Here is a 115,343-nt window from a genome sequence, read left to right as displayed (position 1 = left end):
GGAATGATTTCTTATGGCCAGTTATGGCGCTGTCTAAGGCAGAATTAATGCCAGTTCAAGTGGCCTTAAATGCCGTATTTAGTGATACGTACAATATTTTCACAAGTCATATTATGGCTGCCTTAACGATTGTCACAATTCCAATTGTAATCTTATATATTATTTTCCAAAAATACATTGTCAGCGGCTCAGTACAAAGCGGAATTAAATAAGAGAGGTGCATTATGAATCGATTACAAAAAGCGAACGAATATATTCGAAACAACAAAACGAAAACAACAAATCGCCCTTATTTTCACTTTTCACCTGAAATCGGCTGGATGAATGACCCGAACGGCTTTTCGTTTTACAAAGGGAAATATCATCTTTTTTATCAATATTACCCGTACGATATCGTTTGGAATGATATGCATTGGGGCCATGCGAAAACAGAAGACTTTATTACGTGGGAGTACCTCCCTGTCGCGCTCGCAAACGACAAAGCTTACGATGCAAATGGGTGCTTCTCAGGAAGCGCGATTGAAAAAGACGGAAATCTTTATTTAATGTATACCGGCCACATTGATCCGAATCTCGGCTTTGACCGAGATGAGCGGGAAGTTGCCGAGCGTCAATGTATTGCTTTTTCCAAAGATGGCGTTACCTTTGAGAAATATGAACAAAATCCGGTAATTGGTGAAAAACAGTTACCGGAAGGCTATCTGATTTGCGATTTCCGTGATCCTAAGGTGCTTGAAGTAGATGGAGTTTACTATTGTGTACTAGCGGTTAGAAACGTACAAAGACGCGGCGAAATTATTATGTTTCAATCAACGAATCTATTAGACTGGGCCTTTCATTCATCGATTTACCAAGCGAAATTTGAAGACAATCTTCTGTTAGAGTGCCCGGATTTATTTCATGTGGACGGAAAATCTGTTCTTTTATTTTCTGAAATGCCGTGCGATCCTGAATATCAAGAAGTTGTTCAAAATACTACCGCTTATGTAATTGGTGAAATGGATTTCGAAAAGGGAATTTTTACACCAGAGAAAAAAGGACTGTTAGATTACGGCCAAACGTTTTATGCGCCGCAGTCTACGGAAGGAAAAAATCATGAGCGTCTGCTAATCGGGTGGATGCATCGCTGGCATCAAACATTACCTCCAAAAGAATACGGCTTTAACGGCATGATGTCGCTGCCAAGAAAGTTAACAATTCAACATGGTGAATTAACTCAGCAGGCAGCGATTCAACACGAAGCATACTTTAAACAAATAGTTAGTCTTGAAAACAAACAGTTACAAAATGAAGTCTTTGATATCGAGAGTGAAGGGGCAGGGTATTTAAAGCTCCACTTTTCGCGCTCAAGCAGTACAAAATTTATGGTTGAATTCCACAAAAAGGATACGACATCAACGCGCATCCATGTAGATGTCACGAACAACCGCATTTCCTATGATTCTGATTATGGAAATCAAGGTATCATCACTATTAATGATTGTTTCCGAGATGATGAGAATACGCTGGAATTTTACGTTGACCTTCATTCAGTAGAATTATTTATTAACGACGGCGAAAAGGTTGCCACCTTTACCTCGTATGATCAAGATAAAGGGAAAACAATTTCGATTTCTGCGCAGCATAACATTGAATTAACACATGTCCATTTTGAGGGATTCCTTTCTTAATTTATTAGTTATGAGGAGTTTTATTGGTTAAAAAGGTGCATCACTTAGATAAAAGTGGTTCAGTTTTTTCTTCATAGCTGAGGCTGACGCCGAAGAAGAGGTATTTGCTGTTGTTTGCCATCGCCCTACTGCCAAAAGAAAAGCGCCAATAGAAAAAGTCCACCAAAAAACGGCGGACTTTTTCTTATATATATGCTTTTTCAGCAGAATCTCTCTTTTGATAAGCCATAACCAAATCCGTCATATATGCACAAACAGCGACGGATAAAACGGTATAAGCGACTTCATTCCAATTCAAATAAATCAGCGATACGGCCAAAACGATTCCATCAAACAGAAAGTAAACCTTCCCGACAGAAAGGCGGGATAGTTTGCTTACAATAAGAGACAGAATATCGTCTCCACCGGTCGCGCCGCCGTAACGTAAAATCAGGCCGAGACCGAATCCCACAAGAACACCGCCAATGATGGCTGCAATGAACAAATGCTGGGACAGATTAATCTCAAACGGTGAGTAGCGCTCCATCAACGCGTAGAAAAAGGAGAAAGACGCTGCTCCTATAATGGTTTTAATTGCTATTCGTTTTCCAAGTAATTTAGAACCGAGCCAAATCAATGGAATATCGAGTAAAAGCGTCGTGATAGACGGAGAAATATTGAACAGTTGCTTGATCAATAAAGCAATGCCGATAAATCCGCCTTCAGCTAAGTTATTTTGCACATGAATATGGTAAAAAGCTGCTGCTAAAATGAATGAACCTAAAACAATGATACCTGCTTCCTGCCAACGAATCCGTGTCATCATTATTCCTCTTTCGTAGTTAGTTTTTTGTTCCTCTATCCGGAAACTAACTACGCCATATACAGCAAAGAGCGGCTGCCCTTTTATGTGTAGTCAGCTTCACCGCTAACTACCGCTCTATATATAGCAAAAGGAATAACGAGGTCGTTGCTCCAACATAATGTCGCCCACTTTCGTTTTTGTTGACTGCAATGGAATCAGCAAACAAAAACGCTACGTATAGGATGAATCTTGCCTATGCCAAATGCTCCTTTGAGCAAGCATGGTATCAAAATCCTTTCTTTATAAAATATATTTCTATTTTATCATATGAACAAAAAGGAGCGGGAAGAATCAGTCCTGTTTACGGTATCTTAACAAAAGGGTGAGAGGGTTTTATAAATAAGTGCCAGTCCTCTGTCTGGTTAAAGCATTAACTCAGCAGGAGGCTGACCCCTATTTAGCAACGACTAGTTGTTTACTTTATCCCTTTATATTGTTCTACTCAAAGGGTCTCTTTATTTACGGCTACTTTTTCTGTGAGATTGGATTCTTCCCATCCCTTGCAAACATCAATCTATATATCATTAGTAATCTTAATGATTATGATAATTATTATATATTTTACTAATACGTTGATTTGCGGTAAAGTTTAACTAAGAAAATTTTTTAGGAAAGTCTTAAAGCAGAAGTATATTATTAAAACCGACTTGACTTATAGGAATAATCAATCTAGGATAAAATTAATCTTTTATTTCTTAACTGAAAAAAATGAATAGCAAGAATTGTTAAATCTCGTCATTAAAAGTAAAATGATGTAGGGTAAGTTTATATTTTTTGTGAGGTGGATATCGTTGCAACTTCAGGTATTGAACAGTCCGTTTAATCAGGAGCAGGCAGAGCTCCTTAATCGCCTTCTGCCAACTTTGACAGAACCTCAACGATTCTGGCTGAGTGGTTATTTGGCTGCAGGCCAACCTGTCGCAGGGGCGTCAGTGTCAGAAATTTCTGCACAAAGCACTGTAAAGGCAATCTCGAAAGAAGTGACCATCCTTTACGGATCACAGACGGGCAACGCACAGAAGCTCGCGGAAAATGCCGGTAAAACGCTTACCGCACAAGGTTTTCAAGTAACCGTCTCATCTATGAGCGATTTTAAACCTAACAGTTTAAAGAAAGTTCAAAATTTGCTGATTGTCGTGAGCACACATGGAGAAGGCGAGCCGCCGGATAACGCGCTGTCGTTCCATGAGTTTCTTCATGGCAAACGGGCTCCAAAGCTTGACAATCTCCGTTTTTCAGTTCTATCGCTTGGTGACAGCTCATATGAGTTTTTCTGCCAGACAGGAAAAGAATTTGATTTACGCCTGGCGGATCTTGGCGGGACTAGATTATCTCCACGCGTTGACTGCGATGTTGACTTTGAGGAGCCGGCAGCAAAATGGCTGGAAGCCGTTCTCGGCAGCTTAAATGAAGGCCAAGGTGAAAGTGCAGCGCCAGCTCAGGCAGCAGCACCTCAAGCACAGGTAGTTGAAACAGTGTATTCCAGAACGAATCCGTTTCAAGCGGAAGTACTTGAAAATATAAATTTGAATGGCCGCGGCTCAAATAAAGAAACGCGCCACCTTGAGATATCGCTTGAGGGATCTGGCTTGACATACGAACCCGGAGACATCGTCGGTATTTATCCGACAAATGATCCAGCTCTTGTTGATATGCTTCTTCAGGAGTTGAAATGGAATCCGGACGAAACCGTAACAGTCAATAAAGATGGGGAGACTCGCCCGCTTAAAGAAGCGCTCACTTCTCATTTTGAAATTACGACGTTAACAAAACCGGTTCTTGAACAGGCATCAAAACTGTCGGCGAATGAAGGCTTGAAAGAGCTTGTATCTCCGGAAAACCGCAACAAATTAAAAGAGTATGTGACAGGCCGAGACTTGCTGGATTTAGTTCGCGACTTTGGCCCATTTGATGTACCGGCGCAGGAGCTTGTCTCCATTCTTCGTAAAATGCCGCCGCGTCTTTATTCCATTGCAAGCAGCTTATCCGCTAACCCGGAAGAAGTGCATTTAACCATCGGCGCAGTCCGCTACGAAGCACACGGACGTGACCGAAAAGGCGTCTGCTCTACTTTATGTGCGGAACGTTTAGAGCCAGGGGATACATTGCCTATTTTTATTCAAAATAACAAACACTTTAAAATGCCGGAGAGCCCGGATACGCCAATCATCATGGTTGGACCTGGAACAGGGATTGCCCCATTCCGCTCGTTTATGCAAGAGCGTGAAGAAACAGGAGTACAAGGAAAATCATGGATGTTCTTTGGTGACCAGCATTTCGTAACAGATTTCCTTTATCAGACGGAATGGCAAAAATGGCTGAAAGACGGCGTGCTGACAAGAATGGATGTCGCGTTTTCACGTGACACAGCGGAAAAAGTGTATGTACAGCACCGCATGCTTGAACAGGGTAAAGAATTATTCAAGTGGCTTGAAGAAGGTGCGGCCGTTTACGTTTGCGGTGATAAGAACAATATGGCGAAAGATGTTCATAACGCACTGATTGAAGTTATTGAAAAAGAAGGTAACATGAGCCGTGAAAAAGCGGAAGAGTATGTTGCCGAAATGAAAAAGCAAAAACGTTACCAACGTGATGTATACTGATTTGGACTGAAAGGAGTTTTTCCAACATGGCAGACAAAATTTTAACAGCGCCGGACGGCCCGCCAAGTGATGTTGAAGGAATAAAAGAAAGAAGTAACTATTTACGCGGTACATTGAAGGAAGTCATGCTTGACCGGATGAGTGCCGGCATTCCCGATGATGACAATCGACTGATGAAACACCACGGCAGCTATTTGCAGGATGACAGAGACCTCCGTAATGAGCGCCAAAAACAGAAATTGGAACCTGCGTACCAGTTCATGCTGCGCGTCCGTTTACCGGGGGGCGTGGCAACGCCGGACCAATGGCTTGTCATGGACGACCTTGCCCAAAAATACGGCAACGGAACATTAAAACTGACAACACGCGAGACATTCCAGATGCATGGCATTTTAAAATGGAATATGAAAAAGACGATTCAGGGAATCCATGCTTCCCTGATGGATACAATTGCGGCTTGCGGTGACGTGAACCGGAACGTTATGTGTACCTCAAATCCTTATCAATCAGAAGTCCATACTGAAGTATATGAATGGTCGAAGATTTTAAGTGATCAATTATTGCCGCGTACAAGAGCGTATCATGAAATTTGGCTGGATGAAGAAAAAGTGGCCGGCACACCGGAAGTAGAAGAAGTTGAACCAATGTACGGTCCGCTTTATTTACCGCGGAAGTTTAAAATCGGAATTGCAGTCCCGCCATCAAATGATATTGATGTCTTTTCACAAGACCTTGGGTTCATCGCTATTGTTGAAGACGACAAGCTTGTCGGTTTTAATGTGGCAATCGGCGGCGGCATGGGCTTTAGTCACGGTGACAAAGCAACCTATCCACAGCTCGCCAAAGTCATCGGTTTCTGTACACCGGAACAAATGTATGATGTAGCGGAAAAAGTGATTACGATTCAACGTGATTACGGAAACCGTTCTGTCCGTAAAAATGCCCGGTTCAAATACACGGTTGACCGCCTAGGCCTGAAAAACGTCAAGGCAGAATTGGAAAATCGCCTCGGCTGGAGCCTTGGTGAAGCGAAGTCTTATCATTTCGACAGTAACGGCGACCGCTATGGCTGGGTGCAAGGCGTTGAAGGAAAATGGCATTGTACATTATTTATCGAGGGCGGACGTGTTGCGGATTTTGACGATTACAAGCTGATGACCGGTTTGCGCGAAATCGCTAAAGTCCATACTGGAGAATTCCGCTTGACGGCTAATCAGAACGTGATCATTGCCAATGTATTAAGTGAGAAAAAGAAAGAAATCAGCGAGCTGATTGAACAATACGGTTTAACGGAGGGCAAGCACCATTCAGCACTTCGCCGCAGTTCAATCGCATGTGTTGCTCTTCCGACTTGCGGACTGGCAATGGCAGAAGCAGAACGCTATTTACCGACTCTCATCGATAAGATTGAAACGATTGTGGATGAAAGCGGCTTGCGGGACGAAGAAATTACAATCCGTATGACTGGCTGTCCAAACGGCTGCGCGCGCCATGCGCTCGGCGAAATTGGCTTTATCGGTAAAGCACCGGGCAAATACAATATGTATCTCGGTGCAGCCTTTGACGGCAGCCGTCTGAGCAAAATGTACCGTGAAAACATCGGAGAAGAAGAAATCTTGAAAGAACTGCGTGTCCTTATTCCTCGATATGCAAAAGAACGTGAAGAAGGCGAGCACTTCGGTGACTTCGTCATCCGTGCAGGTGTCATTAAAGCAACGACAGACGGCACGAATTTTCATGAATAATTAGCAGTAAAAAAAGAGGCAGGATTTTCCTGTCTCTCAGATTATAGACAAAAGGCATCCGAATGGCAACATTCGGATGCCTTTTGTCTATAATCTAAATATTATTCTTCTTAAATGAAAGAATAATAATATTTTAAATAGATTAAATATTACAAAAAATATTGTTAGAAAACGCTTCCTACTGATAAATTAATGGAAGGGCATTTACAAACATGGATAAAAATACATTGAAGGAAGTTAGGATGTGATAGTGATGTCTATTAATCATTCATACCGTGATAAAAAGGTCATGACGATGGGCATTGTAACCGAAATGACGGGGTTGTCTGAAAGAAAGATTCGCTATTATGAAGAAAGGAGGCTTATTTTTCCAGATCGTACATCTTCAGGTATACGCAAATATTCTTTTTCTGATATAGAAAGGCTGATGGAAATTGCAGAAAAGGTGGAAGACGGTGTTCAAACGGATGAAATTCGCCGAGAATTTAAAAAGCGGGAAAGTGAAGCGGATTTAAAGAAAAAAATGCTCAGAGGTCAATTGAATTCTCATTTTCAACGAACGGCTTTTAAATAGAGCTGTTCCTAATTTTTATATCAATGAGGGAAAAGAGGTGAAAAGATGAACATAGAAAAGCCGCTAGAGGAATTTATTGGAGGCGGACAAACAAAATGGTGTACCGATACCTTTTCACTTTAAACAATAAAGGGAATATTTCTTCCAATTATGCATGTCTATTTTTGTAATGTTTCTACATATTTTGTAACGTTATGATAACTTTTGTAGAAGTTATTTTCGTTTTACCTCCTTTTGTTCATAATATTTATTAAATACTGAACTACTGAATTTAAATATACTAGTGACTGGAAAATTTCTGTGAGGAGAGAGAAAACAATGGTAACAATAGTAGATGCAGTAGATCCACAAGGAGACTTACAAAATGGGATTGATATGAAAAGGCAAGAGCTGATTCACTTAGGGATAAATTACGGATTTTTAGATAAAAAAACGATAAAGTGCAGCCAAGACTTGGATGAGCTTATCAATTTGTATATACAGAGGCAGAGAAAACGACTTTGATAGTCAGCATAACTGTTGTTAGTGGAAAAAGATTTACTCCGATTAAGTGATGAAAGATTGCAAAAGTATTAGTAGGAACTTTAGACAAAAAGAAAAAAGGCGTCGGGGTAAGACGCCTTTTTTCTTTGGGAGTTATTCATAAAACGTGGAAACATTTTATAACAATGAGCTTTTGCTTATATACATCATATAATTATTTCAAGTGTACACGCTACAGATATGGCAGAATGTCTGACATAGAAAATACAATTTAAGCGAAAATTTGTTTTTTGCATATTCTCCTAATAGTATACATTTTACGTGCCAATCGACAGCTGTTCCCTTTAACAAAAGAGAAAAGTTCGGCTTTTTCTGTTGGAATGACACGAAATTTGGATAAAGGTTATGTTCTCCGTAAAGTTTATGAAAAAAAAGAGGGGGAACAAAACTTATATAAATTAGAAAAAAAGAAATGAATTGAAGTTGTTCATAAGCAGTTGTCCTATAGATTGATTATTTTCTTTATAAGGAGGGAGAGTTTATGGTATACAAAGTAAAATCATGGCTCAGACTGACTCCGAAAGAGCGTTATCTTCTGCTGTTTGCCATCTCCATGCTTCAAAAAGAAAAGCGCTAAAAAGAAAAGCTCATTTCCCGGTGGAGATGGGCTTTTCTGCTTGTGAACCGTCTTTTCATTCTTTAACGAAATGATATCTTACATGTAGCCATCGGAATTAAGGTATAATAAAATTTTTGATGATAGAAAAGTAAAAAAATAAAAAAGCTTTAAATCATTGAGGTGACAAGATGAAAAAAGGAAAATGGAGTTTACAGGCGACCATTACGATGTTCGTGTGCGTCGTAGTAGCTCTTTCGCTATTAATAACCGACCTATTGATCAGTCGGACAGTCGCCGAAAGCATCGAAGACAGCCAGGCTGAAAAGGCAGGGAATGTCGCCCGCATGATGGCACGTTCCCCTCTTGTGGTTGAAGGATTGAGCGGCCGGGGAGAGGAAGGAGAAATACAACGATTTGCCAATGATATACGATCGGCTGCGAATGTGCAATTTGTCGTTGTCATGGATATGAAGGGAATCCGTAAATCCCATCCCGACCCAAACAAGGTTGGACAAAGATTCGTTGGGGGGGATGAAGAAGCGGTTTTAAAAGGAGAAGAGCATGTCTCCATTTCAAAAGGGACGCTCGGCCATTCTTTGCGTTCGTTCACACCGGTATTCGATGGGAACGGAAAGCAAGTAGGCGCGGTAGCAGTAGGCATTTCTCTTGATAAGGTCAAGGAAGCGGTAGAAAAAAGCCGTTCAGATATATATGCAGGCACCATTTTTGGTATCTTAACGGGGATTGCGGGAGCCCTTGTTTTGGCCAGGTATATTAAGAAAATTTTATTTGGATTTGAACCTTTTGCGATTGCCAAGCTGCTCGAGGAGCGAAGCGCCATGTTACAATCCGTACATGAAGGAATTATCGCCGTCGATCAGGATTCGCGAATTACACTGGTCAATAAAGCGGCATTAAAGCTTTTGCAAAAAGCGGGGTTAGGTGAAAGTCCTATCGGAAAGAAAATCGACGCATACATGTCTGCCTCGAAGCTAAGCAGAGTACTGAAAACTGGACGAGCCGAACTGGATGAAGACCAACATTTAAATGGTGTTGCTTTGCTCGTCAATCGCGTCCCCGTATTTGTCGACAACAACATCGTCGGCGCCGTGGCGACATTTCGGGACAAAACGGAAATCAGCCAACTGGCCGAGCAGCTGACCGGCGTCCGTTTATATGCCGAGGCATTGCGGGCACAGTCGCATGAATTCATGAATAAACTCCATGTCATTCTCGGTATGGTACATATGCGCTATTATGATCAACTTGCCGTTTATATAAGTGAGATTGTTGACCACCGCAAAAACGAAATAGGTTTTATCGCAAGAAAAATCAAAGATCCTGTGTTAGCCGGCTTTTTAATCGGGAAGTTGAGCTATGCAAGGGAAGCAGGTGCTGAACTTGTGCTATCATCGGAGTTTCAGTTGCCTGAGTCGGAAGAAGCAGCCATTACGCATGAGTTGATTACCATTATCGGAAATTTGATTGATAACGCTCTCGAAGCGGTTCAAAGCCGGCCGTCCAAACGAATTGAAGTCGAGTTTGATTACGGAGATGAGATACTGACAGTCGAGGTCAAAGATACCGGGAGCGGAATTAGTGAGCAAATGCAACATGATATTTTTCAAAAAGGCTTTTCCACAAAAGGAAAGAATCGGGGGCTGGGTCTTTATTTAGTAAATGAGAGCCTTCAAAAGCTGGGCGGCGAACTCGATGTTTCTTCTAAAGAAAACGAAGGAACGACATTTGTTGTTTATATTCCATATAAAAGTAAAGGTGATACAAGATGATTCGTGTGATGATTGTAGAAGACGATCCGATGGTTGCAGAATTTAATAAACGTTATTTGGAACAGGTCGGAGGCTTTGATTTGGCGGCTGTCTGTTCTACGGTGGATCAAGCGATGGAGGAATTGGAAAAACAGAGAATTGATTTGCTGCTGTTGGACATTTTTATGCCCGGAAAACATGGATTGGATTTGCTTTCATCGATTCGGGAGAATGAAAAAGAAATAGACGTCATCGTCATTTCGGCCGCTTCTGATATTGAAAGAATTCAAAAGGCTTTAAGATTGGGAGCAGTCGATTACTTAATTAAGCCATTTGAATTTGAACGTTTTAATGCCGCTTTGTCCGCCTATCGAGAAAAGGCCGCTTTTATTCAAAATCAGCATGTACTTAACCAGGCAGAATTAGACCAGCAGATTTTGCGTAAAGAAGAAAAGCGTCTCCCAGAGGAATTGCCTAAAGGACTGACAAAAGATACATTAAAGATGATTTGGCAGGTAATCACGGAAATAAAAACAGCTCCTTTTTCAACGGAAGATATTGCAGACCGTGCGGGAATTTCAAGGGTGTCGGTTCGGAAATACTTGAAGTTTCTAAAGGATATCGGGGTGCTCGACATCAAAGTCATTTATGGGACGATAGGAAGACCGGTCTATCAGCATGAATTTAATGAAACGAAAAGCAATGTTATCAAGCATTATTTGTAAGCAGCCAATTGGCTGCTTATTTTTTAGTGTGCCAGGCATGTTCCTTAACTATATAGATTGATTTAGAAAATTCGACATGACCAAAGAACGGCCATGTCGAACTTTCTAGACTTAAGCGGCTGGCTCATGATTTTTGAGCCGGCTTTTTTAAGGTTTATGTAAGGTTTACATTAAAATGGTGTAAGGTTGGGAACGTATAATCATCTTTGCAGGGTAAGAAATAGCTTGTGATTAGTAAAAACAAGCTGAAATTTATTACCTTTAAAGGAGATATGAACATGAAAACAGTCTTACAAGCAAAAGATGTCCAAAAAGTATTTGGTGTTAAAGGAAATATGCATACAGCACTGCAAGATATTAATTTGGAAATTCAAGAAGGAGAATTTATCGGAGTAATGGGCCCTTCCGGCGCCGGTAAATCGACTCTATTAAATATTTTTTCGACAATTGATACACCATCCTTTGGTGAAGTGATGATTGACGGCCAGGATATCGTCCAAATGAAAGAAGAGCAATTATCAGATTTTCGCCGCAATAAGCTGGGCTTTATTTTCCAAGATTATAATTTACTCGACACTTTAACGGTAAAAGAAAATATTTTGCTTCCACTTGCATTATCAAAGGTTCCGGCGGGAGAGATTGAAAAGCGCGTCAATGAAATTGCGGATACCTTTGGAATTCGTGAAATTTTAGATAAATATCCTTATCACATTTCCGGTGGACAAAAGCAGCGGACCGCCGCATCTCGCGCCATTGTAGCAAATCCAAGCTTAATTTTGGCAGACGAGCCTACAGGCGCACTCGATTCAAAATCTGCGACAAGTTTACTTCAAAGCTTAAGTGGATTGAACGAAAAGAATAAATCAACAATTATGATGGTCACTCATGATCCATATGCGGCGAGTTTCTGTAAACGAGTGTTGTTCATTAAAGATGGCCAGCTTTTCACGGAACTCCATAAAGGGGAACAATCACGTAAGGTATTTTTCCAGAAAGTATTGGATGTCCTCGCTTCACTTGGAGGTGGACATAATGACATTATTTAGTATTGCCCGGAAAAATATGAAGCAAAATTTTCATAACTATTTCCTATATTTTGCTTCTATGATTTTTAGCATTGTGATTTACTTTACATTCGTTTCATTAAAATATGATCAAACGATTCAGGCAAGTTCCGGTGCCTCACAAAAAATCAGTTCTGTATTCAGCGGTGCGGCTGTCGTTTTAATGATTTTCGTCGCCATTTTCATTTGGTATTCCAACTCCTTCTTTACGCGGAAGCGCAAAAAAGAAGTAGGGCTTTATTCTTTACTTGGTGTACGCAAGAAGCAAATTGGACGTATGCTTTTCTACGAAAATTTTATCATGGGAATTTTGGCACTTATGATCGGAATCGCGTTTGGTTCCGTTGTATCGAAATTTTTCGTATCACTTTTAATGAAAGTCATGGGCTATAACGCCATCGCCAACTTCTCAATTTCATTTGAAGCGATTATGAATACGGCGATGGTGTTCTTAATTATCACATTCATTACTTCTTTTCAAGGATACCGGTTAATTTATCAATTTAAATTAATTGATTTATTCCAAGCGGATAAGGAAGGTGAGCAAGAGCCTAGATCCTCGTTCTTCATCGCTTTATTATCCGTTATGTTGATTGGCACCGGCTATTGGATGGCGCTGCAAAACATCATAACATCAAGTGTATGGGAAACATTAGGTTTCATGGTCACGCCGATGGTCATTTTGATAACTGTTATTCTTGGAACGTATTTCTTCTTTAGTACGTTGACAATATATGTGTTAAAAACGTTAGCGAAAAACACAAAGATTGACTGGAAAGGCACTAATTTAATCGGCAGATCCCAGCTTCTTTACCGTATTAAAGGGAATGCCCGCACGTTAACGATTATTGCTGTCTTAAGCGCTACGACATTGACGGCGGTTTGTACAGCCTTCAGCTTTTATTACAACAATCGAACGACCGTGAAACAGATGAACCCGAACAGCATGATGTTTATTGATTCAAATCATGAGTTAACAGAGAAAGTAAAGGCTGCGATTTTAAATAATAAAAAACATAAAGTATTAAATCATGAAAAAGTTTCAACTCTTCAAGTAAAGGCAGATGTTACCAATTTGAAAGACCCTTTTTCTTCTGATGAAAGAATATACAGCATTATTTCCAACACTGATTTTAACAAGTTAGCTAAAGCTCAAGGACGCAGCGATTCGCTTACTTTACAAGCGGATGAAGCGGCCGTATTAGATGCGATATATATGGAAGATTTTTCACCAAAATATATTGATAAAACCATCGCTTTAAAAGTGAATGAAAGAAACGAGAATATTACGTTTAAAGAATTGAAGAAATATAACGTTCTTAATCTATATACGGCGAATATGGCGGTCGTTGTCAGCGATCATCTATTCGTAACATTGAAAAAAGAAATAGATCCAATCAATATGGAATTATATAACATTACAAATGAAGATGACGCAAAGCAATTAACGGAAAACATTCATGAGATGCTGCCGGATGAAGCTGCGTTCTCAAGCTTCTATGGAGACTATGCAAGTGCTCTTGAATCATCAGGGCTAATGATTTTTATGGCCGGATTCCTAGGGTTGGTTTTCCTGGCTGCAACTGGCAGCATCATTTACTTTAAACAAATCACAGAAGCTCATTCCGATAAAGGGCGCTACGAGATTTTACACAAAATTGGCGTGAATAAAAAAGAAATTCGAAAAACGATAGCCAAGCAAGCAGCCTTTATTTTCGCTCTGCCTCTTTTAGCTGGAATGATTCATTGTACAGTGGCACTAACGGCATTATCAAACTTAATGCACACGAACTTAGTTATGCCGGTCGTGATTTGTATGGGCATCTATACATGCATTTACATTGCGTACTACTTTTTAACCGTCAATGCGTATGACAAAATCGTCACGCAAACAAAATAATCAAATAGAAGTGGTTGTTTAAAAAGTCCGGGAAAAATGACCGTCGAATTTCGGCGTCAGCTTGCTTTTCCGCTACTCACGTATTCCTATCATACGCTCCGTTACTCAAAGCAGCGCTTCCTTGAACTTCTCGGTCCTTTTTGTCCTCCTTTTTGAACACGCACTAGAATAGGAGAATCATGATGAAAAAATTAATCATATCCGGCACAGCCATAGCAGCCATTTTACTTGGAGGTTTATTGTTTATTCAAAATGTAAATATTAATAGATTAGGGGCGGATGAATATTATACCCAGATTGAAGGGGATGGGAAGAAAATAGAGGAGAAATCCGACAGTGGAGAGATTTATGTAAGCTATGAATACAAGTTACCGGCTTTCGACAAAGACGGACAAGAAAAAACGTTGATGTTCACTTCACATAAGCAACTTCGTGAAAAAGCTTATTTAGACCTGTTTGTGAAAGAGGGAAAAGGTGTTACCTCTTATCAGCAGGTCACAAAAGAAGAAATCCCTGAAAAAGCAAAAGAAAAGCTATAAATCGGTGAACCTTTGAGGGTAAACTCATGACATCTATATAACCGTTTGTGAACTTGCCTCAATTGAATCTAAAAGTGCCGCGTTATCTATATAAACATCCATCTAATTTGGAGAGAGGCTGACCCAAAAGCGAAAAGCGAGGCACTCGGGGCAGCTTCTTTTTTTGTATTTGGCTCTGTTAAAGAACAAGGTTCTTACGTAAAGATGGTGAAGGCATGTATCACTGCTTTTCGGGTATAGCATTATTAATACTCTAAAGGCGGTGTGTACAATGAATAGTACAACCATTGAACAGCTTTTTAAGTTCGATCAAAATGTTGAAGTCATCCATAGCTTGATGGAGCCAGAGGACCTGTATGTCGTGTTAAAAGTTTGTTCAACACACGCTCGATGTCCAGGATGTAAGCATTTATCTTCTCGTCGCCACAGCCGTTATGCAAGAAAAGCAGATGACCTTTCAGTTTCAGATCGTTCGGTGCACTTAACGATTCTTCTGCATAAGTGGTTCTGTGTAAATGCAAAATGTGAGATTAAAATTTTCACTGAACGTTTAGATTGGTTACAGCCTTCTGGCAGAAAAACCACTCGGCTCGAAAAACTGATTCGTCACATTGGATTCTCCAATAATTGTTTAGTCGCAGAAAAGGTCTGCCGGAAAATGGGCATTTCAATTAGTCATGATGCCATTTTGTACCGTGTTAAAAAAGAAGTCTCAGCTCCATCTAGTTATTGCCCCTTTCGTGGGGATTGATGATTTTGCATTTAAGAAACGAAAGCGATATGGCACGATTTTCATTGATCTTCTTACAGGTGGAATCCTTGATTTTCTGCCTAACCGAAATAAAGATTCTGTAAAGAACTGGCTTATCGGACATCCCGAAATTCAACTAATCACAAGAGATCGTGCGCAAGCATATAAAAGTGCGGCAGAAGAAGCATCACCAAAAATTAAACAGGTCGGCGACAGATGGCATATTCTCCAGCATCTATTCGAAGTAGTAAAGAAGACGGTTAAGTCTATTGTGCCACCCAAATGGAGACCACCTGGCCAAGCCGTCAAAAATGGAAGTCCATCACGCTCTTTACCCAAGCGACTTCAACCTCTAGAAGAAAACGAAGACAAGGTTTGGAAGAGAATCCAATATGCCCAGCGCCTTCGGAAAGAAGGCAAGAGTATCACAGCGATCGCAAAGCAGATAGGTGTGTCACGTAACACCGTTTATACTGATTTAGCTGTGACATCAAAACCGTCCCGAAAACGAACTTCTATGTTTGACCGATATCTCCCACTCATCCGAAGCATGATTGCAGATGGATCAAAGGGCGATGACATAGAAGCTGCTTGTAGAAAGGCAGGATTTGATGGACATCGCAATACGCTAAATTACATGATTGCGGACGAACGTCGTGATATTCGAAATAAAAAGCCACAAACACTCAATCTTCACCAGGCAATCATACGGATCCTTTGGGATAAAAGTATTCAAAATCATAAAAAAGCATTCAAATCCTTGCATCCCAAACTTTTAGAGGCATTTCCATCTTTAATGGAAATTAGCCGATTCATTCAATCTTTCAGGCGACTATTTGAAGAAAAACATTCATCTGGTCTTAGAAAATGGTTAATCGAGCATCAACAATCATCTTTTACACACTTTCAAACATTTATTAACGGCATCAGAGGTGATATTAAGGCTGTTTATTATGCGATAACATTACCTTGGTCAAATGGTATAACAGAAGGAACCATAAATAAGTTGAAAAATATAAAAAGAATGATGTACGGGCGTGCAGGTATAAAGGTATTGTTAAATCGATTACGTTTTAGCATTTAAAAGATATTAATATAACTTTTTTTCACTGAAGATATCACAATACCTTAGGATTAATAACTTTCACCAAAAAGACGTAAGAACCAAGAACAATGTTGATTTTCATCATACCGATGACTGCTGATTGCAATGCACTTAGAAAACGTGATTTCAACCGATGGTCTTTTTTCTATATAATGAAGAAATACATAGGACAATTTTCGGAGGTAATGATTGAATGTCGCTAATAAACAAAAAAGTCTTAATCATAGACGATGAAGAAGATATTTTAAGACTTTTAAAAACGGTTTTAACAAAGGAAGGAATAAATCATATTTACACTTCAACAACAATGAGAGACGGGCTTACGCAGTTTCAGCAAAAACAGCCGGACCTTGTTTTACTGGATATTATGCTGCCTGATGGCGAAGGCTATGACGTTTGCAAACAAATAAGAAGCGTTTCTCATGTGCCGATATTATTTTTATCTGCGAAAGGAGAAGAAATTGATAAAATCTTAGGTTTTGCTATTGGCGGTGACGACTATATTACAAAACCATTTAGTCCGAAAGAAGTAGCCTATCGAGTAAAAGCTCAATTACGAAGAGCGGATTATCTTCATGTAGATGAAAAGGTGAATCCATTGATAAAGGCTGGGCCATTTGAATTAAATGAACAAAAGCTGGAATTAAAAAAGAACGGAAGAATCATTGAATTAAAGCCAAAAGAGCTTGGGTTAATGATCCATTTCCTTAAAAATCCTAATCAAATTATTAGCAAAGAAAATCTTTGTGATAAAGTGTGGGGGGAAGATTTTATTGGGTTTGACAATACGATTATGGTACACATCAGAAGGCTGCGGGAGAAAATAGAAGAACAGCCTTCCAATCCAAACCATTTAATCACCGTAAAAGGTTTAGGCTATAAGCTCGTTGTAGAGGATGAATAGCTTATGAAATGGAGATTAACCGGGAGATTTTTGCTATCTGTTGTGTTCGTCGTTATTTTGGTGATTATCATCAATATTTTTACAATATTAGCTTTGTTCATCGCCCGAAATACATTATACGAACCAAATTTTCATAACACAGAAACATCTGCCGAAGCATTTTCAAGGCATTTTCAAAGTGAAATCATCTATTCAAATAACGAGGTGACCATTACTGAAGAAGGAAAAAAAGAACTCAATAAAAAGAAGGCATGGGTCCAGATTTTAGACGAAAATGGGAAGGAACTATACGGATATCGAACACCGAGCGGGGTAAAGAAGAAGTATACACCGATGGAAATTGTAAATATTTACAAATATAGAGAAGCGAATGTAGAAGCAACCGTTTTTGTAAGTGAAACAGAACTAAATCAAAAAAGATACAGCTATTTTATTGGATTTAACAATCCTTATCTTAACAGATACGTATTATCGTATGATTTACGAGATGTTTTATATCAGTTTAAAGTGGGCAGTATCATTTTGCTGGTCGTTGATGGTTTAATTGCTTTATTCATTGGCTATTTATTCAGTAAAAGGCTGACCTTGCCGCTAAATACCATAATTGATGGAATTAAAAGACTGGCAAATAAGGACTACAATATCAACTATAAGCCTAAAGGAATCTATAAAGATGTTTTTTTCAATGTAAATTATTTATCACATCAGTTGAAAGCAACCGAAGCTGAAAGAAAAAAGTTAGATAAAATGAGGGAAGAATGGATTGGAAACATCTCTCATGATATTAAAACACCGTTAGCTTCCATCCAGGGCTATGCTGAAATGATGAAAGATACAGACTATGATTTTTCATTAGAGGAAATGAGAGAATATGCGGCAATTATTGAAAATAAATCACTTTATATAAAGGAAGTGATGGAAGATTTAAGCTTAACAGCAAGATTAAAAAATAAAGAATTAATGTTAAATAAAAAAACGATCAATATCGTGCCCCTTTTACGGAATATTGTCATCGATATTTTGAATGATGCCAAATATTCAAACCGGACTATTGAATTTGAGTGCAGCCAAAATAGGATCGACATAGAAGCTGATGAGATTTTGATTTGGAGAGCGGTAAATAATTTGATCTATAATGCGATCGTCCATAATGACAGCAGCACGAAGATTGTTGTTCGCATCGAGAAAAAGGAACGGACACACATCACCATAAAAGATGATGGAAAAGGCATAAAGAAAGAAGAACTCGAGAGAATTTTTGACCGCTATTACAGGGGAACGAACACCGGAGAATTGCATAAAGGTTCCGGACTTGGAATGGCAATTGCCAATGATATCATTCAGGCACACGGTGGAGAGATTAAAATCAATAGTGCAGTTGATTATGGGACAATGATTGAAATTCAGCTGTAAAGTAAGCTGCCATGATTGTTCACTAGGGGATATATGTTCTCTTCATTTAATGAACAGTCCCCTGGATAATGGATATTGGCAATAGCATTCAAGTACCCGGCACAAAAATAATCTGAATCACTGCTGTGCCGGGTAACCGGTTAATAAAATAATAATGAAGAAAGCCGTATTTAATTTTGTGGGAATCAAAAAAGTGAAATTTTTTGAATTTGGTAATATGGGAAGTCCGAAGGGAAAACAACGTTAATCTTCGCAGCTGGATTTCCTCTCCAACATTACGAAAATTCTAAACAAAAGTAAGCAGCCAATCGGCTTCTTGCTTTTTTTAATTACAAAAACACTTACATAAGTTACATAAGCTATTCGAAATTGTACAAAAACACTACTATAAGGGTATTAGGAGACAGGAGGTCATAAAAAATGGAACCAGCAAAGAAATTGCAAACGCTTCCCTATGTGGAGCAAACAGAAGAGAAAAAAGGGTTTTTATCCCAGTTTAATCAATTGAAGGTAGGGGTTCTTCCGTTACCTCTTTATTTAGTACTAGCGGCGATCATTTATGCTGCATCTGTATACAATCAGCTGCCGCCAGACATGATCGGCGGTTTTGCAGTCATTATGGTCATGGGAATCTTACTTGGAGACATCGGAATGAAAGTTCCTATTTTAAAAGACATTGGCGGACCGGCTATTTTAGCACTTTTAGTCCCATCTATTCTAGTGTTTTATAATCTGCTTAATCCGGCTTCGATGGAAGCGGTCACAACATTAATGAAAACGTCTAACTTTCTTTATCTTTATATTTCATGCTTAGTTGCGGGAAGTATTCTTGGCATGAACCGAACGGTATTACTTCAAGGATTTACAAGAATGTTTATTCCGCTTGTTCTTGGGACTCTGGCATCTGTTGCAGCAGGAGTATTAGTAGGATCACTATTTGGGTATGACATGAAACACACATTCTTTTACATTATTGTACCGATTATCGGAGGGGGAATCGGGGAAGGCATCCTGCCGTTGTCACTCGCATACTCTCAAATTTTAGGGGAATCTGCGGAAATCTACGTATCCCAGATGATTCCTGCAGCCGTCATCGGAAATATCGTCGCGATCATTTGTGCAGGTTTAATGAAAAATTTAGGTGAAAGAAAACCGGAGCTTACAGGAAATGGGGTATTGGTTAAAACAAAAGGCGGAGACGGAATTAAAGAAGAAACAAACATTAATAAGCCTGTTGATTTTTCATTAATGGGAGCAGGATTGCTAATTGCGTGCAGTTTCTTCATTTTCGGCGGACTTGCCCATAAATTTTTGGGTATTCCAGGACCGGTATTAATGATTGTCGCTGCAACATTGGTTAAATGCCTTCAACTAATGCCGGCCAAAATGGAGCAAGGTGCTTATCATTTGTATAAATTCGTTTCTACAAGTTTAACATGGCCGCTTATGGTCGGTTTAGGAATTCTTTACATTCCGTTAGAAGATGTTGTAAAAATCGTAACACCAGCTTATGTAGTGGTTTGTATCGCTGTCGTGGTAGCGATGGTCGGAACAGGATATGTTGTCGGAAAAATCATGAAAATGTATCCGGTTGATTCGGCGATTGTAACAGGCTGCCACAGCGGATTAGGCGGAACAGGAGATGTCGCCATTTTATCTGCTTCGAATCGTATGTCATTAATGCCGTTTGCCCAAGTAGCGACAAGACTTGGCGGTGCCTCTACCGTTATATTGGCGACGCTGTTAATGAAACTATTGAGCTAGTATAGATTGATTTAGAAAATTGGGCATGGTCAAAGAACGGCCATGCCCAATTTTCTGCCTTTGAAGGCGAATCCAAGTTGTCTGGCTGATCGATTATGAATACCTTCCGACGGAACAGCCATTGTTACGGCCGCTGGATTGATCAACGCCTTAAAATTGGCCGGCAAAAAAATGGAAGACATTCGAGTTGTCGCAAATGGTACCGGTGCCGCCGGTGTAGCGATTATAAAGCTGTTGCTCAGCATGGGTGTAAAAGACGTCATTTTATGTGATACAAAAGGGATCATCTATGAAGGGCGCCCAGTTGGAATGAATCTATTTAAAGAAGAAATGGCCCGCATCACGAATCGGGAACAAAAACAAGGGTCACTGGCAGATGCGATGGCTGGAGCGGATGTATTTGTCGGTGTATCTGCCGCAGAGTGGCGGCACATGTAGCGGCAGCTGTTGCCCGCGCTGCGATGGAAACCGGCGTTTCGCAAAAGGCTGTTGATACAGAAGAAGTAAAAGAGCGTTTACTGGCGCTGGCGGGAGAAGAAGCACCAGTTTTCGTCTAATCTCGTGCTGACACAGTCCTCAATTATGAAGGAAATAGAGATTTAAATGTTCATTTTTTGATTTTACCGCCAAATCCTTTTGCACGAGAACGAATAAAAACAACTAGATATAACAAAACATCTGTGGAAGAGAGTGTGGTTTCCCATGACGAAGACAAGCCTTGTCGTTCACCTTCAACATGGTCTTCAGGCTCGAGCGGCAACTGATTTTGTCCAAAAAGCGTCTTATTTTAATAGTGACATAACCATTGTTAAAAATGAAAAATCGGCAGCCGCCAAAAGTATTATGGGAGTTATGGCCATGGCTGTTAGAAAAGGGGAAGAAATCATCTTAATGGCAAACGGAACGGATGAGCAAAAGGCCATTAAATCCCTCGAAGGTTTTCTTTCGAAGAAAGAATATTGATCTTAAAATAGTATTTATCCCCCATTAACGGGCAGTAAGCCCCCCACTTCAAGACTTAAGGAAAATCCCTGGAAACCGCTCTTCATCTTTTCACTGAGATGAAGGGCGGTTTTTTAATGTTCATTCAGCAAGAAACTGACCGTTATTTCATATTCACGCACAAAGCACTGAAAAATTAGACTTTTCCCTTTTGATAGTTGACAAAATCAGTAGGATTAATCATTATTAGAAGATGAGAAATAATGCAGATTAATCCAATCGGAATTATAGCGGGGTGAATATATGTATTTAACGATAGATGGAATTGAAAAAAGCTTCATCAATGAAAGAAAAGAGAAAGTAAAGGTGCTGGATGAAATTAATCTGGAAGTTGAAAAAGGCAGCTTTGTTTCGATTGTCGGGCCATCTGGCTGCGGTAAATCAACGCTGCTTTATTTAATTGCCGGCCTTGATAAAGCAGATAAAGGAGAAATACGGGTAGCCGGAAATAAGGTGACGAAGCCAGGACCGGAACGAGTTGTCGTTTTCCAAGAAGCGGGATTGTTCCCATGGTTAACTGTGCTGGAAAATGTGACGTACGGATTGCTGTTAAAGAAAATGTCAAAAGAAGAAGCGAAGGCAAAAGCGTTGGATGTGTTAAAAATGGTTCACCTCAGCCGCTATGTCGATTCCTATCCTCATCAGCTTTCAGGAGGCATGAAACAGAGGGTGGCCATCGCCAGGGCTTTAGTGATGGAACCAGACATCTTGTTGATGGATGAACCGTTTTCTGCTCTTGATGAACAAACAAGAATGGTGCTTCATAAAGAGTTGTTGGACATTTGGCGCAAAACGAAAGTCACAATCTTTTTTATCACGCATAATATTCGGGAAGCCGTTCTTCTTTCGGAACAAATTGTCGTTTTCGCAACCCGCCCGGGGAAAATCAAGCAAATCATTTCCGTTCCATCCACGAAAGATGGGGTCATGCCAGATAGTGTGACTCTCAATACTGAACAAAAAGTGCTATCCATTTTGCAGGAAGAAATTGAAAAAGTACTGAAGGAGGAAATGGGGAATGACTACAGCTTTAAGACGAATCATATTCATCGCGATGATAGCGGGGATATGGGAAGTCACATCTAGACTTTCCGGTCTGCCGGCATTTATGTTTCCCAGCCTGACACAAGTGTTTGACACACTGTTTAACGGGCTGGTAAGCGGACAAATAACTGGCGCAATTGTTAAAAGTCTTGGCCGTATCTTACTTGGATTTACCATAGCCATTATTGTCGGTCTTATTTTAGGTTATTTCATTTGGCGGTATAAGCTTGTTGAAGATACGCTCGGGTTCATCGTCACCGCCCTTCAATCGATTCCAAGTATCGTTTGGTTTCCATTAGCAATCATTTGGTTTGGATTGAACGATTTTTCCATTCTGTTTATTGTTACAATCGGAGCTACTTGGACGATGACTGTAAATGCAACAAGCGGTTTTAAAAATGTTCCTCAGTTGTATCAACGGGTCGCCAAAACATATGGGTCAAGCGGTTTTCATTTTATACGCACCGTTATTTTACCAGCCTCTATTCCCCAAATCATTTCCGGTTTGCGAATTGCATGGGCCTTTTCTTGGCGTGCATTAATGGCTGGTGAATTGCTCGGCGGCGGCGGCGGTCTAGGTCAACTGTTGGAAATGGGAAGATCACTCGGACAAATGGATCTCGTTATTTCCGTGATGATCATCATCGCTATCATCGGAACGATCGTTGATAATGTCGTGTTTTCCCGTTTAGAACGCAATGTTCAATTAAAATGGGGAGTCAGTCAGCGCTAATTAAAGTACAGCTTCAAAAAAGAGACGGAAAGTCGTGAAGTGCACATTTGAGCAACCGAGTATATGGTAATAGTACGTTTGTTGTTCATGTTTCCCGCACTTTTTGAGCAACCTTTTAAAGAGAATGATCATTTTATAAGGAGAGACAAATATGCTGAAAAAATCACTACTTTCGCTTATCATTTCCATATTGTTTATCGGAGTGTTAAGCGGATGTGCCCAATCGGGAGGAGAAGAAGGAAAAGATTCCGGAGAACAAACCGTGAAAATCGGTTACTTTCCAAACTTAACTCATATTGCCACTATTGTTGCTTTGGAAAAAGGGTACTTTGAAGAAGCGTTTGGCAAGGATGTCAAGCTTGAAACAAAAACATTTACGAATGGTGGATTATTTATGGAAGCCATGTCCACAAAGGCAATTGATGTTGGTACAGTTGGTCCGGGTCCACTGCTTAACTTTTACGTAAAAAATCCGGAATACCACCTGATTTCCGGAGCGGTCAATGGCGGAGCCGTTCTTGTTGCAAGTGAAGCAAGCAATATTACTGATTTGAAAGATTTAGACGGTAAAAAAGTAGCAATTCCTGTTATCGGAAGCACGCAAGATGTTATGCTTCGAAAAGCGCTTCAAGACGTGAATTTAAAACCGACGACAAACGGTGGTACCGTAGAATTGTATGCGGCGGCTCCTGCCGATACAGCCTCACTTTTCGTTCAAAAATCAGTCGATGCCGCAGCGACTCAGGAACCGTGGGGGTATGTACTTGAAACTCAAGCGAAAGGAAAGTTATTGCTTAACTGGGATGAGTTCGCATGGGGTAAAGAGTCGACAAACACGGTAGTAGCAGCGAGCAAGCCGTTTTTAGAAAGAGAAGGCCTAGCAGCGTCGTATTTAAACGCTCATAAGAAAGCCGTTGACTTTATAAAAGAAAACCCGGAAGAAAGCCAAGATTTAGTGATTAAACATTTGAAGGAACTGACTGGAAAAGAATTAAACAAAGAAGAAGTTACGGCCGCATTATCACGCTTAGAAGTGACAACAGATGTAAATGAACAAGTCATCCAGGAAATGGCCGACATCAGCAAAGAAGCGGGATATATCCCAAGCAGTGATATTAAGGGCATGATCGACCTAAAAACACTTGAAGAAAGTTCAAAATAGTCTTATGATGCATGTTTAATTAGTTAAATCAAAAAGAAACCATCTTAATCACAAGGATTATGACGGTTTCTTTTTTTTGGTAATAATATGAATCTATCCAAATAAGTGTTGGCTTGTTTGGACAATTTCTTTAAATCTAATTAAAATAAAAGAAAGTAGAGAAAAAGCGGGTGAATGATAGAATGATATTAAAAGCTTCCGATACAGTTCAAAAGGCGATTTCACTTTTTGCCTCTACAGGGAACAATATTTTGGAAGCGCAAAATGATAGGGGAGCTAAGATATGAATATCGCAATATTTAAAATCGCAAACAAATTGATTACCGGTGAAGGAGCAACAGAACAATTACTGCAAGAAACGAAACGATTGAATATTAAAAAACCTTTAATCGTTACCGACGAGATCCTGCAAAAAGTAGGGATCATTGATCAAATACAATCAAAAATGAAAGGGGTTTCATTCGGGGTTTATACAGGTGTAAAACCTGAGCCTGAGATTGCACTTGTAGAAGAATGTACATCTATATTTCGTGAAGGAAAGTACGATGGTCTCATCGCTGTAGGCGGCGGAAGCGCCATTGATATTGCTAAGAGCGTCTCTGCCTATGCAAACTTTAAAGGCAGCATTGACGAGTTATTTGGAACAGATCTAGTTCCAGAGAAAGGAGCACCGATCATTGCCATCCCTACAACAGCCGGTACGGGCTCCGAGGTGACCAATATTGCCATTCTTTCAGATAAAGAAGCACAGCTGAAAAAGGGAATTGCAAGTGATCATATTCTTCCGGATACAGCCATTGTCGCTCCGGAAATGACGCTTACCATGCCGAAGTCCGTAACGGCTGCCAGCGGAATTGATGCACTTGTCCACGCGATTGAAGCATACATTTCGGTAAACGCTTCACCGATAACAGATGCACTTGCTTTAGGGGCCATGAAATTAATCGCCAAAAACCTTCCAAAAGCCTATGCCAATCCGAATCATCTAAAAGCTCGTGAGGATATGGCAACTGCGAGCTTAATGGCTGGAATGGCTTTCGGAAACGCAGGAGTAGGGGCTGTTCATGCACTCGCTTATCCATTAGGGGGGCGATATCATATTGCCCATGGGGTAAGCAATGCTCTTTTACTGCCGTATGTGATGGAGTGGAACAAAATAAGTTGTGTGGAACGGTTCCGTGATATTGCACAAGCATTAGGGGAAAACGTTTGGGGTCTGTCAGATTCCGAGGCGGCGGATCGGGCGGTTGAGGCTATGCGCCGTTTATGTGAGGCGGTCGATATCCCTAAAGGAATGCGCACTTTTAACGTCCCGAAAGAAGCGATTCCATTAATGGCTGAAGATGCAAGCAAAATTGACAGGCTCTTAAAAAATAATCCTAGGGTGTTCTCTGTTCAAGAAATCGAAAAAATTTACAACTCTGCTTATTAAAGGATTTATACAGAAAATGTTCATACAGCGTTAGATGCAGCAGAAAACTTGCATGTCGGAGGTGTTATGATTAATGATATTCCAGCCTTCCGTGTGGACCATATGCCTTATGGTGGAGTGAAAGGAGAGCGGAACAGGCTGTGAAGGAATCCAATACACCATTGAAGAAATGACAGAAATGAAACTAGTGATTTTTAATCGAAATAAATCTTAATGAACAGTATCATACCCTGTTTGTTCCGGTAGGAACAAACAGGGTATTTTGTTTAAAAAACGGATATGTTAAGCACCTCCATCTAAAAAAGAGGGCAAGGGGTATGTAAGGGTAGTCTTAATGACCTATTCTTTAAGAAATCCACATAAAATTTATCTTAAATGCTAAAATAATTATATAACAGATATTGAAATTTTTTAACTGTTATAATACAATGTATTTAACAAAACATAAATGGAGGTTGTGAACATGCTAAATTTAGATTTTTACCGTAATTTACCGGAAAAGGAATGCCGTGAGTGCGGGAGTCGAATTGAAGAGCAGCACGAATCTTATTTATATGAATGTGAGCGCTGTATTGGAAAACATGAAGAATAGGTAGTGGGATGGGATAAATATGAAATGGAAACTTTCTATGCTTTAGCTTAGGCAGCGGACTACAGTTGGTCAGCTGTCTTTTTTTTGCGCCAGATTTCTATCATCTTTATTTTTCCTTTCAATAAAAACCTCATTTTTAAGGGTTTTGTCATATGACAATCCATGGTATCCTTTAGAACAGGAAAACTTTTTTGGGGGGAAACAATGGTAGTGGATAAAAAGCTTTCTTGTTCGGATGCAGATTTGGAAACGATTGCTCCCATTTTAGAAGAATATGGTGGAAACCACGCTGCCCATTTGATTTTTTTGAAAGATAAAAAAATTTATATGGCAGCCAATGGTCAAGTCATCATTTCCTATCAAAAAATAGGGAATAAGTTTGTTGTACTGGGAGATCCGATTGGAAAAAAGGGTGATTTAGCAGAAGCAATAAAGGAGTTTGAAACGTTTAGTACTTCATCCGGGCATATTCCGATTTATTATCAAATAAGCGCTGGACTTTTGTCTCACTATCATGAAGTGGGATACCGGTTCTTTAAATTGGGAGAAGAAGCCATTGTTAATTTGGCGAACTTCACTTTAGAAGGAAAAAAAGGGGCAAGATTAAGAACGAGACGAAACAAGTTCATTAAACAAGGTTATCAGTTCAATGTGCTGAGACCGCCGTATTCAAAGGCGCTTCTGAATGAGCTGCGGCATGTTTCGGATTCATGGTTAAGCAACCGAAAAGAGAAATGTTTTTCGGTCAGCTTTTTCTCTGAACAATATGTATCCCGGTTTCCGGTGTCGATCCTTCAAAATCCTGAGGGAGAAATCATTGCGTTTGCCACTTTGGCGACCGACCATACGAACGGCGACCAACTGCTCACAATTGACCTCATGAGGCATACAGCCGACAGACCGCATGGGACAATGGATATGCTGTTCATTTCGATTTTATTTTGGGCAAAGGAAAACGGATTTGACCGCTGCAGCTTAGGCATGGCGCCTCTTGCCAATGTCGGGACTTATTCGTCCTCGTTCTTTCATGAAAAATTGGCTCGGCTCGTGTTCCGCTACGGTGACGCCTTTTATAAGTTTCGCGGACTGCATGAGTATAAAGGCAAATTTGCGGATGTGTGGGAACCGAAGTATTTAGCCTATAAAAAATCACCGTTTATGGTTGTTATTACCCAACTCTTTTTATTAATTCACCGGAACAAATTCAAACTTGACTCTGAGATTCCGAAACTTCAGATAAAGAATAGAAAAATTGGTTAACCATCTATCATTGTCAGTCACTGCCTATTAAAATACATGATGTTGAATGTAAGTATGTTATTTCATATGTGCAATTGAAAGACCCTGTTACGAAATTCTTGATTTTTATGACAGGGCCTTTTAGGAGGATGTGTTAAAAGGGTTGTTTTTACCCTTTCGACACATCCTCTTTCTTTTTATCCCTTTTATCCTGACGACTGAAGTTCCACATTATGGGGATAATAACGAGCAAATAATGGATAAAAGACACAGTTGACGAGAGAATAAAAAAAGAAGCTGGAAGGGGAATCGGAATGAGAAAGTTGAAAATAAGAAAGCTGCTCGCAAATAAAGAACCCCTAAAGCAAAAGCTGCATCTGGAACAAAAAAAACAAGAGACCAAGAACTCTCAAAGATTGTATTCCAACTTAGAAGATAATCTTTGTGAACTTAAAGATCAATTCTCCAATTGTTCTGATGTGGTGTTAAGACCTTTGTCGATCAACGGCCATAAAGCTTTAATGGTCTTTATTGAGGGAATCATCGATACGAGCAGCATTCAACTACATGCCATTCATCAAGTATTATCCGAATGGAAAAATGAAGAGGTAACAATAGAGACATTAAAAGAAGAAATTGTAGCCGTTAGCCGGGTAATGGAAACAGACAAAATGGATGAATTAATTAAACAAGTATTAAGCGGGAGTACGGCTCTTTTAGTTGATCAAGCAGAGAAGACCCTTATTCTTGATGCTAAGGGAGGAATAAGGAGAGCGGTTTCTGAACCCGAAACAGAAACAGCCATCCGCGGGCCAAGGGAAGGGTTTACCGAAAATATCTGTGTAAATACAGCCTTGGTTCGCCAGAAGATTCGCTCCACTCGGCTTAAAATTTTATTAAAAGAAGTGGGAAAGGAAACACAGACGAGTATAGCGGTGTTATACATGGAAGGGTTCGCAAAGCCGGAATTGGTCAAGGAAGTTTTAAATAGAATCGAGCGAATCGAAATTGATGGAGTGCTCGAGAGTGGATATTTAGAGGAGTTAATTGAGGATAGCCCCTGGAGTGTTTTTCCTCAGATTCAAAATACGGAGAGGCCGGATACGGTTGCTGGGAATTTATTAGAAGGCAGGGTAGCTATTATGGTCAATGGAACTCCGTTCTGTCTCATTATGCCGGTTACCTTCTGGCAGTTTATGCAGGCAACGGAAGATTACTACCACCGCTTTCACATTGCGGTTTTTCTGAGATTGCTGAGAGTCGCTTTTATTTTCATTGCATTATTGCTGCCAGCATTTTATATCGCCGTCTCTACCTATCATCAAGAAATGATTCCGACGAGTTTGCTTTTCAGTATTGCAGCCAGCAGGGAAGCCATTCCTTTTCCGGTCTTCGTCGAAGCCATGATCATGGAAATCTCGTTTGAAGCGTTAAGAGAGGCCGGTATACGCTTGCCAAAACTCGTCGGGCAGGCAGTGAGTATCCTCGGGGCACTGGTGATTGGGCAGGCTGCCGTTGAAGCGGGCATCGTGTCAGCCCCGATTGTTATTATCGTGTCTGTTACAGGAATCGCCTCTTTTACGATTCCAAGGTTCAATATGTCAATTACAGTCCGATTATTAAGATTTCCTTTCATGATATTGGCTGCGGTACTGGGGGCTTTCGGCATCGTGTTAGGATTACTGATTCTTCTTACTCATTTATGTAAGCTCCGTTCGTTCGGGGTACCGTACTTGTCTCCTGTTACCCCTCTTAAGGCGAATGAGCTTAAAGACATTTTTATCCGTGCTCCTTGGTGGGCGATGAGAAGACGTCCGAATGAACTCGTAACAGGAAATATAAGAAGACAATCCTCTAACTTAATGCCGTCTCCAAAAAAGGGAAGCGATTCTTTAGATTAAGGAGAAGAGAATGAAAACAAAAATTCAATTTTCCATTATCACAGCTATTTGCTGCATTTTTCTTGCCGGCTGTTGGGACCGAAAAGAAATAAATGATATTGCTTTTGTTACGGCCACGGGATTCGATAAAAAGGGAGAGAATGAATATCAAGTAAGTGTGCAGGTGCCGCTGCCGGGAGGAATGGGCGGTGCAGGTTCAAGCGGCGGGGGAGGAGGAACAGGAGGGAATACATCCTTTTATGTTGATTCTGAAACAGGCCGCAATATTCGTGAATGCAACGATAGACTGCAAAAACGAATGTCCAGATCCCTGTATTTTGCCCATCGAAGAGTATTAATCATTGGAGATAATCTCGCACAGCAAGGGTTTCGCCGTGCATTGGATGTGATCGCCCTTCAGCCCCAGTCCCGTTTATCTGCTTATATATTGGTTTCTAAAACGAGCGCGGCGAAGCTTTTAAATACACAAACCAATCTGGAAAAAATCCCGGCTGAGGCGATAAGGGAGATGGATAAAGCGGGGCTTGGCATTACCGTAAAGGAGACAATCATGGATTTAAAAAGGGAAGGGGTCGATCCTTTGTTTCCCGTTGTAGAAATCGAGAAAACAAAGACGGGTAAGGGGAAGGAGGATAAGGAGGAGCTTGCTATAAGAAGGGTAGGCATCTTCAAGGATGATAAACTTGCTTTTATAACGAACGAAAGTGAAACGGCCGGAGTAACATGGCTCCTTAACGAAATGGTAAATAAGGCCATTACCTTTCCCGTCCGAAAAGATGAAGAGTTAAATGTTCGAATTGTCGAGGAAAAACTGCGTTTTACCCATAAAGTAACCGGAAATGTTCCGGCATTGACTATCCATGTAGACGCAAAAGGGACACTGGAGGAGAACGAACCAAATCTCATTATGGAAGACAAAAAAACGTATGAAATGGTCAAAAGAAAGATGGAAAAGGCCATTCAAAAACAAATCATGGATATTGTGAACCATGCAAAATCGGAAGGAATCGATCCATTTGGCTTGGGGTGGTATTTATATCGAACTGAAAATCGTTTATGGGCTGAGGAGTGGAAACGAAGATGGAGAGAAATGCTTCCGGATGTGAAAGTAGATATTCGGATTAACGTGGACATTCAGCGGTTATCCAATACAGGATTGAATTTAGAGGAGTAAATATTATGACAGGAATCGTTTTAATTGTTATTGTCTTAGTAGCTGTTTTAATCATGAATGGTCGCGCACATGGACAGTCTGTTTTCGAAGATAAGGTTCTTTTAGGATTGTCTTTTATCGTTCTCATCTTTTCCCTTCCTCTCGTTTTCGATATACGTTTAGGGGGATTTATGGAATTGTTAAATCATTTTTTCAGTACTTTAACAAAAATGGTGGTGCGTCTATGAAGCCTCAAATTTCAACCCTCCAGTATGCCTTATTAATTGCCAATTTCATTTTTAGTGGAAGTATAATTAGTCTCCCGCAGCTTCTTACAAGTGTGAGCGAGCAAAATTCTTGGCTTCTCCCTGTCATCGCTTTTCCTTTTGGTCTTGCCGTCATATGGATAGGGTTAGGCAAAAGGGAACGGGTATGGAGCCATTTGTACTCAGATGAGGGGAAAGGAACCATCATAAGAAAAGGATGGGCCATCATCTTTCTCATTTTTCTCGTTCTTCTGTTCATCAGAGACTTGAGAGCATTATCGAACTTCGTTGGTTCCGTCTTGCTCCCGACAACACCCATTCCCGTCGTGACAATTTTCTCTGTTCTAACGTTATGCTATATTACGTGGTCAGGGTTAGAAGTCATCGCGAGGGTGAGCGGCCTTCATTTTATCGCACTCGCGGTTGTCACTCTTTCTTTGCCGCTCATGCTCATGAATGAGATAAACTTGGCTAATTTTCAGCCGGTATTGAGGCCGGAGAGATTCCCGGATTTGTTACAGGGAACTTTCTTTCTTTTAGCATGGGTTGGCGAAATTGCCATATTACTGCTGTTTGCCGGCTTCGTCAATCCGGCTGCCAATCTAAAAAAAGCGGCAAGCTGGGGAGTAGCCGTCGGTTTGTTTTTTTTGTGCATTGCACTGCTATTAGAAACGGCTGTTTTAGGGCCAGACATTGTAGAATACTCATCATATCCAAACTATATATTGATTCAAGAAATCAACATTACCGATTTTTTAGATCGTTTAGACTTAGCGATTTTATCGATTTGGGTACCGACACTTATTTGTAAACTCGCTCTCAGTCTTTACGGGGTGAACTGTACGATAGGCCTTTTCATGAAGAGAAGGGGAAAAATGACGATGATACCTGTGTATCTTTTATTAGGGATATTATCCATTCTGCTGTTTGAAGATAATCTGACACATCAGGAATTTTCTTTTTATACGTGGGCTTCGCTCGGATTGCTATTAGAACTGTTGATTATTGCTGGGTATATCGTCATTAGGAGGATTCAAGTAAAGAATACATAATGTGCGGGAAAATAATAGGAAAGACTTGTGTACATTGAACTTCCATCAGTTAGGAATAAAGGTTTTTTCGTTGATGGAAGTTACTTTTCTAAAAAATAGGCGGATCAGTAAAAAAATGAATTGACCGATTAACCGCTTTCATATATACTAAATTCAAATCAAGTTAACCGTTTAACTGGAGGGGACATGAAGCAAAAAGTCACAATACGCGATGTCGCCAAATATGCAGGAGTATCAGCTGCTACTGTTTCTTATGTGATCAACGGCGTGAACAAAGTGTCCGGTGAAACGAAGGAACGAGTGCTGAAGGCGATTAAAGAACTCAACTATCATCCCGATTTTACGGCGATTAGCTTGTCAAAGAAAAAATCAAACATGTTGGGTATCATGATTCCTCTTGTCGATGATTCGCTTGCTCCCGTTTTTAAAGGGAATCATTATTACAGCGAATTGATTAGCGGAATCGAGTACGTATCGAGGAAACGAGGATATGACTTTCTCATTTCCGGTATAGGGAAACCTGAGGATTGCAAGAATTGGATTACAAAGCGAAATCTAGACGGCATCATCTTTTTAAATTCGTTTCCTCAAACAATATTTGAAGAAATGAAAACGTTGTCTATCCCTATCGCATTAATTGATACGTACGAGAAATACGCTCAGTTGTATCATAACATTAGAATTGATGATGAACAGGGCGGGTATTTGGCCGCCAAGCATTTGATTGAGTTAGGACACACCTCATTAGGTTTTGTCGCCCCTGTTCTTAGGGGAACAATAGATAGCAACCGTTTTCGCGGCTTTCAGCGAGCGATGAGGGAAGCAAATCTTTTTTTAGATGAGAAGCAGATAATTGAAGCGAAAGAAAGCTCCTTTGAAAAAGGATATGAAATCGGTCTTCAAATGGCTCGGTCAAACGAAAAAATGACGGGCGTGTTTGTCAGTTCGGATATCTTGGCGTTGGGCATGATTAAAGCATTGAAAGAATGCCAAAAGGAAGTGCCTGATGATTACTCTGTTGTCGGTTTTGATGATCTAATCATCAGTACGTACTCTTCACCAAGCTTAACGACCATCAGACAAGATGTATTCCAAAAAGGAGTTATTGCAGCCCAGACGCTCATTGATGCCATTGAAGGACATGTTCAAGAGGCTGAAACGGTTACACTCCCGGTGGAATTAGTAGTAAGGGGCTCTACTAAAAAAATGAATCAAAAGGTATGAATTATATCTTTTGGTTCATCCTACTGAGGATAGTATTTTTATTTCGATAGTTAACCGGTTAACTATTCAACTCATATTTTTTTAAGAGGTTAACCGGTTCAATTTTAATAGATAACTAGAATTTATACTTATATATTTAGAAAAGGACAGGTGTTGAACATGTTAAAAGTAACAGTATGGAATGAAAATCGTCACGAGCAAAAAAATCCGGTTGTACGCGACATTTATCCTGAAGGCATTCACGGGGCCATCGCAGCGTTTTTAAAGGAAGAAGGATTTGAAGTCGGAACAGCTACACTCGATGAGCCGGAACACGGTTTGACTGACGAGGTATTAAACAGCACAGATGTATTAATTTGGTGGGGACATCTTGCTCACGGCGAAGTACAAGATGAAATCGTCCAAAAAGTGCAGCAGCGTGTTCTTGACGGCATGGGGCTGATTGTTCTTCACTCTGGTCATTTCTCTAAAATCTTCAAAACATTGATGGGTACAAGCTGCGACTTAAAATGGCGTGAAGCAGATGATAGAGAACGTCTTTGGGTTGTATCGCCAAGCCATCCAATCGCAGAAGGGATCGGTGAATACATCGAGTTGGAAAAAGAAGAAATGTACGGTGAACACTTTGACATCCCGGCACCGGACGAGCTTATTTTCACAAGCTGGTTTGAAGGCGGAGAAGTGTTCCGCAGCGGCTGCACATATCAACGCGGCAATGGAAAAGTATTCTACTTCAGACCGGGCCATGAAACATATCCGACTTATCATAATAAAGAGATTCAACGCGTTATCATCAACAGCGTAAAATGGGCAAAACCGGTTGACCGCAAACGCCCAGTATACGGCAATGCAAAACCGCTTGAAACGATCTCAGCTAAATAAATCCACATAACCTTTGTTAGCTATTCGATATGTATGATCAAAAAAGCCATATAAAGTATAAAAAATGCTAGTGAGAAATTTACTTAGATTCGTAATATAAAGCTAAAATATACGGAAAAAACGAGGGGGAAATCATAATGAAAAAAGTAAGAGTAGGCGTAATCGGATGCGGAAGTATTGCTCAGCACCGTCATTTACCAGAGCATGCCATGAATGAAAATGTGGAGCTTGTCGCAGTTTGCGATATTAATGAAGAACGCGTGAAAGAAGTAGCGGGAAAATACGGTGTGAAAGCATTTACGAGCTATGAAGAGTTAGTGCAAAGCGGTGAAGTTGATGCAGTGAGCGTTTGTACACCAAACTATTTGCATGCTCCAGTTTCCATTGCGGCGCTTAATGCAGGTGTGCACGTATTGTGTGAAAAGCCAATGGCGACATCAAAAGAAGAGGCAGAAGCGATGATCGAAGCGGCTGAAAAGAGCGGCAAAAAATTGATGATCGCCCATAACCAGCGCTTCGTTCAATCACACCAAAAAGCCCGTCAATTGATTGAAAGCGGGGAAATCGGCAAAATTTACAGCTTCCGTACGGCATTTGGACATGGCGGACCTGAAGGCTGGAGCGTAGACGGCAAAGAAAGCTGGTTCTTCAAAAAAGAACAGGCATTTATCGGAGCGATGGGTGACTTGGGCGTTCATAAAACAGACCTTCTTCGCTATATTCTTGGGGAAGAATTTGTGGAAGTCGGCGCATTTGTAAAAACAAGCGCAAAAGATTTCGGCGATGTCGATGATAATGCGGTATGCGTATTGAAAACGGAAAGCGGCATTATCGGAACACTTGCAGCGAGCTGGGCTTATGTAGGCGGCGAAGATAATTCTACGGTCATTTACGGGGAAAAAGCGATTATCCGTTTAGAAGATGATCCAAACTATTCAATGGTTGTACAATACACAAATGGTGAAGTGGTCAAATACGAGCTTGGCAAAATTCAGTCAAATGAAGAGGGCGGCCAGAAAAATTCTCATGTGGTGGAACAATTCATTGATTGCGTGCTGAATGATAAAGAGCCTCTTATTAATGGAAAAGAAGGCATGAAATCATTAAATGTCATTTTAGCGGCACTTGAATCAAACGACACAAAACAAATTACACGAGTGTAAGAGAGGTGGCATCATGAGCAAGCTTCGATTAGGCATTATCGGGGTAGGCGGCATTGCAACAGGCCGCCACATCCCGGCTTTTCAACAATTGAAGGATACATGTACCATCACGGCGGTTAGTGATGTAAACACAGAACGCGCTAAAGAAGTGGCCCAAATATATGATATTCCGCATGTGTTTGAGAACTATCACGACTTGTTTGCAGAAGTGGATGCGGTTTGTATTTGCACACCAAATAAATTCCATGCTGAAATTACGATTGCGGCAATGGAAGCGGGCGTTCATGTTCTATGCGAAAAACCGATGGCCTTATCTCCGGCAGAATGTGAAGCCATGATTGAAGCATCGGAAAAAGCGAATAAAGTGCTTGCCATTGCCTATCACTATCGCTTTATGAAGGAAGTTCAGGCTGCGAAAAGCATGATGGCAGAAGTCGGCGAGTCTCTCGTTGTGAGAGTGAAGGCACTGCGCCGCCGCAAAGTACCGGGCTGGGGCGTGTTCACAAATAAGGAGTTGCAGGGCGGCGGGAGCTTGATTGACTATGGCTGCCACTTGCTTGACACGGCGCTTTGGTTAATGGGCAACCCGAATCACGTATCGGTGAGCGGAAGTACATACAATACATTAAGTAAAATGCCGAATCAAGTGAATCAATGGGGCTCTTTCAATCATGAAACATTTAATGTAGACGACCATGTAACGGCTTATATTAAGTTTGAAAACGGGGCATCCTTGCTGCTTGAAACATCATGGGCGGCGAACATTAAGGATGACGAGGAACATGTAAGCATTTCCGGTACCGAAGGCGGAATCAGTGTTTTCCCATTTGAATTGTATACGACAAAAAACGGGATGCTCCTGAACAGTGAAGCCGGATGGATACAAGGTGAAGACAATCCAGGCCTTCCGCAGGCGAAAAACTTTATTGATGCATGCCTTGGAACAGCTGAACTTGTCGTCAAACCGGAAGAAGCCTTACAAGTATCGCAAATCATTGATGAAATTTATGCAAGCGCAGCAAAATAACTGGGCTAACAGCTATTAGTTTTTAGCTGTTAGCAACTAATAACTAATAGCCAGCAGCTAGTAACCAACAAAGAAAGGGAGAGTTAACATGAAATTAGGCGTATTTACAGTATTATTCGCGGATAAATCGTTCGAGGATATGCTCGACACCGTGAAAGCGGCAGGACTTCATGCCGTTGAAATCGGAACGGGGTGCTATCCGGGAAATAATCATTGTGACCTGGATGCGTTATTGGAAGATGAAGGCTTACGCAAAGAGTATCTTCAAAAGCTGGAGAACCATGATCTGATCATCAGCGCATTCAGCTGCCACGGAAACCCGATTTCACCGGAAGCGGGGTTTGCGAAGGAGTCTCATGAGACATTGATGAAGACGATTAAACTGGCTTCATTGATGAACGTGCCGGTTGTCAACTGTTTCTCAGGAACAGCAGGCGACCATGAAGGCGCAAAGTATCCGAACTGGCCTGTCACGCCATGGCCGAACGAATACGGTGACGTGTTGAAATGGCAGTGGGAACAAAAATTAATCCCTTATTGGAAAAAAGTCGGGCAATATGCAAAAGACCATAACGTGAAAATCGGTCTTGAACTTCACGGCGGCTTTTTAGTGCATACACCATATACACTGTTAAAATTGCGTGAAGAAACATGTGACGCAATCGGTGCCAACTTAGACCCTAGCCATTTATGGTGGCAAGGAATCGACCCGGTTGCGGCGATCAAAATTTTAGCGAAAGAAAATGCGATCCATCATTTCCATGCAAAAGACACATACATCGATCAGGAAAACGTGAACATGTACGGTTTGACGGACATGCAGCCATACGGCGAAGTTCAAACGAGAGCGTGGACATTCCGTTCGGTCGGCTGCGGGCACGGGCTGCAGGAATGGTCTGACATGATGAGCGCGCTTCGTACATATGGCTATGATTATGTTGTCAGCATCGAGCATGAAGATCCAATCATGTCAATTGAAGAAGGATTCAAGCGTGCGGTGACCAACTTGAAATCTGTATTGATTGAAGAAACGCCATCGCAAATGTGGTGGGTGTAATGTAATCCACCTAAATAAATGAACATGGGCAAAAAGCACCCATGTTCATTTATTTAGGAATAAGCAGCTGGGAAGCTCCCTTACGGGTTCTTCCCAGCTGCTTATTCAAAGATCTTTTAGTTCCTATTCAAGAAGCCAAAAGCGTCAGAGTCTACCGGAGGCACTTCGTTTCTCCCTTTTAAACGGGTAAAAAAAGCTCTGACATTTTTTCACTCTTAATTTAGTATTGTATATATGTTATTCAGAAAAACAAAATGAGTATGGTGTAGTAACTAATGATAGAAAAATAATTTTATTAAACTGGTAATGTATGAGTAGTTTATGATAAAATGACTGATATTCATTCATAATGGAGGTTTTAAAATTGAATTGGCTACTTGTGTTCATTGCAGGAGTGATGGAAGTGGCATGGGCCTCAGGACTTAAGCATGCCGATTCATTCGGTGATTGGGCCATAACGACAGCTTTAATTGTCGTGAGTTTCATGCTGCTTATCCGCTCGTATCGAACGATTCCAATTGCGGCAGCGTACACCGTATTTGTAGGGATTGGAACGGTTGGAACTTATGCAGTCGGAATTTTGTTAGGTGAGCCTTACTCTATGAAACAACTATTTTTTGTGCTTATCTTATTAGCCGGGGTTGTTGGGATGAAGATATTCACCCAGAAAAACGATAAAAAAATGGAAGGTGAACAAGAATGATTTGGGGCTATTTAATATTAGCGGGAATTGAGGAAATTATTGCAACGGTTGCGATGAAATATATGGATGGTACAAGAAAAAAATGGCCGCTTTTTGTGATGGTCATTGGGTTTATGTTTTCCTTTTACTGTCTGTCAAAAGCTATGGTCGTCCTTCCTGCGGGTGTTGCTTATGCGGTTTGGACGGGAGTTGGAACGATCGGAATCACGGCAGTTGGTGTGCTCTGGTTCAAAGAACGCTTCAGCTTGTTTCAGTATCTATCACTCTGTTTCGTCTTGGCTGGTGTCATAGGCTTACGAATGACATCTTAAGGGATCTCATTCGTATTGGCTGCACGCTTACTTCTTTTGAACATTTTCTCCGGCCCTCACATATTTTGTTACAAAGACAGCGGCGGGTTCTGTTTACCAGTTTTTCATGATATAAGAGAATGCCGATAAGGGGAGAGGGGTAAATTGACTTTACGAAAGAACGTTGAATCAACAATTGCCGGCCTTGTTCAGTCTTTTCACCAATATCAAAGTACGGATGGCGCATGGCGATATTGCTTAGAGACCGGTCCTGTTACAGACGCCTATTTAATCATTCTTTTACGAACGCTGGAAATCGAAGAGGAGGAGCTTATTCGCATGCTTGCTAAGCGGCTTCTCGGCAAGCAAGCCAAAAACGGAGCATGGAAGCTGTTCCATGATGACGGGGGAAATCTGGACGCCACAGTCGAGGCTTATTACGCCTTGCTTTATTCACGTTATGTACAAAAAGATGATCCGATGATGCAAAAAGCAAAACAATTTATCACAGCTAACGGAGGGTTGTTAAATGTCAAAAGCTTGCTGACAGAAGTACTTCTTGCATTGACCGGTCAAATCCAATGGCCAAAGGGTATAAGCATTCCAGTCGAATTCATTCTGTTTCCCAAATGGTTTCCGCTGAATATCTTTGACTTGTCCGGCCATAGCCGAGTTCATCTTGTACCGATCATGATTGCAGCAGACCGCAATTATTCCATGAAAAGCCGGTATACTCCAGATGTGAGTGATCTTTACGTACAAGGCGAAAAATCCAAAAAACAGTACTCCTCCATCACTCTTTTGTTTCAAACCTTGAAGTTGGCAGCCAAATCACTTCCACTTATCTCCGACCGCATCCATAAAAAAGCGTTAAGGCAGGCTGAAATATTTATGCTCAAACGTATCGAGCCTGATGGAACGCTTCTCACTTACTCCACATCAACAATATTAATGATCTTTTCCCTGCTGTCCATTGGCTATTCAAGCGATTCAAAGGCTATAAGCAACGCCGTTCAAGGATTAAAAACATTAGTTTGCAAAACAGAGGAACGGTCTCATTTACAAGTGGCCACTTCAACAGTATGGGATACCGCATTAGTCAGTCAGGCGATACAAGAAGCCGGCGTTCCAGTCATGGATCCAACCATCCAAAAAGCAGGGAAGTATTTGCTTTCGCGGCAGCAAAGTCAAAAGACGGATTGGAGCATCCATAATCCAAAAGCCGAACCAGGGGGATGGGGGTTTTCGGATGTTAACACAAAATACCCGGATTTGGATTGTACGGCAATGGCATTGCGTGCCATGAAAGGGGAAGCATCATATCAGGAAGCATGGAAGCGCGGGTTAAATTGGCTTTTGTCCATGCAAAATGAGGAGGGGGGATGGCCTGCTTTCGAAAAAAATACAGATAAGAAGATGGTAAAATTGATTCCATTTGAAGGGTCAGCAGAGTTTGTTGCGGACTCTCCTACACCTGATTTAACAGGAAGGGTTCTTCAATTTCTCGGTCAAGATACTGACCTGAAAAAAGACCATCCTCAAGTGAAAAAAGCGGTCAAGTGGTTAAGAAAACAGCAAAAATCCAATGGCTCTTGGTTTGGACGATGGGGGATTTCTTTCATTCATGGAACAAGTGCGGCTGCTCTCGGGCTTGTTTCAGCAGGGATGTCGAAACGAGATCCTGCTATTCTACGGGCCTCCAACTGGTTACTTAGCATTCAAAACGAAGACGGGGGATGGGGAGAGTCGGCGAAGAGTGATGTTGTGAAAGAATATGTCCCGCTTGGGTCAAGTACACCTTCCCAGACGGCTTGGGCGCTTGAACTATTGATTGAAGTACATGAAAAGCCGACGGCCGAAATCAACCGCGGAATGGAATTCTTAATCCGATCGTTAGATAAGAAAGACTGGAAAAGCACATACCCGACAGGAGGGGGCCTTCCCGGCACTGCCTATTTCTATTATCACAGCTTAAACAACGCCTGGGCGCTCCTCACCCTTGCGAAATATAAGCGCGCTTATCTCCCTGCGGATAATAAATCTGTAATTAATCATAAAAACTGATTTTTATTGAAAAATGGTTGTATTATAAATTTTTAAAAAGACCACAAAAAAGATTTTTACTGAAAGGGCCCGTCACTAAATCCTTTATTTTACTGGATTCTCATGAAGGGCCCTTTCAGGAGGATGACAAAAAAGGGTTAAAAATTAACCCTTTTTTGTCATCCTCTTTAATAAATTTCCTTAATGCCGGCTAAACGGATAGAAAAAACTTTTTCTTTGTCGTCTTTTAATGAAAGAGTTTGGTCATTCAAATTCAGGTTGCACACACGGCCTGTCAACGTTTTCAATGAACCGTTCTGATAATAGTTGATGGTAATAGGAAGCTTTGTTCGCAATGCTTTCAAAATCATCTCCATATCTCCTTTCTAAGCAGTAGTAATGTGTATGAAACAATCTGTCGGACGGATTGTCTAGTGTTATTGGAGGATAAAAGAAACTGCTATTGCTACGATAAATCTATTATACAACAAAACGAAGAAAGCGTTTACATCTTTTTTGAACAAATTGTGAAACTTTGAACAAAAAAATGACTTAAAAGGATAAACATATCCTTTTAAGTCATTTTTTCTAAAAAACCCAGCCAAAAATCCAGTAAAATTAGGAATTTAGTGTCGTGCCCTTTCAGTAATAAGCATTTTGTGATCAGTTTAAAAGCTCTCGTATCTGTTAGCGGTTCCTTTCGTTTGATTGGACGGATTCCTTAAATTCTTTCATCGTTGTTGAATATTTCACGTAAATCCGGGGGAGGAGGTAACGCTCGTTTTTCGCTCCTTGTTTTTCATAAGGACCCGGTGTTGTCGTCAGGCCGAATTGGTAGTATTTTTTCGTTTCAGCTACTACCTGGTCATTGAAATTGCCATAAGGGTATGCGAGGGCAATAACCGGTTTGCCTATCATTTTCTCAATTTTTTCTTTGGATTGTTTTAATTCATATTCATAATTTGTTATTTTCGTCAAATCAGGATGTGTGGCCGTATGGGACTGAATCGAGAAAAAGCCCGATTCGGCCAGGTTTTTTAATTCTATTTTTGATAGACGAGTGGAACGGCCGACAAAATCAGAAATAATAAACAGCGTTGCGGCAGGCTGGAAGGTTCTGTCTTGAAGTTTTTGAAATACTTTTAATACATTCAAGTTATTTTTATAACCGTCATCGAGTGTAATAAAAATGGGTTTATTGACCTTGTCAATCTCTTTCCAGCGTTCAAACGTTAACAATGTATAGCCGTTATCTTTTAAATACTTCATTTGTTTTTCGAAATTTTCAGGTGTTACGTATAATTCTTTGGAACCGCTCCCTTTAAATTCATCAATCGAGTGATAGATTAAAATCGGAATTCGCTGCTGTGCTGCCCCTTGCAAAGGAAAACTGAAGACGAGCATGAGAGGCATCAAAACCAACATCACAAATATTCTCATGTTATTCCTCCTTTTCTCACTGCCTTTTGGTCATAGTGTTCCGGAGCATGTCCATTTTTATCCCGGATGAACAGGCAGAAGTGGCTGAAAAAAAGCAAGCTATGGATGATGGCAGCAATGGCGATGGTCTTGCTGGCAGGATGCGATAACCGTTACTTTGTATTGAATCCGCAAGGGCCGGTTGCGCAAAAAGAGTAGGATCTCATTATTTTTTCCATTATTTTATGTGCAATTGTCGTCATCCCCGTTACAGGCCTTCTTGTGTATATCGTGTTCCGTTACCGTGATAAACCGGGAAACAACGCTCCATATACACCGGAGTGGGATGATAGTAAAACACTTGAAATCATTTGGTGGGGGATTCCGATCGTCAGGTATTCTTGGCTTCTTCACCGCGAAGGCGACATATAAGTTGGTTGAGCCGCCTGATCCGAATGTAAAACCAATTACGATTCAAGTTACATCGCTTGATTGGAAATAGTTGTTCCAATATCCAGAAGAAGACATTGCGACTGTCAACTATGTGGAAATTCCAGAAGACAAGCCGGTTCAATTTGTTCTTACATCAGACGCTCCGATGAATTCTTTCTGGGTGCCGCAGCTTGGCGGCCAAGTATATACAATGCCGGGTGTGGCAGAAAAAATGTCATTCTCATCTATCCCTCCGCTTTTGTTCTATGACACGGTGATGAAAAACGGCGGAGAATATATGGAACACAATGCTAAAACCTCTCTTGAAGCGCTTTGCGGTCTGCGGTACGGACCGAACTTTGAAAGTAAATAATTTGAAATAAAGGAAAGGAGGAACCCACTTTGTTCGATAAGTTGAAGGATTTCGCATCGGAATTTTTTGTAACAGGTGAACCGCTCATTTATGGTGCGGATGTCGCGATCGTTTTAACGATGATTGGAATTGTTTTTGTGCTAACTTATTTTAAAAAGTGGAAATGGTTATGGCGTGGATGGCGATTTTCAGATTGGTTGGAGTAGCGGGATGCATGCTTGCGAGCTCGTTCCAATATAATTCTGATTACTATATTCCGGTTGACGAGATTAAAAGCACCGAGGCCTCAATAGGGAGGGTGGTATAATAATGGCACATGCTGTAGTATATCATGATGAGCATCACCATGAAGAGCATGAATCGATCAAAGTACTTGGGTTTTGGCTGTTTCTTGTAACAGACTGTATTTTATTCGGGGCGTTGTTCGCAACATATGCCGTCCTTTGGGACCACACAGCCGGAGGCCCTACCGGGAAAGAACTATTTGAAGTTCCGGGGTTTGTCGCTGAAACGTTCATTCTATTGACAAGCAGTTTCACGAGCGGCTTGGCTGTGCTCGCCATGCAAAAAGGGAAGGTTAAAAGTTTAATAGGCTGGTTGATTGTAACGGCACTATTAAGTTTAGCGTTCATCGGTTTGGAAATCAATGAATTTCGCGTCATGGTGCACGAAGGTGCAACCATTTCAACAAGTGCATTTTTAACGGCTTTTTATACGCTCGTCAGCACACATGGTATCCACGTATCGATTGGATTAGTATGGATGGCAGCCATCATTTTTCAATTGAAACGCCGGGGCATTACAGATGTCACAACATCAGGAACATCATGGGTCATTAAAAGCATACACGATTGGGTTTATCTTTTCGATTGTATTGACGATCATTCCGCTTGTCATGGTATTGAACCATTGGCTAAGCAGGGGACCGCTTTCTGTCATTATCATGGGAATGGCCGTTCTGCAGTTTCTCGTACAGCTGTTTTTCTTCATGCACATTAAAGATGGTGAAAAACCGCGCTATAATGTCATGGCATTAATTCTCGGAATCGTCTTCGTCATTACCATCGTCGCCGGTTCGATGTGGATCATGACATTTAATTCGCAAGTGCAATAAAGTTAAACACCCGTAAGCATTTGCGAATGAATATAGTTTTCTACCCAATATTGTCGATGATTCACAACTTAATGTTGTGAATCATCGACTTTTTTGTGTTTTTTTAGATAGATGGATGAAGGACAAAGAGGGCACGAATAAAATAGAGTGCCCATTATGTATGAAATCGATAAAGTTCGAGTTTGAAACAGACCTGTTTCGTCGATAATGAGATAGAACACACTAGGGAATTTAAATCGAGAGGTCTTAGTTCGCATGAAATTTATAAAAAAAGCGATGAAATGGAAACCGCCCGCGCCTGTACAAGGTGAAGGAAAAGAGAACATGATTCAAACGGAACCTTTAAAAGAAAATCTTCAAGAAAATATAAATAAAATTAAAACGACTTTAGGGCATAGTGAAGATATTATTGTAAGGGAAATGAAACTTGGAAGCGAGCAGACAATCAACATCGCTCTTTTTTATACGGATGGGCTTTCCGATACACAATCTGTTCAAGAGTTTATTATCGAGCCGCTCATGCTTAATATACGGGGAACAGAGTGGGAACGAAAAATTGCCGCTGGACACAATTCATATGAGCTGCTGCAGGAATTTATCCTTTCTGTAGGAGACATTCAGCCCATCACGGATTATGACGAGTTGTTTACGGCCTTGTTATCAGGAAATACTATTTTTTTGCTCGAAGGCTGTTCAAAGGGATTTTCCATCGGGCTGACAGCATGGGAAGACCGCGGTGTAACAGAACCGTCCGCTCAAACGGTCATTCGCGGCCCGAGGGAAGGGTTTTCCGAAACATTACGGACAAATACGGCGCTGATTCGCCGAAAGATTAAAGACCAGCATCTTTGGCTTGAAAACAAAAAAATAGGAAGGCGGACAAAAACGAACGTTTCCATCATGTACATAAAAGGAGTCGCCAACGATAAAATCGTCCAAGAAGTGCATGCCCGCCTTGATCGAATTGATATTGACGGCATTTTAGAAAGCGGCAATATTGAGGAATTGATTGAAGATGAAGTATACTCCCCGTGGCCGACCGTCTACAATACAGAGCGGCCTGATGTTGTGGCAGCAAGCTTGCTTGAAGGGCGCATTGCCATTTTAGTCGATGGAACACCATTTGTTTTGTTAGTTCCCGCTCTATTTATCCAATACTTCCAAGCGGCGGAGGATTATTATCACCGTTCCGATTTTGGTCTTATTCGCATGCTGCGCTATCTTTGCTTTTTCATCGCTTTAATGGCGCCTTCTTTATATATTGCCATTACGACATATCATCAAGAAATGCTGCCGACGCCGTTGCTCATTAGTTTGGCCGCACAGCGGGAAGGAGTCCCGTTTCCGGCCTTTATTGAAGCGCTAATGATGGAAGTGGCGTTTGAAATTTTAAGGGAGGCCGGTGTCCGAATGCCAAGGGCGGTAGGGCAGGCGATTTCGATTGTCGGTGCACTTGTCATCGGCCAGGCTGCGGTGGAAGCGGGAATCGTCTCGGCCGCCATGGTCATTGTTGTCTCGATTACAGCGATTGCGAACTTTGTGCTGCCATCGTTCAATATTGCGATTGCAGTCAGGATGTTACGCTTTATTTTAATGGGACTTGCCGCCGCTTTTGGCTTATTCGGCATTCTCGTCGGTTTAGTTGCCATGCTTCTTCATCTATCCAGCTTGCGGTCATTCGGTGTTCCGTATATGAGTCCTTTTGCCCCGTTTATTTTGTCCGAACAAAAAGACGGGATTTTCCGGGCCCCGATTTGGAAGTGGTCGTCTCGTCCCCGCTATATTACGAAGGGAAATTCCGTGAAAGCCAATACGCCCCCTCCTTCAAAGCCGAAAACAAGAAATTCAAACTAGATGACGAAAAGCGGAGGTGAACGGATGAAGCGAAAAATAATCATCGTCCTAGTCGTTTTATTAGTTTTTTTGACCGGCTGTTGGAACCGCCGAGAATTAAACACCCTTGCCATCGCGGTTGGAATGGGCATTGATAAAGTCGATGGACAGTATGTCGTTTCGTTCCAAGTCGTCAATCCTGGAGAAGTAGCCTCAAAGGCGGGGGGAGGAGAGGGGGCAACGGCGGTCATGTTTAAAGAAAAGGGCGATACGATATTCGAGGCTCTTCGAAAAGTGACGACGATTTCCCCCCGAAAGATTTACGTTGCCCACCTTCGAATGGTTGTCATCGGTGAAGAAGCAGCGAAAGAAGGAATCGGGGAGATACTGGATTTTTTATCAAGAGATCACGAATTGCGGACTGATTTTTATTTAGCGGTCGCTTCTGATACAAAAGCAGAAAATGTGTTGAAAATATTGCTTCCACTCGAAAAAATCCCCTCTAATAAACTGTTTACCGCACTTGAAGTCTCCGAAAAGGTATGGGCCCCAACAGTATCCGTTACATTGGATGAATTCATTGCCAATCTCATTGGGGAAGGGATTAACCCTGCTTTAACAGGAGTAAAGGTGATCGGCAGCCAAGAGGCAGGCGAAAAAAGGACGAATATGCAGGAAATTGATCCTGAGGCACAGCTGCAATATGAAGATATTGCCGTATTTAAAAAAGATCAGCTCGTCGGCTGGTTAAATGAAGATGAAAGCAAAGGCTATACAAACATTGTGGATAAGCTTGATAGTACAGTTATCCAAGTGCCTTGCTCCGAAGGCGGAAAAGTCGGAATTGAAATTATGAGGGCAACATCGAAGATAAAAGGAAGGGTGAAGAACGGTGAAGCAAAAGTTGAAGTGAACATTGAAGCGATAGGGAGTGTAGGAGATGTTGAATGCAAAAGTCTTGATTTAATGAAATCAAACACACTGAAGCAGCTGGAAAAAAAGACGGAAAAGGTGATGAAAGAACATAGTGAAGCTGCGATCAAAAAAGCAAAAGAGCTGGAGACAGACATTTTTGGGTTCGGACAGGCCATTTACCGCGAGGATCCAGCGTATTGGAAAAAGGTGAAAAAGAACTGGAATGAAGTGTTTGTCGACATCCCGGCAGAGGTGAACATAAAGGTGAAAATTGAAGGCATCGGGACGGTAGGAAATTCCGTTTTGAGAGAGATGAAGGAGTAAAAACATATGGCGGTTATTTTTGTAATGGGAGCTGCAATATTCATTCTTATAATCGAAGTGCCGGGATTTTTAAAAAGAAAACAAAAAAAAGAGCTTGCTGCCTTTTTCGTACTTTTTTTCATTGGAACAGCGCTCAGCATGGCAAAGGCTCTCCATTTCCCGATACCCAATCCTTTAGATGCGATTGCCGCCATATACAAGCCATTTAGCAAATTGCTGTTAAGTTTATTGAGCTAGAAAGGAAACGATGAAGAGATGGAAAACAAGATGGAGGGCGGAAAAATTTCGGCAAGCCAATTAATGGTTTTAACGGCGCTGTTTACAGTAGGGACCGCCGTGCTAATCATTACATCCGGCCTAGCCCAACAAGCAAAGCAAGATGCTTGGATTGCAGCAGCCATTGGAAATGCTATTGGTTTATTGCTGATCTTTTTATATACAACAATCGGTAACCTTTTGCCTAACATGAATCTAATTGAAATGATGGAAGCGATTTTAGGGAAATGGCTAGGGAAAACGGTCGCATTTTTCCTTATTGTCACGTTATTTTTAGGAGGACCAGTGGGGGTTTTATATTATTTAGGAAACTTCATGAGAACGCAAATTTTAAATGAAACACCGGTCGAAGCGATTCACATTCTTTTTGGCGCGATAGTCATCATGGGAATGCGGCTCGGGTTGGAGACAATTGCCCGGACCGCAGAACTTCTATTCCCATGGTTTATCTTCTTTTTTGTCGTGCTGATTTGTTTAAGTTTTCCAAATATCGAACTTAAAAATGTTCAGCCTGTATTCGCTGGAGGGTTAATGCCGATTTGGACAGGTGTGTTGACGTTCCTTAGCGTTGCTTTTTTGCCGGACATCGTATTGCTAATGTTCGCCCCTGTATATATTCAAAACGCAAACAATGCACGAAAAAGTCTGCTTGCCGGGGCCATTATGGGCGGTATGATGTTGTTCATGACCATCGCGCTCAGTGTGTTAGTCCTTGGTGCGGATTTGACAGCAAGAAATTTATATCCGACATATGTGCTTGCCAAAAAAATCAACATCGGGAACTTTTTGCAGCGTATGGAAGCACTCATCGCCATTGTTTGGTTCATTTCGCTTTATTTTAGGGTCACTATCTATATGTACGTCGTTACGCTTGGAATCGGACAAATCTTCCATTTAAACGATGTTCGGACCCTGGCTCTCCCGCTCGGAATGATTTTAATTGTGCTATCGCTCATCGTTTCCCCGAATGTGAATTATATGCAAACATGGGTTAACGAAACGTGGATTCCATATGCTTTATCGATTGGCCTGTTTTTACCGCTCTTATTACTGCTCGTTTATGCGATGCGAAAAAAATCGATTAAAGCACAATACCATAAAGGTTGAAGGCCCGCCATCGCTTTATCCGTTGAGAGAGGAGTGACAAGAAACCCCACCTGCGGCACGAAGCGATAGGTGGGGTTCATTGTCTGTTTATGCCGCTTTAATCATTTACCGACAGAAGACTCCCACCTCAAAGCTATATAGATCGATTTAGAAAATTCGACATGACCAAAGAACGGCCATGCCAAATTTTCTAGACCTAAGCGGCTGACACCCCCCTTGCGGGGTTGGCGCCATCCGCTTAGGTGAACCCTTGAAGATGGATTCAAGCTGTCTGGATTGCCGGTTGTGATGTCTTTCAACTGAATGAAGATGTGTCTAGTTATTAAGTGAAATATATATAAGAGTTTGAAACTAGACTAGTTTTTGAACGTATCTACATATAGAATGTTATAGGAGATCATTTTTTCATAAAGGGGGGACGGCCATATGGGGAAATCGACTATTGGCCTGTTGCGCAGAATTGGTATTATTGAAGGAATTTCTTATTTGATTCTACTTTTTATCGCTATGCCGCTTAAGTATTTTGCTGACTTTCCTATTTTTGTTCAAATCTTCGGAATGGCACACGGTGTATTGTTTGTTCTTTTCGTCCTGATGCTGGTTGTTGTATGGTTTAAGCATCGTTGGCCTTTTATTCGTGTTGTTGGGGCCTTTATCGCATCATTGCTGCCGTTTGGCACTTTCGTGCTCGATACCCGTTTGCGAAAAGATTTGTAATCGATCTTAATTGCAAAAAATGAAAGGGTAATACAAAAAGCTGTTCACCATAAGGCTCTAATCAATCACAAAAACTGATTTTTACTGAAAGGCCCCGCCACACAATCCCTTGATTTTACAGGGTTTTCATGGCGGGGCCTTTCAGGAGGATGACCGACAAGGCTGTGTTTTGCCCTTTCAGTCATCCTCTTTTTTATTTTTAATGAGCCACTAAGCTGAATAATCCTTTAATATGTGACAAATAACGAACGTTACTTGCTTCTTTCATTAAAGTAGCCGGTAAGCCTTTAAGCGGAGTTTCATTTGCTCCGATTGTCGCAACCGCATCTTTACGACCTAAGCTTGCAAGTGTACCAGAGTTTACTGGAGCAAACTTTTCAAATGTTTTATCTTGTAAGTATGCGAATAGGTTGTATCCAACAAGCTCACCCATTTGCCATGCGTTTTGTGCTGTCGGTGCGTATGGACGGCCGCCTTCTTCAGGGAAAGCAACAGCGCTGTCACCAACGACAAATACGTCATTGTGGGAAGTCGATTGAAGGTATTCATTAACCGTTGCACGGCCGCGATCTACCGCAAGTCCTGATTGACCAACCAGCGGGTTGCCTTGAACTCCGCCTGTCCAAACGAACGTGTTGGCAACGATTTTTTGGCCGTCTTTTAAAGAAATTTCATTTCCGCTAACATTTGTTACAGGAAGGCCTGTCAAGAATTGAACGCCGCGTTTTTCTAAGCTTGCTGTTGCGCGCTCGATTAAATGATCTGGTAAAACCGGAAGAATTTTTGGACCAGCTTCAACAAGCATGATTTTCAATTCTTTCGGATCTACGCCATACTGTTTAGCCACTTTCGGCATATTATCAACAATTTCACCAACCAATTCAACGCCGGTTAATCCGCCGCCGCCGATTAGGATTGTTGCATCTGCCTCATTTTTCGTTTTCGCATATTCACGGATGCGGTCTTCAATATGGTTGTAAACCTTGTTAGCATCAGCAACAGATTTTAACACCATGCTGTGCTCTTCAAGTCCTGGGATACCGAAGTAAGCTGTTGTACTTCCTAAGCCGACAACAAGGGCATCGTATGATAAAGTAGAGCCGTCAGCAAGCTTTACTTCTTTGTTGTCTACGGAGAAAGAATCAACTTTGGCAATTTTAAGATCGATATCTTTCCCTTTGAAAAGTTTTTCTAAAGATAAAGAAACCGCGCCTTCAGCGATTGTTCCACCTGCAAGGCGGTGTAATTCCGTGATGATTTGGTGTGTAGGGTATTGGTTTACTACAGTAATCTTTGCTTCTGCTTTATTTAAATATTTACGAGCGGTTAAAGCCGTTAAAAGTCCGCCATAACCTGCACCTAAGATGACAATATGTTTTGACATAGTTTAATCCCCCGTCTTTTACTAAGTAGAATGTAAAATGAACTATTAATCTATTTATTTATTGCGAGTAGCATTGATTTCAAGGTAAGCATTTACGAAACGGAAAAGTTTCTGTGCTTGCGGGTCCTTTAACATTCTTAAAAGACCGAAAAGGCCAATTACTTCATTGCTTTCCTCTGCACGGTCTTTCGCTTCGATAGCTGTTGCCGCGATTTGTTTAACTGTATCTGTTACAGGGTCTGCAATTTCTTTGATTGCGCTGACTGTATCATTTTTTAACACTTCATCAGTAGCGACTGATTGAGCAAAGTCATAAGACTTAGTCAGAACGGTTACAAGCTCCGTCAATTTCGGCAGCTGTTCTACAAGAGTCGTTAAGGACTCCTGAACCTCAGGCTTTAATAGCTGATCAAGGATATCCAGTTGTTCCTGGCGAATAGACAAATTAACTGTTTCTTGTTCAGGCTTTGTTTGAGTCAATGTTTGTGACATATTTAATTCTCCTCTGCGATAGTATTACTCCTAAATGTATAGGATGTATGAATCCCCTTTCTTATGATAACTCTGTCTCCATAGAAAACTCAAGAGAATTCGTGAAATATTACACAATATATGAACACAAAATGTATGGATTTAGACATTCGGTATGGCCCTCAAAGGTCATACCAAATTGTCTAGACATTTAGGACGGATTCAAATTGTCTGGACGATCAATTGTGGATGCCTCTTGATGAGATAAGGGTGTGTCGAGTTAGTAAGTGAAACGTATTGTTCATATAGTCAAAAAGCCTGCCATCTCTCAATTTATTGAGAAATGACGGGCTTTTTATTGGGATTATAAAACAAAACTTACAATAATTGCTGATAACACACTAACCAAAGTAGCACCGTATAATAACTTTAATCCAAAACGGGCCACAACGTTTCCTTGTTTTTCATTCAAGCCTTTTACCGCACCGGCAATAATGCCGATCGATGAGAAGTTGGCAAATGATACGAGGAATACGGAAATGATGCCTAATGTACGCGGGCTCATTTCAGGGGCAACTTTCGCCAAGTCCATCATTGCGACAAATTCATTTGTAACGAGTTTGGTCGCCATAATGCCGCCGGCTAGAACGACTTCGGCAAGCGGTATACTCATGATGAAGGCGAAAGGAGCGAACGCATATCCCAAAATTTGCTGGAAAGTAATGCCGAATGCTAAATCAAATACATTATTGACCGCTGCCATTAATGAAACGAAACCGATCAGCATGGCACCGACGATAATAGCTACTTTAAATCCATCAAGAATGTATTCTCCCAGCATTTCGAAAAAGCTTTGTTTCTCTTCCTCTTGAACTTCTAAAATATCTTCACTGTCATTTACTTTATAAGGATTGATGACAGAAGCGATAATAAATCCGCCAAACAAATTGATAACAATCGCTGTCACAACATATCGGGGTTCAATCATCGTCATATAAGCACCGACAATCGACATCGAAACCGTTGACATCGCTGAAGCGCATAATGTGTATAAACGATGCGGCGGTAATTGGCCGAGCTGTTTTTTTACGGTAATAAATACTTCTGATTGTCCAACCATGGCAGAAGCGACTGCGTTGTACGATTCCAATTTACCCATTCCATTGATCTTGCTCAAAAGCAATCCGATTCCTTTCATCACAAAAGGAAGGATTTTGAAGTGTTGAAAAATACCAATCAACACAGAAATGAAGACGATAGGGAGCAATACATTAATGAAGAAAGGCATTTGTCCCTCGTTGGCGATTCCACCGAAGACAAAGTTGATTCCTTCAGCCGCGTAGGCTAAAAGTTTTTCAAAAACGCTCGCGATTCCTGTAATGAGTACCAAGCCGAATTTTGTATTCAACAAGACATAAGCTAACAGTAATTGAATGATTACCATGATGATAATCGGTTTATATTGAATGTTTTTTCGATCGCTGCTGGCTGCAAATGCTAATCCAAGCACAATGAACAATCCTAAAATCGAAATTAAATATTGCATGTCAAACCTCCGCAAAGTTTTCTTTATCCGATGATTATTTATTTAAGTCTTGAGACGAGAAAAAACCGGGAAGTAATTCTTGGATCGTGGTTTCATACACATCTCCTTTTAAATTAGCTAAAATGATGTTCGTATGCTCATCGCAAAATTCAGCCATCACTTGACGGCATGCTCCGCATGGAGAAATGGGGCCGTCCGTATCGCCGACAATCGCAATGGCCTTTACGGCTTTTTCCCCGTTTGCAACCGCGGTAAACAATGCCGTTCTTTCTGCACAGTTCGTTAAGCCGTACGATGCATTTTCAATATTGCAACCGCGGTAGATGTTATCATTCTTTGTCAGGACCGCTGCGCCAACCTGGAAAGTGGAGTAGGGGGCATGTGCTTGTTTACGGGCCTCAGTCGCTTCGTTGATTAGTGTTTGAATGTTCATTTTGTTCACTCCGTTCATATAGATGTATTAGTAATGTTTGATCGTCAAATTAAAACGCCATCAGCATCGTCTTGCTGTCCATTAAATGAAAGATAGTAACTTTCTATAAGCGCCGCTGCAAAATCTGCGTGATATGATAGCGGTTTCAATTAATGCCAGATTGACGTTAATCGAGAGAGAATCAGATTTAATATTTTTAAAGATTAATAACATAAAGGAGATTTGTTTTCAGCACTCCATCGTATGATGTCTGACCTCTGACAATTACACTATACTCGTAAAATGATCATTTTTCAACTATAAAAAAGAGAGAGAGGCAATTTTTTTGTAATCGTTTTGCTTTCTCTTCGTATTTCCCTTCTTGTCTTCCTTGTGTTGAAGCCTAAAGTGATGGTAGAGGAAAACATGCAAATATTTGAAAATCGGGGAACGGCAGGAACTGGTCCTATAGACGAATATGTGACGGTAAGAATGAAAAAAGACGAACTATCTAAACTACAAGGGTCATAAAGCAAAAAAGGAAAGGGAAGATGCTTTGATACAAACAATCGAAAACTGGATGTTATCCTTTTAATGCAAACTTCCATAAAAATATGGTAATGTTAAGTGGTATTCACTAACAATAAGGAGGAATTTTTATGACAACTCAAAATGAAAACAATGCGCTGCCCCCTAAAACCTGTACAATCGAACGTCTCGTTACTCTTCCGGCAGATGTCGAAAAAGTATTGGCGGGACAAAAAACGGCTACACGCCGCAATGGCAGATATGCGGATATTGGTGAAATCATGAATTTAAACGATAAGGAGTTTGTCGTTGAAAGCGTATACTCCCAGTCTCTTGGCGAGTTGACGGATGAACATGCCCGACAGGAAGGATATGAAAGCGTGGAAGAGTACAAGCAATCCATCTTATCCATCCATCCCGGAATGCCTTGGCTTCCGCAGATGAGAGTATGGGTTCATGAGTTTCGCGCCGTTGAAAAATAATCTGACGAAATCATGAGCATCTTGTATAAACTTCTTTTGTATATACATATCTCCAGTGTTATTCTGTCCATCGGGCCGTTTGTCGTCCTTATCCCGATGATTGGGAAGTTGCGATCTGCTGAGGCTTCCGTACAAGGAATCTACCTCGATGCTTTCCGGTTTGTTGTCAGGCTCTCCAAGCATGCGGGACATGTATTGGTGGCTTCGGGAATCTTGCTTGTCATTGCCGGTCCCTGGACATGGGGAGCGTCATGGATTGCAGCGACGATTTTCATATTAGTGAGTTCGTTGTTTTTTCTCGCCCGGGCCTTTTCGCCGACCATCAGGAAAATTGAGGAACACAGCCAGAAGAAGGAGGCTGCGGTACGGACACTTCACCGTGCGATTTGGATGTATCTTTTCCTTCTAATGGTGATGCTCTGGCTGATGGTCGCAAAGCCTGTATTATGGTAAAGGGAAATTGAATTTCAGAGGATAAAGAAATAAGAGAGGATGGGTCAAAAGGGGAAAAAGAAACCCTTTTGACCCATCCTCCTGAAAGGCCCCTTCATGAAAATCTAGTAAAACCAAGGGATTAGTTGAAGGGGCCTTTCAATAAAAATCAGTTTTTGTGTTTTATTAGAAACTTATGGGTCAGCCTTTTTTTTGAGGACATCGGCTTCTTACGCAAGGACCATCCTTTGAGTCATCTTTTTTCATAACAAGCCAAGCTTTACATTTTACTCACTTGACTGCGTCGTATTAAAAAACTCCACTTCCTCGACATCAGTATCCTTTGTTTTTTCCTTCTTGCCCATTGTTTCATCCGACTCGTAACTTAATTTAAAAGGCTCCTTATTTTGCTCTTTTTTCATCCTGCAATCACCTCGTTTACATCGTTCCAATTTTTCCTATTATTTATTCAAAACCTTTACTTTGTATTTTTTGACATTGTCAGCTTACGGCATAAGAATTCTTCTCTAAAGTTCAAGATAATTTGTGTGGAAAGGTCTTCCTCTCTTGTTATTCTAGTTCCAACTTACTATAATTAAAACCAGTGTGTTTAGAAAATTCTTCGAGGAGGACAGCATACAACATGCAAAGAGAAAAATCTACCAGGAAGATCTCAGCAAAGAGAAACAAACTGTTGAAGGGAGGGTCGCTGAGCAGAAAGCTTATTCTGTCTTTTACCCTTGTTTTACTAATCCCCAGCCTCATTATCGGGCTGGCATCTTATGAGAGTGCAGAAACGCATTTGCGGGAAGAGATTACATCCAGCGCAAATGAAAACGTTCAGCTTCTTAATAGTTTAATAGATGCAACCGTACAGTCGAAAAAAGAACAGGCTGATTTTTTGGCATCCAGATTCAATCAAGATTTATTCCAAGATCCTGCATATGGAGAGCTTCGTACACAACTAGAGGATTTTTATAATACGACAGAAGGGTTAGTCATGGTATATGTCGGTACGTCGGAGGGCAAGATGATTGATCAGCCTGTTTTTGAAAGGGCAGCAGATTACGATCCGAGAAAGAGGCCTTGGTATAAAGAAGCGATGGAGCATCAAGGCGAGTCGGTTATCACGGCCCCTTACGTGGATGCAGCGACTGGGAAATATGTCATTACTGTAGCCTCTGTTCTGAAAGATGGAAGCGGGGTTGTAGGGTTTGATGTCGAAGTGGCCAATCTTCAAAAAACGATCTCACAGGCCAAAATAGGCGAAAAAGGTTATCCTTTTGTGGTGGATGCTGATGGGAAAATGGCTTTTCATCCATCAGTAGAACCGGGAAGTGAGCTGCCTCCAGAGATATCAGGTCCTATGTCGCAAGGGGCTGAAGGAAAATTTACTTATGAGAGTGACGGGATATCCAAACAAATGATATTCGTCACTAATGCAACAACTGGGTGGAAAATAGCGGGGACGATGGATCAAGCTGAGGCCAGAGATACGGCTAAACCCATTTTGGATATGATGTTATGGGTGATTGCCATCATGATCTTCGTCGGCGGTTTCTTCGTCTTTCTTGTCATTCGCTCTATTATGAAACCGATTAGGCAGATGGCAGCTGTGACGAAAAAAGTAAGTGAAGGAGACTTAACGGAACAAGTTGAAGTAATCGCTAATGATGAGATTGGACAACTGGGAACGAGCTTCAACCATATGCTGAATTCGCTTCGAGAGCTTTTGACAAAGATCAATCAGTCAGCTCAACATTTAGCCTCTTCCACCCAGCAGCTGAATGCCGGTTCGGAGCAAACGGCCCAAACGACGAAAGAAGTGACAATTGCGATTCAGGAAGTGGCAGCAGGGGCGGAAACGCAAATGACGAGCGCGGAAGAATCAGCACGTGCAATGGAGGAAATTTCAGCCGGTGTTCAACGGATCGCGGAGAGCTCAAGTCTCGTCTCGGATTCTTCTATTACAGCATCTAAAAATGCCAGTGAAGGGAATGCAGTGCTGGAAGAAGTGACGGCACAAATGCGATCCATCAATCAGTCTGTACAAGAGGGCGGTTCACTTGTTAAACTTCTCGGAAATCACTCCCAGCAAATCGGACGGATTATTGAAGTCATTACGCAAATTTCCGATCAAACGAATTTGCTGGCCTTAAATGCAGCGATTGAAGCAGCACGAGCGGGAGAACATGGACGGGGATTTGCGGTCGTGGCCGATGAAGTGAGAAAATTAGCCGAGGAATCAAAACAATCAGCCAATCAAATTGCAGACCTTATAAGGACCGTTCAAGCGGATACAGACAGAGCTGTAGCGGTGATGGCACAGGGGGAAGAAAAAGCAGAAAGCGGTCTGCGAATTGTGGATACTGCAGGCCAATCATTCCAGTCTATTCTTCAATCCATCCAGCAAGTATCCGGGGAAATTCAAGAGATTGCCGCAACTTCTCAAGAAATGTCAGCAAGCACCGAGGAAATTACGGCATCTGTTGAGGAAGTGGCAAGCATTGCAAGCGAGGCTGCTGCGAGCACAAATCAAGTCGCTGCTTCTGCTCATACACAATTAGAATCTATCGAGCAAATCACTCAGTCCATCCATGAATTAAGCAAGCTGGCAATGGACTTACAAGATACGGTCAATAGATTTAAAATGTAAGATTTTCACCATAATTTGTTTTAAAAAGGAGAATTGCTTTTTACAGCGGTTCTCTTTTTTCTTCTTTTTTCATGTTACAGTATGGATAGATGCGATAGTTGAATCCGAAAAAAGAGGTGAAGCCATGTGTCAACTGAGATCAAAATTTCCGTCAGGTCATTGGTGGAGTATGTGTTCCGAAGCGGAAGCATAGAGTCCGGTTTCCGTACAAGCAGTACGATGACTGAAGGGACAAAAGCCCATCAAAAAATACAAAAAACATACAAGGAATCTGATGAAAGAGAAGTGTATGTGAAAGCTGAGTTTCAATACGAAGGGTTGACGTATCTAATTGACGGCAGATGCGACGGCCTCTTGTTCTCCGGAGATGAAGTGACGGTAGATGAAATTAAGTCAACGGTCAAAGGTTTGCATCTTATTTCAGAAGATACATATCCGGTTCATTGGGCCCAGGCAAAATGCTATGCGTACATGTATGCCAAGGAGCATAAACTGGATTCAATGAATGTACAACTGACCTATACTCATATTGAAACAGAGGAAACGAAGCGATTTAGCCAAACCGTCACGTTTCACGAGTTGGAAACGTTTATGCTTGATGTAATCAAACGATTTGCCCCATATGCTTCATTAAAGAAACAACACCAAAAAGCGAGGGACATAAGCATTCAAAACATGGGGTTCCCATTTGGAGCTTATCGCCAAGGACAGCGAAAGCTGGCGGGTGCCGTTTATAAAACCATGCTGGACGGAAAAAGCCTGTTTGCGATGGCACCTACGGGAATCGGAAAGACCATTTCCACTATTTTTCCTGCTGTTAAAGCAATCGGTGAAGGTCTTGTACAGCGAATTTTTTATCTAACTGCTAAAACAATTACAAGGACAACGGCAGAAGAGGCTTTTTCTCTCATGAGAACGAACGGCCTTTGCATGAATGTTGTGACGATTACGGCAAAAGATAAGGTCTGCTTTAAAGAGGAAACGATCTGCCAGAAAACATACTGTGAATTTGCGGACGGTTATTATGATCGTATCAATGAAGCCGTTCTCGATCTTTTATCAAATGAAATGATGATGAATCGGGACGTGATTGAAAGATATGCCAGAAAGCATCGTGTTTGTCCATTTGAATTTTCATTGGATGCGGCGTATTCTGCGGATGCAATCATCTGTGATTACAATTATGTGTTCGATCCCCGTGTCTCATTAAAGCGCTTCTTGGAAGAACAAAAGAAACAAACGGTTTTGCTTGTGGATGAAGCACATAACCTCGTGGACAGGGCGCGGGAGATGTTTTCAACATCACTCAATAAGTCTGATTTTTTGCAGTTGAAGCGGGAGTTCAAAGGAAGAAATGAGGCGATCCGTCAAACGGCGGATGCTGTAAATAAATATCTACTCGAACTGAAAAAGCAATACGGTGAGCAGGCACATTTTGTTATGAAAGACATGTTGGAAGAACTGTTGCCCCTTCTTGAAGCCTTTATGCTCCAGGCAGAAAAGGAATTGGCCAGCCAGCAGGAAGGCCAGTCTTATGAGAAGCTGTTGGATGCCTATTTTTCATCGAACAGTTTTATCCGGATTGCCAATCTATATGATGAACGTTATGTGACGTTCGGACAGCTTGAACGAAGCGAAGTGACCATCAAACTGTTTTGTTTGGATCCTTCTCATCTTCTTCTACAGATGGGGAAGGGGTATCGCTCCAAAATTTATTTTTCAGCGACTTTTTCGCCGCTTCATTACTATAAAGAAGTGTTGGGGGGACAGGAGGGGGATTTTACGATTTCAATTCCTTCCCCGTTTACGAAAGAGCAGCTTGAAGTGTTCATTCAGCCCTTATCGACAAGATATCGTGACAGAGAACGAACGAAGGAGCCAATTACAGGGATGCTCTCTACACTCGTCAAAAGCCGTCCGGGAAATTACCTTGTGTTTTTTCCTTCTTATCAATATTTGAACGATGTGTACGGACATTTCACCGAACGGCATCCTGAAGTGTGCACCATTATACAAGACACGGGGATGGGAGAAGAAGACCGGGAACAGTTTTTAGCTGCTTTTCAAGCGGAGAATGCGGAGACATTCATTGGTTTTGCCGTGATGGGAGGCATTTTCTCTGAAGGGGTAGATTTAAAAGGCGATCGCCTGAACGGGGTCGTCATTGTCGGTGTCGGACTTCCCCAGCTTTCCCGTGAACGGGACATCATGAAAGATTATTTCAATGATGAGGGGAAAAACGGGTATGACTATGCTTATATTTTCCCGGGTATGAACAAAGTGCTCCAAGCAGGGGGAAGGCTTATCCGTTCGGAAGATGACCACGGCACCATTGTGCTGGTGGACGACCGATTTTTATCTTCCAAATATTATTCCTTGCTTCCGAACGAGTGGAAAGAGTTCACGGTCATTGGCTAGAGAGATATGTAAATAAGGCACTGTTCCAGTATTAAATCGTTGACTCTCCCGCAAATAGAGGGTTTACCCTGTGTAAGTAATGCTTATTCTGCTTTTGATAAGTAAAGGGTAAAAACTGAGGAGAGGAAGGGTGTTTATACATGAAAGAGCTTGATACTGCTTTATATTCATCTGCAAAATCACGGCGTTTATGGATGGCGCTTGTGCTGGGATCGTTAGCAGCAATCGGCCCATTATCGATTGATATGTATTTGCCGTCACTGTCCAAAACATTTTTGGTGCTTCACCGCAAACTTTTAGTCTGTTTTTTGCCATTAACGGCATCGGAATCATTATCGTAAGCCAAGTCACAGGCCGGCTGGCAGGAAAGATTCGCGAGCAAAAGCTATTTACCATCGGAATTGGTACAGCGGGTGCCGGAGGCTTGTTGTTGCTTTTGATGACATTAGCGGGAGCGGGGCTTGCGGGAATTCTCCTTTCTCTGTTTCTCGTCGTATCGAGTGTCGGGATCGTGACGACTACCGCTTTTTCGTTAGCCATGCAAAACCATCAGCGGGCGGCAGGAAGTGCAGCGGCTTTGCTTGGATTGCTGCCCTTTGTTTTAGGAGCGCTCATGGCTCCATTAGTAGGCCTGGGCGGAGGGCAAACCGCTTTGCCGATGGGAATCGTCATTGCAGGTTGTGAAATGGCTGCCATTGCTTGTTATGTTGTGTTAACAAAATATAAGAGAGTTCCAGTTTGATCATTTTTATGAAATGGAAAAGGGCCTTCATTTTTAGAAGGCCCTTTTCCATTTAGATAAGAAAGTTATAAATTCAGCTCTAACCTCTCGGCCTTAGATTATAAAAACTTACCGATTGAAAAGAGGTCATGAGGCTCGTGATAAAACCGGAAACCAATACGGTCAAAAGAGAATAAATGGATTTTCCATCCATCAGAATCAATAGACCGGAGATAATAATAAAAGCATCCATGACAAAAATCAAGACTCCCGGGTTCAGCGAAAACCATTTTGAGAGTAAAAGTGCCAATAAGTCAATTCCTCCTTGACTCGTCTTATATCTCAGCATGAAGCCGGTCCCCAGACCAATGAACAGTCCGCCCAGCGGTGCGCTGATGATGACAGGGAGATGGACCATTCCTTTTAACGGAAGCAGCAAGTCAATCATGATCGAAGAACAAAGCATCCCATACACGCCGTTGAAAAAATAAGCGCGGTTATAGGCGAAGGCCACTAAATAAATGGGAGTATTTAAACAAATAATTGTGAGTCCCACTTTAACATCCCATAGATAGCTGCACAATAAACCAATTCCCGTGATTCCTCCATTGAGAAGGTGAAAAGGAAGTATAAATACATTAACGCCAATTCCAATAAGAGTACTTGCAAAGCCGATCACGGCAATTCTTTTCAGCATTTTCCCCATCCTCGTCCAAAATTCCTTCTTAAAAGCTATATGAAAGGAAAATGACTTTATTCATTGGAGCGGGATGATTTAACGAGTTACTGTTCTTCTTTGTATAAAGAAGTAAGCCGATCGATCCGATTCGTCCATATAACGCCGTTGTAGTCAGCTGGCAGTCGGTTTATATCCTCTATTGCATCAAATCCCTCGGAGAATCTGCCGCCGCCCGCGACCACTATTACACGGGTATTGGCTTCTTCCATTCGATTCAAAAACTCATTGGACCATCCCCACAGCCATAGGGCAATTTTTTCAGGAATATGTAATTGTGTATCTTCACAAGCTGCCGGCACATATCCTGTCCAGCCCGCAGCGATATAAGCAAGCAAACAACTTTTCAATGTCGCTTTTGACATCACCCGAAGGTTTGGAATCTCTTCTTTTAAAGAGGCAACGGGCTCATTGCCTCCATACACAGCTAATTGACTCAACCGTTTTTCGGATAATGCAGAAAGATAACGGGCAAGTTGTTTTCCTTCTGCGGGGTCATTGCTTTTAATATGGATTAAAAATGAGCGTTCCGGGAAATGAGACAGCACCTCTTCAAGCGAAGGCATAAGGCCGATACCTTTGCCGCGGAAAGGGTATGTTTTTCCATGATCCGCTGTGTAGCCGTACCCGATATCCAGCGATTTTAACTCATCCATCGTATAATCTCTTGTAACACCTTTTCCGTTCGTTCGACAATCGAGGGTCCAGTCATGAAAAACGGCGAATTGTCCATCTTTCGTCGGATGAACATCAAACTCGACGATATCAGCCCCTGCTTCAAAGGCTGCCTCCATGGAGGGAATCGTGTTTTCCAGATATGGATGCTCCGGCTCATAAATCCGTTCTGCCGTGCATGTGTCATTCTCTATTCCTTCCATAGGGAACGTTTGAGCAAGCCCCCGATGCGCAAGCAACAACGGTGTCCCATCTTTTTGCGTTGCAAAAAGTGAACTGTTATTGACGTAGATAAATAATAAAAGAGCCAGAAAAAACATGATTATTTTCGTTTTCAGTCGTTTGTTTGATTTATTCATTCAGTATCCTCCCACTTAAGAAAAACAACTTTTGTGACAAGAAAAGTCATGAGATTTTCACCTGCAAAGTTGAATATTATTTTACGCAAAGGTTTACTCGTTCTCAATGGTTATGACATAATAATTGAATGATAATGTTCTGATAATAGAAGAGAAGTTTACGAGGAGAGAGAATTTCAAGATGAATACATCTTCCTGTTTGATTGTTGAACGCGGGACTCCTTTTGAAAAAGGGGAGGTTATTCCTTTATATAGTGTGCCTATCACATTAGGGAGAAAGGGGAAAGAATGGGAGCCTAATATTTCGTTCAATAATGCATTTGTATCAAGACAGCATGCCTCTATTTATTATGAAAACGGCCAATATTATATAAAAGATTTGAATAGTAAACACGGTACATACTTAAATGAGCAGTTTATAGAACCAAATCATTCGGTACCATTAAAGGAATCAGACAAAATTTCATTGGCAAAGGACATCATTGTTCTCTCGTTTTCTTCTTCCAATCTCGAGGAAACACTTGATTTAACAGTTTTTGCTTTGGAAGAACGGACTAATCCTTCTTTGGAATGGAAACTGGACTCGCTCAAACAATCCTTAATCGTGGAGGGAGAACCGTATACATTTTCGGAAAAAGAATATAAATGTCTGGAAATTCTTTTCGAAAAGCGCCAACAATTTGTTTCGAAAGAAGAAGTGAAAAAATATGTATGGCCTGAACGAGTATACTCACTTGGACAAATTCCCGATGTCAGCCCGGAAGAATTGAATGCCCTAATTTATCGAATACGAAAAAAAATCCATGAAGGAATTTCCGTTGAAACGATAAAAGGGAAAGGATATATTCTTTCCATCCGCTTATAAAAGAACTTTTGAGTGTTTAGTCACAATGCGGAAACCCAAAATTCTAAAGAGGAATTACGACCGAGTTGATGTTTAAAACACAAATTTTATTTATAGTTGATACGAAACAAGGGTAGGGAAGCTATCATTCGTATATGTTATGTCGGCTTTTGTTCCTTCTTTTCCATAACCCAATTCTTTGACCGCGCTTCCCGATGCCTGAAGCACGAGGTATTGGCCATTTGAGGCTTGTACTTCGATGCTTGTTGAATCAGCTGCCCCTGTAATCGTAACCGTATCTTTTTTGACGTCCGTTTTTTCAAGATTTGTCACGATCAGCACTTGCCCGGGATTAATTATGTAGATATCTTTCAAAGGCTGGGAGCGAAAGAAGTTGAAATCATTGATGTTGATTCCAGAGAAAAAGCGAAAAGTCGGGAAATAAACGATTTGGTTTCAACATTGTCTGCCCTTTTTATTACAGGAGGAAATCAAAAACGTTTAGCTAATTTCATTGGTGGAACAGAGTTATCTGCCACATTATATAAAAAATGGACAAGCGGAATGGTAATGGCCGGAACGAGTGCAGGTGCCCCTATCATGGGCGAGCAAATCATTTTTTCACTAAGTGCAGAAGAAGACGACGATGGCGTAGAGGTAGCAATGGACAGCTGATTTGGTTACTTGAAACACACCATTGAAGGAAATGTCAATCATTCGGACATACTGATCATTAAAGAAGATGATTTAAGGGGAAGGGCTCCATATGAACGGCATCGGGATGTCCATGGTGCGGGGAATATCTTATCCCAGTATCTGCACGGAAAGTTCCTAAAAGTGATGATGGCCAGCATCACTTATCTACGTCCTGTACAGGTGTTGTAGACGGGTAGAACCGCCCCGGGAGGAGAGGTCTTCGAAATCGACTCTCCTCCTGTTGCTTACGGTGGCAGCAAGCAGTCGGGAGACCCTTGCGTCAAGACCACTGCTTCTAAATGGAGCGTCAAGCCCCGAGAAAGACGAGGGTGTCGTGTACACCTATGGACATCGTCCAGCTTCTGATTCCGAGGGGATCGACAAGAAACCCCCACCTCAAGCGCGAAGCGATAGGTGGGGGAGGTTCATTATGTTTAGCCTCACTAAAACTCAGGTATACTACAATATATTGAAAAATTCTCTGGATTTCTATAGGGAAGATTGTGTTGTTTGCTCTTGTATATACATTTCACATAATAACTCGGCACAGCTTCATTCCATCGAAGAACATTCACAATTGGTTATGTCGAATTTTCCAAATCGATCTGTATAGAAGATTTTAGTGTATAGTGGCCGAAAAAGCAGCTTTATTTTGAGAGAATATCATTCAATTTCACAACTTATCCTCAAAATTATCAGAAATGATTCTCTTTTTCGAATATAATAGAGTTATAAGAAATAGAGGAGGAAAACACTTTTGCTTACAAACCATTTAGACTTTAGGCTAGAACCTAAAATGAAAGAACTTTATGAACAACATAAAATAAGGGCAGAAAAAATAGATTGGGGTTATCATGACTTTCTACCATGGGATAAAGCCCAAGATTTCCGGAGAGTTCCCTGGGACCCTAGCCAGGTAACTCTGCCAAGCGGTATTATCACAGCAGTTGAAACAGCTCTCTTGACAGAAGTGAATTTGCCATGGTTCACATCCCATTTAGACCAGACATTCAGAGGATCTCTTTCGATCATAAAAGATTTTGTGCATACATGGACGGCAGAAGAAGACCAGCACTCCAACCTGTTAGAAAACTATTTATTGATTACCCGCAACGTCGATCCGAAACGTCTCCGCCAATTGCATAAGCAAACGGTAGAAGGCGGATGGCAGCCGGATTTCCACACACCATTCGAAACGATGGTATATACGTCGCTGCAAGAGCTGGCAACGATGGTCTTTTATAATAATGTTGCAAAAATAGCGGGAGAGCATGATAAAGATTTGGCAACTCTTCTTCGAAGACTGGCCAAGGATGAAATTCTTCATTATGCGTTCTATCGCGATGTAATCAAGTTCCATTTGCAATTGGAACCGAATTATTGCTATTACCTCGGCCATGTCATTAAAAATTTCCAAATGCCGGGTACCGTCATGCCGGACTTTGAAGACCGCATGTCCATCATCGCCAAAGAAGCCAACTACGGCCCGCTTGAATATTTTGATCAAGTATTAGACGTCATTGTTGAGTATTGGGAATTGGAGAAACTGCGTCCGATCGCTCCTGAAGCGGAAGCGGCCCGCTTGGATATTTTGAAGTATCATGCAAGGCTCAAACGAGTGAGAGACCGTTTTTATAGTTCTAATAAATAGAATAAAAGTTATCTTCTTGAAAGGACCTGTCATGAGAATCCAGTTAAATTAAGGATTCAGTGACAGGTCCTTTTATGTAGAAAAAATTTTTGCAGCCTGTTTAGAACATATGGGTGTCATATTTATGTTTTAGAATCAAAAACGCCGGGTAGACAAACAATGGAAGTACATGTAAAAGCTTCCTTTCACATGAAATTCAGGAGGGATACGAGAATGAGAATGGGTAAAAGAATTGTCGGCACTTATTATTCAGAGAAGGAAACGCTGGATGTAATCGAAAGTTTAAAACGCCAAGGACATCGTGAAACGGATATCATGGTAGTAGCAAATAAACGAAGCGAGATTCCATTGGTCGCAGCTCAAGCTGGAGTGATGATAGAAGCAGATCCGCAAGTGAATACATTAACCGGTGTCATGATGGACAGTTTCTTTACGATGATGACCGGTAAAAGAGCGGGATTAGCAGCCAGCCTCATGGCACGAGGAATCCCCGATTTTACGGCCAAACGATGCGAGGCCGAAGCAGCCAAAGGAAAGATTCTCGTACTGGTTGATACAGATATTACGTATGACAGCTTAAATGACATGGAAGCTCCGTACGGAACAGAAGAAGAAAAAGCGCTTCGTCTCCACGAAGAAAGACTTGATGTTGTCAAAGAGCGTGTACAAGTCGGAGAATTACAGGTATGGAAAGAAGTCATGGAAACAGAGCAGGCCATTCAAGTCCCGCTCACACATGAAGAGGTGTATGTAGAACGACGGTCTGTCATAGACGGTCAATATGATGGCGTTTCAATAGGCGATAATGAAGTGATCCGAATTCCGATCATCGAGGAGCGAATAGAAGTAACGAAAAGACCTGTCGTCGTGGAAGAAATCATCATCGGAAAGCGCAAAGTTCAAAAGACAAAAGAAGTGCGGGACATCGTCATGAAAGAGGAAGCACGTATCGAGCGTTCGGTGATGCCGACGATGGAATCCAGTCAAATTAAAAAAGATTTACTACAAATAGAAAACACAATGGACTCCATCCCCTTATCTATTGAAGAAACTCAGAACATGGCAAGTGTGACGGACGGCCAAAAAGAGGACAAGTCTGTAAAGCGTACAGGCTCTCTAAACATTCGAGACAACAGCCAATCAGAGAAAACTAAAAAGGAAGAAACGAGCGAAAATAAGACAGAATCTTCAAACGATAAATCGAACAAAAAAACTCCCGCGGCCACTCAGAAAAAAGAAGAAGTCAACCGCAGCAGCGAGGACTCTTCAAAAAATGAAGAAAATAAAAATGACCGAACTCAAATCAACAAAGTGAAAAAATGAAGTTACCAGTAAAGACGTGGGTGTCAGATGAAATGAAAAGAAAGCGGCTGTCGGATTGGAAGGCAGCCGCTTTGGAGTTCGAAGCGAAATAACAGTTTGAAAGCAGGGTTCGCCACTCCATCGCCGCCCTGTTTCATGCACATGACATCGAACTGGCGTCGCTTTTGCTCGCGACTAGGAAGATCTTCGCTTTTTATGACGGGGCCTTTCGAGAGGATGAGCCAAATGGGCAAAGCCCATTTGGCTCATCCTCTCATCCTACAATTTTGCGTCCTCTTTGCGCGAGAGCGAAATAAATGCCATGCTGTAACGTTTGGAAACAGTTGAACTTTGAAAAGTTAAGCTCTGATTCAGAAATCGCCGTTCCAAGCTCCGGGGATATACCGACTAAGATGGTCTCTGTCCCGATAAGAGAAGCCGCGGACCCGAGTTTCTCGATAAAGGTAATCGTGTAATTGCTAATATGTATATCCAAGGCCGTTAAGTCCAACAAGAGATAACGCGCTTTATATACCGGAAGATTATTCAGCGTTTTTTCAATCAATTCTTCCGATCGTGTTTCATCGTACTTTCCTACTAAAGGCACGACGACAATTTCCTCCAGTACTGGAATGATTGGTGAAGAGATTTCTTTCACAAGATCACGCAATTCTTTCGTTCGTTCAGCCACAAGCGACTCGAGCTTTTGTATTTCTGCCGATTCTTTTCTTCTCGCAAGGTCGTGAATGTTATTCGTGACTGTAATCGTGGAAGGAAAATAGTGATACTCACAATATTCATCGCCTTCTATTTGGCTTTTTTTCACTTCATACCACACGTTTGTCCCAAACACCCCTGTTAAGATGCCGGCAAAATGACCAGGCAGAAAGGACCCGTGCGTTTTTTTGCCCTGGGCTTTATTAATTTTATACTCCCAACTGTCTTGAAGGTAAACGACAGCCGTCTTATTTTCTTCGCAAATTTCTTGAAATCTGATTTTTCCCCAGCCGGCAGAAGCATAGATGATAGGAATAAGATCAGCGATTTCTTGAACGCTTAAATGTGAATTACTGAAAAACTCGCTGACAACGGATCCTTGACGAAAGCCCGTTGTTTCTAACACGACGCCTGCCGCATCATCTCCCGATACTTCTTCAATCGTATCAAAAAATGTTTTCATGGCAGATGAAATCCAAAAGAGGACGGCATCATCGCCTTCAAAATCAAACACCCCATTTTCCATATCCCATTTAAAACGAATGCCGGATACGTTAATGGCAGGTTTATTATTTAAATCTTCGTTCACTGACATGAAAAAACTCCTTTTCGTACATAAAGATAGTGGAACATCCAGTTTTATCCCTCATTAATGACCCATTGGTGAAAATTTACATTGCGGCGGATAAATGGCAATATATTTATTATAAAGGTGTTTTCAAACATATGACAACCAAATGGGCCTTTTCTTTATATATTAAAAAGGAAATAGGGAAAAGCTAATGGAGGTTTGTATTATCAGTTCATTAACTAAGTTGAAAGGGTGGAACTCCATGAAAAATTTAAGATTTTTGCTTCATGATCAATTTCAAGCCGAGAGCCTTGCAGAGGATTTGAAGCTGCAACTTGAAATCAACCGCTGTGAACATGTCAAAGTCGTTCCGGTGAGAGACCGCAATGAAATCATTGTTCAAGTACCGGCAGCGGATGGTGCGTTGGAAGAAACGGTAGATGCATTCATGGAAAACTATAAGAAAGGGGAAATACTTGAATAATTGATGATCCTGCCAGAAAGCTGTGAATGAAGGGGAGCAGAGCTTTCTTTTTTCTCAATGAACGATGAACACAGAGCTGTAGTCCTTGAATAGACGTTGACTATATAGAATAATATATATCAATATCTGTTAAAAAGGGGTTGAGTGGATGAATGGTGTAAACAAACCCGTTAAATTCGATTTTCACACCCATCATGAGCGATGTGGACATGCCGTTGGAACCATTGAACATTATATAAAGGCTGCAGTTGAAAAGGGATTGGATTTCATCGGCATTGCTGATCACTCTCCGTATTTTTACAGCGAAGAAGACCAGCTCTATCCCACTATTGCCATGGCGAAAAGCGAGCTGGTGAACTACGTGAACGAGGTGCTGCGGTTAAAAGAAAAATATAGCGGAGAAATTCAAGTGCTGCTTGGAATCGAAAGTGATTTCTATCCCCAATACATAGACATTTACCGTGAACAACTGAATGTATATCCGTTTGATTATATGATCGGCTCTGTCCATTATGTGGATGACGTCAGCATTTTTAAAAAGGGCCGGTGGGAAGGGCTGACAAAGGAACAAAAAATGCAGACGAAAGAGAGATATTATGAGCTGATCGAACAATCAGCCCGGAGCGGCATGTTTCAAATTCTCGGTCATATTGATGCAATGAAAGGATTTTACCCTGAATTTTCGTCCATCGAAACGAAAGTAGTGGAGCAGACGCTTAAAATCATCGCGGAACATGATATTGCCATCGAAATCAATACATCCGGAAAAACAAAAGATTGCGGCGGCTGGTATCCGGCTGACGAAATTTTGGAAAGAGCGCTCTTTCATGGCGTAAAAGTGACATTCGGATCAGATGCCCATACTCCTGACCGTGTCGGTGATGAATTCGAGCTTGTCCAACAGCGCTTAAAGGAAATCGGATTTAAAGAATGGGCTTATTTTATTCAAAAGAAAAGGTATATGACCAAGCTGTGAAATAGAAAAGGGAAGGCAAAGTCTAAAAAGTCACCTGCCGGCTTTTTGGATTTTGCCTTTTTTCATCTCATGTCAAATTTTTTTTAAAAAAATCTTTATAATTTCAAATAGTGAAATTTTAAATAGTTTGGAATTTTCTATTTATTTATAGTAAAAATAAGTTTTACTCGGAGGTGATTAAAAAGTCTGAATGTGCGAATACCAAGCGGAGTTTGTTAGGTATTTCGCCCCAAGTGTGTGTCAACTTGGAAAAGGACGACTACACGTACAATGAAGTACAAAATAAACGAATGAAAGAGGATAGGGGGAATTGCCATGGGGATTCGCACAGGGGAACAGTACATCAATGCCTTAAAATCTCGGAAGCCGGAAGTGTGGCTTGGAGGAAAACTGATTACCGATTTAGTGAACGAGCCTGTTTTTAAACAGCCGATTCAGGAAATTGCCAAGCTGTATGATATGCAGCATGATCCGAAATATCAAGATAAAATTACCCATATTTGCGAAGAAAATGGTGAACGCGTCAACAATGCTTTTTTAGTACCGAAATCAGAAGAAGATTTAAAAGCGCGCAGCGAGTTGTTTGAAGCATATGCAAGAGCCACGTTCGGCCTTATGGGAAGAACGCCTGATTTTTTAAATGTCGTCGTCACATCGATGGCGAGCAACTCATGGTTCTTGGATAAATACAATCCGGAGTGGTCGAAAAATATTCGCAATTACTACCGTCATATTCGTGACCATGACTTATTTTTAACTCATGCCATCATCAATCCGCAAAATGATCGAAGCAAAGCCTCTCATGAACAAAACGATATGTTTACACATTTGGGCACAGTAGAGGAAACACCGGAAGGGCTCGTTGTAAGAGGAGCGAAAATGCTCGCTACGCTGGCACCTATTACAGATGAAGTCATCGTGTATTCCTTCCCTGGCTTCCAGCCTGGCGATGAACGATATGCACTGGCGTTTGCCTTACCGATCGATACACCGGGTCTAAGGATTTTATGCCGTGAACCGATGCAGGACGGTACACGTTCCTTATTTGATCACCCGCTTGCATCAAGATTTGAAGAAATGGATGCGGTCTTGGTGTTTAACGATGTCATTGTACCGTGGGATCGTGTGTTCTTGTATAACAATGTTGAAGCGGCAAACCTTCTTTATCCGAAAACAGGCATTGCCCAGCAGCCTGCTCATCAATCGGGGGTAAGAGGATGGGTGAAGCTCGCATTTGCAACAGAGGTTGCTTGCCGGCTTGCTGATTCAATCGGTGTCGACACGTATTTGAATGTACAGCACGAACTCGGGGAACTCGTTCAATCCGTCGAGACGATTCGTGCGTTGCTGCGTGTGGCGGAATATGAATATGAAACGACAAGCAGCGGGGAAGTGAGACCGGCACCGTTTCCGCTTGAAACGATCCGCGGCATGCTGCCGAAAATGTATCCGCGTGCGATTGAAGTACTGCAAACCATTGGTGCAGGCGGATTGCTTATGTCGCCGACAGGTGCCGATTTTGACAATCCGGAGCTTTGCGCTGATTTCGATAAATATTATGCGGGACGCGCAGGGATTTCCGGAGAAGAACGCGTTCGCCTGTTCAAATTGGCCTGGGATTTATGCGGAGAAGCATTCGGACAGCGTTTATTGCAATATGAACGTTATTACACGGGAGACCCGATTCGTAAGCGGGCTATCTTTTATAATCAATATAAACAAACTCATTCGTTCCCAATGGTCGATGAAGCACTGAATGCGGAAAACAAAGTAGAAAATAAATCCATTTAGAGAAAAGATAATTTTAGTTATGAAACAAAAAGGATTTGCAAAAGAGCTGTAGAAATCTCTTATTCGGAATAGTAAAAAATGAAGGGTTGGCAAAGGAGGCTAAAGACTTGATATCCTCTGTTCGTAAAATTGCTCAAATTCTTGATTGCTTTACCGCTGATGAACCGGTGTTAGGAAATCAGGAAATTGCAGAGAAGCTGGGAATGAATGTGAGTTCCGTCCACCATTTTGTTCGTACGCTTTGTCAAGAAGGCATATTGATTCAAGATAGCCGCAAAAAATACAGGCTTGGGTGGAAGTTGCTTGAGTGGAGCAATCATGTGATGCATCAACAAGATATTTACAGCGAAGCCATTCCGCTTGTGGAGGAGTTAGTACGCAAATATAACGGAACGGTTCACATTGGGATGTTTGATGCGGGGGAAGTCCGATTCGTTTTAAGGGTCGCATCCAAAGAATCTGTCCCGGTCCCGACTTATATCGGGGCGCGAAAACCGGCTTATTGCACGAGTACAGGGAAAGTATTACTGTCTTTTAATCCATCCTTTATTCAGCCGACTATTGCGAAAGGGCTGCTGCAGCGTGCTCCGAACACGATTACATGTGTGGAAAAGCTGAAAAAGGAATTAGAGGCAATCCGAAAAGCGGGATATTCCATCAGTAATAATGAGAACGAACTAGGGTTATACGGGATTGCCGCACCGATTCAATCTTATACAGGCCAAACGATTGCCGCGTTAAACATGGTGGGTCCCGTCTCTTATATGCAAGGGCACCAGCGTCAAGAAATTATTCAACATGTGGTGAAGACCGCCCAGTTGATTTCGAAGGAATTGGGTTATATTAATGCAATTTGACAGCGCTTACATGACATAATGTCAATTAATTTTACGGCTCTAACATGACATCGTGTCAATTAATTAATTTGAGGAGGAGAAAAAATGGCACTACACAAAAGAGCATTCAATTTAAAGAAGGTAATTGAGGATAATAAACACTTATTAAAGCCGCCGGTCAATAACAAGGTTTTATGGGAGGATTCCGAATTTATCGCCATGCTGCTTGGCGGACCAAACCGCCGCAGAGATTTTCATGTCGATCCATCAGATGAGTTTTTCTATCAAGTAAAAGGGGATTGCTATGTAGAGTGCATTAACGAAAATGGTGAACGTGAAGTCGTGACGGTACGTGAAGGAGAAGTGTTCATGCTTCCTGCCAATGTTCCGCACTCGCCGCATCGTGTAGAGGACACATACGGCATCGTCATCGAGCGTAAAAGAGCGGAGGGCGAGCTGGAAGATTTCGTTTGGTTCTGCGATCACTGCGATAAGGAAATGCACCGCGTGACGGTTCAGTTAACGAACATTGAAACACAAGTAAAAGGCGCTATCGAACAATTCAATGGCAGTGAAGAATTAAGAACATGCAAGAATTGCGGACATGTCATGCCGGAAGAGGTAGACGTGTGGAACCCGCAGCTCATTTGATATGGATTAAAAGTCTCCATATCAAATGAGTTTTCGTTCATTCAAGATGCTGCAACCAAAAAGGAACAGTATGAAGATAGTCCAGCCTATAAGAAAAATGAAATAAAAATCAGATTTTGAAGTTTAAGTGTGTGTTCAAAAAGGAGGACAAAAAGGACCGAGAAGTTCAAGGAAGCGCCGTCACGAGCAACGGAGCGTATGCTGTTAATACGTGAGTAGCGGAGAGACAAGCTGACGCCGAAATTCGACGGTCATTTTTCCCGGACTTTTTGAACAACCTCTTTAGTAGATATTCAGATTAAAGAAAAAAGATAGAGGGGGCAATCCGATGAAAAGCATGAAACGGGGTATTGCGTTATTGGCGGTTATGATGATGGTCTTCATCACCGCAGCTTGTGGAGGCGGGAAATCAAGTACAGAACCGGCTTCATCCGGGGGCGGAGAGAGCGGAGAAAAAACGTATTCATTTAAATTGGCTCACGTTACACCGACAAACCATATGTGGCATTTAGCGGCTGAGAAATTTGGTGAAGAGCTGGACAAGCGCTCCAACGGACGGATGAAGGTAGAAATTTATCCGAACAGCCAGTTAGGTTCAGAAGCGGATATGGTTCAGCAAATTCAATCAGGTTCCATTGATTTCGGCTTTATCACTGCCGCCTATATGAGTTCGCGCTCGCCTTCTTTCGCGGCATGGTTTGCACCATATGCGTTTGACAGCCTTGAAGAAGCGCATGAAGCCCGTCAATCTGAAGTTGCCCAAAAGATTCTTGCGACATTGGATCAGCAAGGCTTGACTGGATTGGATTATTTATTTGCCGGACAGCGCGTCATGCTGTTTAAAGATAAAGAAGTGAAAAAGCCGGAAGATATGAAGGGACTGAAGCTTCGCGTGACTCCAAGCCCGCCGATGCAGGATTTCTACCGCTCAACAGGTGCATCGCCGGAAGGATTGGCGCTTCCAGAGGTATATGCTGCCGTCCAAACGGGTGTAATTGATGGCATGGATATGGACCTTGATGCAGCGATCACAAATAAATATTACGAAGTCGTCAAACACGGAGCCGTGACAAACCACATGGTATGGCCTGCTATCGCGTTAGCCAATAAGGCAACATTTGAAGGAATGTCGGATGAGGATAAACAAATCATAAGCGATGCGTTAGCGGCAGCCGCTGATTATTCGGTAACGACAAGATCCGCTCAAGAAGAAGAGTTTAAAAAGACGTTAAGCGATAACGGCATGAACATTTATGAAATGAAGGCCGATCAATTTAAAGGTCAAATTGAGCAATTTGATAAGAAATACGGCCCGACAGACCCGCTTATTCAAGAGTTCATTGATTCTGTAAGACAATAATCGGAACAAGGGGGAAACACATGAAACAGTTAAGCAATGGTATCTCGAAAATAGAGAAATATCTTGCGATTATTTTGATGTTTTCGATGGCCGTCATTGTCACAGTAGCAGTGGTATTTAGATACTTCCTTAACTCCCCCTTATCCTGGGCCGGGGAAGTATCCGTATTTTTGCTCATCTGGATCAGCTTTATTGGAGGCAGCTTGGGGCTTAAATATAAGTCCCAGGCTTCTGTTACGATTCTCACCGATTATTTGCCGGAAAAGGTTCAAAAGGCGCTCGCTGTAATCAGTCATATTTTTATGCTTTTGTTTTTAGTTATTTTGCTTTACTTCACTTATAAGTGGATTTTTTCACCGGGTGTTACCTTCCAAAAGTCCAGTGCGATGCTGCTGCCGATGTGGATTCCGTACAGTGCTGTGCCGCTTGGGCTGACATGTGCGGCCATTCACCTTATCTCCAATCTTCTGGATCTTTTCCGAAAGGAGACAGCACAATGACATTCCTAGTCGTGTTCATGTTTTTTGTTTTTCTTTTAATCGGAATTCCGATTTCGCTTGTCCTTGGGATGACGACCATTCTCTATTTCTTGCTCGTCGGGGATTCGATGCTGCTTGAATCAACGCCGATGCGCTTATTTTCAGGACTGGAAAACTTTGGATTGTTAGCCATCCCTCTTTTCATGCTTGCAGGTGAACTGATGAACGGCGGGGGAATTACGACACGGCTCGTAAAATTCACGAAAGTGCTGATCGGCCATGTTCGCGGCGGATTGGCGTATGTAACGATTGTTTCCAATATGTTTTTGGCATCCATTCTTGGATCTGCCAATGCCCAGGCTGCTATGATGAGTAAAGTCATGGTACCAGAAATGGAACGGGAAGGGTACAATAAGGAGTTTTCATCCGCACTGACCCTCGCTTCGTCCATTGTGGCACCGATCATTCCGCCAAGCATGATTTTCATCATTTACGGGACGCTTTCAGGTACGTCTATCGGCGGGCTGTTTATGGCAGGAATCGTTCCCGGCATTATGTACGGGGTGGGATTCATTTCCTTAATCGCCTTTTTAGGGTATAAGCATAATTTCCCTAAAAGCGAGCGGGCAACCGGAAAAGAAATCATACAAAGTATGCTCAATGTCCTTCCGGCGCTTCTTGTACCATTTATCATCATCGTCGGTATTTTAAGCGGGGTATTTACGGCAACGGAATCCGCGGCCATTGCCTGCGCCATCGCCTTTTTAATCGGCGTTTTCTGGTATAAAGAGTTAAAATGGAAAGAACTTCCGACCATTCTGGTCAACACGGTCATTAGTACAGCGACCGTAACGTTCTTGATTGCGATGGCCAATATTTTCGGCTGGATGATTGCATTTGAACAAATTCCACAGATGATTGCAAACGGCATGCTTTCCTTATCGGAAAATCCGTTCGTATTCTTACTGCTGGTCAATATTATGCTGTTATTGCTTGGAATGGTATTGGACGGCATTGCGGCACTCATCATTTTGACACCGGTATTAATGCCATTGGTCACGGCCTTTCAGATCGACCCGATTCATTTCGGGGTTATTATTTGTATCAATTTGACCATCGGATTATTAACGCCACCGGTCGGAACGGGACTATTCATCGTCTCGTCCATTGCGGAAGTAAAGTTTGAGCGGCTCGTCAAAGCGACCATGCCATTTTTGGTCATGGGTATAGTTATTTTATTTGTGCTGACTTACTGGGAAGACTCGGTCATGTTTATTCCGAGATTGTTAGGATTGTAGAAAGAAAGCCCTGTCTAATGACGGGGCTTTCTTTCTGCTGCTGAGTTCTCTCGGAAGATATGTTTTGAAATAATTTTTGTCGAAAAATCGATAAACTAAGTAGTTTCGTAGATAAATTGACTATTTTCGCAGATAAAATAGAAATTTCGAAAATATATCGATTCTAGCGCTATGGATTACCCAGCTTCGCCCATTCTAAATCCCGCCACCTTCATCATATGTTGCCCGTTTTTCTTGGCGGACGATTTGAGAAAGTTTAATCGATCCGAGAGCTGCGATTAGTGTACTAACGATAATGAAAAGATTGTACGTATTCGGCTCCGCGAACAGATTGATGAGAAAATAAGAGACAACGAGTGATGATAATGGAGAGATGATCCAGACCATCATAATTTGTTTAATCACGCTTTTTTGCAGCATGCTGGCACCGTCTTTCGCTGCACCAACCCCAAGAATTCCGCAAGTTGTGACTTGTGTGAGCGGAATGGGAAGACCAAACAAGGAGGCGGCAATAACAAGGACACCGCCTGTAAACGAAACGGCACTTCCTTGCAGCAATGAGAGCTGCGTAATTTTTTTACCATTTGTTTCCAGAACTTTACCACCTAATGTGACGGCTCCAAGCGACACGAAAAGAGCACCTATCCAGAGCCCTTTTTGCTGGGAGAGGATATCTGCCCCAACAAGCGGTCCGACAGCATTAGCGACATTGTTCATGCCCGCTGAAAAAGCCTCCAAACATCCTCCTAAAACTAGAAGGAGGGATAGCCATTTTGCCCATTTGCCTCGTCCTTTCAATTGGGGCCAGCGATTCTCGGCATAGTCAATCAGCTTTCCCAATACGAAGGTAACACCGAAAGAGACGATAGGGACAATAATCCAAAAAGAAACAATCACGAGAAGCTTCTCCGTATATAAAGATTGAAAGGCAATTCCGACACCGACGATGGACCCGACGGTGACTTCGCTTGTGGATAAAGGTATCCCGAGCATATTTGCCAAAAATAACGTAAGAGTCGCCCCGGATAAAATGATGACCACTATGTTCACCGATAAAATATCGGAAGGAATAATGCCGTTACCGATGGTTTTGACGACTTCTCCTCCTCCCAGCACGGCGCCGAGAAAAGCCGAAAACGACACCAATAGCATTGCTAAGCGTTTATTGTTAATGGCTCCCGCTCCATATGCGGCTCCCATTGAAGCGGCCGTACCGCTTGCCCCGATGTTCATCGCGAAGAAAAGAGCGACCGCAATGGCGATATAAGTTAAAATCATGTCTGCTCCATGCCTCCTTTTTGTCTTTTTATTGAAGCAAATATTTTTTTCTTTCAATGATTCTTGTAAAATTATAAAATAGTTTTATTCATACTAAACACATCGGATTTTATAACTTAATGGTTTGATTATATCCATTTTTCTGAAAAAAACAAGTACTTCCATCGTTTTTCTTTCTTTTTTCTTATTCGTCTATATATTCCACTTAATAACTCGACACGTTCCATTCCATCAAAAGAGATTCACTACCGGTCATCCAGACAACTTGAATTTACCCACAAAGGTTCACCTATGCGGATGGCGCCAACCACGCAAGAGGGGTGTCAGCCGCTTAGGTCTAGAAAATTTGACATGGCCGTTCTTTGGTCATGTTAAATTTTCTAAATCGATCTATATAAGTCAGCTTATGTTTTTTCTCACAGAAGAAACACAACCTTTACTCCGATTTCTTAGGCAGCAAGTTTCTCTGGAGGAAAGTTTCCTTTATGGTTCCGCCGTCATATGATGGATAAGCGAGCGCAGGAAGAGGGTGGAAATAAATATGATTACAGCGACCATCGGGAGTAGATCTTATGAATTTGAGGGAGATTTGGAAACGTATTTTCAATCATTCCGAAATCAGATTATCGGAAACAATCAATATTTCGATTCTCCTTACGGCAAACAGAAAATCACTTATGCAGATTGGACGGCAAGCGGACGGTTATATGCTCCAATCGAGATGAAAATCAGCGAAGTGTTTGGACCTTTTATGGCCAATACCCATACAGAATCAAATGTGACAAGCTCCATCATGACTTGTGCATACAAGCAGGCTCACACCATCATTAAAGAACATGTGAATGCAGATGCACACGATGTCATCATTTTGGATGGTTTCGGCATGACTGCTGCCATCAATAAATTACAAAGGTTATTGGGGTTAAGAATACCGGAAAAGTGGAAACATCAAATGGTCGTAAAAGAAGAGGATCGACCTGTTATTTTTATTACGCATATGGAGCACCACTCCAATCATACGTCCTGGCTAGAGACAATAGGAGATGTCGTCATGCTGGAGCCTGATTCGAATGGACATATCAGCCTTAAGCGATTAGAGGAGCGTCTCAACGAATATAAACATCGTAAACTGAAAATCGGGTCGTTCTCGGCTTGTTCAAATGTAACCGGAATTTATTCTCCATATCATCAACTAGCGAGAAAAATGCATGAGCATGGCGGCATCTGCTTCATCGACTTTGCAGCATCAGCTCCGTATGTCAAGATCAACATGCACCCGGAAGATCCGATGGAAAAGCTGGATGCCATTTTCTTTTCGCCCCATAAATTTTTGGGAGGACCCGGTTCGAGCGGCGTGCTCATTTTTGATTCGAGGCTTTATGCAAATCCGGTACCAGATCATCCCGGGGGAGGAACCGTAGCATGGACGAATCCATGGGGGAAGCACCAGTATGTGTCGGATATCGAGGCACGGGAAGACGGCGGCACCCCTGGTATTTTGCAAGGAATTAAAGCAGCCCTGTGTATCAAATTGAAAGAGCAGATGGGTGTTGAAAACATCATGAAGCGGGAAAAAGAGCTGCTCAATATTCTGCTTTCCGGATTAACGGCCATCCCGGGATTGCACGTGTTTGAAAAAGACAAAATGGAGCGCCTTGGGATTGTTTCTTTTCATGTCAAAGATATTCATTATAACTTGATTGTCCGATTGCTAAACGACCGATTCGGCTATCAAGTGCGCGGCGGCTGCTCATGTGCCGGGACGTACGGTCACCTTTTATTCCATATTGGCCCAAAACAATCGAAAATCATTACAGATAAAATCGATGAGGGAGATTTATCCTTAAAGCCGGGGTGGGTGCGGTTTTCGCTTCATCCAACGATGACCAATCAAGAGATATACGGCTTTATCCAGGCCATGAGATTGATCGTTAAAAATGTAAAGGAATGGGAAAAAGATTATATATATGACCCTAAAAGCAATGATTATTTCTACATCCGCCACCAAAGAGCGGATATGGACACTCTTTTTCGATTGGAAACAGATTAAAGATGGGAGCGGCCAGCATTCCTGGAAAAGGGGGAATAGCTGGCCGAAATCCATATATAGAAAACGGGTACTTCTGAAATGAACATGTTCATAAGGGCAGATAGCATAGGTGTATAAGATTGGAAAAGAGGAAGAAAACTACATAAGAGGTGATAGTAATGGAAAAAGATACTTTTGAAGAAATGAAAAGAATGAATATGAAAGGGGAAAAAAAAGACGCTCTTGAAATCAGTTCGACCGGTTATGGCCTTGTATCGCATTTGTCCAATGAGAGCGAAACAATGGAAGGGCAAAAGACGGAAGAGTTATAGAGAACTTATTATCGAAAGATAAAGGAAAGAAACCCAATCAAGTATATGAATGCAAAAGGGCGATGACATGTCGGCCCTTTTTGTCGTGATATTAAATCAATTGCGCTAAAACCCCCTTCCGCTTCACTGCCAGGGGAAGGGGAGAAACAAATTTGTTTTGAAGCATTAATGTGAAAACACAAATTGTTTCTGTCCGATATAATTTAAAACGGTATAAAGAGCAGTGCCGAATAAAATAGCGAGATCTTCCACATATATGACCGGCAAGTCAGCCAGCTTTTCAATCACCCAAAAAGCGGAACGAATGCCGACAAAATACGCTAAGAAATAACAAGTGCCTATCACTCCAAAAAAGCGGTACACCGTATGGCGGATTGATTTTTTACTTCGGAATGTAAACGACCTATTCAATGCATAGCTGACGCAAGCACCAGCAAAATTGCCGCTGAATGTTGAAAACCAATAAGAAAAATGAGCGGCATGAAGAAGCATATACATAACAGAAAGGCCGATGAATGTATTAAGAAGGCCGACAAATAGAAAGCGTAAAAAAGAGTGGTTCATTGAACTAAACCTGTTTTCTGACTAGAAGCTCATTCTGTTCGGACTGTATATGTCCCAGCGGGTCATTGTACAAATCAATATCAATAGCGTATTTTGGCCGTCCCTTTACCTCCATAAAAATCTTTCCGATGTATTCGCCGATCATCCCGATTCCCATAAGCTGCAATCCTCCTATAAGCCAGATGGAGATGATAAGGGAAGTCCAGCCTGCATTCGTATATCCGAGCATTTTTTGTGTAAGGGCATAGGCCCCCGCCATGATGCTTAGAAAAAATAAGAAGAAACCTAAAGAAGTAATAAACCTGATGGGTACGACACTAAATGATGTCATACCGTCTAAAGCGAACGACAGCATCTTTTTCAACGGGTATTTCGTTTCACCTGCGAATCGTTCCTTTCGATCATACATGACCTCCGTTGATTTGAAGCCAATCATTGGAATGATGCCCCGCAAAAATAAATTGGCTTCTTGATAACGGCTCAGCTCTTCAAGTGCCCTGCGGCTCATCAAACGATAGTCCGCATGATTATAAACTAAATTAATGCCCAGCTTGCTCATAACACGATAAAAACCTGTGGCTGTCGTTCTTTTAAAAAAGGTGTCTGTTTGCCGGCTGTCGCGAACACCGTATACAATTTCGTATCCCTCATGATATTTAAGAAGAAACTCACGAATGACGGAAACATCATCTTGCAAGTCAGCGTCAATGGACACAACGCAATCCGATTTATCTTTCGCTTTTTCAATTCCGGCCAGCAGCGCTTTTTGGTGCCCGACGTTCCGTGCCAGCTTTAAGCCTGTCACACAGCCATTCCGTGTGCTTTCCATGACAATGAGCGGCCAAGTCCGATCACGGCTTCCGTCATCGACAAACATAACTTTACTGTCGCCTGCAATTAGCTTCTCCGCTATTAAATTCTCTAAAACAGCCGTTAGTTGGCTCGTTGTTTCTTCTAACACTTCCTCTTCGTTGTAACAAGGAACGACAATGGTCAATAAAGGCTGAAACTCCTTCAATTCGTTACCTCCTTAAATGCTAGCTATTTGGCTTCATATAAGTAGATTTTCCAAGCCGACTCCGGATGGTCAAATGATTTCAATAGTTCAAGACCATTATCTCCGGCATTTATTATCGGAACGGAAGAAAAGATATACCGGCCGCCCATTTCTTTAAAAGCCTCTATGTTTAATTCTAAATTCTTGATTTTTTTCTTGGAGGTCTTTTTAAAGGTATAATGCTTTCCAAGCTCGTCCACAAAAATGTAACAGCGGCTGCCCCATTCATCAAAGTATGTTCGAAGCCCCCGATTTTTCTCCAGTTCTTTCGCGATGATCTTTCGGAAACGGTATTTGTATGAGAGCGGGTACACATTATTGTAGGTGTCCAGCGTATAAAAACCGTTATACTGTGCAATGGCTGGATGCAGACCGATGCTCGCCACTCGGTAAGATGACTGAGGGAGATTGATATATTCTTTAATTTCCTTGAATTGCTTTACAGCGTAATATTCCCGAAATGACGGGGGATTGTAGTGAACTCCATAAAGGTATTCCTCGTTAAAAGGAAGAAGGATGAGAATCTGCGCGGCAAGGGCAATACCCACAACCATTCGCCATTTCTTTCCCAAGCGCCATAAAATATAGCAGGCAATCGCAAAGCTAAGGTAAATGATTAATGGCCGTACAAAGTGAAACCGGGCAAAATTGAATGTATTCAATAAATCGATTTGTTTCTTTAACGGAATCCACATGTTGTTGAACCATAGTGCGTACCAGAGTGACAATAAGTAGTTCAGCACAAGCAGAAACAGAAACGTTTTTTCTTCTTTCGTTTTTTTCCGAATGAACACGCTGACAAGTGCGAGAAAAAGGATGGGAAGAATGACGAAGGTATGAAGCGTCATGACATGCGTATGGCCAAGCACGAAATTCTTCCACGATAGTCGAAACGAACGCCAAAAATCATGCCTTGACGAAATGAATTCAACCCGATGTGTCGGCTCACTGGAAATAATCATGGAATACACAAGGCGGTATTCAACCACCAGAAACACTCCTGTCATAAAGGCGATGCTTGCCAAAAACGGCAGATTCCAATCCCGTTTCACGATGGCATCATAAAGCCAAAGAAAACCCATGAGCACTAGAAAGAAAAAGAACCCGAGCACAAAACTTGAATACAACGGCAACAGAGCGAGCGTCAGCCAGTCTTTCCATGAAAAGTCCCGCGAGCGAATATTTAGGAATGCCCATAGCGCGAAAGGGTGTCCCAATGTACTTAGCATACCGGAAGGCCAAAAAGGAGTGAGCGCAAAGGCGAGCGACACACCAATTCGGATGGAATAGGCCTTTTCGTTTTTAATAAAATGCTTTTTTAAAAGCAAGTACATTCCGATAAAAGCGAAGACTCTTGTAATGGTTTGACTTAAGGCATAAGCGGTCATGGAAGGGAAAAGAGCATGCAGCCAAACAATTAGGCTGAATTCCGTCCCGTAAGCATCGCGGGGAAGTCCGTTGATGACTTGCGGGATAACTGCATCAATATTCCCGAGCAATTCACCGCTTTGAACCAACACTTTATACCAGGCGATATTGGAATCAAGATTATCATGGACTCGTATATGAGCGTCCTCTCCTAAAATAAAGAGGGGAGAGACATATAGTAAGATGATAAAAAGAGCAGCAAACCAATATGTAGTCTCTTTGCTTTTCTTCTGCTGAAACAAAGGCATCACACACACATCCATTGGCATTATTGTTAACACGTTCTCTCGACGTACAAGCGAGAATAGTAAGGAAATATGGCTCATATGGAGTATTTCCCGTACGGTTTTGGAACATGTATTGAAAAAGACTTTTACAAAAACTTACAGTTCATATGAAGTCGCCTTCTATAAAGGAACCTTCCATTAGCGGGGCTTGCTGCCCGTTAATGCAAGATAAATACTTGGCCTGATTTTTCGTCCACGCCTATTATGCTAAAAACTTAGGAATTCCAGAAAGGGCCGCTCTTTTTACAGATATCGATGCCGGGTTTATCCGGGCTGGCAATATGGGATCGATTCCGAGAACCGCAATATCGACACAAACCTCTTCAAGAGTGAACTATTAGATGTTTTATGGTAAAGAAATGAGACATGGACAAGGGAAAACCATGTCTCATTTCTTTGTCCTCCAGGATGAAAGTCATATAAGCGGCAGACTTGCCATACATTGATAGGAAGAAGCATATTTAATGGAGGTGAATCGAAATGCCTGTTCATGTCGTTCAAGGCGGTGAGTCTTTATGGAGGATAGCGAATGTATACGGGGTATCAATGGAAACGATTGTCGAAGTGAATGGGCTGCCAGCTTCCGACTCTATCGTGCCCGGACTGGCGCTTTACATTCCGCAACGGGATGTTCCCATCCGCCATTACCTGATTCAGTCCGGCGACACGTTATGGAAGCTCGCACAACGTTTTAATACAAGCCCCCAAATCATTTTCATAGCGAATCCAGGAATCAACCTGAACCGCCTCAATGTCGGACAGCGTATTCGCATTCCATCACCGACCAAATTAAACATGACGACATTGGGATTCATCGTGCCCTATGCACCTGACAGCTTTCTCCCCATGTTTGCCGATATCGCAGAATATCTCACATATGCGGCGATTGTAGCCTACTCTTTTACACCGGAAGGGAACATCCGAAGGGAACTGGATGATACGGCTGTATTAGCCCGAAGCAAACAGCTGAATGTCTCGCCATTATTGTGCATCCGAAATTATACAAATGAGCAATTCAATGCCGAACTGGCTGGACAAGTGTTGGGGAACCCGAGTTTGCGAAGCAATTTGGTGCGAAGCATGGTTGCTGCCGTCAAAGGGAAGGGATATGACGGAGTCAGCATCGATTTTGAATTCGTCCCTCCTGCCAGACGAAACGACTTCAATACATTTCTCCGTGACTTGAAACAAGCACTGGGAGAATTGGTTCTTCATGTGAATGTCCACTCGAAAACACAAGATATTCCGACAAACCCCATCATCGGTGCCTATGATTATCAAATAATAGGGCAAATCGCGGATATCGTAGCTGTCATGACAATGGATTACGGCTACCCGAGCGGTCCACCTAATCCTGTCTCACCAGCCAATTGGATGGAGCAGGTGATTCGCTATGCTGTTAGCTTAGTTAATCCTAAAAAGCTGCAAGTGGCTTTTCCTCTATACGGATACGACTGGATTCTTCCTTTTAAACCCGAGAATCCAACGAAAGCTCTTACCGTTCTAGGCGCCCAAAATCAGGCCATCGCAAATGGATCTCCCATTCAATACAATTCGACATTCGAGGCGCCATTTTATTTTTATTGGAAGGGGACAGAACAACACATCGTCTGGTTTGAAGACATTAGAAGTTATATGGCCAAATATGAACTGATCGATCTTTATCAGCTGCTCGGAGTCACCTTTTGGCAGCTCCGGTTTCCCTTTCCCCAAAACTGGGCGTATATGGAGAGGAATTTTACGATTGCACGCAAATAATTTGGCATGGGCGTTCTTGGCCCATGCCAAATTATTTATGCATAAGCATTTGAAAAACCCTTTTCAAACGAATGAGGTAAAAATGCTGGAAGCCAATGTAAGGAAGACGTACTTGTGAACAAACTCTTTATAAAGGAAAAACTTCCATCGGTGGGGGGATTGACCGTTAATGAGGATAAACCAACAAGTTGATTGACATTGCTTTTTGAAGAGATTATAGTTGCCATGAAAGAGCTTTCATGATATTCTGGATGTGTAATCGGTTACACATTGCGTGAGGAGAGATGTTGATGGCAACCATTAAAGATGTAGCAAAGGAAGCGGGAGTATCTGTCGCCACCGTTTCGCGTGTGCTGAATGAAACAGGCTATGTACATGAAGACACGAGAAAAAGGGTCATAGATGCGATCGAAAAATTGAGTTACAGCCCAAATGAGGTAGCAAGGTCATTGTATAAAAAAGAATCAAGATTGATTGGGCTTTTGCTTCCTGACATCACCAATCCTTTCTTTCCGCAATTAGCGCGCGGTGTTGAAGATGAAATGCAGGAACAAGGATTTCGATTGCTCTTTGGGAATAGTGACGAAAATATCAATAAGGAAATGGATTATATTCATACATTTCTTCAAAATAATGTCGTCGGCATCATTTCGGCGACGAATAATCAGAGTAAAACGAATTATGAGGGTTTGCCGATTCCGGTCGTATTTTTGGACCGAACGGCAGATGATCATCCTTCTGTTTATGCAGATGGAAAAAAGGGGGGCAGAATGGCCGCGCTTGAAATCATCAAGAGGGGAAGCAAAAGGATCACGCTGTTAAAGGGTCCTGCTGAAATTCGCCCTGCGCAGGAACGCTTCCAGGGAGCTCTTGAAGTATTAAGCGGGTCAGACGTTGATTTTTCTGTCATGTCCACCCATTCTTTTTCATTCCAAGATGCGGAAGTGCGGGCAAAAGAGCTGTTCAGCAAATATCCGGATACAGACGGGATCCTCGCAAGCAACGATATGGTCGCAACAGCGGTGCTGCATGAAGCACTAAGGCTGGGGAAATCCATTCCGCACGACGTCCAGATCATCGGTTTTGATGACATCCCGCAAAGCGGGCTATTGTTTCCTTCTTTATCGACCATCAGGCAGCCAGCTTATGAGATGGGGAAAGAAGCAGCGAAATTATTAATTAACCTCATTCAAAAAAAGCCGGTCAACGAAAGAAACATTCAGTTGCCCGTGACATTCATAGAAAGAGAAACAACGAGAAAGGTTGATGACAAATGATTAAAGTAGCAGTAGTAGGAAGTGCGTCGATGGATTTAGTCGTTACGTCCCCCAAACGCCCGGGGGCAGGAGAAACCGTTCTTGGCGAATCGTTCAAAACGGTACCAGGGGGAAAAGGGGCAAACCAGGCAGTGGCAGCGGCTCGATTAGGAGCCGATGTCTACATGATCGGATGTGTAGGAGATGATCATTATGGCAAAGCCATTTTACAAAACTTCAAAGAAAACGGTGTTCATACAGACTATGTGGAACCGGTTACACAAACAAAAAGCGGAACCGCCCACATTATATTAGCAGAAGGAGATAACAGCATTGTTGTCGTTAAAGGAGCGAATGATCATGTCACCCCTGCATATGTAGAAAAGATACAACACGTCATTCGCGAATCAGACATCGTTCTTATCCAGCAGGAAGTGCCGGAAGAAACGGTGGAATATGTAAGTAATCTATGCCATAAACTAGGTGTTCCGCTTTTATTGAATCCGGCTCCCGCTCGAGCGCTAAGTGAAAATATCATTGAAAAAGCAACATATTTGACGCCGAATGAACATGAAGCATCGGTGCTGTTTAATGGGTTAAGCAGGGAAGAAGCATTGAAGCGTTATCCAAACAAAGTATTCATTACAGAAGGAAAAAGAGGCGTCCGATATTATGACGGAGAAAAGGAAGTTCTTGTTCCTTCATATGAAGTAGAAGCAGTAGACACGACAGGTGCCGGAGATACATTTAATGCCGCGTTTGCGGTCGCTTTAGCCGAAGGGAAAAAATTCAAAGAGAGCCTGCAGCTGGCAAACCGTGCCGCCTCTCTATCCGTGACCAAGTTCGGGGCCCAGGGAGGAATGCCGACGAGAGAAGAAGTGGAGGGGAGCCTGTAACATGAAACGATATGGAATATTAAACAGCCATATTTCCAAAGTCCTAACGGATCTTGGCCATACAGATTACATTGTGATTGCGGATGCCGGTTTGCCGATTCCTGATGGTGTCCACCGAATCGACTTGTCGTTAAAAATAGGCGTTCCGAGCTTTCAAGATGTCGTCGATGCCGTAGCGGACGATATGATTGTTGAAAAAGTCATTCTCGCAAATGAAATGGAAGCAGCAAATGCCAAAACCTATGAATATATGAAACAAACATTTTCTGCACATGACATCGACTATGTGTCACATGAAGAGTTTAAACAATTAACCAAACACGCAAAGGCAATTATCCGAACAGGAGAAGCCACACCTTATGCTAATTGTATTTTACAGGCAGGGGTAATCTTCTAAGAAGAGGTGAGCAACATGCACATTACGATGCGCAACATTCACAAGGCATTTGGGCAAAACCAGGTGTTAGCGGGCGTCGATTTCGACCTCCAGGAAGGAGAAGTCCACGCATTGATGGGAGAAAACGGGGCAGGGAAATCGACATTGATGAACATTTTGACAGGACTTCATAAGCGTGATAAAGGAACGATTATCATCGATGGAAAAGAAACGTATTTTGCCAATCCGAAAGAAGCCGAGCAACACGGAGTCGCGTTTATTCATCAAGAGCTCAATGTGTGGCCGGACATGACCGTTTTAGAAAATTTGTTTATCGGCAAGGAATTGAGATCGTCATTTGGATTGTTGCAGACGAAAGAGATGAAAGCGTTAGCAACCGAGCAATTCGAAAAACTGGCCGTCTCGATTCCATTGGATCAAGAAGCGGGCCGCTGCTCGGTTGGACAGCAGCAAATGATTGAAATCGCCAAAGCGTTAATGACAAATGCCAAAGTCATTATTATGGACGAACCAACGGCCGCTTTAACGGAAAGGGAAATCGAAAAGCTCTTTGAAGTGATGAATGCTTTACGAAAAGACGGTGTATCCATCGTTTATATCTCCCACCGGATGGAAGAAATCTTCACCATGTGTGACCGGATTACAGTCATGAGGGACGGGAAAACCGTCGATACAAAGCCGATTCCAGGAACGAACTTTGATGAGGTTGTACGTAAAATGGTCGGCCGTGAATTGACAGACCGTTTTCCTGCACGCAATCCATCTCCTGGTGAAACGGTGCTTGAAGTCAAGAATTTGACGAGAAAAGGAGTGTTTGAAAATGCCAGCTTTTCCATCTGTACAGGTGAAATCGTCGGTATATCTGGACTGATGGGAGCAGGGCGCACCGAAATGATGAGGGCGATTTTCGGTTTGGATCCATTGGACAGCGGAGAGATATGGGTCAATGGAAAGAAAGAAGTGATCAAAGCTCCTCATGAAGCGGTCAAGCTGGGTATCGGCTTCATTACGGAAGACCGAAAAGACGAAGGGTTAGTGCTGGACTTTTCGATTCGTGAAAATATGGCGTTGCCGAATTTGGTTAGCTTTGCACCAAAGGGGATCATCGATCAAAAGAGCGAACAAGATTTTGTGGATATGCTCATTAAACGGTTAACGATTAAAACCGAATCATCGGAAACGAGGGCCGGAAACTTATCAGGGGGCAATCAGCAAAAAATCGTCATTGCCAAGTGGATTGGGATCGGACCGAAAGTATTGATTTTGGATGAACCGACAAGGGGTGTTGACGTCGGAGCCAAACGGGAGATTTATCAGCTGATGAATGAACTGACGGACCGAGGTGTCGCCATTATCATGGTTTCATCGGAACTTCCCGAGATTTTAGGAATGAGCGACCGCGTGCTCGTTGTCCATGAAGGAAAAATAAGCGGTGAGCTGCCGCGAAGCGAAGCAACGCAAGAAAAAATTATGACACTCGCAACAGGAGGCTTGTGACATGAACACAAATAGTGGTGTAAAACCCGCCGGAAGATTGAATTATGTCGATAATGCCATGCAAAAGCTTGGGCCGTTAGTAGGGCTATTCATTTTAATCATGATTGTTTCGATATTAAATCCAAGCTTCTTGGCACCCTTAAATATTTTAAACTTATTAAGACAAGTCGCGATTAATGCCTTAATCGCCTATGGTATGACGTTTGTCATTTTGACGGGCGGAATCGATTTATCCGTCGGCTCCATATTAGCGCTATCGAGTGCATTGATGGCCGGTATGATCGTATCCGGCGTAGATCCGATTTTAGCCATTCTAATCGGATGCGTACTTGGAGCATTAATGGGAATGGTAAATGGATTGCTTGTTATAAAAGGGAAGATGGCGCCATTTATCGCCACATTGGCAACAATGACGGTGTACCGCGGATTGACGCTCGTTTATACAGATGGAAATCCTATTACAGGACTTGGAGACAATTACTTATTTCAACTATTCGGCCGCGGATACTTTTTAGGGATTCCGGTACCGGCCGTTACGATGATGGTATCGTTTGCGATTCTTTGGGTCATTCTTCATAAAACTCCGTTTGGCCGCCAAACATATGCAATTGGCGGAAATGAAAAAGCAGCGATCATTTCAGGTATTAAAGTGCCTCGTGTCAAAGTCATGATTTACTCATTGGCCGGTTTGCTATCGGCATTGGCCGGAGCAATCTTGACATCCCGTTTGAACTCGGCGCAGCCGACAGCGGGAACATCGTATGAATTGGATGCCATCGCAGCTGTTGTATTGGGCGGGACAAGCCTGTCAGGAGGCCGCGGGCGAATTTTCGGAACGCTTATCGGTGCCTTAATTATTGGTACATTAAACAACGGATTGAACTTGCTTGGTGTTTCTTCGTTCTATCAAATGGTCGTAAAAGGAATTGTGATTTTGATTGCGGTCTTAATCGATCGTAAAAAATCAGCGTAGGAGGGCTCGGCATGAAAAAATTTTTGTTGGTACTCATGTCACTATCACTTTTCATCTTGGGAGCTTGTTCGTTAGAGCCTCCGCAATGGGCAAAGCCCGCTAAAAAAGAAGAACTGGAAGATATTAAAATAGGATTATCTATTTCGACATTGAATAACCCGTTTTTCGTTTCATTAAAAAGCGGTGTAGTAAATGAAGCGAAAAGCAACGGGATGGAAGTCATCGTCGTAGATGCGCAAAATGATACGGCAAAGCAAATCAATGATGTGGAAGATTTATTACAGCAAGGTGTGGATGCATTATTGATCAATCCGACAGACTCAGCTGCGATTTCGACAGCGGTGCAATCCGCTAATAACATTGGTGTGCCGGTCATTACGCTTGATCGCTCCGCCGAAAAAGGACAAGTGGAAACACTTGTCGCTTCTGATAACGTCAAAGGCGGACAAATGGCTGGTGAATATATCACAGAGCAGCTTGGTGAAAGCGCGAAAGTGGTTGAACTAGAAGGGGTTCCGGGCGCTTCCGCTACACGCGAACGCGGCGAAGGTTTCCATATCGTAGCGGATGAAAAACTGGACGTTGTAGAGAAACAATCGGCTGACTTTGACCGTACAAAAGGATTGAACGTCATGGAAAACCTATTACAAGGAAACCCGGGCATCCAAGCTGTTTTTGCCCATAATGATGAAATGGCGTTAGGGGCCATTCAAGCCATCGAAAGTTCAGGACGGGACATTCTTGTTGTGGGATTCGACGGGAATGAAGATGCCATTAACTCGGTAAACGCAGGGAAAATGTCAGCGACTGTCGCCCAACAGCCGGACTTGATCGGACAGCTTGCCGTAAAAGCAGCCGGAGATGTGTTAAAGGGAGAAAAAGTGGAGAAACAAATTCCGGTCCCATTGAAATTGGTTACAAAAGAATAGCACATTCATGCACAAAGCACAGGGGAAGTCGAAGACTTTCCCTGTGCTTTTTAGCAGTTAAAGCGTGGAAAATGACCATTTTGCACGAATGAGTCAAAAACAAGCGCAAATCAGTATGATTGTGTAATACAACCTAAAAATAAAAAATAAATGTTTGACTAGTCTGAATTTTCTGTTACAATAGAAAAAAGGACAAGGAGTTGGTTTCAATGGAAAAGAATTTACTAAATGCACCGCAACAAGAATTGAGTGCGATGGATTCTCTAATTGCTGAGATGGTATTAGACAAAGCCATTCTTGATTTTCGAAAAAAGCAAATCCAAAAAGAAATCGACCAGTCATTACAAGATGGAAATAAAGAAGCATTCCTTGAACTATCCGGAAAGTTAAAGAATATTTCATAAAAGACTGAATACAGGTACGATACTAATATAAGACATAGGAAAGAAACCGATGGCATAATCGGTTTGAAGGGAGAGAATCACAACGTCGCTCCAACTGAATAATCAAAAAGAAAGTGATATGTATGAAGAATAACTGCATCTCCGTAAGAGGGGGTGCAGTTATTTTTTTGTGATGACATCCATTTTACCCAGTATGAGCAGACAATAAGACCTCCAGTGAAGAGAGTTTCCCTCATTTCTCAGGTATTAATTGGATGAAAATAAACAATATGGATTGATTAACCATCGCCCATTATATAAACTGTAACAAGGTAAATGTTTCGTTAAAGAACGGAAAATCAAGCTTTTAACTACTAGTGTGTGTTCAAAAAGGAGGACAAAAAGGACCGAGAAGTTCAAGGAAGCGCCGTCTCGAGCAACGGAGCGTATGCTGTTAATACGTGAGTAGCGGAGAGACAAGCTGACGTCGAAATTCGACGGTCATTTTTCCCGGACTTTTTGAACATCCTCATACTATTTGGAGAGATAAGGAATGGAAAATAAGACAACTCAAACATATGAAATCATCGAAGTCTGTTTACTCGCAGGGAAGATTATGCTGCAAAACGGTGCGGAAACATATCGGGTGGAAGATACGATGATGCGCATTGCGGTTTCTTATGAAATCAATGAATCCCACAGCTATGTGACGCCAACGGGGATTCTCTTTTCGATTGATGGAACTGAACCGACAAAATTGATTCGCATATCGGAGCGTACGACCGATTTGCAGAAGGTGACGCTGGTCAATAGCATTTCCAGGCATATTAGCGGCGGCCATGTCTCGGTTCAAAATGCTTATCGGATGTTAAAGAAAGTGGAAGCATCCAATCTCGCTTATCCCATTTCCATCCAAATTGCCGCCGCTGCCATCGCAAGCGGGTGCTTTCTGATCATGTTTCAAGGCGGATGGAATGATTTTGTCCCTGCATTCGTTGCGGGCGGGGTAGGCTTTTCTTGCTTGCTTTACTTTCATTATCTAGTCAAGATCAAGTTTTTTGCAGAATTCCTGTCATCTTTTATTATCGGTTTGCTGTCGTTTTTATTTGTCAAAGCAGGGATTGGAAGTGAATTGGATAAAATCATTATCGGATCCGTTATGCCGCTTGTACCAGGGCTTCTCATTACGAATGCGGTCAGAGACTTAATGGCAGGCCATCTCGTGTCAGGCTTATCAAAAGGAGCGGAAGCCTTTTTAACCGCTTTTGCCATCGGGACAGGGATAGCGGTCGTCATTTCATTTTTTTAACAACAGAGGGGATCATATGATGATAGAACAACTTTTAACCAGTTTTATTTCAACGGCAGCCTTTGGCATCCTGTTCAACGCCCCCCGGGAATCATTATTGAAATGCGGATTTGCCGGCATGGTAGGCTGGGGGATATACATGCTCCTCGTGACCTATCATGTTGATGTAGTGGTGGCTACTTTAATCGCCTCTGTCTTTGTGGCGGTCATCAGTCAATTTTTCTCCAAACTTTATAGAACGCCAATTATCGTCTTTAATGTGGGAGGCATCATCCCTTTAGTTCCTGGAGGATTGGCTTATGATGCGATGAGAAATGTAGTTGAAAATGATTATAATGCGGCAATTCAACTCGCTGCCAAAGCCTTTATGATTTCCGGGGCCATTGCAATGGGGCTTGTATTTTCCGAAGTCATCAATCAAGTCATCAGGAGATCCAAGCTGTAAAAAGTTTTGTACTGTTCAGTAAGTCAAAAATGGATGGAAGTCAATGTCTTTATTTAAGGGAGATTCATTTTAATACAACTCATAAAGGTTAAAGCATAAGCAGCCGGGAATTTTCTCGGCTGCTTATGCTTTAACCTTTTCCCATGATTTATCTAGTTGCTTTTCTACTTATAATATCCTATATTCAAATCATGACATAGTTCGACAAAATATTCGAAATCCGAAACAAAAATAAGCTTTTTGAACATGATCAATGCTTTCGCTGGAGGTGAAACAACATGAAAAATAAAAGCAATATCGTTCTTATTTTCTTATACATAATGATGCTATCATTTTTTAGCACAAGCAGTATGGGAGATTCGTATAAATGGTATGTACAAGGGACTTTGATAGCAGCGGGCTTTGTTTTGGCCTGGCAAGCTGGTAAACAATTAAAACGAGCTGGCAGAGATTATGAAGGGCTATTAAAAAGAAACGAAGAAATGGACGGACGAAGTCAATACCTGATGAAAGAAAATGAACGTTTAGAACAGTTGTTTCATAACATGGATGTCATCGCTTTTTCTTATGATGTCACCTCTCAGCAGATGTATATGTCAAAGGCGGTTGAGCGAGTATACGGATTCTCCAGAGAAACGGTCACCGGAACTCTCGAGCTGTGGAAACATATTGTCCACCCGGATGACCGGGAAGAATTTCAACATTATATGGAGCAATGGAACGCCGGGACTGCAGGTCCATACGAGCATCGTATCATTTGTCCTGATGGAGAGGTTCGCTGGGTCGAAATAAGCGTAAACCCTGTTGTGGATTCATCGGGCGATGTGGTTATATTGAATGGCACGATTATCGATATCACAAAAGGAAAGATAGTAGAAGAGGAGTTAAAAACGCTTGCATTTTACGATAGCTTAACAGATTTGCCAAACCGCCAACTGCTCCATATGTATTTAAAAAAAGCGCTCGCCCGTTCGAAACGTCATGAACAGACATTAACCATCATGTTCATTGACCTGGATGGATTTAAAAATGTGAATGATACATTAGGCCACGAAGCCGGAGATGTATTATTGAAAGAAGTGGCCGATCGTCTGCACTGCATTGTAAGGGAAGATGATTTTGTATCCCGTCTCGGAGGAGATGAGTTCGTTATTGTCCTTGAAGAAGTCGGGGAACAAGAAGCAGGTGACATCGCCCAGCGAATTCTAGATGAGGTGTCCCTCCCTTATACCATCAAAGAACAAACAGCCCATGTGTCTCCAAGCATTGGAATCAGCATTTATCCGACGAACGGGGAAAATCAGGAAATATTGATTGAAAAAGCAGACCAGGCCATGTATTTCGCCAAACATAACGGCAAAAATAATTATCAGTTTTATAGACCTGAATTGTCGGTTATCCAACCGCCAGCGGCTGGAATTTCCAAAAAAAAATCTTGAGTCGGTTTAATAAATAAGCGTTATTCATAAAAGCTTTTCAGAAGTAAGGGATTCCGTTTTAAGGTACAAAACAACTAAATAGAAAAATGACGTGCTAACTGACACCAGTATTAGCACGTCATTTTTCTATTTATATCAGTTCGTTAAATCAACAATAATGTCGTCCAGCACAAATTCCTCTTGCCCTATTTCGTATTTTTCGGGTAGCTTTGTTTCCTTCATAATACCATCGTCTGCTTGTTCTACTGATGTGAAATTTTCTGAGTTCCTTAACATAACATGCGGAGTAACAATTAGCTTTGTTGCATTTGGATGTAATTTTTCAAATGTTTTACTCCAATTCATATAAGAATCTTTCCCAGAGCCACCATTCACTTGACCAGAATAAACATTTCCTAAATCATCTTTAACCTCCAAATCAACATAAACATGATGCCATTTATCTTGAACAACATCCGACGCTTCTTGTCCATAGTAAAGAATAAAAGACATTGGTGTTGTTGCCATCTTCTCAATATTTAATCGAATGCCTTCTTGTTTTACACTTTGACCGATCAACTTTGTTTCGCTATCTGTTGCATCTAAATCAAAAGCAAAATTCCAATTACCTTTAATTTCTTTTTCTTGCTCTCCGTTTAAAATGGTAAAACTCTTAATTTCCCATTTGACTTTAGCAGTTTGTAAATCTTCTGTACTAAAATAAGTCCCTGTCATTAAACCGACATACTCATTTTTACCGATTTTTTCAATTTTTGAAGTCCCTGCCATACCATCTGTGTCTTTCATGTCAAAGTGGTCAAAAATAATTGGCTCTTCTCCTAAATCGTATTCACTTAAAATTGAATAAGTTATCGTTACCGTTTCTCCATCAAAAATGGCATCATTAACGGTTACCTTGATTCCATTACTTTCTTCCATTGTGTTCACTTCCGTTGAAAATTCTTTATAATCATCATAAACTCCCGATTCATTCCCTATTAATTTAAAAATATCACCGATAACTGGGATATTACTGGCAGCTGTAGGAAATGCGAACCCAACAGTTACCGTAGATAATCCCAAAATAATAGCTGCTGCAACTATTGGTTGCGTAAATTTCTTTTTTGGTTTCTCTGCTTTCGCCTTTTTTACACCCAATTTAGACCGTTCATGTAATTCCTTTGGAATCTCTATTTTTTGTAACTCCTGATTTATTTTATTGCTCACAAATATCATCCTCCTTAAATCCTTTTCGAAGCTTATCTAATGCGCGATATAGTACCGATTTTGCCGTCCCAAGTGGTATGTCTAGCAGCTCCGATATTTCTTTAAATGTATGATTGTGATAAAACCTTAAAAGAACAATGCTTTTCTCATCCTCTTCCAATACATCTATTAACCCTTGCAGCGATATAGAAAGAGGTATATCCTCATTATTTGTTCCTATAAATTCCTCATAGTCTGTTTTTAGCTGAACCACTTTTTTATTCTTTTTAACTACATTCATTGCACAGTTCATCGTGATTTTCATTAACCACGTTTTAACATACTCTGGTTTCTTCAATGTATCTATCTTTTTAAATGATTGATAGGCTACCTCTTGAACAACATCTAAAGCATCATCTTTATTTTTTACATATACATAAGCCATTCGATAAATATCTTCTTCATATTGTTGGAAAAGCTTTAAAAAAGCTTGGTCATTTCCTTTCTGAGCTTTTTTCACTAAACGTATAATGGTAGTTCATCCTCTCTTTTTTGTCTTACACTTATTAGACAAACTAAAGGCTATTTTGGCTTAAACTTTTTATATTTTTTTACAAATAAAATAATCGTCCAAATTAAGGACGATTACGTTATTATCGAAAAGAAAACCCTAGGCTAGGCCTAGGGTTCTAAAAAGCTTACAGCATGGTATTAAAAAAACTCCCCTGTGGTGCTAAAATATTTTTGGTTCGCCAACCAAAATATCAGCATACGGAGGAGTTTTTATGTCTAAAAAAGACACTAATAGTTTAGCACATACAACTTGGAATTGTAAGTATCATATCGTATTTGCACCGAAGTATAGAAGACAAGTGATTTATGGGAAAATTAAAAAAGACATTGGAGAAATACTACGTACCTTGTGCGAAAGAAAAGGTGTGGAGATTATCGAAGCAACAGCGTGTAAAGACCACGTACATATGTTGGTAAGTATTCCGCCTAAGATCAGTGTCTCTTCATTTGTAGGATATTTAAAAGGAAAAAGCAGTTTAATGATCTTTGATCGTCACGCAAATTTAAAATATAGATACGGAAACCGAAAATTTTGGTGTACAGGATATTATGTGGATACCGTTGGGAGAAATAAGAAGGTGATAGAAGAATATATACGCAATCAAATACAAGATGATATAGTCGCAGAACAATTAAGTATGATGGAATACATCGATCCATTTACAGGTGAAGAGGTAAAGAAAAAGAAACGAAAGTAAGGAGGAGGCCTTTGAGGTCTGGCCAGTAGAAGTAGTACAACTGGCGAACCATTCAGTAGCCCTTTAGGGTTTGGTCAGTAACAAAGGCTTCCAGCCGTAGAGCAAACCACCCGTTATCACGGGTGGTTTTGACTTCATTATAAACTTGTTTTTTCATTAAACTCCATTCAATCCATAAAAGGAGCAGTCCATCGTATGTTTGATTTTCATCTTTTCATTTGAGTCGCACTATTGGTTCAACAAGTTGAACTTTTCCAGTACTTTAAAGAAAAGGCTTAATAAAATCGCGACGACAGTGGCAAGCGCCATTCCTTTTAGAGCAGCGCCCCCCCAGGTAAACGTCGCGCCGCTTACCCCGATGACAAGCACGATCGTCGTCAAAATCAGATTGGTCGGTTTGGAATAATCCACTTTCTCATCAACGAGAATTCGAATGCCGGAAGCGGCGATGACACCAAACAGCAATAAAGAAATGCCGCCCATGACAGGAGCGGGAATCGTTGAAATCATGGCAGCAAGTTTGCCGCAAAACGATAAGATAATAGAGAAAAGAGCCGCACCCCCAATGACCCAAGTGGAGTAAACTTTTGAAATTGCCATGACTCCGATGTTTTCCCCATACGTTGTATTCGGAGTAGAGCCGACAAAACCCGAAATGATCGTAGATACACCATTACCGATAAGGGAACGCCCAAGTCCCGGGTCTTTGGACAACTTTCTGCCAACGATGTTCTCAGTAACGACTAAATGGCCAATATGTTCAGCGATCACGACAAGAGCGGCAGGAGCGATGATCATGATACTCGTCCAGTCAAAACGAGGAGCGTAAAAATCCGGAACAGCAAACCATTTGGCCTCCGCTACCGTACTCCAGTCCACCATTCCCATGAAGGCAGCAAGTATATAGCCGGATACGACTCCAACAAGAATAGGAATGATGCTAAAGAATCCCCGAAACATGACATTCCCTATAATCGTAATCAGCAGCGTCACTAAAGAAACGGTAATCGCATTTGAATCATAAGCCCAATCAGCGGGAGCATTCTGTAAAGGCGCAATAATACCGGCCATTTCTGCTGCTGTCGGTACGAGCTCTAATCCGATGATCGCTACAATCGCCCCCATGGCGGCAGGAGGAAACACGGTATGGATCCATGAGGTACCCGCAAAACGAATAAGCAGGCCGACCAACAGAAAAATAAAGCCGACGACGATAAAAGCGCCAAGAGCATGAGAATAGCTTTTTGAAGAAAGGACGATAAATACAGGAGAAAGAAAGGCAAAACTTGACCCAAGATAGGCGGGGATTTTCCATTGACAGATAAATAAATACAAAAGCGTGCCGAAACCATTCATTAACAAGACGGTAGCCGGATTGATATCAAACAAGATCGGAACAAGAATGTTCGCGCCGAACATCGCAAATAAATGCTGCAAACTAAGCGGAATACTTTTTAAAAGAGAGGGGCGCTCCTCTACTTGAATGACTCGCTGCACTGTATAAATCTCCCTTCGCTAAAGGTAACGGTGATCTGTCTTCCACATCATGGAGTGGTGAACCCCACTGATAGAACGTTCCATTCATACGTTGTCCTTTTTTTACCACTTTCATTCCCTCTAATAGAGTTTGTAAACATCTATCGTAAGAGGAGGAAAAGCAGAGTGTTTTAGTGGTAATCATTTCAATTTTCAGTAAAATAAAAGAGAGAAGGAGTGAGAGACATGAAAGCACAAGTCATTAAATCTTTTGGAGGACCATCCGTGTTTCAATTAGAAGAGATTGAAAGACCGGACGTTCTTCCAGGTCATGTTTTAATTCAAGTTAAAGCAACAAGCGTCAACCCTATCGACACGAAAGTTCGCAGCGGGGCCGTTCCAGCGGTTTCACCCGAGTTTCCGGCCGTTTTGCATGGCGATGTCGCAGGTGTTGTGGCAGAAGTGGGAGAGGGTGTGACTGGATTTCAGCCGGGTGATGAAGTGTTTGGCTGTGCCGGAGGCTTTAAAGGAACAATGGGAGCGCTTGCGGAGTTTATGCTCGCAGACGCGGATTTGCTTGCCCATAAACCGAAAAACTTGTCGATGGAAGAAGCCGCCGCTTTGCCGCTCGTTGCCATTACCGCTTGGGAAGCGCTATTTGACCGAGGACAATTAAAGGCGGGGCAGTCTGTGCTCATTCACGGCGCTGCCGGGGGTGTGGGGCATGTTGCCATTCAGCTGGCGAAATGGGCAGGTGCTCATGTCTATACGACGGCCTCATCGGAAGAAAAGCTGGAAATCGCCAAACGTTTAGGAGCCGATGCAGGAATTAACTACCGAAAAGAATCCGTTCAAGACTATGTTCAGCAATATACGAATGGTAAAGGATTTGAAGTCGTGTTTGACACCGTGGGCGGCGAAAACCTCGATCGCTCTTTTGAAGCAGCAGCCATCAATGGCACCGTTTTAGCCATTGCGGCCCGTTCGACCCATGATCTATCAACGCTGCACGCCAAGGGCCTTTCTTTACATGTCGTATTCATGTTATTGAAAATTCTCAATAAAGACCACCGTAAACATCATGGAGAGATTTTAAGAAGGGTCGCTAAAGTGGCAGAAGAAGGGAAGCTTCGCCCGCTGATCGATCCTACTGTCTTTACCTATGACGAAGTGGAAAAATCCCATCAATATTTAGAGTCCGGAAAAGCGACAGGGAAAATTGTCCTTCGCAATACGTGGGTATAATCGGCATTGCTTGTGAGCCGAAAAGCGATGAATAGCAGAAAAAAGGCAGCAATCACCTGTTGATTGGCTGCCTTTTTTCTTCAGATTCATAAGCAAACAACCTTAGAAGCATTTATGAACGGGAATGAAAATGTACAACCTACTACTCATACCATCAGTAATCGGCTTTTTTGTTATCAAATCAATATGTGGTGTTAACAGAATTAGATTTACACTTTAAGGTCATAAAATGAAGCTATTTCTTTTCTGTATGTGTCAAATTGAGCTATACCTTTAAAGTTAGATAACATTCCCTGTATGACAGGGATTCGGGGGTTTTCCCTATTTATTTCAGACTGCAGCACTTCTAAAGAGATTTCGAGATCCTCTTTTTCATCCATCTTCTTCAACTCTTTTTTCATCGTTTCCAGCAGCGTTATTACATGGTTTTTGTCTTTCAAAAAAAGAGATTTTGTTTTATTTAATAAGTTCTCTACTTTTTCGTCTGTAAGAATGGGATGGTCGCTCGTGATGGCTTGTGAAATGCTATCCATTCTCCTCATTAAGAATTCCGCAAGTTCAAGCGAATCAAAGTTTTGCTTATCTATTAATAAGATTCTTACATAAGATTGGAACAGGCCGTCCAAAATGGCGGATAAGTCCCATAAGAAAGGTTCAATTTTTTCTCCGTACACAGAAAGCAATCCGTTCCTGTAAAATTGTTGTGTTTCCAAATGCATGTTAAAGATAAGCTTTTTAATCGACTCGTTTAAAGGGATGGCTTGTTCCCTTGATTGCATGATCATAAACTCTCTATGTTCGACAAGGGTTTCGAATAGAGCGTTCAATTGCTTAGTGAATCTTTCGCGAGGCGATAAGTTTTTATCTTCATGTGCTGATAGGCTCTTTTGAATTTTGTCAAAGTAATATTGAAGAATCGCCAAAAGCAAAGCATCTTTTGATTTGAAATATAAGTAAAAAGCCCCCTTCGATATTCCGCTTTCAGTCACAATGTCTTGAACCGAGGTGGAAGAAAATCCTTTAAGAGCAAAGAGCTTGATGGCTGATTCAATGATAAGCTTTTCCTTCTCTTTCAAAATAGTTACCCCCTAAAAATTCCTAAATAATTATAATACATGATTCCAAAGCAGTGTAAAAAACAATAAGGCAGAAAGTACCATTGTAAATGACCAGTCAGTCATATATATTTTATTTGTATTGACCAATTGGTCATATTGTAATTCATCCATGATATACAGGTCAAATTAGAATGTGAAAGGAGAAGGAGAATGAAGAGCATTATTCAGTTTTCCTTGAAGAATAAATTTGCGGTATGGCTTCTGACCATTATGGTCACAGCAGCCGGATTGTATTCCGGATTAAATATGAAACTTGAAACCATCCCGAATATTAATACGCCGCTCGTATCCGTCATGACGGTATACCCTGGGGCGACACCGGAAGAAGTGGCGGAAAAAATATCGGAACCCATTGAAAAGCGGGTACAAAATTTAGAGGGGGTCTCAGTCGTCAGCTCCTCTTCTTTTCAAAATGCTTCATCCGTTCAAATTGAATACAACTTCGATAAAGATATGGAGAAAGCTCAAGCAGAAGTGAAAGAGGCGCTTAATGACCTGTCATTTCCTGAAGGGGTACAAGAGCCGGACGTTTCCCGCCTAAGTATCAATGCCTTCCCCATTATGTCTTTAAGCATTTCCAATAAGGAACAATCGTTGGCTGAATTGACGAAAACCGTTGAAGAAACCATTTTGCCCGAACTTGAAGGAATCGAAGGGGTCTCATCCACTCAAATTTCGGGTCAGCAAGTAGAGGAAGTGCAATTAAAGTTTAACGATGAAAAAATGAAACAATACGGACTTGATGAGGAAACGGTAAAGAATATCGTAAAAGGTTCGGACGTTTCCGTTCCATTAGGGCTGTATACCTTTACAGATACTGAAAAATCCGTTGTAATTGATGGGAATGTCACAAGTGTCGATGATTTAAAAACGTTAAAAATTCCTGTGATGCCAGCAGCAGGAGGGCAGCAGGCTGCTGCTGCGCAACAGAAACCTGCCGGAATGTCTTCTCCAGATTTACAAAAGCAAGCTCAAGCCATTCCGACGATCGAGTTGCAGGACATCGCATCAATTGAGGTCATCGGAAAAGCCGAATCGATTTCACGAACAAATGGCGAAACATCCATTGGCTTACAGATTGTCAAGGCAGCTGATGCCAACACGGTTACAGTCGTAAATGCAGTAAAAGAAAAATTGGCTGAATTTGAATCTGATACAGAAGGACTGCAAGTGACACCCATTTTCGATCAAGGAAAGCCGATTGAAGAGTCCGTTCAAACCATGCTAAGTAAAGCGGCTTTCGGTGCGGTGTTTGCAGTCATCATCATTTTGCTGTTCTTGCGAAATTTCCGAACAACCATTATTTCCATCATTTCTATCCCATTGTCATTGTTAATCGCCATTTTATTATTGAAACAAATGGACATTACGCTGAATATGATGACACTCGGAGCAATGACGGTTGCGATTGGCCGTGTAATTGATGATTCCATTGTCGTTATTGAAAATATATTCCGCCGCATGTCCTTAAGGGATGAACAACTGAGTGGAAAAGAACTGATTGTGGAAGCGACGAAAGAAATGTTCGCGCCAATCATGTCTTCGACAGTTGTGACGATTGCTGTATTCCTTCCATTAGGATTAGTAAAAGGACCTATTGGGGAGATGTTCCTGCCGTTTGCCTTAACCATCGTCTTTGCACTGCTTGCATCGCTCTTAGTGGCAATTACGATTGTACCGATGATGGCTCATTCTTTATTTAAAAAAGGCATCTCGATAAAAGGGCATGATGAAAGCAAGCAAGGAAAATTGGCATCTGGATATAAGAAAGTGCTGAATTGGTCATTGAATCACAAAATCATCACTTCCACTTTGGCTATAGTATTATTAGTGGGAAGTCTGTTCCTCGTTCCGGTTATTGGTGTCAGCTTTCTGCCGGCTGATGAACAGAAAATGGTAACAGCCACTTACAAGCCGGAACCTGGTCAAACATTGGAAGAGGTTGAAGAAATCGCAACCAAAGCCGAGACCTTTTTCAGTGAACGGGATGGAGTGAAGACCGTTCAATTCTCGGTAGGCGGAGAAAACCCAATGAACCCGGGACAGTCGAACTCAGCATTATTCTTTGTGGAATATGACGAAGATAAGGAAAACTTCGCAAAAGAAAAAGAAGATGTCATTGACGAGTTGAAAGAACTGACGGATAAAGGTGAATGGGCAAACCAAGACATGACTGGCATGGGCTCAAGCAATTCCCTTTCGCTGCTGGTGTACGGCGAATCCATGGATGATATTGAACCTGTCAGCAATGAAATTGCGGATATTTTAAAGGGAAATGACTCACTTACAAATGTGAAAACGAGCGTTTCTGACACATATGAGGAGTACATGCTTGTAGCAGATCAAGAAAAATTGAGCCAATTGGGTCTTACAGCCGCCCAAATTGGTATGGAGCTGTCGGATTCCGGTCAGCGTCAGGTATTGACAACACTTGAACATGACGGTGAAGAAATCAATGTATATCTGGAAGTAGAAAAAGAAAACTATGCTGATATTAAGGATCTCACAAATAAAACGATTCAATCTCCTCTTGGCATGGAAGTGCCGATTAAAGATATTACCAAGGTGAAAGAAGGAAAGACATCCGATACCGTTACACGACGTGACGGGCGCATTTATGCAAGTGTGAGCGGGGAAATCACGACAAAGGATGTGGCAAAAGTATCAGCTGACATCCAAAGTGACATCGATCAATTAGACTTGCCGGCAAATGTGGATGTCTCCATGGGCGGAGTCACACAAGACATTAACGAATCCTTTACACAGCTGGGATTGGCGATGCTTGCCGCTATTGCCATTGTGTACTTCGTATTAGTGCTTACATTCGGCGGAGGTTTGGCGCCGCTTGCGATTCTGTTCTCGCTTCCATTCACGATCATCGGAGCTCTTCTTGGATTGCTTATCGCAGGTGAAACATTAAGTGTTTCCGCCATGATTGGAGCACTCATGCTTATCGGTATCGTTGTCACAAATGCGATTGTGTTAATTGACCGGGTCATTCATAAAGAAAATGAAGGATTATCAACGAGAGAAGCCCTTCTTGAAGCGGCCGGTACACGTCTCCGTCCGATTTTAATGACGGCTATTGCTACCATCGGAGCATTGGCTCCATTAGCAGTAGGACTTGAAGGAAGCGGATTGATTTCAAAAGGTTTAGGTGTGACCGTCATAGGCGGGCTAACAAGCTCAACACTTCTTACCCTGGTCATTGTGCCAATCGTATATGAAACCTTAATGAAGTTAAAAAGAAAAAAGAAAAAGCAGATCGCAAAAGCTGCGTAAAGATCAAAAAGAGGTTGGATATCTAAAAAAGATGTCCAGCCTCTTTTTTTAGACCAATAAGAAGCTTTGGATAAGCTAGAAACGTATAAGGTATATGAAAGGGGGAGTCCATAATGGGCGATATTCCTGCTGTAATCATAAGAGTCATTTTAGCTTTTATTGCAGCCGTTCCCGATGCACTTTCTCACGCAATAAAGAAAGCATATAAAATCTTTCAAAAAGATAATAATATAGAAGATGGAGGTTGCAATGAAGTTTAGAGGATATTTAAATCCGCGTAAATGGAGAAAGAAAATAAAAGAACACGAGAATCAAGGAGACAGCCGCAAAGATGAGAAAGAATAGGCGGTTAGCTTTTTTTAATTTTCTAACTAAAGGTTTACATCCTTTATTATAGTAAAGGCTATATGGGTCTTCTAATTTATCACACTCTCGTAAAATAAAAACACCCCAATCGAGTTGACTCACTCAATAGGGATGTTTATCTCCTAAGTAAGATTGATAATTTGCTATTTTTATTAAGCGACACCCTGTTGCTGCAGTTTTCGTTTCGCTTTTTTGATATCTGCACGAAGCAAGATTGAAATGAAAAAAGCAAAAAGAATTAATCCATTGAAAACATAGAAGACCGGAATATAGCTGCCTGTGCTTTCTTTGATTTGGGTTACGAGCATAGGTCCAAACACGCCGCCGAGAGACCAAGTCGTTAAAAGATACCCATGGATGGCACCAAGTTGTTTCGTTCCGAACAAATCTCCGATGAATGCCGGAAGATTAGAGAACCCGCCGCCGTAACAGCTAACAACGAGCAAGATAAGTACTTGGAATAATAATGCATTGGTCACACTAGGAAGTAAGAAGAATGCTGCTATTTGGATAATAAAGAAAATCATGAAGACAGTAGGGCGGCCAATATAGTCAGACGCTGCAGCCCATCCAAGTCGGCCTCCTCCGTTAAAGATGCCCATGATTCCTACCATCGCAGCGGCTGCTGCGGCTGATAGTCCCACTACTTCTTGAGCCATAGGAGAAGCGACAGAAATCATCATAATTCCCGCACTTGTATTAATGAGCATCATCGTCCAGAGCATCCAGAAATGCTTCGTTCTGACTGCTTCTTTTGCAGTTAACTGCGCCAGGTCTTCTTTCAGTTCCTTTTTGCCGGTTGCAATATCTTTTTTCATATTATCCGGCATCCAGCCTTCTTTAGGGGGTGCGATATAGGAAGCGCCAAGTATCATAAGAAGAAAATAAGATGCACCTAAGATGTAAAACGTCATCGGAATGTTAACAGCTTCCATAAGAGCCGCTGCGACGGGTGCTGTAATGAGAGCCCCCGAACCAAAACCTAGTACCGCCATCCCCGTTGCCAACCCGCGGCGATCAGGGAACCATTTGACGAGTGTAGAGACTGGAGAAATGTAGCCGATCCCCAATCCAAGTCCACTAAGCAATCCATATGTAAGCCAAAACATCACTACTGAGTCCATAGCAACGGACAATCCAGAACCGGCTTGTCCCAAACCGAATAATACAGCCGCAACGATCGCCGATTTTCTCGGACCGTTTCGTTCCACAAACTTCCCAAATATGGCGGCAGAGGATCCTGCAAGTGCCATCATGATCGTGAATGCCACCGTAACATCTGTTAAAGACCAGCCCGCTGATTCCACCAAGGGCTTCTTGTATACACTGTAAGCGTATGCCCCACCGATTGAAAGATGAATAGCGATAGCGGATAAAGCAATAAACCACCTGTTTTTACTTCCTCCCATGTTACTTCCCCCTTTTCCTAACATAAAAATTGAAAGCGTATCCATATGATGTCTTACATAAATTTTACATTTTTATGCATAAGTAGTCAAATCAATCAAAATAATCTAATAATTTTAAATATTTTGTATTTTTATGGTGAATATATAGAAAGGCTTATAACACGAAACATGTGAAAAGGCTCTGCCTATATGCAGAGCCAATAGAATGTTGAGTGGTTAATAATAACCGCCATAGTAAGGGTAATATGGATAAGGGTACGGATAACCATATCCATATGGAGCAACCAGTGCACCAGCTAATAATCCGCCTGCCAATCCACCCAAGAAAGGTGCGCCAAAAAAAGGTCTGCCGAAGAAGGGACGGCCAAAGCCAAATCCTCCAAATGGTCGGCCACCCCCCCAATTCTGCCGATAATTCTTGTATCTAAATTACTTACTCCGTGTGCCGGAGAGTATACCTCTGGTACAACTTGTGGTGCTGGATTCATGAACGTGATCCTCCATTTCATTTTTTCACTCCGTAAAGCATATGCATTTACCCATTTATAAGGTTGAAAAGAGCGATACAGAAGAAAAAATCCAATCTTATACAAAAGTTTGTTTTTTAAACTTTTTACATATGAGCGGGGAGCACTGTTTGTAAAAGGACCCGGCAGGATTTGAACCCGCAAACTGCTCGGCTGTATACGATGATACGACCGGCTGCTCTGCCATTGAGCTACGGGTCCTAATAAAAGTATTTGCCCTGCTTCTTTTTTTATTCAACAATCCTATAAAGTTTTGTCGTGAGTAAAGTGGATGACAGCACGGTCATCCATTTTACCCGCTGCTTTGAAGACAGCATTCAATCCTATTGGTTCATCGTCGATCAGGTCTTATATTCATTCCAATAATCGTGAATGTACTCCATTTATTTAGCATGATAGAATTTTTATTTTCGACAAAAATAGACAAAAATAGACCGTTTTCTGTAGTAATATATTGCTGATTAAATGATTGGCGAACTGATTGACAGATGAGGATGTAAAGCCATGGCTCTAAGCTCTCTTAAAAAGCCATGACCAAAAGGCTGCCAATCAAAGGAACTTGAATAGCTCATTTCCTTAACAGGGGAAGCCATTCTATCATTTCGGGGAGGAAATAGGAAATGAACATCCATAGATGGGAAAGGTTCTTTAGAATGTTTATTCCGATATATGTCAGCGGTTATTATATATGGCTCATTTACTGGAGAGATAATGAGCAGATAAGAACGCTCGGTGGAGACATCTTTTCTACTTTTTCTCCTCTTCTTACTTTTGTCATCCTGTTTTTGACGATGAAGAGATCAGTGGGAATAGATAAAAAGTTTTGGTTGTTAATGAGTGGATCAGCTCTTTTTTTTACCGCAGCGGAGTTGGTCTGGGATTATTATGAACTGATCTTGCGAGTAACTGTGCCCTATCCAGGCTTGCCTGATTTGTTTTATATTTTATCACCGATATTTGAGCTTGCAGCCATTGTGTTTATTGTTTATAAGGATTCGAGTCTGCGAAACTGGCGGGCCTTATTTGACGCATTGATTACGATGACAGTAGGAGCGACTCTTTGTTGGGCATTTATGATTAAGCCTGTACTTAGTCAAGGAGAAGTACCCTTTTTGGAGCTCGTTGTGTCTACTTTTTATCCCGTAACATCTTTAGGGTTATTTTTTGGCATGGTAGGTCTTTTCTCTTCGAATAAACCGTTTTTTCATAAAAATGTTGCCAATTGGCTTGTATTAGCTTTGTTTATTCGGATTTTCGCCGATTGCTCCTATACATATTTAACCCTTTATGATCTTTATTATTCAGGCACCTTCTACGACCCTCTCTGGTCCTTATCGTTCTTTTGCTATTCATTGGCTGCGTTCAATTATAAAGAAGCTCAGGCAACTGAGGATGAGCAAAATCAAAAACCAGATATGGCCGTCATTTATAAAGGGACATATCTTCTAAAATTAGCAGTACCTTATATAAGTGTCAGTGTCCTATTTGTCATCATGATTAGTAGAATCAATCAAATTGATAGCATTGTCATCGGGTCCGCTGTATCACTGATTTTAGTAATTATTCGTCAGCTTCTTACACTGATTGAAAATGAGTCTTTAGTGAAAAGACTAAGCTTTTTAAATAAGGCACTAGAAGATAAAGTGAGAGAACGGACTGAAGAACTATTCGAAAAAAACCGACAATTAACAACCGTATTAAAAAATGCGGAATATATGGCTTATCATGATTCATTAACCAACCTTCCAAACCGAAGATTTTTTGAAGAAAAATTGGTTAAAAGCATCGAACAAGTAAAAAAACATGACAATAAACTGGCGGTTTTTTTCTTTGATTTCGATCGATTCAAAAATATTAACGATAGTTTGGGGCACGCATTTGGAGATGTGCTGTTATGCAAGGCTGCCGAACGGATGCTTGGCTGTTTGAAAGAAAAAGCTGTCATTTCTAGGCTGGGGGGAGATGAATTTACCATCATTCTCGAGGAAATGCAACATCATGACGAAGCCCTTACTTTAGCAAATAAAATAAAACAGACGATTTCACAGCCTTTTATAATAAACAATCAAGAAATTCATATCACTACAAGCATCGGGATTTCCATTTATCCAGACCATGGCCATAGAGCGGAAGATTTGATTAAATATGCCGATACAGCGATGTATTGTGCAAAGGAAACAGGGAAGAACAATATTCAGTTTTATACGCAAGAGATGAATGAATCCGTTTCAAAAAAAGTGACATTGGAAGCAGCTTTGCGAAAAGCAATTGAGAAAGAAGAATTCTCCATTTATTATCAACCCCAAATTCATATCCAAAGCAATGAACTGATTGGTGTTGAGGCTTTAATTAGATGGAATGTTCCCAAATTAGGAGCGGTACCTCCCGCTGAGTTCATCCCGTTTGCAGAGGAGACCGGATTGATCGTACCCATTGGTGAATGGGTACTTAAAACGTCTTGTCAGCAATTAAAACTATGGCATGATCAAGGATTTGAATCACTCAAACTATCCGTGAATTTATCTTCACTCCAATTCCAGTCTGAAAATTTAGTTGAATTGATTGAAGAAGTGATTGAAGATACACGAATCAATCCGGCTTTTCTTGAATTGGAGGTCACTGAAAGTGTAGCCATGTTTAATGAGGAACAAGTCATCAATCAATTACATGAATTAAAAAAGAGAGGGATATCAATTGCCATTGATGACTTTGGAACCGGTTATTCATCATTAAGTTATTTGAAAAAGTTCCCGGTTGATACACTTAAAATTGATCAATCATTCATAAGGGATGTTTTAACAAATGATTCTGATAGGGCTCTTGTCTCAGGGATTATATCAATGGCCCAAAGTATGAATTTCAAAGTGATTGCCGAGGGAGTTGAAACACACCAGCATCTTTCACATTTAGTCGCGTTAAAATGCGACGGAGCTCAAGGCTATTTATTCAGTAAGCCGCTCCCAACAAATGATGTGCAAGATTGGATGAAGCAATATATAAAACAGCATCTCCAAGTGGAGAATCATGGTGTTAGTAACTAAGTGAAAAAAAATAACATGAGACGTGAAGATAGCTTATAATAAAGGAAACTTCCATCAGTGGGAGCTTCCTGCCCGTTAATGGGGGATAAATATGATTGAGTGAAAGGAGAAAATAATGGGAAAAGCATTAGAGGGAAAACGAATTGTCATTGCCGGTTCGCGCAAAACAGATGAAATGAGTATATTGATTGAAAAACAAGGAGGCATTCCCGCTGTCCGCTCCCTGCAAGGAACAGTCTTTTTAGCGGATAAGCAAGTAGAGCCGGATTTAAAGCGTTTTGTGGATGAAGGAGCAGACTGGGCGATTTTCACGACAGGAATTGGCACCGAAACATTGTTGAATTTAGCTGAAAAAATGGATATTAAGGAATCATTTTTACAAATCATCTGTGAGGCAAAGGTCGCTTCAAGGGGATATAAAACATATGCCGCCCTCAAGAAGCTCGACATTAAACCTGTTGCTGTGGATGAGGATGGGACGACGAAAGGACTCGTTCGTGCCCTGGACGGCCAGAATTTCTCTGGAAAACGCGTCATGGTACAGCTCCATGGTGAAAATGCCCCTACGTTGGTCAAATTCCTTGAAGATAATGGTGCATCCGTGATGCCGCTTCTTCCTTACCAGCATATCGCTCCGGAAAGAGAGGCAGTTGAAACTTTATGCCAAGAACTGCTTAACAATGAAGTGGATGCTGTATGTTTCACGACAGCGATCCAAGTTCGCTCTCTTTTTGACTTTGCACGCGAGCAAGGATATGCAAATGAAATCTTACAGGCTTTCAAGGGAAAAGCATTGGCTGCTGCTGTTGGAAAAGTGACTGCTGAAGCATTGGAAGAAGAAGGTGTTGAGCGATTGGTCGTGCCGGAAAATGAGCGTATGGGGGCCATGGTGATTGAATTGTGTAAGTACTATGAACAGGCAATGGAGAGTAAATAACGACGACTTTTTTGTGTTACATAGAGCGGTAGGCAATTTTTAAAAATGGTATTACTCGAGAAAAGCATCCTAATTTATTAGGGTGCTTTTTTTGATAGCCGTTGAATGTCATAAGATCGGACAAACTAAAGCACCATATAAAAAGTTTGTTAGCTAACCTAACAAAGGTGATGTGGGAAAAACCAGCATGTTCCATAATGTGAAAATAGAACAACCTAGATAACCAAAGGAGGAATGAGTTTGGAACAGTTTGTTGCGAGTTTGAATGAGGTGTTATGGAGCAAGTGGGTCATTTATATCATTTTAGGTGTAGGTCTCATCTTTTCAATTTTAACCCGCTTTTTACAGGTTCGGCTTTTAAAAGACATGGTGAAGCTCATGTTTCAGGGAAAGAGTTCGGAAGCTGGGGTCTCTTCTTTCCAGGCCTTATCGATTGCTTTATCGGGCCGGGTAGGAACAGGTAATATTGCCGGGGTAGCAACGGCCATTGCCTTTGGCGGGCCCGGTGCGGTTTTTTGGATGTGGACAATCGCATTCATTGGTGCTTCAAGTGCGTTTATCGAATCGACATTGGCACAAATTTATAAGGTGAAACAAGACGGGCAATATCGCGGAGGGCCTGCTTACTACATAGAAAAAGGAATGGGCTCAAAATGGTTTGCCGTTCTTTTTGCCTTTGCTGCCCTGATTGCCATGAGTATTCTCATGCCTGGAATTCAATCCAACTCGATTGCTTTAGGCATGAAAAATGCGTTTGGAATCGACCCGATGATTACAGGAATCGTCATTGTTGGTTTATTGGGCTTTATCATTTTTGGCGGAGTGAAGCGTATCGCCAATGTTGCCCAAGTCATCGTTCCATTTATGGCACTCGGATATATTTTAGTATCTGTAATTGTCGTCTTCATGAACATTGGAGAGCTGCCTGGCGTGATTGCCCTGATAATTAAAAGCGCTTTTGCGTTAGATTCTGCCTTCGGCGGACTAATCGGGATGGCCATTTCCTGGGGAGTGAAACGCGGGATTTATTCTAATGAAGCAGGCCAGGGTACAGGACCTCATCCGGCAGCTGCCGCAGAAGTATCCCATCCGGCTAAACAAGGGTTAGTACAGGCATTTTCCGTCTATATTGACACGTTGTTTGTATGTTCTGCTACGGCATTTATGATTTTGTTTACGGGAATGTATAACACCCAAGCGCCGGATGGCACGTTCATCGTCCAAAATTTACAGGGAATAGAGCCTGGACCCGGCTACACACAGGCTGCCATTGAAACGGTGATACCAGGATTCGGAGCAGGGTTCGTTGCGATCGCATTGTTTTTCTTCGCTTTTACAACCATTATGGCATATTATTACATTGCTGAGACGAATATTGCTTATTTAGCACGCAGCAACAATAGTAAATGGGCTATGCTTTTATTAAAAGTGGTTTTACTCGGCGCAACATTCTACGGTTCTGTGAAAACCGCGGCATTGGCCTGGGCATTAGGGGATGTTGGCCTGGGGATTATGGTATGGCTGAATGTCATCGCCATTGTCATTCTCGCGAAACCGGCCATTAAAGCATTGAAAGATTATGAACAGCAGAAAAAACAAGGGCTTGATCCTGTCTTTAATCCAAAAGCACTGGGGATCAAAAATGCAGATTTCTGGGAGACGGAGTACAAAAAAGATCAGGGAAGAGCTTCATAAGAACTGAATCGTCTATGATAGATTCATAAAGTGATAATCCTTTTGGCTCCCATGCCAAAAGGATTGTCTATGAGAAGTTGAAATATTTCTTAAAATTTGATTTGCAAACACTTCCAAAAAATTATTGACAATTGAAAGCGCTTCAATTATTCTGTTAGTAGATGGAATGAAATGAATTTTCTGACTTATTCTTTAGTAAAATACTATACTTTCATTCCAATAAGTAAAGGGATAAAAGTTATCTCTTTTTAATTCTGAAATATTGCATACGTATGCAAAAGAAGTTATTTAAAAAATTACATGAGAATGTAATTTTTAATTTTAAACTTATGCATACGTATTCAAATACTTATGAGGAGGATTTATCATGGCAAAGTTTTTAAAACAAGGGAAAACACAAGAAGAAATCGCGCAAAATGATGCACAAGTATCCGAGACTGTACGTCAAACCATTGCACGTATTGAAACAGAAGGGGATGCGGCTGTAAGAGAGCTGTCCGAGCAGTTTGACAAATGGTCACCGGAAAGCTTCAGACTCACTCAAGAGCAAATTGAGGAAATCATCATCAGCGTGCCGGAGCAAACGATTGAAGATATTAAATTTGCTCAAAGCAATGTAAGACGTTTTGCTGAAGAGCAACGAAAATCAATGGTCGATATTGAGGTGGAAACATTGCCGGGCGTCATTCTCGGCCACAAAAACATCCCGGTAAACAGCGTAGGCTGCTATATTCCAGGTGGACGTTACCCAATGGTTGCTTCCGCACATATGAGTGTTCTCACTGCGAAAGTGGCAGGAGTTAAACGCGTGATCGCTTGTACACCTCCAATCCGCGGTGATATTCCTGCAGCGACAGTTGCGGCCATGCATATGGCGGGAGCGGATGAAATTTACATCCTTGGCGGCATTCAGGCAATGGCTGCAATGGCAGTCGGTACCGAAACGATTGAAGCTGTTGACATGCTTGTCGGCCCTGGTAATGCCTATGTAGCAGAAGCAAAACGCCAATTGTACGGACGTGTCGGAATCGACCTTTTCGCAGGTCCTACTGAGACATTGGTTGTGGCAGACGAAACGGCTGATGCTGAAATGATTGCGACAGATCTTTTAGGCCAGGGAGAGCATGGACCAACATCACCAGGTGCTTTAATCACGACTTCCGAAAAATTAGCACAGGAAACATTAGTCGAAATCGAGCGTCAGCTGCAAATTCTTCTGACTGCCGATGTAGCACGTGTATCATGGGAAGATTACGGAAAAATTATTCTTGTTGAGAATGAAGAAGAAGCATTAGTGGAAGCAGATAAATTGGCTTACGAGCATGTTGAAATTTTAACGAAAGATCCTGACTATTTCTTAAATAACATGACAAACTATGGCTGCTTATTCCTTGGGCCGGAAACAAATGTTGCTTATGGCGATAAAGTCATCGGTACAAACCATACTCTACCGACAAAAGGCGCAGCACGCTATACAGGCGGCCTTTGGGTAGGTAAATTCCTGAAAACTTGCACATATCAAAAGGTTACCGAAGAAGCGAGTGCTTATATCGGTGAATACGCGGCTCGACTTTGCCAGCTTGAAAACTTTGCAGGACATGCTGAACAAGCGTTGCTTCGTGTACGTCGTTACGGGAAGAAGCAGTAATCGCGTTTAGATAGGAAACTCCCATTGAATCAGCGGGGAATATACAGGTCCCGCTGATTCAATGTTTACCTTAAGCGAAATGGGTCATTTTACTCTGTTAAACAAATGAAAAACGATCATAACATGGGATGATTGTTTTGCAAATGGGAGTATGTAAAGAAATTCAGGCTCTTTCACTTCTAAAAGTTCCACTAGAGAAGGGCCTTGCGGTAAGGGATAGAAAGGGGGAGAACGATTTGATCAGCATGATTGGCCTTATAGGGGGATTGGTGCTCCTTACAGTATTAACAATGCGCGGAATGAACCTTCTTATTGTCGCGCCTATATCGGCATTATTTGTGGCTGTGCTAAATGGGCTGCCATTGTTTCCGCAGTTAGCGGCAGAAGGGGAAGCGAACTTTCTTACAAACTATATGGGCGGGTTCGCAGGGTTCATTACATCATGGTATTTAATGTTTTTAATTGGAGCAATATTTGGGAAGTTAATGGAAGACAGCGGAGCAGCAGACAGTGTTTCAAAATGGATTGTTCAAAAAATTGGAATGAAAAATGCGGTTATGGCATTGTTATGGCGTGTGCCGTGTTGACGTATGGAGGAGTCAGCTTATTCGTAGTTGCTTTTTCGGTTTATCCGATGGCAATCAGTTTATTTAAAGAAGCATTCCTGGAAGTCCTTTAATTGGCAGTGCGCTTGCCGTATGTGTTATTGCCGGTCTGACAGGCTCAGCATCGGGTGGTCAATCAATCGCTTTACCGCTCCTTGCACCCCACTATCTTGATATGGGAGTGAATCCAGAATCACTGCACAGGGTCGTTGCCATTTCTTCGGGTTCTCTTGATTCACTTCCGCATGGAGGATACGTTGTTACAACGATTCGGGCGATCGCAGGGGAAACACATAAGGATGCTTATCCGGCTTTCGGTGCTTTAACGGTAGTCGTTCCATTATTAGGTGTCATACTGGCAATCATTCTATTTTCATTAGGACTGTAAATGGTTTACTTTTTCATCCACCGGGGAGCCTTTTCATTATGAGAAGGCTCCCTCATGCTGTCTATATCGACTGTTCAAATTGTAGTATTCAAACGGCTTATGAACCATTAAAATAAAGACATACTTATGAATGAACCAATGATTAGAAGGGGAGATGGCCTTGAAGAAAAAACAGGTCAATGCCACGGAGGTCGCCCGATTGGCCGGTGTTTCGCAGTCAACGGTTTCAAGGGTTTTTACTCCTGGGGCAAACGTGTCCGAAAAGGCCCGCCGCCGGGTACTGGAAGCAGCCAAAGAGTTAGGGTATCGTCCGAATGCGCTGGCAAGAGGATTGATTATGAATAAAACAAATATGATTGGGCTTGTCATGGGGAATATTCAAAATCCCTTCTATCCGGAAATTTTGGACAAGTTTACAAAAGGATTAGGTGAAAAAGGGTATCATGTTCTCTTTGTCCACACGGAAAATGATGAGATTCAACAAGAGGAAATCTCGCAGTTCCTTGAATATAATGTCGAAGGAGTCATCGTGACAGATGCCTTATTATCTTCAAACGTTGTATCTAATCTTTCGGAAAACGATATACCAGTTGTCTTGTTCAATCGTTATATTAAAGACTTTCCATGTCATTTTGTTTGCTGCGATAATTACAATGCAGGCAAGAAAATCGGTAAGTATTTACTGAAGCAAGGACATCGGCAATTCGCTTATATCGCGGGGCACAGGAATACCTCGACGAGCTATGATCGTGAACGCGGGTTTCGTGAAGTGCTTGGCCGGCAAGCCATTGAGCCTGCTGTAGAGGAAGGACATTACACATATGAAGAGGCATATCAAGCCGCTTTGCGTTTGTTAAAAGGAAGTCAGCGGCCTGACGCTATCTTTTGTGCGAATGATATTATGGCGTTAGGAGCAGTGGATGCGGCCAAATCTTTAAGTCTAACGATTCCGAAAGATGTATCCATTGTCGGGTTCGATGATATTACAATGGCTTCATGGCCTCCATATTCTTTAACGACATGGCAGCAGCCCGTAGATGAAATGATTGACGCGACAATCCGTATATTGTTGAGTGAAATCGATGAGGAAAAGGAAGAACCCGTTTCCGTCTTGATTCCCGGAAAACTAATCGAAAGAACATCTGTCAAGTCTTTCGGAAAATAGCATGGTATATTCCCTTAGTCTTAGGTGAGGGGGCACCTGTTTTGTATTTGACTTTGTTAAAGGACATTGTTCTTCATACAGCTAGGTAAGGGTTATTGAAGAAATGGGCTGCCGTCGGGCGGTCTTTTTGTTATTGGACTGCAGCAAGCACTTCTTTTTTAGGAACATTTAAAGGATTCACTATCTTTTCGGTCGAAAAACTAACCTGATGATATAGAATATCTGAAAAGGAGTGGAGAAACGATGAAGACAAGGGTAACGGAGATTTTTGGAATTGAATATCCAATTGTTCAGGGCGGTCTTGC

The 115,343-nt window shown here is 41.7% G+C and carries 107 protein-coding genes, 1 tRNA gene and 7 pseudogenes (2 of these 115 only partly in view); 92 read left to right on the top strand and 23 right to left on the bottom strand.

The window, feature by feature from the left end:
• Positions 1 to 212, top strand: partial view of a carbohydrate ABC transporter permease gene (locus tag BK575_RS16820; RefSeq protein WP_078411843.1) — the final stretch only. 622 nt of this gene lie to the left of the window's left edge; 212 of the gene's 834 nt are visible here — the last part of the coding sequence; its start codon lies beyond the left edge, outside the window; its stop codon occupies positions 210 to 212.
• A 12-nt stretch (positions 213 to 224) separates the two neighbouring features.
• Positions 225 to 1,670 (top strand): glycoside hydrolase family 32 protein, encoded by a 1,446-nt coding sequence (locus tag BK575_RS16815; RefSeq protein WP_078411841.1) that lies wholly within the window; start codon positions 225 to 227, stop codon positions 1,668 to 1,670.
• A gap of 184 nt (positions 1,671 to 1,854) precedes the next feature.
• Here the strand turns inward: BK575_RS16815 and BK575_RS16810 are convergent, their stop codons facing one another.
• Positions 1,855 to 2,475 (bottom strand): YitT family protein, encoded by a 621-nt coding sequence (locus BK575_RS16810; RefSeq protein WP_078411839.1) that lies wholly within the window; start codon positions 2,473 to 2,475, stop codon positions 1,855 to 1,857.
• An 830-nt stretch (positions 2,476 to 3,305) separates the two neighbouring features.
• Between BK575_RS16810 and BK575_RS16805 the strand changes: the two genes are divergently transcribed.
• The 37 genes and pseudogenes from BK575_RS16805 (at position 3,306) to shc (ending at position 40,458) form a co-directional block, all read left to right on the top strand.
• On the top strand, positions 3,306 to 5,117 hold the full coding sequence (locus tag BK575_RS16805; protein ID WP_078411837.1) for an assimilatory sulfite reductase (NADPH) flavoprotein subunit: 1,812 nt from the start codon (positions 3,306 to 3,308) through the stop codon (positions 5,115 to 5,117).
• A 26-nt stretch (positions 5,118 to 5,143) separates the two neighbouring features.
• Positions 5,144 to 6,862 carry an assimilatory sulfite reductase (NADPH) hemoprotein subunit gene (gene cysI / locus BK575_RS16800; RefSeq protein ID WP_078411835.1) on the top strand — a complete coding sequence of 573 codons (1,719 nt, stop codon included), beginning with the start codon at positions 5,144 to 5,146 and terminating at the stop codon, positions 6,860 to 6,862.
• Between the two features lie 253 nt (positions 6,863 to 7,115).
• Positions 7,116 to 7,436 (top strand): MerR family transcriptional regulator, encoded by a 321-nt coding sequence (locus BK575_RS16795; RefSeq protein WP_078411833.1) that lies wholly within the window; start codon positions 7,116 to 7,118, stop codon positions 7,434 to 7,436.
• Between the two features lie 318 nt (positions 7,437 to 7,754).
• Entirely contained in the window at positions 7,755 to 7,940 is a 186-nt protein-coding gene (locus BK575_RS16790; protein WP_078411831.1) for an aspartyl-phosphate phosphatase Spo0E family protein, read from the top strand.
• A 786-nt stretch (positions 7,941 to 8,726) separates the two neighbouring features.
• Positions 8,727 to 10,328 (top strand): DcuS/MalK family sensor histidine kinase, encoded by a 1,602-nt coding sequence (dcuS, locus tag BK575_RS16785; RefSeq protein WP_078411830.1) that lies wholly within the window; start codon positions 8,727 to 8,729, stop codon positions 10,326 to 10,328.
• Complete coding sequence (locus BK575_RS16780; protein ID WP_078411828.1) at positions 10,325 to 11,032, top strand: response regulator; 708 nt, start codon at positions 10,325 to 10,327, stop codon at positions 11,030 to 11,032. Before dcuS ends, BK575_RS16780 begins: the two co-directional genes overlap by 4 nt.
• 278 nt (positions 11,033 to 11,310) lie before the next feature.
• On the top strand, positions 11,311 to 12,078 hold the full coding sequence (locus BK575_RS16775) for an ABC transporter ATP-binding protein (protein WP_078411826.1): 768 nt from the start codon (positions 11,311 to 11,313) through the stop codon (positions 12,076 to 12,078).
• On the top strand, positions 12,065 to 13,996 hold the full coding sequence (locus tag BK575_RS16770) for an ABC transporter permease (protein ID WP_078411824.1): 1,932 nt from the start codon (positions 12,065 to 12,067) through the stop codon (positions 13,994 to 13,996). The genes BK575_RS16775 and BK575_RS16770 overlap by 14 nt, the downstream gene beginning before the upstream one ends.
• Before the next feature lie 179 nt (positions 13,997 to 14,175).
• Positions 14,176 to 14,535 (top strand): YxeA family protein, encoded by a 360-nt coding sequence (locus BK575_RS16765; RefSeq protein ID WP_078411822.1) that lies wholly within the window; start codon positions 14,176 to 14,178, stop codon positions 14,533 to 14,535.
• Between the two features lie 271 nt (positions 14,536 to 14,806).
• On the top strand, positions 14,807 to 15,286 hold the full coding sequence (locus BK575_RS28140; RefSeq protein WP_139368063.1) for a transposase family protein: 480 nt from the start codon (positions 14,807 to 14,809) through the stop codon (positions 15,284 to 15,286).
• Positions 15,231 to 16,370 carry an ISL3 family transposase gene (locus tag BK575_RS16760; protein ID WP_169907833.1) on the top strand — a complete coding sequence of 380 codons (1,140 nt, stop codon included), beginning with the start codon at positions 15,231 to 15,233 and terminating at the stop codon, positions 16,368 to 16,370. The genes BK575_RS28140 and BK575_RS16760 overlap by 56 nt, the downstream gene beginning before the upstream one ends.
• A 214-nt stretch (positions 16,371 to 16,584) precedes the next feature.
• Positions 16,585 to 17,295 (top strand): response regulator transcription factor, encoded by a 711-nt coding sequence (locus BK575_RS16755; RefSeq protein ID WP_078411820.1) that lies wholly within the window; start codon positions 16,585 to 16,587, stop codon positions 17,293 to 17,295.
• Positions 17,296 to 17,298: 3 nt separating this feature from the next.
• Complete coding sequence (locus BK575_RS16750; RefSeq protein WP_078411818.1) at positions 17,299 to 18,708, top strand: sensor histidine kinase; 1,410 nt, start codon at positions 17,299 to 17,301, stop codon at positions 18,706 to 18,708.
• 142 nt (positions 18,709 to 18,850) lie between these two features.
• A pseudogene (locus BK575_RS29140) lies at positions 18,851 to 18,955 on the top strand (NAD(P)H-dependent oxidoreductase); the annotation flags it as partial.
• 173 nt (positions 18,956 to 19,128) lie between these two features.
• A complete protein-coding gene (locus BK575_RS16745) occupies positions 19,129 to 20,472 on the top strand; it encodes a 2-hydroxycarboxylate transporter family protein (RefSeq protein WP_078411816.1) in 1,344 nt (447 codons plus the stop codon).
• 111 nt (positions 20,473 to 20,583) lie between these two features.
• Positions 20,584 to 20,892 (top strand): annotated as a pseudogene (locus BK575_RS16740) (malic enzyme-like NAD(P)-binding protein); the annotation flags it as partial.
• A 2-nt stretch (positions 20,893 to 20,894) separates the two neighbouring features.
• Positions 20,895 to 21,029, top strand: a complete 135-nt coding sequence (locus BK575_RS29630) for a hypothetical protein (RefSeq protein ID WP_407984352.1) — start codon at positions 20,895 to 20,897, stop codon at positions 21,027 to 21,029.
• A 145-nt stretch (positions 21,030 to 21,174) separates the two neighbouring features.
• On the top strand, positions 21,175 to 21,435 hold the full coding sequence (locus BK575_RS16735) for an HPr family phosphocarrier protein (RefSeq protein WP_078411814.1): 261 nt from the start codon (positions 21,175 to 21,177) through the stop codon (positions 21,433 to 21,435).
• Positions 21,436 to 21,717: 282 nt separating this feature from the next.
• Positions 21,718 to 22,560, top strand: a complete 843-nt coding sequence (locus BK575_RS16730) for an ABC transporter ATP-binding protein (RefSeq protein WP_078411812.1) — start codon at positions 21,718 to 21,720, stop codon at positions 22,558 to 22,560.
• Positions 22,493 to 23,251, top strand: a complete 759-nt coding sequence (locus tag BK575_RS16725) for an ABC transporter permease (protein WP_078411810.1) — start codon at positions 22,493 to 22,495, stop codon at positions 23,249 to 23,251. The genes BK575_RS16730 and BK575_RS16725 overlap by 68 nt, the downstream gene beginning before the upstream one ends.
• 151 nt (positions 23,252 to 23,402) lie before the next feature.
• Complete coding sequence (locus BK575_RS16720) at positions 23,403 to 24,413, top strand: aliphatic sulfonate ABC transporter substrate-binding protein (protein WP_078411807.1); 1,011 nt, start codon at positions 23,403 to 23,405, stop codon at positions 24,411 to 24,413.
• 283 nt (positions 24,414 to 24,696) lie between these two features.
• Positions 24,697 to 25,845, top strand: coding sequence for an iron-containing alcohol dehydrogenase (locus tag BK575_RS16715; RefSeq protein WP_078411805.1), 1,149 nt, complete (start codon positions 24,697 to 24,699; stop codon positions 25,843 to 25,845).
• A 3-nt stretch (positions 25,846 to 25,848) separates the two neighbouring features.
• Positions 25,849 to 26,059 (top strand): annotated as a pseudogene (locus BK575_RS29625) (aldehyde dehydrogenase family protein); the annotation flags it as partial.
• Between the two features lie 249 nt (positions 26,060 to 26,308).
• On the top strand, positions 26,309 to 26,437 hold the full coding sequence (yhfH, locus tag BK575_RS16710; RefSeq protein ID WP_078411803.1) for a protein YhfH: 129 nt from the start codon (positions 26,309 to 26,311) through the stop codon (positions 26,435 to 26,437).
• Positions 26,438 to 26,641: 204 nt separating this feature from the next.
• A complete protein-coding gene (locus tag BK575_RS16705; protein WP_169907863.1) occupies positions 26,642 to 27,697 on the top strand; it encodes a phosphatidylglycerol lysyltransferase domain-containing protein in 1,056 nt (351 codons plus the stop codon).
• 293 nt (positions 27,698 to 27,990) lie between these two features.
• Positions 27,991 to 29,577, top strand: coding sequence for a spore germination protein (locus BK575_RS16700; RefSeq protein ID WP_078411799.1), 1,587 nt, complete (start codon positions 27,991 to 27,993; stop codon positions 29,575 to 29,577).
• Positions 29,578 to 29,587: 10 nt separating this feature from the next.
• Positions 29,588 to 30,751 carry a Ger(x)C family spore germination protein gene (locus BK575_RS16695; RefSeq protein WP_078411797.1) on the top strand — a complete coding sequence of 388 codons (1,164 nt, stop codon included), beginning with the start codon at positions 29,588 to 29,590 and terminating at the stop codon, positions 30,749 to 30,751.
• Between the two features lie 5 nt (positions 30,752 to 30,756).
• Positions 30,757 to 30,978, top strand: coding sequence for a hypothetical protein (locus BK575_RS16690; RefSeq protein WP_078411795.1), 222 nt, complete (start codon positions 30,757 to 30,759; stop codon positions 30,976 to 30,978).
• Positions 30,975 to 32,048, top strand: coding sequence for a GerAB/ArcD/ProY family transporter (locus BK575_RS16685; protein ID WP_078411793.1), 1,074 nt, complete (start codon positions 30,975 to 30,977; stop codon positions 32,046 to 32,048). Before BK575_RS16690 ends, BK575_RS16685 begins: the two co-directional genes overlap by 4 nt.
• A gap of 186 nt (positions 32,049 to 32,234) precedes the next feature.
• On the top strand, positions 32,235 to 33,272 hold the full coding sequence (locus BK575_RS16680; RefSeq protein WP_078411791.1) for a LacI family DNA-binding transcriptional regulator: 1,038 nt from the start codon (positions 32,235 to 32,237) through the stop codon (positions 33,270 to 33,272).
• A 159-nt stretch (positions 33,273 to 33,431) separates the two neighbouring features.
• Positions 33,432 to 34,154: a ThuA domain-containing protein gene (locus BK575_RS16675; protein WP_078411789.1), complete on the top strand. Its 723-nt coding sequence runs from the start codon at positions 33,432 to 33,434 to the stop codon at positions 34,152 to 34,154.
• 137 nt (positions 34,155 to 34,291) lie between these two features.
• A complete protein-coding gene (locus BK575_RS16670) occupies positions 34,292 to 35,317 on the top strand; it encodes a Gfo/Idh/MocA family protein (protein WP_078411787.1) in 1,026 nt (341 codons plus the stop codon).
• A gap of 13 nt (positions 35,318 to 35,330) precedes the next feature.
• Positions 35,331 to 36,344 carry a Gfo/Idh/MocA family protein gene (locus BK575_RS16665; RefSeq protein WP_078411785.1) on the top strand — a complete coding sequence of 338 codons (1,014 nt, stop codon included), beginning with the start codon at positions 35,331 to 35,333 and terminating at the stop codon, positions 36,342 to 36,344.
• 88 nt (positions 36,345 to 36,432) lie between these two features.
• A complete protein-coding gene (locus BK575_RS16660) occupies positions 36,433 to 37,401 on the top strand; it encodes a sugar phosphate isomerase/epimerase family protein (protein ID WP_078411783.1) in 969 nt (322 codons plus the stop codon).
• A 364-nt stretch (positions 37,402 to 37,765) separates the two neighbouring features.
• The gene (locus tag BK575_RS16655; protein WP_078411781.1) at positions 37,766 to 38,104 is read left to right on the top strand and encodes a DMT family transporter; all 339 of its coding nucleotides are present in this window, start codon (positions 37,766 to 37,768) and stop codon (positions 38,102 to 38,104) included.
• On the top strand, positions 38,101 to 38,415 hold the full coding sequence (locus tag BK575_RS16650) for a DMT family transporter (protein WP_078411779.1): 315 nt from the start codon (positions 38,101 to 38,103) through the stop codon (positions 38,413 to 38,415). The genes BK575_RS16655 and BK575_RS16650 overlap by 4 nt, the downstream gene beginning before the upstream one ends.
• 144 nt (positions 38,416 to 38,559) lie before the next feature.
• Positions 38,560 to 40,458 (top strand): squalene--hopene cyclase, encoded by a 1,899-nt coding sequence (gene shc, locus BK575_RS16645; RefSeq protein WP_078411777.1) that lies wholly within the window; start codon positions 38,560 to 38,562, stop codon positions 40,456 to 40,458.
• Between the two features lie 167 nt (positions 40,459 to 40,625).
• Here shc and BK575_RS16640 read toward each other — a convergent pair whose 3' ends face one another.
• Together BK575_RS16640 and BK575_RS16635 are read right to left on the bottom strand one after the other, a co-directional pair.
• A complete protein-coding gene (locus BK575_RS16640) occupies positions 40,626 to 40,808 on the bottom strand; it encodes a YolD-like family protein (RefSeq protein ID WP_078411771.1) in 183 nt (60 codons plus the stop codon).
• Positions 40,809 to 41,124: 316 nt separating this feature from the next.
• Entirely contained in the window at positions 41,125 to 41,877 is a 753-nt protein-coding gene (locus BK575_RS16635; protein ID WP_078411769.1) for a polysaccharide deacetylase family protein, read from the bottom strand.
• Positions 41,878 to 42,202: 325 nt separating this feature from the next.
• Here BK575_RS16635 and BK575_RS29510 point away from each other — a divergent pair, with 325 nt between their 5' ends.
• From BK575_RS29510 to BK575_RS16595, 10 genes and pseudogenes are all read left to right on the top strand, one after another.
• The gene (locus BK575_RS29510) at positions 42,203 to 42,358 is read left to right on the top strand and encodes a hypothetical protein (RefSeq protein WP_328589517.1); all 156 of its coding nucleotides are present in this window, start codon (positions 42,203 to 42,205) and stop codon (positions 42,356 to 42,358) included.
• A complete protein-coding gene (locus BK575_RS29505) occupies positions 42,359 to 42,661 on the top strand; it encodes a cupredoxin domain-containing protein (protein ID WP_328589516.1) in 303 nt (100 codons plus the stop codon).
• 29 nt (positions 42,662 to 42,690) lie between these two features.
• Positions 42,691 to 42,867: a hypothetical protein gene (locus tag BK575_RS28725; RefSeq protein ID WP_169907453.1), complete on the top strand. Its 177-nt coding sequence runs from the start codon at positions 42,691 to 42,693 to the stop codon at positions 42,865 to 42,867.
• A 103-nt stretch (positions 42,868 to 42,970) separates the two neighbouring features.
• Positions 42,971 to 43,537 (top strand): annotated as a pseudogene (locus tag BK575_RS16625) (cytochrome c oxidase subunit 3); the annotation flags it as partial.
• On the top strand, positions 43,467 to 43,775 hold the full coding sequence (gene cyoD / locus BK575_RS16620) for a cytochrome o ubiquinol oxidase subunit IV (protein ID WP_078411767.1): 309 nt from the start codon (positions 43,467 to 43,469) through the stop codon (positions 43,773 to 43,775). The pseudogene BK575_RS16625 and the gene cyoD, both read left to right, overlap by 71 nt.
• A gap of 255 nt (positions 43,776 to 44,030) precedes the next feature.
• On the top strand, positions 44,031 to 45,629 hold the full coding sequence (locus BK575_RS16615; RefSeq protein ID WP_078411765.1) for a spore germination protein: 1,599 nt from the start codon (positions 44,031 to 44,033) through the stop codon (positions 45,627 to 45,629).
• A 24-nt stretch (positions 45,630 to 45,653) separates the two neighbouring features.
• Positions 45,654 to 46,847, top strand: coding sequence for a Ger(x)C family spore germination protein (locus BK575_RS16610; protein WP_078411763.1), 1,194 nt, complete (start codon positions 45,654 to 45,656; stop codon positions 46,845 to 46,847).
• A gap of 6 nt (positions 46,848 to 46,853) precedes the next feature.
• Positions 46,854 to 47,084 (top strand): hypothetical protein, encoded by a 231-nt coding sequence (locus BK575_RS16605; RefSeq protein ID WP_078411761.1) that lies wholly within the window; start codon positions 46,854 to 46,856, stop codon positions 47,082 to 47,084.
• 18 nt (positions 47,085 to 47,102) lie between these two features.
• Entirely contained in the window at positions 47,103 to 48,230 is a 1,128-nt protein-coding gene (locus BK575_RS16600; RefSeq protein WP_235867399.1) for a GerAB/ArcD/ProY family transporter, read from the top strand.
• 426 nt (positions 48,231 to 48,656) lie between these two features.
• On the top strand, positions 48,657 to 48,947 hold the full coding sequence (locus tag BK575_RS16595) for a DUF3817 domain-containing protein (RefSeq protein ID WP_078411759.1): 291 nt from the start codon (positions 48,657 to 48,659) through the stop codon (positions 48,945 to 48,947).
• Positions 48,948 to 49,146: 199 nt separating this feature from the next.
• On the opposite strand, the gene BK575_RS16590 is transcribed toward BK575_RS16595, so the two are convergent.
• From BK575_RS16590 to BK575_RS16575, 4 genes are all read right to left on the bottom strand, one after another.
• On the bottom strand, positions 49,147 to 50,331 hold the full coding sequence (locus BK575_RS16590; RefSeq protein ID WP_078411757.1) for an NAD(P)/FAD-dependent oxidoreductase: 1,185 nt from the start codon (positions 50,329 to 50,331) through the stop codon (positions 49,147 to 49,149).
• 54 nt (positions 50,332 to 50,385) lie between these two features.
• Positions 50,386 to 50,823: a DUF1641 domain-containing protein gene (locus BK575_RS16585; RefSeq protein ID WP_078411755.1), complete on the bottom strand. Its 438-nt coding sequence runs from the start codon at positions 50,821 to 50,823 to the stop codon at positions 50,386 to 50,388.
• 343 nt (positions 50,824 to 51,166) lie between these two features.
• Positions 51,167 to 52,348 carry a NupC/NupG family nucleoside CNT transporter gene (locus BK575_RS16580; protein WP_078411753.1) on the bottom strand — a complete coding sequence of 394 codons (1,182 nt, stop codon included), beginning with the start codon at positions 52,346 to 52,348 and terminating at the stop codon, positions 51,167 to 51,169.
• A 34-nt stretch (positions 52,349 to 52,382) separates the two neighbouring features.
• Positions 52,383 to 52,781: a cytidine deaminase gene (locus BK575_RS16575; RefSeq protein WP_078411751.1), complete on the bottom strand. Its 399-nt coding sequence runs from the start codon at positions 52,779 to 52,781 to the stop codon at positions 52,383 to 52,385.
• Between the two features lie 638 nt (positions 52,782 to 53,419).
• On the opposite strand from BK575_RS16575, the gene BK575_RS16570 reads away from it, so the two are divergent.
• Together BK575_RS16570 and BK575_RS16565 are read left to right on the top strand one after the other, a co-directional pair.
• A complete protein-coding gene (locus tag BK575_RS16570; RefSeq protein WP_078411749.1) occupies positions 53,420 to 53,770 on the top strand; it encodes an ASCH domain-containing protein in 351 nt (116 codons plus the stop codon).
• 18 nt (positions 53,771 to 53,788) lie between these two features.
• Complete coding sequence (locus BK575_RS16565) at positions 53,789 to 54,223, top strand: hypothetical protein (RefSeq protein ID WP_204524908.1); 435 nt, start codon at positions 53,789 to 53,791, stop codon at positions 54,221 to 54,223.
• 266 nt (positions 54,224 to 54,489) lie between these two features.
• On the opposite strand, the gene BK575_RS29415 is transcribed toward BK575_RS16565, so the two are convergent.
• The gene (locus tag BK575_RS29415; RefSeq protein ID WP_268877742.1) at positions 54,490 to 54,624 is read right to left on the bottom strand and encodes a hypothetical protein; all 135 of its coding nucleotides are present in this window, start codon (positions 54,622 to 54,624) and stop codon (positions 54,490 to 54,492) included.
• A gap of 221 nt (positions 54,625 to 54,845) precedes the next feature.
• Between BK575_RS29415 and BK575_RS16560 the strand changes: the two genes are divergently transcribed.
• The 4 genes and pseudogenes from BK575_RS16560 to BK575_RS16545 form a co-directional block, all read left to right on the top strand.
• Complete coding sequence (locus BK575_RS16560) at positions 54,846 to 56,858, top strand: methyl-accepting chemotaxis protein (RefSeq protein ID WP_078411745.1); 2,013 nt, start codon at positions 54,846 to 54,848, stop codon at positions 56,856 to 56,858.
• A gap of 126 nt (positions 56,859 to 56,984) precedes the next feature.
• Positions 56,985 to 59,276 (top strand): helicase C-terminal domain-containing protein, encoded by a 2,292-nt coding sequence (locus BK575_RS16555; RefSeq protein WP_139368062.1) that lies wholly within the window; start codon positions 56,985 to 56,987, stop codon positions 59,274 to 59,276.
• A gap of 140 nt (positions 59,277 to 59,416) precedes the next feature.
• Complete coding sequence (locus tag BK575_RS16550; RefSeq protein WP_078411743.1) at positions 59,417 to 59,617, top strand: hypothetical protein; 201 nt, start codon at positions 59,417 to 59,419, stop codon at positions 59,615 to 59,617.
• Positions 59,539 to 60,018 (top strand): annotated as a pseudogene (locus tag BK575_RS16545) (MFS transporter); the annotation flags it as partial. The gene BK575_RS16550 and the pseudogene BK575_RS16545, both read left to right, overlap by 79 nt.
• A gap of 79 nt (positions 60,019 to 60,097) precedes the next feature.
• Here the strand turns inward: BK575_RS16545 and BK575_RS16540 are convergent.
• Together BK575_RS16540 and BK575_RS16535 are read right to left on the bottom strand one after the other, a co-directional pair.
• Positions 60,098 to 60,694: a YitT family protein gene (locus tag BK575_RS16540; protein WP_078411741.1), complete on the bottom strand. Its 597-nt coding sequence runs from the start codon at positions 60,692 to 60,694 to the stop codon at positions 60,098 to 60,100.
• 86 nt (positions 60,695 to 60,780) lie between these two features.
• Positions 60,781 to 61,767 (bottom strand): glycerophosphodiester phosphodiesterase family protein, encoded by a 987-nt coding sequence (locus tag BK575_RS16535; RefSeq protein WP_078411739.1) that lies wholly within the window; start codon positions 61,765 to 61,767, stop codon positions 60,781 to 60,783.
• Between the two features lie 181 nt (positions 61,768 to 61,948).
• On the opposite strand from BK575_RS16535, the gene BK575_RS16530 reads away from it, so the two are divergent.
• Positions 61,949 to 62,632 carry an FHA domain-containing protein gene (locus BK575_RS16530; protein ID WP_078411737.1) on the top strand — a complete coding sequence of 228 codons (684 nt, stop codon included), beginning with the start codon at positions 61,949 to 61,951 and terminating at the stop codon, positions 62,630 to 62,632.
• A gap of 90 nt (positions 62,633 to 62,722) precedes the next feature.
• On the opposite strand, the gene BK575_RS16525 is transcribed toward BK575_RS16530, so the two are convergent.
• Entirely contained in the window at positions 62,723 to 62,944 is a 222-nt protein-coding gene (locus BK575_RS16525; protein WP_078411735.1) for a hypothetical protein, read from the bottom strand.
• A 9-nt stretch (positions 62,945 to 62,953) separates the two neighbouring features.
• On the opposite strand from BK575_RS16525, the gene BK575_RS16520 reads away from it, so the two are divergent.
• The 4 genes from BK575_RS16520 (at position 62,954) to BK575_RS16510 (ending at position 66,281) form a co-directional block, all read left to right on the top strand.
• On the top strand, positions 62,954 to 63,286 hold the full coding sequence (locus BK575_RS16520; protein WP_169907861.1) for a Type 1 glutamine amidotransferase-like domain-containing protein: 333 nt from the start codon (positions 62,954 to 62,956) through the stop codon (positions 63,284 to 63,286).
• Positions 63,287 to 63,295: 9 nt separating this feature from the next.
• Positions 63,296 to 63,496, top strand: a complete 201-nt coding sequence (locus tag BK575_RS28130; RefSeq protein ID WP_139368061.1) for a hypothetical protein — start codon at positions 63,296 to 63,298, stop codon at positions 63,494 to 63,496.
• A gap of 568 nt (positions 63,497 to 64,064) precedes the next feature.
• A complete protein-coding gene (locus BK575_RS16515; RefSeq protein WP_078411730.1) occupies positions 64,065 to 64,958 on the top strand; it encodes an acyl-ACP desaturase in 894 nt (297 codons plus the stop codon).
• 213 nt (positions 64,959 to 65,171) lie between these two features.
• Positions 65,172 to 66,281 (top strand): YsnF/AvaK domain-containing protein, encoded by a 1,110-nt coding sequence (locus BK575_RS16510; RefSeq protein ID WP_078411728.1) that lies wholly within the window; start codon positions 65,172 to 65,174, stop codon positions 66,279 to 66,281.
• Between the two features lie 253 nt (positions 66,282 to 66,534).
• Here the strand turns inward: BK575_RS16510 and BK575_RS16500 are convergent, their stop codons facing one another.
• On the bottom strand, positions 66,535 to 67,572 hold the full coding sequence (locus tag BK575_RS16500; protein WP_078411724.1) for an STAS domain-containing protein: 1,038 nt from the start codon (positions 67,570 to 67,572) through the stop codon (positions 66,535 to 66,537).
• 238 nt (positions 67,573 to 67,810) lie between these two features.
• Between BK575_RS16500 and BK575_RS16495 the strand changes: the two genes are divergently transcribed.
• From BK575_RS16495 to BK575_RS16460, 8 genes are all read left to right on the top strand, one after another.
• A complete protein-coding gene (locus tag BK575_RS16495) occupies positions 67,811 to 68,032 on the top strand; it encodes a hypothetical protein (RefSeq protein WP_078411722.1) in 222 nt (73 codons plus the stop codon).
• Between the two features lie 148 nt (positions 68,033 to 68,180).
• Positions 68,181 to 69,008: a histidinol-phosphatase gene (locus BK575_RS16490; RefSeq protein ID WP_078411720.1), complete on the top strand. Its 828-nt coding sequence runs from the start codon at positions 68,181 to 68,183 to the stop codon at positions 69,006 to 69,008.
• Between the two features lie 315 nt (positions 69,009 to 69,323).
• Entirely contained in the window at positions 69,324 to 70,799 is a 1,476-nt protein-coding gene (locus tag BK575_RS16485; RefSeq protein WP_078411718.1) for a 4-hydroxyphenylacetate 3-hydroxylase family protein, read from the top strand.
• Positions 70,800 to 70,906: 107 nt separating this feature from the next.
• Positions 70,907 to 71,656: an IclR family transcriptional regulator gene (locus BK575_RS16480; RefSeq protein WP_078411716.1), complete on the top strand. Its 750-nt coding sequence runs from the start codon at positions 70,907 to 70,909 to the stop codon at positions 71,654 to 71,656.
• Positions 71,657 to 71,740: 84 nt separating this feature from the next.
• On the top strand, positions 71,741 to 72,286 hold the full coding sequence (locus tag BK575_RS16475; RefSeq protein WP_078411714.1) for a 3-hydroxyanthranilate 3,4-dioxygenase: 546 nt from the start codon (positions 71,741 to 71,743) through the stop codon (positions 72,284 to 72,286).
• Positions 72,287 to 72,614: 328 nt separating this feature from the next.
• Positions 72,615 to 73,646 carry a TRAP transporter substrate-binding protein gene (locus tag BK575_RS16470; RefSeq protein WP_078411712.1) on the top strand — a complete coding sequence of 344 codons (1,032 nt, stop codon included), beginning with the start codon at positions 72,615 to 72,617 and terminating at the stop codon, positions 73,644 to 73,646.
• 20 nt (positions 73,647 to 73,666) lie between these two features.
• Positions 73,667 to 74,146 carry a TRAP transporter small permease gene (locus BK575_RS16465; protein WP_078411711.1) on the top strand — a complete coding sequence of 160 codons (480 nt, stop codon included), beginning with the start codon at positions 73,667 to 73,669 and terminating at the stop codon, positions 74,144 to 74,146.
• A complete protein-coding gene (locus BK575_RS16460; RefSeq protein WP_078411709.1) occupies positions 74,143 to 75,423 on the top strand; it encodes a TRAP transporter large permease in 1,281 nt (426 codons plus the stop codon). Before BK575_RS16465 ends, BK575_RS16460 begins: the two co-directional genes overlap by 4 nt.
• A gap of 195 nt (positions 75,424 to 75,618) precedes the next feature.
• On the opposite strand, the gene BK575_RS16455 is transcribed toward BK575_RS16460, so the two are convergent.
• Entirely contained in the window at positions 75,619 to 76,701 is a 1,083-nt protein-coding gene (locus tag BK575_RS16455; protein WP_078411707.1) for an inorganic phosphate transporter, read from the bottom strand.
• Positions 76,702 to 77,242: 541 nt separating this feature from the next.
• On the opposite strand from BK575_RS16455, the gene BK575_RS16450 reads away from it, so the two are divergent.
• Together BK575_RS16450 and BK575_RS28720 are read left to right on the top strand one after the other, a co-directional pair.
• Positions 77,243 to 78,751 (top strand): aminotransferase class V-fold PLP-dependent enzyme, encoded by a 1,509-nt coding sequence (locus BK575_RS16450; protein WP_078411705.1) that lies wholly within the window; start codon positions 77,243 to 77,245, stop codon positions 78,749 to 78,751.
• 158 nt (positions 78,752 to 78,909) lie between these two features.
• Positions 78,910 to 79,062, top strand: coding sequence for a hypothetical protein (locus tag BK575_RS28720; RefSeq protein WP_169907859.1), 153 nt, complete (start codon positions 78,910 to 78,912; stop codon positions 79,060 to 79,062).
• 165 nt (positions 79,063 to 79,227) lie between these two features.
• Here BK575_RS28720 and BK575_RS16445 read toward each other — a convergent pair whose 3' ends face one another.
• The 3 genes from BK575_RS16445 to BK575_RS16435 are packed head-to-tail and all read right to left on the bottom strand — an operon-like array spanning position 79,228 to position 82,374.
• Positions 79,228 to 79,626 (bottom strand): GtrA family protein, encoded by a 399-nt coding sequence (locus BK575_RS16445; RefSeq protein ID WP_078411703.1) that lies wholly within the window; start codon positions 79,624 to 79,626, stop codon positions 79,228 to 79,230.
• Positions 79,627 to 79,630: 4 nt separating this feature from the next.
• The gene (locus tag BK575_RS16440) at positions 79,631 to 80,644 is read right to left on the bottom strand and encodes a glycosyltransferase family 2 protein (protein WP_078411701.1); all 1,014 of its coding nucleotides are present in this window, start codon (positions 80,642 to 80,644) and stop codon (positions 79,631 to 79,633) included.
• Between the two features lie 23 nt (positions 80,645 to 80,667).
• The gene (locus BK575_RS16435; RefSeq protein ID WP_078414830.1) at positions 80,668 to 82,374 is read right to left on the bottom strand and encodes a DUF6044 family protein; all 1,707 of its coding nucleotides are present in this window, start codon (positions 82,372 to 82,374) and stop codon (positions 80,668 to 80,670) included.
• A gap of 504 nt (positions 82,375 to 82,878) precedes the next feature.
• On the opposite strand from BK575_RS16435, the gene BK575_RS16430 reads away from it, so the two are divergent.
• From BK575_RS16430 to BK575_RS16380, 11 genes are all read left to right on the top strand, one after another.
• Positions 82,879 to 84,156, top strand: a complete 1,278-nt coding sequence (locus tag BK575_RS16430) for a glycosyl hydrolase family 18 protein (protein WP_078411699.1) — start codon at positions 82,879 to 82,881, stop codon at positions 84,154 to 84,156.
• Positions 84,157 to 84,446: 290 nt separating this feature from the next.
• A complete protein-coding gene (locus BK575_RS16425) occupies positions 84,447 to 85,433 on the top strand; it encodes a LacI family DNA-binding transcriptional regulator (RefSeq protein WP_078411697.1) in 987 nt (328 codons plus the stop codon).
• Entirely contained in the window at positions 85,430 to 86,308 is an 879-nt protein-coding gene (gene rbsK, locus BK575_RS16420) for a ribokinase (RefSeq protein ID WP_078411695.1), read from the top strand. Before BK575_RS16425 ends, rbsK begins: the two co-directional genes overlap by 4 nt.
• Position 86,309: 1 nt before the next feature.
• The gene (gene rbsD, locus BK575_RS16415) at positions 86,310 to 86,705 is read left to right on the top strand and encodes a D-ribose pyranase (RefSeq protein ID WP_078411693.1); all 396 of its coding nucleotides are present in this window, start codon (positions 86,310 to 86,312) and stop codon (positions 86,703 to 86,705) included.
• A 15-nt stretch (positions 86,706 to 86,720) separates the two neighbouring features.
• Complete coding sequence (locus BK575_RS16410) at positions 86,721 to 88,202, top strand: sugar ABC transporter ATP-binding protein (protein WP_078411691.1); 1,482 nt, start codon at positions 86,721 to 86,723, stop codon at positions 88,200 to 88,202.
• 1 nt (position 88,203) lies between these two features.
• Positions 88,204 to 89,175 carry a ribose ABC transporter permease RbsC gene (gene rbsC, locus BK575_RS16405; protein ID WP_078411689.1) on the top strand — a complete coding sequence of 324 codons (972 nt, stop codon included), beginning with the start codon at positions 88,204 to 88,206 and terminating at the stop codon, positions 89,173 to 89,175.
• Positions 89,176 to 89,186: 11 nt separating this feature from the next.
• Positions 89,187 to 90,104 carry a ribose ABC transporter substrate-binding protein RbsB gene (rbsB, locus tag BK575_RS16400; protein WP_078411687.1) on the top strand — a complete coding sequence of 306 codons (918 nt, stop codon included), beginning with the start codon at positions 89,187 to 89,189 and terminating at the stop codon, positions 90,102 to 90,104.
• Between the two features lie 209 nt (positions 90,105 to 90,313).
• Positions 90,314 to 90,508, top strand: coding sequence for an IDEAL domain-containing protein (locus tag BK575_RS16395; RefSeq protein ID WP_078411684.1), 195 nt, complete (start codon positions 90,314 to 90,316; stop codon positions 90,506 to 90,508).
• Between the two features lie 532 nt (positions 90,509 to 91,040).
• The gene (locus tag BK575_RS16390) at positions 91,041 to 91,796 is read left to right on the top strand and encodes a threonine/serine exporter family protein (protein ID WP_078411682.1); all 756 of its coding nucleotides are present in this window, start codon (positions 91,041 to 91,043) and stop codon (positions 91,794 to 91,796) included.
• Between the two features lie 16 nt (positions 91,797 to 91,812).
• On the top strand, positions 91,813 to 92,241 hold the full coding sequence (locus BK575_RS16385) for a threonine/serine exporter family protein (protein ID WP_078411680.1): 429 nt from the start codon (positions 91,813 to 91,815) through the stop codon (positions 92,239 to 92,241).
• Between the two features lie 278 nt (positions 92,242 to 92,519).
• On the top strand, positions 92,520 to 93,680 hold the full coding sequence (locus tag BK575_RS16380; RefSeq protein WP_078411667.1) for a sensor domain-containing diguanylate cyclase: 1,161 nt from the start codon (positions 92,520 to 92,522) through the stop codon (positions 93,678 to 93,680).
• A gap of 135 nt (positions 93,681 to 93,815) precedes the next feature.
• Here BK575_RS16380 and BK575_RS16375 read toward each other — a convergent pair whose 3' ends face one another.
• Together BK575_RS16375 and BK575_RS16370 are read right to left on the bottom strand one after the other, a co-directional pair.
• Complete coding sequence (locus BK575_RS16375; protein WP_235867398.1) at positions 93,816 to 94,886, bottom strand: DUF4179 domain-containing protein; 1,071 nt, start codon at positions 94,884 to 94,886, stop codon at positions 93,816 to 93,818.
• Complete coding sequence (locus BK575_RS16370) at positions 94,876 to 95,397, bottom strand: sigma-70 family RNA polymerase sigma factor (protein ID WP_169908031.1); 522 nt, start codon at positions 95,395 to 95,397, stop codon at positions 94,876 to 94,878. Before BK575_RS16370 ends, BK575_RS16375 begins: the two co-directional genes overlap by 11 nt.
• 253 nt (positions 95,398 to 95,650) lie before the next feature.
• On the opposite strand from BK575_RS16370, the gene tnpA reads away from it, so the two are divergent.
• The gene (tnpA, locus tag BK575_RS16365; RefSeq protein WP_078409725.1) at positions 95,651 to 96,136 is read left to right on the top strand and encodes an IS200/IS605 family transposase; all 486 of its coding nucleotides are present in this window, start codon (positions 95,651 to 95,653) and stop codon (positions 96,134 to 96,136) included.
• A 228-nt stretch (positions 96,137 to 96,364) separates the two neighbouring features.
• Here tnpA and uraA read toward each other — a convergent pair whose 3' ends face one another.
• Positions 96,365 to 97,633, bottom strand: a complete 1,269-nt coding sequence (uraA, locus tag BK575_RS16360; protein WP_078411661.1) for a uracil permease — start codon at positions 97,631 to 97,633, stop codon at positions 96,365 to 96,367.
• Between the two features lie 225 nt (positions 97,634 to 97,858).
• Between uraA and BK575_RS16355 the strand changes: the two genes are divergently transcribed.
• Positions 97,859 to 98,857 (top strand): zinc-dependent alcohol dehydrogenase family protein, encoded by a 999-nt coding sequence (locus BK575_RS16355; RefSeq protein ID WP_078411659.1) that lies wholly within the window; start codon positions 97,859 to 97,861, stop codon positions 98,855 to 98,857.
• 209 nt (positions 98,858 to 99,066) lie between these two features.
• Here the strand turns inward: BK575_RS16355 and BK575_RS16350 are convergent, their stop codons facing one another.
• Positions 99,067 to 99,933: a TetR/AcrR family transcriptional regulator gene (locus tag BK575_RS16350; RefSeq protein WP_078411657.1), complete on the bottom strand. Its 867-nt coding sequence runs from the start codon at positions 99,931 to 99,933 to the stop codon at positions 99,067 to 99,069.
• Positions 99,934 to 100,125: 192 nt separating this feature from the next.
• Between BK575_RS16350 and BK575_RS16345 the strand changes: the two genes are divergently transcribed.
• Together BK575_RS16345 and BK575_RS28715 are read left to right on the top strand one after the other, a co-directional pair.
• Positions 100,126 to 103,257: an efflux RND transporter permease subunit gene (locus BK575_RS16345; protein WP_078411655.1), complete on the top strand. Its 3,132-nt coding sequence runs from the start codon at positions 100,126 to 100,128 to the stop codon at positions 103,255 to 103,257.
• Positions 103,258 to 103,370: 113 nt separating this feature from the next.
• The gene (locus BK575_RS28715; RefSeq protein WP_169907857.1) at positions 103,371 to 103,517 is read left to right on the top strand and encodes a hypothetical protein; all 147 of its coding nucleotides are present in this window, start codon (positions 103,371 to 103,373) and stop codon (positions 103,515 to 103,517) included.
• A 258-nt stretch (positions 103,518 to 103,775) separates the two neighbouring features.
• Here the strand turns inward: BK575_RS28715 and BK575_RS16340 are convergent, their stop codons facing one another.
• The 3 genes and pseudogenes from BK575_RS16340 to BK575_RS16330 all read right to left on the bottom strand — a co-directional run bounded on the left by BK575_RS16340 (position 103,776) and on the right by BK575_RS16330 (position 105,760).
• Entirely contained in the window at positions 103,776 to 105,032 is a 1,257-nt protein-coding gene (locus BK575_RS16340; RefSeq protein ID WP_078411653.1) for an L-lactate MFS transporter, read from the bottom strand.
• Positions 105,033 to 105,248: 216 nt separating this feature from the next.
• Positions 105,249 to 105,434, bottom strand: a pseudogene (locus tag BK575_RS29130) (hypothetical protein); the annotation flags it as partial.
• Positions 105,435 to 105,676: 242 nt separating this feature from the next.
• Positions 105,677 to 105,760 (bottom strand) — tRNA-OTHER (locus tag BK575_RS16330).
• Between the two features lie 419 nt (positions 105,761 to 106,179).
• Between BK575_RS16330 and BK575_RS16325 the strand changes: the two genes are divergently transcribed.
• From BK575_RS16325 to BK575_RS16295, 7 genes and pseudogenes are all read left to right on the top strand, one after another.
• Entirely contained in the window at positions 106,180 to 108,600 is a 2,421-nt protein-coding gene (locus BK575_RS16325; RefSeq protein WP_078411649.1) for a putative bifunctional diguanylate cyclase/phosphodiesterase, read from the top strand.
• A gap of 115 nt (positions 108,601 to 108,715) precedes the next feature.
• Positions 108,716 to 109,537 carry a uroporphyrinogen-III synthase gene (locus BK575_RS16320; RefSeq protein WP_078411647.1) on the top strand — a complete coding sequence of 274 codons (822 nt, stop codon included), beginning with the start codon at positions 108,716 to 108,718 and terminating at the stop codon, positions 109,535 to 109,537.
• A gap of 240 nt (positions 109,538 to 109,777) precedes the next feature.
• Positions 109,778 to 111,232: an alanine/glycine:cation symporter family protein gene (locus BK575_RS16315; RefSeq protein WP_139368059.1), complete on the top strand. Its 1,455-nt coding sequence runs from the start codon at positions 109,778 to 109,780 to the stop codon at positions 111,230 to 111,232.
• 367 nt (positions 111,233 to 111,599) lie between these two features.
• The gene (gene hisD / locus BK575_RS16310) at positions 111,600 to 112,880 is read left to right on the top strand and encodes a histidinol dehydrogenase (RefSeq protein ID WP_078411643.1); all 1,281 of its coding nucleotides are present in this window, start codon (positions 111,600 to 111,602) and stop codon (positions 112,878 to 112,880) included.
• Positions 112,881 to 113,116: 236 nt separating this feature from the next.
• Positions 113,117 to 113,873, top strand: a pseudogene (locus tag BK575_RS16305) (GntT/GntP/DsdX family permease).
• Between the two features lie 160 nt (positions 113,874 to 114,033).
• A complete protein-coding gene (locus BK575_RS16300) occupies positions 114,034 to 115,038 on the top strand; it encodes a LacI family DNA-binding transcriptional regulator (protein WP_078411641.1) in 1,005 nt (334 codons plus the stop codon).
• A 243-nt stretch (positions 115,039 to 115,281) separates the two neighbouring features.
• Positions 115,282 to 115,343: the 5' end (the start) of an NAD(P)H-dependent flavin oxidoreductase gene (locus tag BK575_RS16295; RefSeq protein WP_078411639.1), read on the top strand. 916 nt of this gene lie beyond the right edge of the window; the window shows 62 of its 978 coding nt (coding positions 1–62); the start codon lies at positions 115,282 to 115,284; the stop codon falls past the right edge of the window.

Origin of the sequence: Priestia abyssalis, from assembly GCF_002019595.1 — a bacterium.
Lineage (GTDB): Bacteria > Bacillota > Bacilli > Bacillales > Bacillaceae_H > Bacillus_BA > Bacillus_BA abyssalis.
The sequence above is the reverse complement of the archived record's forward strand: the minus strand, read 5'-3'. Positions and strand labels throughout refer to the sequence as shown.

What these genes read in the sequence shown, in the direction of transcription:
- BK575_RS16815 (WP_078411841.1), top strand. Translation starts at nt 225, where the DNA reads ATGAATCGATTACAAAAAGCGAACGAATATATTCGAAACAACAAAACG.
- BK575_RS16810 (WP_078411839.1), bottom strand. Translation starts at nt 2,475, where the DNA reads ATGATGACACGGATTCGTTGGCAGGAAGCAGGTATCATTGTTTTAGGT.
- cysI (WP_078411835.1), top strand. Translation starts at nt 5,144, where the DNA reads ATGGCAGACAAAATTTTAACAGCGCCGGACGGCCCGCCAAGTGATGTT.
- BK575_RS16795 (WP_078411833.1), top strand. Translation starts at nt 7,116, where the DNA reads ATGTCTATTAATCATTCATACCGTGATAAAAAGGTCATGACGATGGGC.
- BK575_RS16790 (WP_078411831.1), top strand. Translation starts at nt 7,755, where the DNA reads ATGGTAACAATAGTAGATGCAGTAGATCCACAAGGAGACTTACAAAAT.
- dcuS (WP_078411830.1), top strand. Translation starts at nt 8,727, where the DNA reads ATGAAAAAAGGAAAATGGAGTTTACAGGCGACCATTACGATGTTCGTG.
- BK575_RS16780 (WP_078411828.1), top strand. Translation starts at nt 10,325, where the DNA reads ATGATTCGTGTGATGATTGTAGAAGACGATCCGATGGTTGCAGAATTT.
- BK575_RS16775 (WP_078411826.1), top strand. Translation starts at nt 11,311, where the DNA reads ATGAAAACAGTCTTACAAGCAAAAGATGTCCAAAAAGTATTTGGTGTT.
- BK575_RS16770 (WP_078411824.1), top strand. Translation starts at nt 12,065, where the DNA reads ATGACATTATTTAGTATTGCCCGGAAAAATATGAAGCAAAATTTTCAT.
- BK575_RS16765 (WP_078411822.1), top strand. Translation starts at nt 14,176, where the DNA reads ATGATGAAAAAATTAATCATATCCGGCACAGCCATAGCAGCCATTTTA.
- BK575_RS28140 (WP_139368063.1), top strand. Translation starts at nt 14,807, where the DNA reads ATGAATAGTACAACCATTGAACAGCTTTTTAAGTTCGATCAAAATGTT.
- BK575_RS16755 (WP_078411820.1), top strand. Translation starts at nt 16,585, where the DNA reads ATGTCGCTAATAAACAAAAAAGTCTTAATCATAGACGATGAAGAAGAT.
- BK575_RS16750 (WP_078411818.1), top strand. Translation starts at nt 17,299, where the DNA reads ATGAAATGGAGATTAACCGGGAGATTTTTGCTATCTGTTGTGTTCGTC.
- BK575_RS16745 (WP_078411816.1), top strand. Translation starts at nt 19,129, where the DNA reads ATGGAACCAGCAAAGAAATTGCAAACGCTTCCCTATGTGGAGCAAACA.
- BK575_RS16735 (WP_078411814.1), top strand. Translation starts at nt 21,175, where the DNA reads ATGACGAAGACAAGCCTTGTCGTTCACCTTCAACATGGTCTTCAGGCT.
- BK575_RS16730 (WP_078411812.1), top strand. Translation starts at nt 21,718, where the DNA reads ATGTATTTAACGATAGATGGAATTGAAAAAAGCTTCATCAATGAAAGA.
- BK575_RS16725 (WP_078411810.1), top strand. Translation starts at nt 22,493, where the DNA reads ATGACTACAGCTTTAAGACGAATCATATTCATCGCGATGATAGCGGGG.
- BK575_RS16720 (WP_078411807.1), top strand. Translation starts at nt 23,403, where the DNA reads ATGCTGAAAAAATCACTACTTTCGCTTATCATTTCCATATTGTTTATC.
- BK575_RS16715 (WP_078411805.1), top strand. Translation starts at nt 24,697, where the DNA reads ATGAATATCGCAATATTTAAAATCGCAAACAAATTGATTACCGGTGAA.
- yhfH (WP_078411803.1), top strand. Translation starts at nt 26,309, where the DNA reads ATGCTAAATTTAGATTTTTACCGTAATTTACCGGAAAAGGAATGCCGT.
- BK575_RS16705 (WP_169907863.1), top strand. Translation starts at nt 26,642, where the DNA reads ATGGTAGTGGATAAAAAGCTTTCTTGTTCGGATGCAGATTTGGAAACG.
- BK575_RS16700 (WP_078411799.1), top strand. Translation starts at nt 27,991, where the DNA reads ATGAGAAAGTTGAAAATAAGAAAGCTGCTCGCAAATAAAGAACCCCTA.
- BK575_RS16695 (WP_078411797.1), top strand. Translation starts at nt 29,588, where the DNA reads ATGAAAACAAAAATTCAATTTTCCATTATCACAGCTATTTGCTGCATT.
- BK575_RS16690 (WP_078411795.1), top strand. Translation starts at nt 30,757, where the DNA reads ATGACAGGAATCGTTTTAATTGTTATTGTCTTAGTAGCTGTTTTAATC.
- BK575_RS16685 (WP_078411793.1), top strand. Translation starts at nt 30,975, where the DNA reads ATGAAGCCTCAAATTTCAACCCTCCAGTATGCCTTATTAATTGCCAAT.
- BK575_RS16680 (WP_078411791.1), top strand. Translation starts at nt 32,235, where the DNA reads ATGAAGCAAAAAGTCACAATACGCGATGTCGCCAAATATGCAGGAGTA.
- BK575_RS16675 (WP_078411789.1), top strand. Translation starts at nt 33,432, where the DNA reads ATGTTAAAAGTAACAGTATGGAATGAAAATCGTCACGAGCAAAAAAAT.
- BK575_RS16670 (WP_078411787.1), top strand. Translation starts at nt 34,292, where the DNA reads ATGAAAAAAGTAAGAGTAGGCGTAATCGGATGCGGAAGTATTGCTCAG.
- BK575_RS16665 (WP_078411785.1), top strand. Translation starts at nt 35,331, where the DNA reads ATGAGCAAGCTTCGATTAGGCATTATCGGGGTAGGCGGCATTGCAACA.
- BK575_RS16660 (WP_078411783.1), top strand. Translation starts at nt 36,433, where the DNA reads ATGAAATTAGGCGTATTTACAGTATTATTCGCGGATAAATCGTTCGAG.
- BK575_RS16650 (WP_078411779.1), top strand. Translation starts at nt 38,101, where the DNA reads ATGATTTGGGGCTATTTAATATTAGCGGGAATTGAGGAAATTATTGCA.
- BK575_RS16640 (WP_078411771.1), bottom strand. Translation starts at nt 40,808, where the DNA reads ATGATTTTGAAAGCATTGCGAACAAAGCTTCCTATTACCATCAACTAT.
- BK575_RS16635 (WP_078411769.1), bottom strand. Translation starts at nt 41,877, where the DNA reads ATGAGAATATTTGTGATGTTGGTTTTGATGCCTCTCATGCTCGTCTTC.
- BK575_RS29510 (WP_328589517.1), top strand. Translation starts at nt 42,203, where the DNA reads ATGATAGTAAAACACTTGAAATCATTTGGTGGGGGATTCCGATCGTCA.
- cyoD (WP_078411767.1), top strand. Translation starts at nt 43,467, where the DNA reads ATGTCACAACATCAGGAACATCATGGGTCATTAAAAGCATACACGATT.
- BK575_RS16615 (WP_078411765.1), top strand. Translation starts at nt 44,031, where the DNA reads ATGAAATTTATAAAAAAAGCGATGAAATGGAAACCGCCCGCGCCTGTA.
- BK575_RS16610 (WP_078411763.1), top strand. Translation starts at nt 45,654, where the DNA reads ATGAAGCGAAAAATAATCATCGTCCTAGTCGTTTTATTAGTTTTTTTG.
- BK575_RS16605 (WP_078411761.1), top strand. Translation starts at nt 46,854, where the DNA reads ATGGCGGTTATTTTTGTAATGGGAGCTGCAATATTCATTCTTATAATC.
- BK575_RS16600 (WP_235867399.1), top strand. Translation starts at nt 47,103, where the DNA reads ATGGAAAACAAGATGGAGGGCGGAAAAATTTCGGCAAGCCAATTAATG.
- BK575_RS16595 (WP_078411759.1), top strand. Translation starts at nt 48,657, where the DNA reads ATGGGGAAATCGACTATTGGCCTGTTGCGCAGAATTGGTATTATTGAA.
- BK575_RS16590 (WP_078411757.1), bottom strand. Translation starts at nt 50,331, where the DNA reads ATGTCAAAACATATTGTCATCTTAGGTGCAGGTTATGGCGGACTTTTA.
- BK575_RS16585 (WP_078411755.1), bottom strand. Translation starts at nt 50,823, where the DNA reads ATGTCACAAACATTGACTCAAACAAAGCCTGAACAAGAAACAGTTAAT.
- BK575_RS16580 (WP_078411753.1), bottom strand. Translation starts at nt 52,348, where the DNA reads ATGCAATATTTAATTTCGATTTTAGGATTGTTCATTGTGCTTGGATTA.
- BK575_RS16575 (WP_078411751.1), bottom strand. Translation starts at nt 52,781, where the DNA reads ATGAACATTCAAACACTAATCAACGAAGCGACTGAGGCCCGTAAACAA.
- BK575_RS16570 (WP_078411749.1), top strand. Translation starts at nt 53,420, where the DNA reads ATGACAACTCAAAATGAAAACAATGCGCTGCCCCCTAAAACCTGTACA.
- BK575_RS29415 (WP_268877742.1), bottom strand. Translation starts at nt 54,624, where the DNA reads ATGAAAAAAGAGCAAAATAAGGAGCCTTTTAAATTAAGTTACGAGTCG.
- BK575_RS16560 (WP_078411745.1), top strand. Translation starts at nt 54,846, where the DNA reads ATGCAAAGAGAAAAATCTACCAGGAAGATCTCAGCAAAGAGAAACAAA.
- BK575_RS16550 (WP_078411743.1), top strand. Translation starts at nt 59,417, where the DNA reads ATGAAAGAGCTTGATACTGCTTTATATTCATCTGCAAAATCACGGCGT.
- BK575_RS16540 (WP_078411741.1), bottom strand. Translation starts at nt 60,694, where the DNA reads ATGCTGAAAAGAATTGCCGTGATCGGCTTTGCAAGTACTCTTATTGGA.
- BK575_RS16535 (WP_078411739.1), bottom strand. Translation starts at nt 61,767, where the DNA reads ATGAATAAATCAAACAAACGACTGAAAACGAAAATAATCATGTTTTTT.
- BK575_RS16530 (WP_078411737.1), top strand. Translation starts at nt 61,949, where the DNA reads ATGAATACATCTTCCTGTTTGATTGTTGAACGCGGGACTCCTTTTGAA.
- BK575_RS16510 (WP_078411728.1), top strand. Translation starts at nt 65,172, where the DNA reads ATGAGAATGGGTAAAAGAATTGTCGGCACTTATTATTCAGAGAAGGAA.
- BK575_RS16500 (WP_078411724.1), bottom strand. Translation starts at nt 67,572, where the DNA reads ATGTCAGTGAACGAAGATTTAAATAATAAACCTGCCATTAACGTATCC.
- BK575_RS16495 (WP_078411722.1), top strand. Translation starts at nt 67,811, where the DNA reads ATGAAAAATTTAAGATTTTTGCTTCATGATCAATTTCAAGCCGAGAGC.
- BK575_RS16490 (WP_078411720.1), top strand. Translation starts at nt 68,181, where the DNA reads ATGAATGGTGTAAACAAACCCGTTAAATTCGATTTTCACACCCATCAT.
- BK575_RS16485 (WP_078411718.1), top strand. Translation starts at nt 69,324, where the DNA reads ATGGGGATTCGCACAGGGGAACAGTACATCAATGCCTTAAAATCTCGG.
- BK575_RS16475 (WP_078411714.1), top strand. Translation starts at nt 71,741, where the DNA reads ATGGCACTACACAAAAGAGCATTCAATTTAAAGAAGGTAATTGAGGAT.
- BK575_RS16470 (WP_078411712.1), top strand. Translation starts at nt 72,615, where the DNA reads ATGAAAAGCATGAAACGGGGTATTGCGTTATTGGCGGTTATGATGATG.
- BK575_RS16465 (WP_078411711.1), top strand. Translation starts at nt 73,667, where the DNA reads ATGAAACAGTTAAGCAATGGTATCTCGAAAATAGAGAAATATCTTGCG.
- BK575_RS16460 (WP_078411709.1), top strand. Translation starts at nt 74,143, where the DNA reads ATGACATTCCTAGTCGTGTTCATGTTTTTTGTTTTTCTTTTAATCGGA.
- BK575_RS16455 (WP_078411707.1), bottom strand. Translation starts at nt 76,701, where the DNA reads ATGATTTTAACTTATATCGCCATTGCGGTCGCTCTTTTCTTCGCGATG.
- BK575_RS16450 (WP_078411705.1), top strand. Translation starts at nt 77,243, where the DNA reads ATGATTACAGCGACCATCGGGAGTAGATCTTATGAATTTGAGGGAGAT.
- BK575_RS28720 (WP_169907859.1), top strand. Translation starts at nt 78,910, where the DNA reads ATGGAAAAAGATACTTTTGAAGAAATGAAAAGAATGAATATGAAAGGG.
- BK575_RS16445 (WP_078411703.1), bottom strand. Translation starts at nt 79,626, where the DNA reads ATGAACCACTCTTTTTTACGCTTTCTATTTGTCGGCCTTCTTAATACA.
- BK575_RS16435 (WP_078414830.1), bottom strand. Translation starts at nt 82,374, where the DNA reads ATGGATGTGTGTGTGATGCCTTTGTTTCAGCAGAAGAAAAGCAAAGAG.
- BK575_RS16430 (WP_078411699.1), top strand. Translation starts at nt 82,879, where the DNA reads ATGCCTGTTCATGTCGTTCAAGGCGGTGAGTCTTTATGGAGGATAGCG.
- BK575_RS16425 (WP_078411697.1), top strand. Translation starts at nt 84,447, where the DNA reads ATGGCAACCATTAAAGATGTAGCAAAGGAAGCGGGAGTATCTGTCGCC.
- rbsK (WP_078411695.1), top strand. Translation starts at nt 85,430, where the DNA reads ATGATTAAAGTAGCAGTAGTAGGAAGTGCGTCGATGGATTTAGTCGTT.
- rbsD (WP_078411693.1), top strand. Translation starts at nt 86,310, where the DNA reads ATGAAACGATATGGAATATTAAACAGCCATATTTCCAAAGTCCTAACG.
- BK575_RS16410 (WP_078411691.1), top strand. Translation starts at nt 86,721, where the DNA reads ATGCACATTACGATGCGCAACATTCACAAGGCATTTGGGCAAAACCAG.
- rbsC (WP_078411689.1), top strand. Translation starts at nt 88,204, where the DNA reads ATGAACACAAATAGTGGTGTAAAACCCGCCGGAAGATTGAATTATGTC.
- rbsB (WP_078411687.1), top strand. Translation starts at nt 89,187, where the DNA reads ATGAAAAAATTTTTGTTGGTACTCATGTCACTATCACTTTTCATCTTG.
- BK575_RS16395 (WP_078411684.1), top strand. Translation starts at nt 90,314, where the DNA reads ATGGAAAAGAATTTACTAAATGCACCGCAACAAGAATTGAGTGCGATG.
- BK575_RS16390 (WP_078411682.1), top strand. Translation starts at nt 91,041, where the DNA reads ATGGAAAATAAGACAACTCAAACATATGAAATCATCGAAGTCTGTTTA.
- BK575_RS16385 (WP_078411680.1), top strand. Translation starts at nt 91,813, where the DNA reads ATGATGATAGAACAACTTTTAACCAGTTTTATTTCAACGGCAGCCTTT.
- BK575_RS16380 (WP_078411667.1), top strand. Translation starts at nt 92,520, where the DNA reads ATGAAAAATAAAAGCAATATCGTTCTTATTTTCTTATACATAATGATG.
- tnpA (WP_078409725.1), top strand. Translation starts at nt 95,651, where the DNA reads ATGTCTAAAAAAGACACTAATAGTTTAGCACATACAACTTGGAATTGT.
- BK575_RS16355 (WP_078411659.1), top strand. Translation starts at nt 97,859, where the DNA reads ATGAAAGCACAAGTCATTAAATCTTTTGGAGGACCATCCGTGTTTCAA.
- BK575_RS16345 (WP_078411655.1), top strand. Translation starts at nt 100,126, where the DNA reads ATGAAGAGCATTATTCAGTTTTCCTTGAAGAATAAATTTGCGGTATGG.
- BK575_RS28715 (WP_169907857.1), top strand. Translation starts at nt 103,371, where the DNA reads ATGGGCGATATTCCTGCTGTAATCATAAGAGTCATTTTAGCTTTTATT.
- BK575_RS16340 (WP_078411653.1), bottom strand. Translation starts at nt 105,032, where the DNA reads ATGGGAGGAAGTAAAAACAGGTGGTTTATTGCTTTATCCGCTATCGCT.
- BK575_RS16325 (WP_078411649.1), top strand. Translation starts at nt 106,180, where the DNA reads ATGAACATCCATAGATGGGAAAGGTTCTTTAGAATGTTTATTCCGATA.
- BK575_RS16320 (WP_078411647.1), top strand. Translation starts at nt 108,716, where the DNA reads ATGGGAAAAGCATTAGAGGGAAAACGAATTGTCATTGCCGGTTCGCGC.
- hisD (WP_078411643.1), top strand. Translation starts at nt 111,600, where the DNA reads ATGGCAAAGTTTTTAAAACAAGGGAAAACACAAGAAGAAATCGCGCAA.